At 54.6% G+C, this 113668-nt stretch carries 106 protein-coding genes and 17 pseudogenes (1 of these 123 cut by a window edge); 60 read left to right on the top strand and 63 right to left on the bottom strand.

All coding sequences use genetic code 11. The annotated features are described in order from the left end of the window. Positions 1 to 216: the 3' end of an IS6 family transposase gene (locus BJF95_RS10830; RefSeq protein ID WP_075639486.1), read on the top strand. Its footprint begins 501 nt before the window's first position; 216 of the gene's 717 nt are visible here — the last part of the coding sequence; its start codon lies beyond the left edge, outside the window; it ends in the stop codon at positions 214 to 216. A gap of 28 nt (positions 217 to 244) precedes the next feature. Here the strand turns inward: BJF95_RS10830 and BJF95_RS24650 are convergent, their stop codons facing one another. From BJF95_RS24650 to BJF95_RS10815, 3 genes are all read right to left on the bottom strand, one after another. Further along, complete coding sequence (locus BJF95_RS24650; protein ID WP_425348691.1) at positions 245 to 541, bottom strand: PAAR-like domain-containing protein; 297 nt, start codon at positions 539 to 541, stop codon at positions 245 to 247. Continuing rightward, positions 516 to 1157 carry a hypothetical protein gene (locus tag BJF95_RS10820; RefSeq protein ID WP_075639484.1) on the bottom strand — a complete coding sequence of 214 codons (642 nt, stop codon included), beginning with the start codon at positions 1155 to 1157 and terminating at the stop codon, positions 516 to 518. The genes BJF95_RS24650 and BJF95_RS10820 overlap by 26 nt, the downstream gene beginning before the upstream one ends. A gap of 141 nt (positions 1158 to 1298) precedes the next feature. Next, a complete protein-coding gene (locus tag BJF95_RS10815; RefSeq protein ID WP_075639483.1) occupies positions 1299 to 2015 on the bottom strand; it encodes an IS6 family transposase in 717 nt (238 codons plus the stop codon). A 269-nt stretch (positions 2016 to 2284) separates the two neighbouring features. Between BJF95_RS10815 and BJF95_RS24390 the strand changes: the two are divergent. The 6 genes and pseudogenes from BJF95_RS24390 to BJF95_RS10790 all read left to right on the top strand — a co-directional run. Next, positions 2285 to 2842: pseudogene (locus tag BJF95_RS24390) on the top strand (contractile injection system protein, VgrG/Pvc8 family); the annotation flags it as partial. Between the two features lie 244 nt (positions 2843 to 3086). Continuing rightward, on the top strand, positions 3087 to 3389 hold the full coding sequence (locus tag BJF95_RS10805; RefSeq protein WP_075639482.1) for a hypothetical protein: 303 nt from the start codon (positions 3087 to 3089) through the stop codon (positions 3387 to 3389). 15 nt (positions 3390 to 3404) lie between these two features. Next, positions 3405 to 3578: a hypothetical protein gene (locus BJF95_RS24045; protein WP_175577239.1), complete on the top strand. Its 174-nt coding sequence runs from the start codon at positions 3405 to 3407 to the stop codon at positions 3576 to 3578. 129 nt (positions 3579 to 3707) lie between these two features. Further along, complete coding sequence (locus BJF95_RS10800) at positions 3708 to 4154, top strand: hypothetical protein (protein ID WP_075639481.1); 447 nt, start codon at positions 3708 to 3710, stop codon at positions 4152 to 4154. Positions 4155 to 4493: 339 nt separating this feature from the next. Next, complete coding sequence (locus BJF95_RS10795) at positions 4494 to 5408, top strand: hypothetical protein (protein ID WP_075639480.1); 915 nt, start codon at positions 4494 to 4496, stop codon at positions 5406 to 5408. A gap of 114 nt (positions 5409 to 5522) precedes the next feature. After that, positions 5523 to 6164 carry an SMI1/KNR4 family protein gene (locus BJF95_RS10790; RefSeq protein ID WP_083638783.1) on the top strand — a complete coding sequence of 214 codons (642 nt, stop codon included), beginning with the start codon at positions 5523 to 5525 and terminating at the stop codon, positions 6162 to 6164. 29 nt (positions 6165 to 6193) lie between these two features. Here the strand turns inward: BJF95_RS10790 and BJF95_RS24385 are convergent. Together BJF95_RS24385 and BJF95_RS10785 are read right to left on the bottom strand one after the other, a co-directional pair. Next, positions 6194 to 6286: pseudogene (locus BJF95_RS24385) on the bottom strand (integrase core domain-containing protein); the annotation flags it as partial. Between the two features lie 54 nt (positions 6287 to 6340). After that, positions 6341 to 7261: pseudogene (locus tag BJF95_RS10785) on the bottom strand (aminotransferase-like domain-containing protein); the annotation flags it as partial. A gap of 105 nt (positions 7262 to 7366) precedes the next feature. Here BJF95_RS10785 and BJF95_RS10780 point away from each other — a divergent pair. From BJF95_RS10780 to BJF95_RS10715, 14 genes and pseudogenes are all read left to right on the top strand, one after another. Beyond that, positions 7367 to 7780, top strand: coding sequence for a DMT family transporter (locus BJF95_RS10780; RefSeq protein ID WP_075639477.1), 414 nt, complete (start codon positions 7367 to 7369; stop codon positions 7778 to 7780). Positions 7781 to 7825: 45 nt separating this feature from the next. Next, positions 7826 to 8260 (top strand): DMT family transporter, encoded by a 435-nt coding sequence (locus BJF95_RS10775; protein WP_075639476.1) that lies wholly within the window; start codon positions 7826 to 7828, stop codon positions 8258 to 8260. 161 nt (positions 8261 to 8421) lie between these two features. After that, entirely contained in the window at positions 8422 to 8811 is a 390-nt protein-coding gene (locus tag BJF95_RS24645; RefSeq protein WP_245297292.1) for a recombinase family protein, read from the top strand. 45 nt (positions 8812 to 8856) lie between these two features. Further along, positions 8857 to 9027 (top strand): annotated as a pseudogene (locus BJF95_RS24640) (hypothetical protein); the annotation flags it as partial. A gap of 35 nt (positions 9028 to 9062) precedes the next feature. Next, positions 9063 to 9527 (top strand): annotated as a pseudogene (locus tag BJF95_RS24375) (DUF4158 domain-containing protein). Continuing rightward, positions 9526 to 9792: pseudogene (locus BJF95_RS10755) on the top strand (tyrosine-type recombinase/integrase); the annotation flags it as partial. The pseudogenes BJF95_RS24375 and BJF95_RS10755, both read left to right, overlap by 2 nt. Before the next feature lie 9 nt (positions 9793 to 9801). Then, positions 9802 to 10358: pseudogene (locus BJF95_RS10750) on the top strand (IS6 family transposase); the annotation flags it as partial. A 162-nt stretch (positions 10359 to 10520) separates the two neighbouring features. Next, the gene (locus tag BJF95_RS10745) at positions 10521 to 11258 is read left to right on the top strand and encodes a FadR/GntR family transcriptional regulator (protein ID WP_075639474.1); all 738 of its coding nucleotides are present in this window, start codon (positions 10521 to 10523) and stop codon (positions 11256 to 11258) included. A gap of 98 nt (positions 11259 to 11356) precedes the next feature. Beyond that, positions 11357 to 12868 carry an ABC transporter substrate-binding protein gene (locus tag BJF95_RS10740; protein WP_075639473.1) on the top strand — a complete coding sequence of 504 codons (1512 nt, stop codon included), beginning with the start codon at positions 11357 to 11359 and terminating at the stop codon, positions 12866 to 12868. Positions 12869 to 12931: 63 nt separating this feature from the next. Continuing rightward, positions 12932 to 13879, top strand: a complete 948-nt coding sequence (locus BJF95_RS10735) for an ABC transporter permease (RefSeq protein ID WP_075639472.1) — start codon at positions 12932 to 12934, stop codon at positions 13877 to 13879. Next, positions 13876 to 14751: an ABC transporter permease gene (locus BJF95_RS10730; RefSeq protein WP_075639471.1), complete on the top strand. Its 876-nt coding sequence runs from the start codon at positions 13876 to 13878 to the stop codon at positions 14749 to 14751. Before BJF95_RS10735 ends, BJF95_RS10730 begins: the two co-directional genes overlap by 4 nt. An 18-nt stretch (positions 14752 to 14769) precedes the next feature. Beyond that, entirely contained in the window at positions 14770 to 16554 is a 1785-nt protein-coding gene (locus tag BJF95_RS10725; protein WP_075639470.1) for a gamma-glutamyltransferase family protein, read from the top strand. A 3-nt stretch (positions 16555 to 16557) separates the two neighbouring features. Beyond that, positions 16558 to 17319: a DUF1028 domain-containing protein gene (locus tag BJF95_RS10720; protein WP_075639469.1), complete on the top strand. Its 762-nt coding sequence runs from the start codon at positions 16558 to 16560 to the stop codon at positions 17317 to 17319. Then, positions 17312 to 19117, top strand: coding sequence for an ABC transporter ATP-binding protein (locus BJF95_RS10715; protein WP_075639468.1), 1806 nt, complete (start codon positions 17312 to 17314; stop codon positions 19115 to 19117). The genes BJF95_RS10720 and BJF95_RS10715 overlap by 8 nt, the downstream gene beginning before the upstream one ends. A 178-nt stretch (positions 19118 to 19295) precedes the next feature. Here the strand turns inward: BJF95_RS10715 and BJF95_RS10710 are convergent. Next, positions 19296 to 19478: pseudogene (locus tag BJF95_RS10710) on the bottom strand (SDR family NAD(P)-dependent oxidoreductase); the annotation flags it as partial. Between the two features lie 167 nt (positions 19479 to 19645). Here BJF95_RS10710 and BJF95_RS10705 point away from each other — a divergent pair. Both BJF95_RS10705 and BJF95_RS10700 read left to right on the top strand, forming a co-directional pair. After that, positions 19646 to 20539, top strand: coding sequence for an AraC family transcriptional regulator (locus tag BJF95_RS10705; protein WP_075639467.1), 894 nt, complete (start codon positions 19646 to 19648; stop codon positions 20537 to 20539). 226 nt (positions 20540 to 20765) lie between these two features. Continuing rightward, on the top strand, positions 20766 to 21518 hold the full coding sequence (locus BJF95_RS10700) for an SDR family oxidoreductase (protein ID WP_075639466.1): 753 nt from the start codon (positions 20766 to 20768) through the stop codon (positions 21516 to 21518). 270 nt (positions 21519 to 21788) lie between these two features. Here BJF95_RS10700 and BJF95_RS24040 read toward each other — a convergent pair whose 3' ends face one another. From BJF95_RS24040 to BJF95_RS10690, 3 genes are read right to left on the bottom strand one after another with little or no spacing between them, the layout of a single operon-like run. Further along, a complete protein-coding gene (locus BJF95_RS24040) occupies positions 21789 to 21935 on the bottom strand; it encodes a hypothetical protein (RefSeq protein WP_175577237.1) in 147 nt (48 codons plus the stop codon). 55 nt (positions 21936 to 21990) lie between these two features. Further along, complete coding sequence (locus BJF95_RS10695) at positions 21991 to 25104, bottom strand: efflux RND transporter permease subunit (protein WP_075639465.1); 3114 nt, start codon at positions 25102 to 25104, stop codon at positions 21991 to 21993. Next, positions 25104 to 26213: an efflux RND transporter periplasmic adaptor subunit gene (locus tag BJF95_RS10690; RefSeq protein ID WP_075639464.1), complete on the bottom strand. Its 1110-nt coding sequence runs from the start codon at positions 26211 to 26213 to the stop codon at positions 25104 to 25106. The genes BJF95_RS10695 and BJF95_RS10690 overlap by 1 nt, the downstream gene beginning before the upstream one ends. A gap of 97 nt (positions 26214 to 26310) precedes the next feature. Here BJF95_RS10690 and BJF95_RS10685 point away from each other — a divergent pair, with 97 nt between their 5' ends. The 4 genes and pseudogenes from BJF95_RS10685 to BJF95_RS23655 all read left to right on the top strand — a co-directional run. Beyond that, on the top strand, positions 26311 to 26901 hold the full coding sequence (locus tag BJF95_RS10685; RefSeq protein ID WP_075639463.1) for a TetR/AcrR family transcriptional regulator: 591 nt from the start codon (positions 26311 to 26313) through the stop codon (positions 26899 to 26901). Between the two features lie 76 nt (positions 26902 to 26977). Further along, a complete protein-coding gene (gene fabF / locus BJF95_RS10680; protein ID WP_075639462.1) occupies positions 26978 to 28246 on the top strand; it encodes a beta-ketoacyl-ACP synthase II in 1269 nt (422 codons plus the stop codon). Positions 28247 to 28250: 4 nt separating this feature from the next. Continuing rightward, positions 28251 to 28592 carry a hypothetical protein gene (locus BJF95_RS10675; protein ID WP_075639461.1) on the top strand — a complete coding sequence of 114 codons (342 nt, stop codon included), beginning with the start codon at positions 28251 to 28253 and terminating at the stop codon, positions 28590 to 28592. Between the two features lie 30 nt (positions 28593 to 28622). Continuing rightward, positions 28623 to 28874: pseudogene (locus tag BJF95_RS23655) on the top strand (transposase); the annotation flags it as partial. Between the two features lie 52 nt (positions 28875 to 28926). Here BJF95_RS23655 and BJF95_RS10665 read toward each other — a convergent pair. Continuing rightward, a complete protein-coding gene (locus tag BJF95_RS10665) occupies positions 28927 to 29784 on the bottom strand; it encodes a LysR family transcriptional regulator (RefSeq protein ID WP_075639460.1) in 858 nt (285 codons plus the stop codon). Between the two features lie 106 nt (positions 29785 to 29890). Here BJF95_RS10665 and BJF95_RS10660 point away from each other — a divergent pair, with 106 nt between their 5' ends. Together BJF95_RS10660 and BJF95_RS10655 are read left to right on the top strand one after the other, a co-directional pair. After that, entirely contained in the window at positions 29891 to 30319 is a 429-nt protein-coding gene (locus tag BJF95_RS10660; protein ID WP_075639459.1) for a VOC family protein, read from the top strand. Between the two features lie 148 nt (positions 30320 to 30467). Further along, positions 30468 to 30908 (top strand): annotated as a pseudogene (locus BJF95_RS10655) (IS6 family transposase); the annotation flags it as partial. Positions 30909 to 31196: 288 nt separating this feature from the next. Here the strand turns inward: BJF95_RS10655 and BJF95_RS10650 are convergent. From BJF95_RS10650 to BJF95_RS10625, 6 genes are read right to left on the bottom strand one after another with little or no spacing between them, the layout of a single operon-like run. After that, positions 31197 to 32420, bottom strand: coding sequence for a M20 family metallopeptidase (locus BJF95_RS10650; protein ID WP_075639458.1), 1224 nt, complete (start codon positions 32418 to 32420; stop codon positions 31197 to 31199). Between the two features lie 22 nt (positions 32421 to 32442). Beyond that, entirely contained in the window at positions 32443 to 34074 is a 1632-nt protein-coding gene (locus tag BJF95_RS10645; RefSeq protein ID WP_075639457.1) for a dipeptide ABC transporter ATP-binding protein, read from the bottom strand. Positions 34075 to 34083: 9 nt separating this feature from the next. After that, on the bottom strand, positions 34084 to 34908 hold the full coding sequence (locus BJF95_RS10640; RefSeq protein ID WP_075639456.1) for an ABC transporter permease: 825 nt from the start codon (positions 34906 to 34908) through the stop codon (positions 34084 to 34086). After that, on the bottom strand, positions 34901 to 35848 hold the full coding sequence (locus BJF95_RS10635; RefSeq protein WP_075639455.1) for an ABC transporter permease: 948 nt from the start codon (positions 35846 to 35848) through the stop codon (positions 34901 to 34903). The genes BJF95_RS10640 and BJF95_RS10635 overlap by 8 nt, the downstream gene beginning before the upstream one ends. A 58-nt stretch (positions 35849 to 35906) precedes the next feature. Further along, positions 35907 to 37457 (bottom strand): ABC transporter substrate-binding protein, encoded by a 1551-nt coding sequence (locus tag BJF95_RS10630; protein WP_075639454.1) that lies wholly within the window; start codon positions 37455 to 37457, stop codon positions 35907 to 35909. Positions 37458 to 37468: 11 nt separating this feature from the next. Beyond that, complete coding sequence (locus BJF95_RS10625; RefSeq protein ID WP_075639453.1) at positions 37469 to 38788, bottom strand: M20 family metallopeptidase; 1320 nt, start codon at positions 38786 to 38788, stop codon at positions 37469 to 37471. 123 nt (positions 38789 to 38911) lie between these two features. On the opposite strand from BJF95_RS10625, the gene BJF95_RS10620 reads away from it, so the two are divergent. Beyond that, a complete protein-coding gene (locus BJF95_RS10620; protein WP_083638789.1) occupies positions 38912 to 39667 on the top strand; it encodes a GntR family transcriptional regulator in 756 nt (251 codons plus the stop codon). A gap of 64 nt (positions 39668 to 39731) precedes the next feature. On the opposite strand, the pseudogene BJF95_RS23830 reads toward BJF95_RS10620, so the two are convergent. From BJF95_RS23830 to BJF95_RS10590, 6 genes and pseudogenes are all read right to left on the bottom strand, one after another. Next, positions 39732 to 39845 (bottom strand): annotated as a pseudogene (locus tag BJF95_RS23830) (IS5/IS1182 family transposase); the annotation flags it as partial. Positions 39846 to 39984: 139 nt separating this feature from the next. Then, positions 39985 to 40608 (bottom strand): cytochrome b, encoded by a 624-nt coding sequence (locus BJF95_RS10610; RefSeq protein WP_075639450.1) that lies wholly within the window; start codon positions 40606 to 40608, stop codon positions 39985 to 39987. 3 nt (positions 40609 to 40611) lie between these two features. Then, positions 40612 to 41391 (bottom strand): anti-sigma factor family protein, encoded by a 780-nt coding sequence (locus BJF95_RS10605; protein WP_075639449.1) that lies wholly within the window; start codon positions 41389 to 41391, stop codon positions 40612 to 40614. Next, the gene (locus tag BJF95_RS10600) at positions 41388 to 41894 is read right to left on the bottom strand and encodes a sigma-70 family RNA polymerase sigma factor (protein ID WP_075639448.1); all 507 of its coding nucleotides are present in this window, start codon (positions 41892 to 41894) and stop codon (positions 41388 to 41390) included. The genes BJF95_RS10605 and BJF95_RS10600 overlap by 4 nt, the downstream gene beginning before the upstream one ends. A 5-nt stretch (positions 41895 to 41899) precedes the next feature. Further along, complete coding sequence (locus BJF95_RS10595) at positions 41900 to 42292, bottom strand: COG4315 family predicted lipoprotein (protein ID WP_075639447.1); 393 nt, start codon at positions 42290 to 42292, stop codon at positions 41900 to 41902. Between the two features lie 111 nt (positions 42293 to 42403). After that, complete coding sequence (locus BJF95_RS10590; protein ID WP_075639446.1) at positions 42404 to 42937, bottom strand: YceI family protein; 534 nt, start codon at positions 42935 to 42937, stop codon at positions 42404 to 42406. A gap of 245 nt (positions 42938 to 43182) precedes the next feature. Between BJF95_RS10590 and BJF95_RS10585 the strand changes: the two are divergent. After that, positions 43183 to 43717 (top strand): annotated as a pseudogene (locus tag BJF95_RS10585) (IS6 family transposase); the annotation flags it as partial. A 75-nt stretch (positions 43718 to 43792) separates the two neighbouring features. Here the strand turns inward: BJF95_RS10585 and BJF95_RS10580 are convergent. The 3 genes from BJF95_RS10580 to BJF95_RS10570 all read right to left on the bottom strand — a co-directional run bounded on the left by BJF95_RS10580 (position 43793) and on the right by BJF95_RS10570 (position 46665). Beyond that, a complete protein-coding gene (locus tag BJF95_RS10580) occupies positions 43793 to 44617 on the bottom strand; it encodes an oxidoreductase (RefSeq protein ID WP_075639526.1) in 825 nt (274 codons plus the stop codon). A gap of 124 nt (positions 44618 to 44741) precedes the next feature. After that, a complete protein-coding gene (locus BJF95_RS10575; RefSeq protein ID WP_075639445.1) occupies positions 44742 to 45821 on the bottom strand; it encodes an alkene reductase in 1080 nt (359 codons plus the stop codon). Positions 45822 to 45876: 55 nt separating this feature from the next. Continuing rightward, entirely contained in the window at positions 45877 to 46665 is a 789-nt protein-coding gene (locus tag BJF95_RS10570) for an SDR family NAD(P)-dependent oxidoreductase (protein WP_075639525.1), read from the bottom strand. 113 nt (positions 46666 to 46778) lie between these two features. Between BJF95_RS10570 and BJF95_RS10565 the strand changes: the two genes are divergently transcribed. Further along, entirely contained in the window at positions 46779 to 47327 is a 549-nt protein-coding gene (locus tag BJF95_RS10565) for a TetR/AcrR family transcriptional regulator (protein ID WP_075639444.1), read from the top strand. A gap of 213 nt (positions 47328 to 47540) precedes the next feature. Here the strand turns inward: BJF95_RS10565 and BJF95_RS24370 are convergent, their stop codons facing one another. Continuing rightward, positions 47541 to 48188: a helix-turn-helix domain-containing protein gene (locus BJF95_RS24370; protein ID WP_245297291.1), complete on the bottom strand. Its 648-nt coding sequence runs from the start codon at positions 48186 to 48188 to the stop codon at positions 47541 to 47543. Continuing rightward, positions 48154 to 48516: an AraC family transcriptional regulator ligand-binding domain-containing protein gene (locus BJF95_RS24230; protein WP_075639442.1), complete on the bottom strand. Its 363-nt coding sequence runs from the start codon at positions 48514 to 48516 to the stop codon at positions 48154 to 48156. Before BJF95_RS24230 ends, BJF95_RS24370 begins: the two co-directional genes overlap by 35 nt. A gap of 198 nt (positions 48517 to 48714) precedes the next feature. On the opposite strand from BJF95_RS24230, the pseudogene BJF95_RS24365 reads away from it, so the two are divergent. Then, positions 48715 to 49038 (top strand): annotated as a pseudogene (locus tag BJF95_RS24365) (MetQ/NlpA family ABC transporter substrate-binding protein); the annotation flags it as partial. 128 nt (positions 49039 to 49166) lie between these two features. Here the strand turns inward: BJF95_RS24365 and BJF95_RS10545 are convergent. The 8 genes from BJF95_RS10545 to bglB form a co-directional block, all read right to left on the bottom strand. After that, the gene (locus BJF95_RS10545; RefSeq protein WP_075639441.1) at positions 49167 to 50252 is read right to left on the bottom strand and encodes a Gfo/Idh/MocA family protein; all 1086 of its coding nucleotides are present in this window, start codon (positions 50250 to 50252) and stop codon (positions 49167 to 49169) included. Next, the gene (locus BJF95_RS10540) at positions 50249 to 51271 is read right to left on the bottom strand and encodes a Gfo/Idh/MocA family protein (RefSeq protein WP_075639440.1); all 1023 of its coding nucleotides are present in this window, start codon (positions 51269 to 51271) and stop codon (positions 50249 to 50251) included. Before BJF95_RS10540 ends, BJF95_RS10545 begins: the two co-directional genes overlap by 4 nt. Positions 51272 to 51282: 11 nt before the next feature. Continuing rightward, a complete protein-coding gene (locus tag BJF95_RS10535) occupies positions 51283 to 52572 on the bottom strand; it encodes a Gfo/Idh/MocA family protein (RefSeq protein WP_075639439.1) in 1290 nt (429 codons plus the stop codon). 12 nt (positions 52573 to 52584) lie between these two features. Then, positions 52585 to 53676 (bottom strand): ABC transporter ATP-binding protein, encoded by a 1092-nt coding sequence (locus BJF95_RS10530; protein ID WP_075639438.1) that lies wholly within the window; start codon positions 53674 to 53676, stop codon positions 52585 to 52587. 11 nt (positions 53677 to 53687) lie between these two features. Next, positions 53688 to 54536, bottom strand: a complete 849-nt coding sequence (locus BJF95_RS10525; protein ID WP_425348690.1) for a carbohydrate ABC transporter permease — start codon at positions 54534 to 54536, stop codon at positions 53688 to 53690. Positions 54537 to 54585: 49 nt separating this feature from the next. Then, entirely contained in the window at positions 54586 to 55479 is an 894-nt protein-coding gene (locus BJF95_RS10520) for a carbohydrate ABC transporter permease (protein WP_075639523.1), read from the bottom strand. A gap of 100 nt (positions 55480 to 55579) precedes the next feature. Further along, positions 55580 to 56860 (bottom strand): ABC transporter substrate-binding protein, encoded by a 1281-nt coding sequence (locus BJF95_RS10515; protein ID WP_075639436.1) that lies wholly within the window; start codon positions 56858 to 56860, stop codon positions 55580 to 55582. Positions 56861 to 56983: 123 nt separating this feature from the next. Beyond that, complete coding sequence (bglB, locus tag BJF95_RS10510; protein ID WP_075639435.1) at positions 56984 to 58102, bottom strand: beta-galactosidase BglB; 1119 nt, start codon at positions 58100 to 58102, stop codon at positions 56984 to 56986. Between the two features lie 134 nt (positions 58103 to 58236). Between bglB and kdgR the strand changes: the two genes are divergently transcribed. Continuing rightward, entirely contained in the window at positions 58237 to 59025 is a 789-nt protein-coding gene (kdgR, locus tag BJF95_RS10505) for a DNA-binding transcriptional regulator KdgR (RefSeq protein WP_075639434.1), read from the top strand. A 137-nt stretch (positions 59026 to 59162) separates the two neighbouring features. On the opposite strand, the gene BJF95_RS10500 is transcribed toward kdgR, so the two are convergent. After that, on the bottom strand, positions 59163 to 59501 hold the full coding sequence (locus tag BJF95_RS10500) for a hypothetical protein (protein WP_175577236.1): 339 nt from the start codon (positions 59499 to 59501) through the stop codon (positions 59163 to 59165). Between the two features lie 338 nt (positions 59502 to 59839). Between BJF95_RS10500 and BJF95_RS10495 the strand changes: the two genes are divergently transcribed. From BJF95_RS10495 to BJF95_RS10485, 3 genes are all read left to right on the top strand, one after another. Next, the gene (locus BJF95_RS10495) at positions 59840 to 60580 is read left to right on the top strand and encodes a hypothetical protein (protein ID WP_139317468.1); all 741 of its coding nucleotides are present in this window, start codon (positions 59840 to 59842) and stop codon (positions 60578 to 60580) included. Between the two features lie 85 nt (positions 60581 to 60665). Next, positions 60666 to 60911, top strand: a complete 246-nt coding sequence (locus tag BJF95_RS10490; protein ID WP_075639431.1) for a type II toxin-antitoxin system ParD family antitoxin — start codon at positions 60666 to 60668, stop codon at positions 60909 to 60911. After that, on the top strand, positions 60898 to 61221 hold the full coding sequence (locus BJF95_RS10485; RefSeq protein ID WP_075639430.1) for a type II toxin-antitoxin system RelE/ParE family toxin: 324 nt from the start codon (positions 60898 to 60900) through the stop codon (positions 61219 to 61221). The genes BJF95_RS10490 and BJF95_RS10485 overlap by 14 nt, the downstream gene beginning before the upstream one ends. A gap of 105 nt (positions 61222 to 61326) precedes the next feature. Here BJF95_RS10485 and BJF95_RS10480 read toward each other — a convergent pair whose 3' ends face one another. Further along, positions 61327 to 62076: a Crp/Fnr family transcriptional regulator gene (locus BJF95_RS10480; protein ID WP_075639429.1), complete on the bottom strand. Its 750-nt coding sequence runs from the start codon at positions 62074 to 62076 to the stop codon at positions 61327 to 61329. Between the two features lie 208 nt (positions 62077 to 62284). Here BJF95_RS10480 and BJF95_RS10475 point away from each other — a divergent pair, with 208 nt between their 5' ends. Further along, complete coding sequence (locus tag BJF95_RS10475; protein ID WP_139317467.1) at positions 62285 to 62656, top strand: hypothetical protein; 372 nt, start codon at positions 62285 to 62287, stop codon at positions 62654 to 62656. 180 nt (positions 62657 to 62836) lie between these two features. Here BJF95_RS10475 and BJF95_RS10470 read toward each other — a convergent pair whose 3' ends face one another. Together BJF95_RS10470 and BJF95_RS10465 are read right to left on the bottom strand one after the other, a co-directional pair. Continuing rightward, the gene (locus tag BJF95_RS10470; RefSeq protein ID WP_075639427.1) at positions 62837 to 63400 is read right to left on the bottom strand and encodes a sigma-70 family RNA polymerase sigma factor; all 564 of its coding nucleotides are present in this window, start codon (positions 63398 to 63400) and stop codon (positions 62837 to 62839) included. Beyond that, complete coding sequence (locus tag BJF95_RS10465) at positions 63393 to 63596, bottom strand: NepR family anti-sigma factor (RefSeq protein ID WP_075639426.1); 204 nt, start codon at positions 63594 to 63596, stop codon at positions 63393 to 63395. The genes BJF95_RS10470 and BJF95_RS10465 overlap by 8 nt, the downstream gene beginning before the upstream one ends. Positions 63597 to 63865: 269 nt before the next feature. Here BJF95_RS10465 and BJF95_RS10455 point away from each other — a divergent pair, with 269 nt between their 5' ends. Then, the gene (locus tag BJF95_RS10455; RefSeq protein WP_075639424.1) at positions 63866 to 64030 is read left to right on the top strand and encodes a DUF1328 domain-containing protein; all 165 of its coding nucleotides are present in this window, start codon (positions 63866 to 63868) and stop codon (positions 64028 to 64030) included. Between the two features lie 204 nt (positions 64031 to 64234). On the opposite strand, the gene BJF95_RS10445 is transcribed toward BJF95_RS10455, so the two are convergent. The 7 genes from BJF95_RS10445 to BJF95_RS10415 form a co-directional block, all read right to left on the bottom strand. Further along, complete coding sequence (locus tag BJF95_RS10445; RefSeq protein WP_139317466.1) at positions 64235 to 64537, bottom strand: hypothetical protein; 303 nt, start codon at positions 64535 to 64537, stop codon at positions 64235 to 64237. 179 nt (positions 64538 to 64716) lie between these two features. Beyond that, positions 64717 to 65715, bottom strand: coding sequence for a zinc-binding metallopeptidase family protein (locus BJF95_RS10440; protein WP_075639522.1), 999 nt, complete (start codon positions 65713 to 65715; stop codon positions 64717 to 64719). A gap of 194 nt (positions 65716 to 65909) precedes the next feature. Continuing rightward, complete coding sequence (locus BJF95_RS10435; RefSeq protein ID WP_075639421.1) at positions 65910 to 66902, bottom strand: sensor histidine kinase; 993 nt, start codon at positions 66900 to 66902, stop codon at positions 65910 to 65912. A gap of 165 nt (positions 66903 to 67067) precedes the next feature. Continuing rightward, positions 67068 to 67862 carry a response regulator gene (locus BJF95_RS10430; protein ID WP_075639420.1) on the bottom strand — a complete coding sequence of 265 codons (795 nt, stop codon included), beginning with the start codon at positions 67860 to 67862 and terminating at the stop codon, positions 67068 to 67070. Between the two features lie 264 nt (positions 67863 to 68126). Beyond that, entirely contained in the window at positions 68127 to 68375 is a 249-nt protein-coding gene (locus BJF95_RS10425; RefSeq protein ID WP_075639419.1) for a hypothetical protein, read from the bottom strand. Between the two features lie 100 nt (positions 68376 to 68475). Further along, complete coding sequence (locus BJF95_RS10420; RefSeq protein WP_075639418.1) at positions 68476 to 68910, bottom strand: hypothetical protein; 435 nt, start codon at positions 68908 to 68910, stop codon at positions 68476 to 68478. A gap of 14 nt (positions 68911 to 68924) precedes the next feature. Further along, positions 68925 to 69266, bottom strand: a complete 342-nt coding sequence (locus tag BJF95_RS10415) for an ElaB/YgaM/YqjD family protein (protein WP_075639417.1) — start codon at positions 69264 to 69266, stop codon at positions 68925 to 68927. 402 nt (positions 69267 to 69668) lie between these two features. Between BJF95_RS10415 and BJF95_RS10410 the strand changes: the two genes are divergently transcribed. Then, positions 69669 to 71159: a sensor histidine kinase gene (locus BJF95_RS10410; RefSeq protein ID WP_083638779.1), complete on the top strand. Its 1491-nt coding sequence runs from the start codon at positions 69669 to 69671 to the stop codon at positions 71157 to 71159. Beyond that, on the top strand, positions 71156 to 71593 hold the full coding sequence (locus tag BJF95_RS10405) for a response regulator (RefSeq protein ID WP_075639416.1): 438 nt from the start codon (positions 71156 to 71158) through the stop codon (positions 71591 to 71593). The genes BJF95_RS10410 and BJF95_RS10405 overlap by 4 nt, the downstream gene beginning before the upstream one ends. Before the next feature lie 50 nt (positions 71594 to 71643). Here the strand turns inward: BJF95_RS10405 and BJF95_RS10400 are convergent, their stop codons facing one another. From BJF95_RS10400 to BJF95_RS10390, 3 genes are read right to left on the bottom strand one after another with little or no spacing between them, the layout of a single operon-like run. Continuing rightward, complete coding sequence (locus BJF95_RS10400) at positions 71644 to 72924, bottom strand: TRAP transporter large permease (RefSeq protein ID WP_075639415.1); 1281 nt, start codon at positions 72922 to 72924, stop codon at positions 71644 to 71646. Positions 72925 to 72928: 4 nt separating this feature from the next. After that, a complete protein-coding gene (locus BJF95_RS10395) occupies positions 72929 to 73465 on the bottom strand; it encodes a TRAP transporter small permease (RefSeq protein ID WP_083638788.1) in 537 nt (178 codons plus the stop codon). Beyond that, positions 73465 to 74478: a TRAP transporter substrate-binding protein gene (locus BJF95_RS10390; RefSeq protein ID WP_075639413.1), complete on the bottom strand. Its 1014-nt coding sequence runs from the start codon at positions 74476 to 74478 to the stop codon at positions 73465 to 73467. Before BJF95_RS10390 ends, BJF95_RS10395 begins: the two co-directional genes overlap by 1 nt. Positions 74479 to 74895: 417 nt before the next feature. Between BJF95_RS10390 and BJF95_RS10385 the strand changes: the two genes are divergently transcribed. Further along, complete coding sequence (locus tag BJF95_RS10385; RefSeq protein ID WP_075639520.1) at positions 74896 to 75348, top strand: MarR family winged helix-turn-helix transcriptional regulator; 453 nt, start codon at positions 74896 to 74898, stop codon at positions 75346 to 75348. A 38-nt stretch (positions 75349 to 75386) separates the two neighbouring features. On the opposite strand, the gene BJF95_RS10380 is transcribed toward BJF95_RS10385, so the two are convergent. Further along, the gene (locus BJF95_RS10380) at positions 75387 to 76436 is read right to left on the bottom strand and encodes a histidine kinase dimerization/phosphoacceptor domain -containing protein (RefSeq protein WP_075639519.1); all 1050 of its coding nucleotides are present in this window, start codon (positions 76434 to 76436) and stop codon (positions 75387 to 75389) included. A 539-nt stretch (positions 76437 to 76975) separates the two neighbouring features. Between BJF95_RS10380 and BJF95_RS10375 the strand changes: the two genes are divergently transcribed. Then, positions 76976 to 78829, top strand: coding sequence for an FUSC family protein (locus BJF95_RS10375; protein ID WP_075639412.1), 1854 nt, complete (start codon positions 76976 to 76978; stop codon positions 78827 to 78829). A gap of 27 nt (positions 78830 to 78856) precedes the next feature. Here BJF95_RS10375 and BJF95_RS10370 read toward each other — a convergent pair whose 3' ends face one another. Both BJF95_RS10370 and BJF95_RS10365 read right to left on the bottom strand, forming a co-directional pair. After that, positions 78857 to 82423 (bottom strand): molybdopterin cofactor-binding domain-containing protein, encoded by a 3567-nt coding sequence (locus tag BJF95_RS10370; protein ID WP_083638777.1) that lies wholly within the window; start codon positions 82421 to 82423, stop codon positions 78857 to 78859. Next, positions 82420 to 82914, bottom strand: coding sequence for a (2Fe-2S)-binding protein (locus BJF95_RS10365; protein WP_075639411.1), 495 nt, complete (start codon positions 82912 to 82914; stop codon positions 82420 to 82422). The genes BJF95_RS10370 and BJF95_RS10365 overlap by 4 nt, the downstream gene beginning before the upstream one ends. Before the next feature lie 375 nt (positions 82915 to 83289). Here BJF95_RS10365 and BJF95_RS10360 point away from each other — a divergent pair, with 375 nt between their 5' ends. Further along, a complete protein-coding gene (locus BJF95_RS10360) occupies positions 83290 to 83907 on the top strand; it encodes a nucleotidyltransferase family protein (RefSeq protein WP_075639410.1) in 618 nt (205 codons plus the stop codon). 17 nt (positions 83908 to 83924) lie between these two features. On the opposite strand, the gene BJF95_RS10355 is transcribed toward BJF95_RS10360, so the two are convergent. Beyond that, positions 83925 to 84860 (bottom strand): LysR family transcriptional regulator, encoded by a 936-nt coding sequence (locus BJF95_RS10355; protein WP_075639517.1) that lies wholly within the window; start codon positions 84858 to 84860, stop codon positions 83925 to 83927. 161 nt (positions 84861 to 85021) lie between these two features. Here BJF95_RS10355 and BJF95_RS10350 point away from each other — a divergent pair, with 161 nt between their 5' ends. From BJF95_RS10350 to catA, 3 genes are all read left to right on the top strand, one after another. Then, a complete protein-coding gene (locus BJF95_RS10350) occupies positions 85022 to 86203 on the top strand; it encodes a muconate/chloromuconate family cycloisomerase (RefSeq protein WP_075639409.1) in 1182 nt (393 codons plus the stop codon). A 136-nt stretch (positions 86204 to 86339) separates the two neighbouring features. After that, positions 86340 to 86630 (top strand): muconolactone Delta-isomerase, encoded by a 291-nt coding sequence (catC, locus tag BJF95_RS10345; RefSeq protein ID WP_075639516.1) that lies wholly within the window; start codon positions 86340 to 86342, stop codon positions 86628 to 86630. Between the two features lie 67 nt (positions 86631 to 86697). Further along, on the top strand, positions 86698 to 87636 hold the full coding sequence (catA, locus tag BJF95_RS10340; RefSeq protein ID WP_075639408.1) for a catechol 1,2-dioxygenase: 939 nt from the start codon (positions 86698 to 86700) through the stop codon (positions 87634 to 87636). A gap of 69 nt (positions 87637 to 87705) precedes the next feature. Here the strand turns inward: catA and BJF95_RS10335 are convergent, their stop codons facing one another. From BJF95_RS10335 to BJF95_RS10325, 3 genes are all read right to left on the bottom strand, one after another. After that, positions 87706 to 89034 carry a hemolysin family protein gene (locus BJF95_RS10335; protein WP_075639407.1) on the bottom strand — a complete coding sequence of 443 codons (1329 nt, stop codon included), beginning with the start codon at positions 89032 to 89034 and terminating at the stop codon, positions 87706 to 87708. Between the two features lie 210 nt (positions 89035 to 89244). Then, on the bottom strand, positions 89245 to 90609 hold the full coding sequence (locus BJF95_RS10330) for an ATP-binding protein (RefSeq protein ID WP_075639406.1): 1365 nt from the start codon (positions 90607 to 90609) through the stop codon (positions 89245 to 89247). Beyond that, positions 90606 to 91265 (bottom strand): response regulator transcription factor, encoded by a 660-nt coding sequence (locus BJF95_RS10325; protein ID WP_075639405.1) that lies wholly within the window; start codon positions 91263 to 91265, stop codon positions 90606 to 90608. Before BJF95_RS10325 ends, BJF95_RS10330 begins: the two co-directional genes overlap by 4 nt. A 132-nt stretch (positions 91266 to 91397) precedes the next feature. Between BJF95_RS10325 and BJF95_RS10320 the strand changes: the two genes are divergently transcribed. The 4 genes from BJF95_RS10320 (at position 91398) to BJF95_RS10305 (ending at position 95363) form a co-directional block, all read left to right on the top strand. Further along, the gene (locus BJF95_RS10320; protein WP_075639404.1) at positions 91398 to 91670 is read left to right on the top strand and encodes a PepSY domain-containing protein; all 273 of its coding nucleotides are present in this window, start codon (positions 91398 to 91400) and stop codon (positions 91668 to 91670) included. Positions 91671 to 91752: 82 nt separating this feature from the next. Next, positions 91753 to 92235 (top strand): DUF2271 domain-containing protein, encoded by a 483-nt coding sequence (locus BJF95_RS10315; RefSeq protein ID WP_075639403.1) that lies wholly within the window; start codon positions 91753 to 91755, stop codon positions 92233 to 92235. Positions 92236 to 92254: 19 nt separating this feature from the next. After that, positions 92255 to 94465, top strand: a complete 2211-nt coding sequence (locus tag BJF95_RS10310) for a PepSY domain-containing protein (RefSeq protein ID WP_075639402.1) — start codon at positions 92255 to 92257, stop codon at positions 94463 to 94465. Beyond that, positions 94446 to 95363 carry an FAD:protein FMN transferase gene (locus BJF95_RS10305; protein WP_075639401.1) on the top strand — a complete coding sequence of 306 codons (918 nt, stop codon included), beginning with the start codon at positions 94446 to 94448 and terminating at the stop codon, positions 95361 to 95363. Before BJF95_RS10310 ends, BJF95_RS10305 begins: the two co-directional genes overlap by 20 nt. Before the next feature lie 78 nt (positions 95364 to 95441). On the opposite strand, the gene BJF95_RS10300 is transcribed toward BJF95_RS10305, so the two are convergent. From BJF95_RS10300 to BJF95_RS10280, 5 genes are all read right to left on the bottom strand, one after another. Continuing rightward, positions 95442 to 96413 carry an ABC transporter ATP-binding protein gene (locus BJF95_RS10300; RefSeq protein WP_075639515.1) on the bottom strand — a complete coding sequence of 324 codons (972 nt, stop codon included), beginning with the start codon at positions 96411 to 96413 and terminating at the stop codon, positions 95442 to 95444. Beyond that, positions 96413 to 97243: an ABC transporter ATP-binding protein gene (locus tag BJF95_RS10295; RefSeq protein ID WP_075639400.1), complete on the bottom strand. Its 831-nt coding sequence runs from the start codon at positions 97241 to 97243 to the stop codon at positions 96413 to 96415. Before BJF95_RS10295 ends, BJF95_RS10300 begins: the two co-directional genes overlap by 1 nt. Then, positions 97240 to 98097 carry an ABC transporter permease gene (locus BJF95_RS10290; protein ID WP_075639399.1) on the bottom strand — a complete coding sequence of 286 codons (858 nt, stop codon included), beginning with the start codon at positions 98095 to 98097 and terminating at the stop codon, positions 97240 to 97242. Before BJF95_RS10290 ends, BJF95_RS10295 begins: the two co-directional genes overlap by 4 nt. Beyond that, the gene (locus BJF95_RS10285) at positions 98094 to 99044 is read right to left on the bottom strand and encodes an ABC transporter permease (protein WP_075639398.1); all 951 of its coding nucleotides are present in this window, start codon (positions 99042 to 99044) and stop codon (positions 98094 to 98096) included. The genes BJF95_RS10290 and BJF95_RS10285 overlap by 4 nt, the downstream gene beginning before the upstream one ends. A 97-nt stretch (positions 99045 to 99141) precedes the next feature. Next, on the bottom strand, positions 99142 to 100539 hold the full coding sequence (locus BJF95_RS10280) for an ABC transporter substrate-binding protein (RefSeq protein WP_245297296.1): 1398 nt from the start codon (positions 100537 to 100539) through the stop codon (positions 99142 to 99144). Positions 100540 to 101071: 532 nt separating this feature from the next. Between BJF95_RS10280 and BJF95_RS10275 the strand changes: the two genes are divergently transcribed. The 3 genes from BJF95_RS10275 (at position 101072) to BJF95_RS10265 (ending at position 106314) form a co-directional block, all read left to right on the top strand. Then, the gene (locus BJF95_RS10275) at positions 101072 to 102010 is read left to right on the top strand and encodes a glycosyltransferase (RefSeq protein WP_075639397.1); all 939 of its coding nucleotides are present in this window, start codon (positions 101072 to 101074) and stop codon (positions 102008 to 102010) included. A gap of 299 nt (positions 102011 to 102309) precedes the next feature. Further along, entirely contained in the window at positions 102310 to 105366 is a 3057-nt protein-coding gene (locus BJF95_RS10270) for a glycosyltransferase (protein WP_075639396.1), read from the top strand. A 27-nt stretch (positions 105367 to 105393) separates the two neighbouring features. After that, complete coding sequence (locus tag BJF95_RS10265; protein ID WP_075639395.1) at positions 105394 to 106314, top strand: NAD-dependent epimerase/dehydratase family protein; 921 nt, start codon at positions 105394 to 105396, stop codon at positions 106312 to 106314. 15 nt (positions 106315 to 106329) lie between these two features. Here BJF95_RS10265 and BJF95_RS10260 read toward each other — a convergent pair. Continuing rightward, positions 106330 to 106634: pseudogene (locus BJF95_RS10260) on the bottom strand (DDE-type integrase/transposase/recombinase); the annotation flags it as partial. A gap of 4 nt (positions 106635 to 106638) precedes the next feature. Here BJF95_RS10260 and repC point away from each other — a divergent pair. Then, positions 106639 to 106856: pseudogene (repC, locus tag BJF95_RS10255) on the top strand (replication initiation protein RepC); the annotation flags it as partial. 51 nt (positions 106857 to 106907) lie between these two features. Here repC and BJF95_RS10250 read toward each other — a convergent pair. Further along, positions 106908 to 107757: pseudogene (locus tag BJF95_RS10250) on the bottom strand (IS3 family transposase). A gap of 193 nt (positions 107758 to 107950) precedes the next feature. Between BJF95_RS10250 and BJF95_RS10240 the strand changes: the two are divergent. The 5 genes and pseudogenes from BJF95_RS10240 to BJF95_RS24360 form a co-directional block, all read left to right on the top strand. Beyond that, entirely contained in the window at positions 107951 to 109093 is a 1143-nt protein-coding gene (locus tag BJF95_RS10240; RefSeq protein WP_075639394.1) for an FAD-dependent oxidoreductase, read from the top strand. A 184-nt stretch (positions 109094 to 109277) separates the two neighbouring features. Further along, positions 109278 to 110051, top strand: coding sequence for an NAD-dependent epimerase/dehydratase family protein (locus tag BJF95_RS10235; RefSeq protein ID WP_139317464.1), 774 nt, complete (start codon positions 109278 to 109280; stop codon positions 110049 to 110051). After that, entirely contained in the window at positions 110044 to 110856 is an 813-nt protein-coding gene (locus tag BJF95_RS10230; protein ID WP_075639392.1) for a sugar phosphate isomerase/epimerase family protein, read from the top strand. The genes BJF95_RS10235 and BJF95_RS10230 overlap by 8 nt, the downstream gene beginning before the upstream one ends. A gap of 220 nt (positions 110857 to 111076) precedes the next feature. Next, positions 111077 to 112921, top strand: coding sequence for a hypothetical protein (locus tag BJF95_RS10225; protein ID WP_139317463.1), 1845 nt, complete (start codon positions 111077 to 111079; stop codon positions 112919 to 112921). Positions 112922 to 113061: 140 nt separating this feature from the next. After that, positions 113062 to 113668 (top strand): annotated as a pseudogene (locus BJF95_RS24360) (transposase); the annotation flags it as partial.

Raw genomic sequence — 113668 nt, 5'->3', positions numbered from 1 at the left:
CAGGCGGAAAACTCTCATCAGCCCGTCCGACGACGGGAGAGGATCATGAAGCGCTTCAAGTCAACACGACAGCTTCAGCGTTTCGTTTCCATCCATGACCCGGTCACCAACCTTTTTCACATTCCCCGCCACGATATTCCAACCAATCACCATCGCGAACTGCGAACAGCTGCCATGCAAGCATGGCACCAAATGGCGCGCCTTCACGCCGCATGAACTAATTTCTCATGCACAAATGTTGCGTTCAAGGCGGTAAGTTTACAGTGCCTGACATATTCGCCGGGCAGTTGCCATTGTTGAGGGTGCAGCGGTCTGTGTGGCGTTGCACAGAGATGCCATTGGCACGCACGATGGCGGAGGATGTGACAGGTTCTACCACATCGCCAACCGTGCCGGATTTTACGTCTTTGCCGGTGCAAAACTCATCGCCATAAGGTTTTGAAAATGTTGAATCGAGCCGCTTGACCGCCGCGCAGGTCGCGTGCAAATTTGGTCGGTAATCGCATTTTCGACGCTCAAGTAATAGCGATCTCTGTCCAATTATCCATGAGATCCCAAAAATCTATTCCAATCATTGGTTCATCGTCATCCAGCCACAACACATGAGCTGTTGGATTTGTAGAATGGGTACTTTCTATATTCAAATAGCCTTGCCCTTTGCCGCCGCTATTGAAAATATGAACGTTCTCTCCAAGCAATCTATTCGCTACGCTGGCTGAGGGTTCTTCAAGATAATCATAACCATCTGAGCCTAAAAGTTTAATTAAATGTAGAGGAAGTATACCGCCCTGCATATTGAGATCGCAGAATCCGTCTAAATGACGATAGAAAATATCGACATTTCCTAAAATTTGCCTTTTCAGCAATGGAACGCCTGATATGTAGAAAAACACATCGCCATCGTCGCTTCCTTCGTAGATGTAATAGTATTTTTCAGAAATAGAAATTAAATAAGCATCATTAAACATTGATTTTATTATGTTTTTTGATGTTGGCATTTTTAACATAGCCTGGTCCAATAAATCGAAAAATGCTTTTTTCCGGACTGATGGATCCTTATGAAGAATATCTTCGCGAAAAGAAAAACCATTCGATGAAGGAATGTGTTCTAATAGAACTGTGGAATTTATCCGAGAAAGAAGAAGATCCAGTTCCATTGTCTCACCTTTGATTTTTAAGTAAATCGTTAACTTGATTTTGCAGCGTTATTCGTAACATTTTAGAGCGACCAATCATTTGGTCTCGTGACACTGTAAACTTACCGCCTTGAACGCAACATTTGTGCATGAGAAATTAGTTCATGCGGCGTGAAGGCGCGCCATTTGGTGCCATGCTTGCATGGCAGCTGTTCGCAGTTCGCGATGGTGATTGGTTGGAATATCGTGGCGGGGAATGTGAAAAAGGTTGGTGACCGGGTCATGGATGGAAACGAAACGCTGAAGCTGTCGTGTTGACTTGAAGCGCTTCATGATCCTCTCCCGTCGTCGGACGGGCTGATGAGAGTTTTCCGCCCGATTGTTCAATCCTTTGTGAGAACGATGCTCAACGCAGGGAATAACCTCCCGCTTTGCAGTGTCATAGGATCGTAGTTTGTCGGTGATCATCACACGCGGCGCGCTGCCTTGGGCTTTCAGGAGCTTGCGCATCAAACGCTCTGCCGCCTTGGCATTGCGGCGGCTTTGCGCCAGCACGTCGAGAACAAAGCCATCCTGATCAACGGCGCGCCAAAGCCAGTGTTTCCTTCCGCCGATGGTGATGACAACCTCATCGAAATGCCATTTGTCCCAGAGCTTGCCAGCAAATCGTTTGCGGATGTCATTGGCAAAGTGTCTGCCGAATTTCCCAGCCCAGAGCCGCACGGTTTGATGAGAGACGATGATGCCACGCGTTGCCAGCAGATCCTCGACCATCCGCAGGCTCAACGGAAACCGGAAATACAGCCAAACAGCATGGGCAATCACCTCGGCGGGAAACCGGTGGCGACGATAAAGGGGATCACGCCGAGATCTGGTCATGCAGTAAGATCCCACATTTTGATCGATAGCACGTTAACGTTACGATGCCTCTCAGATGTCGGTCTAGGAGACCGTCCGCTTAATAAGGCCCGGTCAAAGCATGCATTACCGCAAGCCTAATCTCCACCTTCCAAAAAGATACAACCCAGACCTCGACCTTTTAGGAATGATGCCTAGCTTCGTGGCATTAGTAGCTTTGCGCTGAGCATTCCGTGACCATCGATACGATCTTTTGATTTTTTGAAAACGACATTTTGGGGGCTTTCCGTATGGATGACGTACTCTCATCCGCTGATTTCATTCAGGCCAGTCGTGTTTTGAATGTGTCTTCGCCTCTGGGTGAGGATCAATTGCTGCCAGAGCGATTGATGGTGGATGAAGGTGTCAATCGTCTGTTTGAGATCACCCTGAATGTGCGGGCCAAGCGCGAGGCGGTCAAGCCGGAAGAGCTGATTGGCAAGCTGGTCGATGTGCCGTTGGAAATTCGGCAAGGTGAGTTTGGAGAGGAAGGCGTGCGCCGTCCGTTCAATGGGTTGGTCACCAACTTATTCGAAGGCCCGCCGGTCACACGCGGGCTTCGCAGCTATACGCTGACGCTTCGCCCGCAGATGTGGTTGCTGTCTCGCCGGTCTGATTGCCGCATCTGGCAGAATATGACGGCCCTCCAGGTGATGGAAACATTGTTTTCCGAACACGGTATTCCGGCTGCAGCCTCTGCTCCGTTATATGAAGATGGCGAGTTCATCATCAAGGAAGACGAGCGGCGAGGCATTCGCGACACCTATCGCGAGACATTCTTTTCGAGTTTGGGCGTAGAGCGCACAAAAGAGCCATTTTCGTTCTCCGGTGCCTCAACCGACATCAACTCAAATGTCCTAAACCTCATTACCAAGGCGACAAGCCTCCATGGAGGCGACACGTCCGCTCTAACCTCCTCTTTGGCCGCCATTTCGGAATCTGCGTTGGGACCAAGGACCGTATCGAATTCCATTGGTTCGATTCTTTCTTATCCGTCCATGACAGTGGCGTCGCTCGCCATGTCTCATTTTGGCTTGGACGGGCAGAGCTGAGATGGGACCGCATCCAGCGCCTGATGTGCAAGCTCCAGACCAGTATATTGGTGACAACCAATGTGTTGCGCACGCTATGGATGTTGCAGGGCAATATGCCGCTCAGGTGCATTTTCTCGGCGTCATCGCTGGCATTTACGGTGCCGAGCAACAAAAACAAGCCGTTGAAAAAATCAAGGCTGCCGTTTCCGATCTGCTCAAGGACACTGGCAGCGTTCTGTCTAAAGCCAACAATATGGCAAACGACGCTTCGCTCGGTTGGGGTGGCGGTCTATTAGACGGTTATTTCGCTGTTGGCGAATAATTTGAGCGTCACGCCATGATCGGCGGCGACAAGATGGCCGACCAAACAGCCAAGCTACGCGCCGAAAAGCTCAACGAATCAGAAAGGGCGAAGGCCCGTGAACGTTTTAAGCGCGATTGGAACACCTTACAGGACCAGATCGTCAGTTACGCCAAAAAGACATATGAGGAGATCAAGCAGCTTTGCTGAAGCGGACAGTGGAAAATTGCACTCTGCAAATTTGGGATAGACCTCGCCTTTGCCATTCTTGAAAATGCGGTCATAGCGGCAATTGCTGCGGTAACAGCTGGCGTTGGCGCGGTTGCGGCCAGAGTTGGAATGACCGCAGTAAAGAGAGGTGAGAAGTTCGTTGTTTCGCTCCTTCGCAAGGATCGGCCTGGCAGCGTATTCGAACTTGGGAAGGTCGAAAAATCAGAGTTCAATGAGGCTGAGCGGCGTATTCTTGGGTCGGATAATCAGGGCACGACACGCCCGGATCCAGACAAGGGGCCAGCAGCGGTCCAGGATGCAGACGCTGCCAAGAAAGACAGGCAGCGGGAGAAAGGCAAAGAAAGCCTAGCCAACGGCAAAGAGGGAGAGAAGTTTTACGAAGGTAAATATGGCGGGCGGTCTCTCCAAAACGGTTCAGGCAATGGCATCGATAACGTAAAAGATGACCCCCTCACTTCCAGCGAGATCAAAACCTCTACACGCGGTGATTACCGCATGTATGGCGATGAGCTTTTGGGGGCGAAGATTTCGTTAGATCACGATTGTCACAGATGAGCGCAGGACAAGGGCCGTATAAATCTCTTAGTTTCTCAGACAGAGAATATGCCGAATCTCTTCTTGATAGAATTGATGCTGGCGAACCAGTGGCATACAAAAAATAAAGCTTAAAAAGAATGCCGATGGCACATTCACCGAGGAGGGCACAGAACCTTGGAAGCGAAATGATGCCGCCTATAAAAAGTGGCGTGAAAATAAGGAGAAAAAACGGACACGAAGAGCGGAACGCAAATCGAAAGACAAAACAATACAAGGTCCGCCCTCAACAGGCCCACCTACGCCCGTAAATAATCAAATTTCAGATCATTAATGGCTCGAAGCTATGCGGATAAATCAATGAACAGCAATATACGTCTCAAAACGGAGAAAACTCTGAAAACGGAGCGCGAGGATGTCCGTGATTGGGTTCTTGAACCATTTAACAAAAATCACTTATTTTCCAAACCGATTGAAAAGAAAATACAGCCGTTTCTGAACGATCAACAAACGCAAAAAAAACTAATACCTAGTTCTTTCCGAGATATAAGTTCTTGGTATTTGAGGCTAGCTGAAGACAAAAGCTTAAACTATACGACCTACCCCACTGAGGAACTATCGTTATCGGGCCTCTACAAATTCTGGTATTACGAAACTGCCCACGCCATTATGGAATCTGATGATCCAGCAGGCTACCGGTTTTCGATGCGTGATTTCACCACTGTCTCCACGATGCTCTCATTTGGCTGGATGAACCATGCCGATCGTCTTGCCGAAACGATGCTTGATCGCTGGGATGCGCAGGAAGACGGGAACGGAAGCATCTCATGGGAAAGCTTGCCTCAGTATTTGCCGTGGCTGTCAGTGAAGCTCTACAAGGCCTGGCGTGGGAGCGACGAGGTGTTTGACTTCGAGCCTAAAGATGAGCAACTGGAAGGGTTTCATCCGCTGTTGAAAGCTCTTTTCGATCCGAGCGCGAGCGTATTTGGCGAAGCGCTGATCGAGGCAGCCAATTTTCATGTGATGGGGATCGGAACAGACGATTACGATCCGGTGCGTGATGAGGAGTATTGGCTATTCCCGGTGGAGATTCTGGCCGCTTGCCGTATCCGCGAACAGCGTGGCTTGGATATTCCCTATGTTGAGCATCCTCTTTTCGACGCAACACCGTTGGGACGGTATCATCATCCGTTTCCGGTACCACGCGACGACATCCTTGAAAAGGTTCTGCCGCTCTACGCGAAGGTAACGGGTAAACTGGATTTGAAGGTATAACGGGTTCTAATTATAACTTTGACTCCTAGCTGAGGAGGGTCGAAATGCAGGCGCTTATTGATAGTTAGTAAAGTTGCGTCGATCACGCGCGAAACTTTCTACCGGAGCTAGCCGATGAAGCCATTTTCAGCGGATAGTTTGAGCGTGATGCCGCGATTAGACGATGACAAGTTGGTCGGTGGGATCGCCAATTGTAAACTCGACGAAAATATCGCAAGGCAGGTGGACGATTTCGCTGTAAATTCATCCGGGAAATGCACCATGACTGAGCAAGCCTACCGAGAAGCACTCAAGCTTTTGAAAGAAAACGGACTGGACCCTCTTCCGGTTAAGTGCCCGTCGTATGAGGACATTATGCGTTTGGAACAGCGCTTAAATGTGCAGCTCCCTAATTCATATCGCACGATGCTTCTTGAGCTGGGTCTTTTGCAGGTCGAGTCGATTGATATTGCTGGCATCGGTAACTCCGGATTGGAAGGTAAGAATGCGAGCAATATTGTTTTTGCGACAGAGAAAGACAGGGCAGAGGGGCTAATCTCTGGATCAATGGTCAGAATTGGAACGAGTGGTTATGGTCCGTTCTATTTCATCGACTGTGGCGAATTAGACGGTCGTGGCGAAGCGCCTGTGTGGGAGGCACCTGGGAACGGCGTGTCCCATGGAAAAGATAGAATAGCGGATAGCTTCGACGATTTTCTTTTGAGGGAAGTTCGAAACCTTATTGAGGGTCTTAATGATGAGACTGAGGGGGAATGAAGTGCCCCCCAATTTTGGTCCAGAGAGAACTAGAATTTTCCGGGGTTAAGGCTCATGTCGGCGGGGTTGCCGATCGCGCTGTGTGGCCGGAACTCGTTATAGTCTCTACGCCAATCCTCCATTATGAGCGGAGCCATACTCCAGCTTGTCGCGTAGACGGCAGAACTCAGCCTCTCGACCATTTGGCCTTTGCCCCAGACAAAACCGGTCCTGAGCCCGGCAGCTACGGTCTTGGAAAGCGTCGAGACGAAAAGGATTGGCGCGTTGGAATGCATAGCGGCCATAGGCTGTATGTCTGCCAATGGGCCATAGGCGTCATCTTCTATGATGAGCGTCCCGTTGCGGGAGGCCGCTGTCAGCAGCTCCTGCCGCCGCGACATGGGCCAGATTTTCCCTTTGGGATTGTGCAGTGTCGGTATCAGTATTGCCGCATCGACAGCCGCATCCGACAAGGCTTTCGGCAGAACGCCGTCATCGTCCATCCGCAAGTCAACGGCCTTCATCGCACGGCCTTGTGCCAGCGCCACGACGCCTGAATATGTTTGTTCCTCAATGCCGAGGCGTTTGATATCGAGGACATTGAGGATCGCTGCGAGTGCGGCCTGCCCGCCGGCTACCGGCACAACCTCTTCCGGCCGCGCCAATATTCCGCGTGTTTCCAGCCAGCGAGCACCCGCGATCCGCAGCCGGTGAATGAGCTTTTGGGACGGATATCTTCTCCAGTCTGTGTTAGATGTCCTGATGGCTTGCTCTACTGCTGCTGCAAACCCGCTGCCTTCCATGGCGACTGGAGCATTTACAGAAAGATCAAAAATTGCCGGATCATCCGCAAGGGACGCGAAAATCTCGGCAGCCCTGCTTCGACCCAGAACATAAGTGCCTTTGCCAACTTCACCATGTATCAGGTGACGGCGCGATGCTTCGCGATAGGCTTTGGTCACTGTCGAAGTGTCGAGGCCCAGCCGCCAAGCAATATCGCGATAAGGTGGCAGCCTATCACCAACTTTCAACTCGCCTGTCTCGATCGCAAGCTCGATTGCCTCCGCCAATGCGAGATAGCGCGATCCTATGGGTGATAGCGTCGGGATCCATGACATTATTGCTTGCCAAACAATGTTTGAATTGAGTCAGACAATATTGGCGATCATAGTCGGACAATCAAGTCCACGAGACCGAAAACGACCATGTTGCGAAACCCGCCAATGAAAACCAGCTCTCGATCGACGACCCTCGCGCTCGCGGCGGCTTTTGCGGCGGTGGCGATATGGGGAGCTTCAGCCGCCGCGACGGCCTTGGCTGGACGTAGCATTCCCCCGGAACTGATCGGTGGACTGTGCTCTCTTCTGGCTGGCATTATTTTACTGCCGCTCCTGCTGCGGTTTCGCGACCGCTTCCCTTCAACATGGGTAGAGCGGGTCGAACTTATTGTCGGCGGACTGTTTGGCTTCATGGCCTATCCGCTTCTGCTCAGCATGGGTGTCCTGAAGACATCGGTAACGCATGCCTCTGTCATCCTCGCCTCCGCGCCGATATTCACGGGCCTACTCAGTTTCCTGATAACTGGCCGATGGCCAAAGGTTCTCTGGTGGGGTGGCAGCGTGGTTTCCTTGTCGTGAATTATCATTCTGATGAATTCGCGCAGCCCGGCGGTAGCGCTAGGAATGTCCGCGACGCTGTTGGGAGACGGACTCGTCTTGCTTTCGGTTATGTTCGCAAGCGTCGGCTATGTGTATGGCGGGCGAAGTTCTTCGCGAATGGGTCAATGGCCGGCGACCGCGTGGTCGATCGCCTTGGGAGCATTGGCCTTCGCGCCATTCACAATCCCCGAGGTAATCGGTTTCGACTGGTCCGCATCCCCTACCCTTGAGCTATCCGCACTGGCTTTTTTGGTGCTGTTCGTCACGATCGTCGGCTATGCGCTATGGTTCTACGCCTTGGGTGAAGCCGGTGCAGCGGCTATTGCTCCAATTCAATTTTTGCAGCCGATCGTTGGCATCCTGATCGCCGTTTCCTTTTTGGGCGAGGCATTTTCTCTTAGTATCCTAATCTCTGGAGTGCTCATCATATTTGGCGTCTGGTTGACGCGGCGGGCATGACGGACGTCCGGGGTCTCGATGGTCAGTGACGGAAAACAGATGATTTCCGCATAGGGCGATCGCTGTGCAAAATCGGTGACACGAGCTGACGCTTTTTTGCGCGACGAACCCTGTCGGAATGTGGCGCTGTGCGACAACACCTGATTTGAGGTTTGTCGCACATGTTGATCGGTTACATGCGGGTATCGAGTAGTGACGAGCGCCAGTCGGTTGCCTTGCAGCGGGATGCCTTGCTCACGGCCGGGGTCGATGAGCGCCACCTCCATCAGGATCGCGCTTCCGGAGCGCGTGATGATCGGCCGGGCCTGAAGGCCTGCCTCGGCGAATTGCGCGAAGGTGATGTCCTTGTCGTCTGGAAGATAGATCGGTTAGGTCGGTCGCTCTTCCACTTGATCCGTATCGTCGAGGATTTGAAGAACCGTGGTGTCGCCTTTCGCTCTCCGACGGAGGTGATCGACACTACCAATTCACGCGGCGCGTTTCTGTTCAATCTTTTCGGCTCCCTTGCTGAATATGAAAGGGTGCTGATCACGGAGCGGGTCAACGCTTGATTAGCCGCCGCTCGCCGAAGCGGACGTAAGGGTGGGAGATCTCCGACGATCGATGCGGAGAAGGTCGAGCAGGTTCTGGCTGCCTTGGAAGCTGGTGCCAGCAAAGCATCCGTCTGCCGGACGTTCAAGGTGGCGCGCTCGACGTTGATCGACACTTTAAAGCGGACAGGATGGACAGGTCCCGCCAAGATCGGCACGCCCGAACTGGCGGTTTGACGGTAACTGCGGTCGATGGAGTTCCTCGATGAACAATCCCGCGCCGCTCTGTTCGAACCACCCGAAGCTCACGAAGATGCCTAGGCGCGTATGCCCTGGGTTCCGAGGATATTGCCTTCGCGAAGGAACATCGCCGTTCGCATAATCGGCTTGGGTTCGCGCTCCAGCTTGCACTGGTGCGCGATCTGGGCTGTCTGCTGCGGCCAGGCCAAGTTCTACCTCAAGCGATTGTCTAGGTTGTCGCCGATCAGCTTGGCGTCGATCCTGCGGTGTTCGCGTTGTATGCCCAGCGCGAGGAAACGCGCCGTGAGCACGCGCGCGCGATCGTCTCTGCACTGGAGCTTCAACCTGTCCGGACGAGCGATTATCATGAACTGATTACGGCGGCGGCACGCGAGGCGGCGGCCCCTGAACAAGGTGCGCCGATCGCCAAGGCTGTGATCGAAGCCCTAAAGGAACGAAAGCTGGTCGTTCCTATGCCGGAGCTGCTAATCCGCTGATCGCTGGGACAATGTCTCCCAACGTGCACTTGATCCGAAGGCGATCAATGACATTCTCAAACAACGAGTCGCTATGGCAGGGCTCGATCCCGGAGAATTTTCCTCGCATGGCTCGCGATCCGGATATCTTACGGAAGCCGCCAATCGCGGCGTTCCACTGCCAGAGGCGATGGAGCAATCTCGGCATCGATCCGTGCAGCAAGCGTCCAGTTATTATAACAGTGCAACGAGACGAAGCGGAAAAGCTGCAAGGCTTCTGCCGTGACGAAAACCTTGGGTTTTGGTCTATGCACCGATGATCGAGAAGCGGTTGCGTCAGTTTCGGCGACCACATTGCGGCTCGGTGCGTATCGATGAGACCTACGTAAAGATCCGCGGCAAATGGCGCTACCTTTACCGAGCCATCGACAAGTGCGGAAATCCAGTCGACTTCCTTCTGACGGCAAAGCGTGACATCGCCGCCGCCAAGCGGTTTTTCCACACGATGCTGAAGGACGAGCCGTTGTTGTCGCCGAATAAGATCGGCACGGATGGTGCCAATACCTTTCCATTGACGATCAAAACGTCGGTTGACTAGGGGCTTCTCCATCCTAACCCTGTGCATTGCGTGACCAAACATCTCCAAGAAGGTATCGAAAGCGACCACTTCCAGCTGAAGAAGAGCATGCCGAAGATCGGTGGCTTCCAGTCATTCAACACTGTGCTGCGAACCATCGCTGGTTTCGAGGCGATGCTGTGGTTGAGGAAGGGCTTCGGTTTTTCCGGACCGTCAACGACCAGAACGATCTGCTTGCGCGCCTGTTCCGACTGCAAAAGGTTAACAAAGTATAAAATACATACCGGTTAAGGGATAATCGCGGCCACGAAAATCTTTGCCGCAAGCCCCGATTTCCCCTGCCATTCTTTTAGGCATTCGGCTGTCCTGCATATAATTTAGTTGACAGAAGGCTCGCGGTGGTCAACATTCGAACCAATTCGAAATTGGTTAAGATAATGGTTCAGACTACAGTACCTCCCGACAATGCCAATTACGCACTGGAGAAGCTTCGAGAACTTCTTCGCTCGGGCGGCGTCGCCCCCGATGGAAAACTGCCGACTGAGCGTAGCCTTTCTGAACAATTGGGGATTGGGCGACGCGCCATTCGCCGTGCCTTGGAAGTGCTTGAGGCCGAGGGAGAAATCTGGCGCCGACAGGGCGCTGGCACGTTTATTGGTTCGCGCCCGGGCGAATGGTCCGGAAGTGTCGATGCCATTGTCGCCGGCACCGATTTCATGGAGATCATGGAAGTCAGGCTACGGATTGAACCGCAGCTGGCCCAGCTCGCCGCACTGCGCGCCAAACCGGCGGAATTGGCTCGTATGCGGGATCTTGCCCGCAAGATTATGGAAAGCGACGATGCGGATGCACGCGAGCTTTGGGATGGTGCGCTTCATCGTCAGATTGCGCAGAGCGCGCGTAACCAGCTGTTTCTTGCCATTTTCGACATGATCAACCACGTCCGCCAGGACGAAGCCTGGCAGAACATCCGCGAGCGCGCGCGAAGCAGCGGGTCAGTGGGCATCACCTATGCGCAGCACGAAGGAATCATTGAGGCGATTGCGGCGCGCGATCCGGCCAAGGCGGGTGAGGCCATGCGCCAACATTTGTTGATGCTGCAGGAGCGGCTGGTCCGCGCCACCTCCATGGACCAAGACGCAATTGGCCTTGAGGCTCTGCCCGAGGTGGGCTGACAGATGATCCGGTTTCAACCGGACGACATGCAAGCTGGCGGAAAACAAGCTGGCACGAAAGAAGTAAAATTGACCTGTTCGATCAGAGGAGAACGATCATGAACCGAATTTTGAGCTGGACCACGGCTCTGGCCTTTGGTGCCCTCACAGCCTTTCAGGCGGGTGCCGTCGATCTGCGCATCGGCCTGCAGGACGATGCCGATGTGCTCGATCCCGCCCAGTCACGTACCTTCGTCGGCCGTATCGTTTACACCGCCATGTGCGACAAGCTGGTGGATGTCTCGCCGGACCTGAAGATCATCCCGCAACTGGCGACCGAATGGGCCTGGTCGGACGGCGGCAAGGTTCTGACGATGAAGCTGCGTCCGAACGTGAAGTTTCAGGACGGTACCACCATGGACGCCGAAGCCGTCGTCGCCACCATTCAGCGCAATCTGACACTACCGGAATCCCGCCGCAAGAGTGAGCTTGCCTCCGTCGACAAGGTCGAGGCGACGGGTCCGCTGGAGGTGAAGTTCACGCTGAAGAAGCCGGACGTGACGCTGCTGGCGCAGCTTTCCGACCGCGCCGGCATGATCGTGTCGCCCAAGGCCGCCAAGGAATTGGGAGTAAACTTTGGTTCAAAGCCGGTTTGCGCCGGGCCCTTCAAGTTCGTGGAACGTGTGCAGCAGGATCGCATCGTGCTCGAAAAGTTTCAAGATTACTGGAATAAGGACCAGATCTTCATCGACAAGGTGACCTATCTGCCGATCCCCGATAGCACCGTGCGTCTTGCAAATCTGCAGTCCGGTGATCTCGACTTCATCGAGCGCGTTGCGCCGACCGATGCCCCGGCCATCAAGTCCAACCCCAAGCTAACCTATGCGGATGTTGTCAACATCGGCAACCTGTCGATCTATGTGAATGTCGGAAATGGCCCGAAGGCCGACAACCCAATCGGCAAGGACAAGCGCCTGCGTCAGGCCTTTTCCTTGGCCATCGACCGCGAAGCGCTGATGCAGATCGTTTTCGAAGGGACGGCCGTTGCGGGCAACCAACCATTCCCGCCGAGCAGCCCCTGGTATGACAAGGCTATTCCCGTTCCGGCCCGGGATGTTGAAAAGGCCAAAGCATTGATTAAGGCTGCCGGCTTCGATCGTGTCCCGGTCGAGATACAGATCCCGAACAGCCCGGTTGTGCAGCAGACCATGCAGATCATCCAGTCCATGGCGGCCGAAGCTGGTTTCGATGTGACGCTGAAGTCCACAGAATTCGCGACGTTGCTCGATGAGCAGACCCGTGGCAATTACCAGATGAGCCGTTCCGACTGGTCTGGCCGCGTCGATCCGGATGGTAACATCCACCAGTTCCTCACCTGCAAGGGCGGCCTGAACGACACGAAGTATTGCAACCCGGAGGTCGACAAGCTGCTGAACGATGCGCGTGCCTCGACGGACGACGCCGTGCGCAAGCAGAAATATGACGCGGCAGCCGTCATCCTGAACGACGATATGCCGATGATCTTCCTCGGCCATCAGTCCTGGATCTGGGCGATGAAGAAGGGCGTCACGGGGTTTGTCGCAAACCCCGATGGCATGATCCGTCTGCAAGGCGTCAAGAAGCAGGGCTGATACCAGCCTCGCCGCGGGCACCCAAAGTGCCCGCGGCTCTCTCTGCTTGCATGAGGATGTGGAATGCCTGTCTATATCGGAAAACGTCTGCTGGTCGCGATCCCGACCCTGCTGATCATCTCGATCTTTGTCTTTTCGCTGCAGAAGCTTCTGCCGGGCGATCCGGTGCTTGCCATGGCAGGTGAGGAGCGTGATCCCGCTGTGCTCGAACTGCTGCGCGAAAAATATCACCTGAACGACCCTATTCCGCTGCAATATGTGCGGTGGCTGGGCGGTGTCATCACCGGAGACCTCGGCATTTCGCTGCGCACCAATCAGCCGGTGACGCAACTGATCGCCGAGAAGCTGCCGGTCACGATCCAGCTTGCCGTCATGGCAATGCTCTTCGCCTTCGTGATCGGCATTCCGGCGGGCATCATCGCCGCCGTAAAGAAGAATACCGTGATTGACTATATCGCCAGCATTCTGGCCCTGTCCGGTCTCTCCGTCCCGAATTTCTGGCTGGGGATCATGCTGATCCTGCTGGTGTCGGTCAAACTCGGCTGGCTGCCGGCATCCGGCTACGAATCCATCTTTGTTGATCCTGTCCGGTCGCTCCAGACCATGGTGATGCCGGCCTTCGTTCTCGGCAATGCATTGGCAGCGACATTGATGCGCCATACCCGCTCGGCCATGCTGGGTGTGCTGTCAGCTGATTACATCCGCACCGCCCGCGCCAAGGGTCTCTCGCCGAAGGACATCGTGCTCTCACACAGCTTCCGCAATGCGCTGCTGCCGGTCGTGACTTTGAGTGCGCTGCTGTTTGGTGAATTGCTGGCCGGTGCCGTGCTGACGGAACAGATTTTTACCATTCCCGGCTTTGGCAAGCTCATCGTGGATGCCGTCTTCAACCGCGATTACGCGGTAGTGCAGGGCGTGGTGATGTGCACGGCTCTGGGCTTCATCCTGATGAATCTGATTGCCGACATTCTCTATGTCCTGCTCAATCCGCGTCTGAGGGCAAGCCTATGACCGCGATCGAACAAACATCTCCGATCATTGCCGAAAAGCGCGAGAGCAATCGCGCCTGGCGCAAGCTGAAGGCCAGCCGCAGTGCGACTGCAGGGCTTTTCATCATTGGCTTCTTCGTCATTCTTGCGGTTTGCGCGCCGATCCTGCCGATCCCGGATCCCGTCGCGACCAGCTGGTCCGCCATCCGCAAGGCACCATCCGCGGCGCATTGGTTTGGCACCGATGAGCTCGGTCGAGATATTCTTTCGCGCATGATCTGGGGGGCGCAGGCCTCGCTGATGGCTGGCATCTTCTCGGTGACTCTGGCCGTCGTCATCGGCGTGCCCTTCGGTCTCCTCGCGGGCTATTTCGGCGGCTGGGTCGATCTGGTGATCTCGCGTGTCACGGAGGCCCTGCTCGCCATGCCATTCCTGATCATGGCGATTGCGCTGGCCGCCTTTCTCGGCCCCAGTCTCACCAACGCGATGATCTCCATTGGTCTCAGTGCCATGCCGATCTTCGTGCGGCTGACGCGAGGACAGGTGCTGGCCGTGAAGCAGGAGGATTTTGTCGAAGGCGCGCGATCTGTCGGCCTGGGGCATGTCGACATCATGTGGCGCTACATCCTGCCCAATGTCACCGCTCCGATCATCGTGCAGGCGACCCTGACGGTTGCGACTGCGATCATCGCGGAGGCAAGCCTCTCCTTCCTGGGACTCGGCCAGCAGCCACCGGCGGCAAGCTGGGGGTCGATGCTGAATGTCGCGAAGAATTTCCTGAGCCAGGCACCATGGATGGCGATGTGGCCGGGTGCTGCAATTTTCCTCGTCGTTATCGGATTCAATCTGCTGGGGGACGGCCTGCGCGATGCGCTGGACCCCCGCGAGCAATGATTTTCAAAGGCAAGAACCATGACTGAGTTCACCACACGTCCTGAAATCCTCGGCACCTTCGGCGTCGTTACGTCCACCCATTGGATCGCGTCTGCCGTCGGCATGAGCATTCTGGAAAAGGGCGGCAATGCGTTTGATGCCGCAGTCGCCACCGGCTTCGTGCTGCAGATCGTCGAGCCGCATCTCTGCGGTCCGGGCGGCGACATGCCGGCCGTCATCTATTCCGTCAAGAAGGACAAGGTGGAGGTCATCTGTGCGCAGGGGCCGGCCCCCGCAGGTGCCACCATCGAACACTACACGTCCGAAGGCCTGAAGCTCATTCCAGGCGATGGCCTTCTGGCCACCGTCATTCCGGGCGCTTTCGATGGCTGGATGCTGATGCTCCGCGAATACGGCACCATGTCGGTGCGTGAGGTTCTGGAGCCAGCCATCTATTACGCGGAAAATGGCCATCCCATGCTTCCCCGCGTCTCCACCACGATCAAGGGTCTGAAGGATTTCTTCCAAAAGGAATGGCCGACCTCATTTGATACCTGGTTGCCTGGCGGTGCTGTTCCGGAGCCGCATTCGAATTTCCGCAATCCGGTTTTGGCTGAAACCTGGAAGCGCATCATCGCGGAAGCGGAAGCAAAATCCGGTCGGGACGAGCAGATTCAGGCGGCGCGCGATGCCTTCTATCGCGGCTTCGTCGCCGAAGCGATCCAGAACTATCTGGACACGGCAGAAGTGATGGATGCCAGCGGAACCAGGCACAAGGCCGTGCTGACCGCTGATGATATGGCCAACTGGCAGGCAACGATCGAAGCGCCACAGACCTATGATTATCATGATTGGACCGTTGCCAAGACGCCAGGCTGGGGCCAGGGACCAGTGCTGCTGCAGTCGCTGGCGCTGTTGAAGGGCTTTGATCTCACGGCGATGGACCCGGCTGGACCGGATTTTGTCCACCATGTTGTCGAGGCCATGAAACTCGCCTTCGCCGACCGCGAGGTCTATTACGGCGATCCGGAATTCGGCCAGATCCCGACCGGCCAGCTTCTGACCGACGCCTATAATGATGAACGCCGGAAACTGATTGGGGCGGAAGCATCGTTCGAGCTCCGTCCCGGTGTTCTGCCCGGTTATGAGCACCAGCGTGATCAGACCATGGCCATGCTGGCGGAGTTTTCTGGCAAGGGTGCCGTCTATGAGCCGACCATGGCGCATCTCTCGGAGAAGAAAGGCGACACCGTCCATATCGACGTGATCGATCGTTGGGGCAATATGGTTTCCACCACGCCGTCCGGTGGTTGGCTTCAGTCCTCCCCGGTCGTTCCGGGCCTTGGTTTTCCGCTCAATTCTCGCGCCCAGATGTTCTGGCTCAAGCCGGGGCTTCCCACCTCGCTGGAGCCGGGAAAACGTCCGCGCACGACGCTCACCCCTTCGCTTGCGCTTTACCAGGGCAGACCGACGCTTGCCTTCGGTACGCCGGGCGGTGATCAGCAGGACCAGTGGCAACTGCCCTTTTTCCTGCGCTATGCCCACCATGGGAAGAACCTGCAGGCGGCGATCGACATGCCGCTGTTTCACACCACGCATTTCCCCGGCTCCTTCTATCCGCGCACATCGGAGCCTGGTCACATCATGGTGGAAGCCGGTTTCGGCGAAACCACGATCGCCGAACTGCGCCGCCGAGGTCACAAGGTCACGGTTGCGGAAAACTGGAGTGTCGGTCGCCTGACCGCCGCCCGTCGTGATGCCGATGGTCTGCTGCGTGCGGCTGCTACGCCGCGCCTGATGCAAGCCTATGCCGTAGGACGCTGAGCCATGACCTGGTCGATTGTTGCCCGTGATCCTCAAACCGGCCATCTGGCCATCGCCGTTGCCAGCCGCTTCTTTGCAGTCGGCTGCGCCGTTCCCCATATCCGGGGTCGGGTCGGTGCCGTTGCCACGCAAGCCTTCGTCAGCCCGCTCTATGGCACTGATGGCCTTGCCATGCTGGGCGAGGGAAAATCGCCGGAAGAGATCATCACTGCCGTGACATCACGAGACGATGGTTGCCAGCAGCGGCAGATGCATCTTATCGACGCCCAAGGGCGAAACGCCGCCTTTACCGGCTCGAAATGTGTGGATTGGGCAGGGCATCTGGTGGATGACAATGTGTCCGTTGCCGGCAACATGCTGGTCGGGCCGCAGGTCATCGAGAAAACCCTGAAGGCTTACAAGGACCTTGCGAAGGCACCTTTTGCCGAACGTCTGCTCGGCGCGATGGAGGCAGGCGAGGCGGCCGGCGGCGATAAGCGCGGCAAGCAGTCTGCGGCGCTGGTGATCTATCGCGACCAGGATTATCCCTGGCTGCGCATCCATGCGGATGATCACGGTGATCCGCTCACCGAACTCTGGCGGCTCTATCAAGTCGCTCAGGAACGCTATCTGCATGTGGCCGAGACCATGCCGACGCGGGACGATCCCCATGGCATGATCGATCGAAGTGAAATCGACCGAAAGATTGCAGAACTTGAAGCCGAGCGAATTGCTGCCGGCCGAGCGTCCGCCTCTTATGCAACAGCTTGGGTGCCCCATGAGTAGTCCAGTTCTCTCCGTCAGGAACCTCACCACCTCCTTCCGGGTCGACGGACAATGGAAATCTGTCGTCCGGGATATCGCCTTTGATGTCGGTGCTGGCGAGACGGTGGCGATCGTCGGCGAATCCGGATCGGGGAAAAGCGTCACCTCGCTCTCGATCATGCGCCTGCTGGCTGCCAATTCCAGTCGGATTGAAGGGCAGATTTTCCTCAACGGCCGCGATCTTGCGACCCTCTCCGAGAAGGAGATGCGTTCGGTTCGCGGCAACGAGATGGCGATGATCTTTCAGGAGCCGATGACGTCGCTCAATCCGATCTTCACCATCGGTCGCCAGATCTCCGAGGTGCTGACGCGCCACAAGGGTATGCGTGCCAAAGAAGCACGCGACGAGACGATACGCCTGCTGGAAAAAGTACGCATCCCGAACGCCAGAGGTCGCTTCGACGAATATCCGCACCAGTTCTCCGGCGGCATGCGACAACGTGTGATGATCGCCATGGCGTTGGCCTCCAAGCCGAAGCTTCTGATTGCCGACGAACCGACCACGGCACTGGATGTGACGATCCAGGGACAGATCCTCGATCTGATCAAGGTTCTGCAGGAAGAGGAAGGCATGTCGGTTCTCTTCATCACCCACGATATGGGTGTTGTCGCGGAAATTTCTGACCGAACCATCGTCATGTTCAGAGGCGAAGCGGTCGAAACCGGCCAGACAGACGACATCTTCCATCGCGGCCAACACCCTTACACGCGCGCGCTTTTGTCAGCGGTGCCGAAGCTGGGCTCCATGGAAGGCCGCAAGCTGCCGTTGCGCTTTCCGAGCGTCGACGTGAAGACCGGGATTTCCACCGAACCCTCTGAGGAAAAAGATACGGTTGCCAAGAAAGGCCCGATCCTCGAAGTGAAGAACCTCGTGACGCGTTTTGCCATCCGTTCAGGCCTCTTCAGCCGCCAGGCGGGTGCGATCCATGCGGTGGAAAATGTCTCCTTCGATTTACGCGAAGGTGAGACACTGTCGCTGGTTGGAGAATCCGGCTGCGGCAAGTCCACCACCGGCCGCTCCATCATGCGGCTGATCGAGCCGACGGCCGGACAGATTCAGCTGGAAGGATACAATGTCCGCGACCTGCGAGGGCCGGATCTTCGGCGGATGCGCAAGAGCATCCAGATGATCTTCCAGGATCCCTTCTCCAGCCTCAACCCGCGCATGACGGTTGGGGCAGCGGTGGCGGAGCCCTTCATCAAGCACCAGATGGGGTCGAAGCGTCAGGCGCAGGAAAAGGCGGCGGATCTTCTGGAGCGTGTCGGTCTCTCCAGCGCCATGATGAACCGCTACCCGCACGAATTCTCGGGTGGCCAGCGTCAGCGTATCGCCATCGCTCGCGCCCTGTCTCTCGATCCCAAGGTAATCGTGGCGGACGAAAGCGTTTCGGCGCTCGATGTCTCCATCAAGGCGCAGGTATGCAATCTGCTGCTCGACCTTCAGGAAAGCCTCAACCTCGCTTTCCTGTTCATCAGTCATGACATGGCAGTGGTCGAGCGCGTAAGCCATCGCGTTGCAGTCATGTATCTGGGCGAGATCGTCGAGATTGGTCCGCGCGCCTCTGTTTTTGAAAACCCGCAGCATCCATACACGAAGAAGCTGATAGCGGCGGTTCCGGTGCCCGATCCGGCCCGGCGCGGTATCCGACGTGGCATCTCCAACGACGAGCTGAAAAGCCCGGTGAGGCCGAACGGCTATCAGCCACCGGTGCGGCAATATCGGGAAGTCTCGCCGGGACATCTCGTGCAGGTCGCCTAGCCCGCTTCATATTTATTGGCCGATCCACTTACCTGTGCCGCCGGTCTTTTCTCTAGACCGGGGTAGCTGTTGCATGTGCCCGGTTCGGGTCGTTCGCTTATGCGGCTTCCTTGACGATCTTGCCGCCCTTGATGATCAGCGGCATCTGGCGACCATGGCCAGTCAAAAGTGCCAGATCGTCGAGCGCGATCATCGCGACCTTGCCGCCCAGCGCCTCGATCTCCTGGCGCAGCGCACCGGCTTCAGCCTCGCCATTGCGATAGGTGCCGATAATACCAACGCCGCGCCGGGCGAGATGCACCGCCATATTGCGGCCAAGGCCCCGGCTGGAACCTGTGATGATTGCGATCTTTTTGTTCATGGCCTGCTCGTTCGTCGTTTGGTTCAGCGAGGAATGCATGCCGCTACGGCTTCATTCCGATGAGAATGAAATAGTCCACTCCCGCGTCGCCTGCCCAATGCTCTCAATTTCTTGCCCGATTGTCTCAGGGACTTTTATTATTCCGAAATCGGTGGCATACAGACTTCATGACCGATCACCTTCAACCTCACATCGACATTGCCCTGCGGCATGCACGGCCTGGCGTAACGACCACTCCGATCCCACGCCTGGAGATCGGAATAGGACAGGTGACCTCCGGCACGTCGCCATGCCTCTACCGATCCATGATCTGCTTCATCCTGCAGGGATCGAAGGATGTGGCGATCCAAAACAACTTGCTGCGTTACGACTCGGCGCAATACCTCGTGAGTGCTCTGGATCTTCCCTTAAGCGGCCAGATCCACAACGCCGATGACGGGCGTCCCTATATCTCGGTGTCACTGGTCCTGGACCCGGCGCTTTTGTCTCAGATAGCTGCCGATATGCCGCCGATCCGCGATTCCGAAGCGCCTGGTATAGGGATCGCCATCAATTCGATGACACCGCCACTACGCGACACGCTGCTGCGCCTGCTTTCTTTGCTCGATACCCCGAGCGACATACCTGTACTGGCATCGATGGCGGAGCGCGAATTGCTCTATCGTCTCCTCCAGGGACCGCAGGGAAGGCTCCTTCGCCATATCGCGCAGCCTGAAGGAGCGCTTGGTCGGATCCGCCGTGCCGTGGAGTGGATCCGCGACCATCAGAACACGCGGTTACGGATAGATGCATTGTGCGATGTGAGCGGCATGAGCCGCGCAAGCCTGCACCGTCATTTCGTGGCGTTGACCAGCCTCAGTCCTGTCCAGTACCAGAAGCAGCTCCGGCTACAGCAGGCACGCCAGCTATTGCTCGCAGGTGATCACAGCGCATCTGACGTGGCCTTCGCAGTTGGTTATGAGAGTGCGTCTCAGTTTAGCCGCGAGTATCTGAGGCAGTTTGGTGCCCCACCCGTTCGCGACATGCGCCAGCTGCGGCATTCAATGAGCAGCCCGGTTTAGTTCTGGTATGAGATTGCGGGCAGCTTCATTCGAGCAGGGATACGCTGCGGATCGTCCAAAGTGTTCAGCTTGATGGAGTGCTGAGATAATTGGGCAATATTTTGAGCTTATTGGGCGGGGCTTAAGCCCCGCATCCCGTCTATTGAGATAGCCATCGACACGGAAGGCAACTGAGAAAATATGCCGCCGTAGGTCGAGATTAGAATCTCAAAAACGGGCATCTTTTATGACACGTCTTAATGGAAAACGTACCTTGATCACCGGCGGCACTTCAGGCATTGGCCTCGAAACCGCAAAGCAGTTTCTCAACGAAGGCGCGCGCGTCATCGTGACCGGTAACAACCCGGAATCCATTGAAAAAGCAAAGTCCGCACTCGGATCAGAAGTTCTGGTCTTGAAGGCCGACAGCGCGAGCGTCGAGGCGCAACGCGAGCTCGCAAATGCGGTAAAGCACCATTACGGACAGTTGGATGTGGCTTTCCTCAATGCTGGCATATCGGTCTGGCAGCCGATGGAAGCCTGGACTGAGGAAGCCTTCAATCAGTCCTTCGCCATCAACGTGCGCGGCCCCTACTTCCTGATGCAGGCTTTGCTGCCAATCTTCGCCCAACCCGCCTCAGTGGTGCTCAACACCTCGGTCAACGCGCATGTCGGTGCCGCCAATTCCTCCGTCTACGGCGCGACCAAAGCGGCCTTCCTCAACCTGTCGAAGACGCTCTCTTCCGAACTCCTGCCACGTGGTATCCGCGTCAATGCAGTCAGCCCCGGCCCGGTCGAAACGCCGCTCTACGATAAGCTCGGCATTCCAGACGCCTACAGAGAACAGGTAAACAACGAGATCGTCTCTACAATTCCCGCCGGGCGCTTCGGTACTGCGGCCGAAGTCGCCAAGGCTGTCGTTTATCTGGCATCCGACGAATCGGCATGGACAATAGGGACGGAAATCGTCGTGGATGGTGGGCGCACCCTGAACCGCTGATCAGGTGGGCCGGACCCGTTTTAACGGGTCCGGCAGTGTTTGCCAAGCGTGGCAACAGCGGTCAACAGCATCTTGGGCACGCGGGCGGATCTCCAAGCGGTAGTATCCTGACAAATACCTTGTCATGCTCGATTGAACATGGACTGGACATCTTTCGAATGTAGAAGAACTGCTAATGTCGGAACAATTCGAACAGACGCAAAAACGCGCTGATCACTATGTAGATCAGTTGTCGGACTGGGCAAAAGTTACCACCGTAACCCATGCACTCTATTGTCGATCTTTGAACATCGTTGTTGCACGGTTGACGTTGAAATAGTCCCGCCATGCCAGAATGGAATTATCCTCGATCGTTGTCTTCTGGTGGCCAATGTGGCGGAAGAGTTTTTCCGCCACATCCAGAAGTGCGTCGTGCATCTCACGATCATAATCCCGCAACGGCGTCAGAGTGCACTGGCTTGTCGGATGTCGCTCATTCGGCTGCAAGCCGCAGAGGTTGATGCTCCACCTCTCCTTCGGACTGAGGCTGCGTGCCCGCCTTTGGCGGCTTGATCCTGAACCAGGTCGCATAGAGTGCCGGCAGGAACAGGAGGATCAAAACCGTGCCGACCGCCGTGCCACCGATCAGCGTGTAGGCCATGGAGCCCCAGAAGACGGAATGCGTCAGCGGGATGAAGGCGAGCACCGCTGCGAGCGCTGTCAGGATGACCGGTCTCGTTCGTTGCACGGTTGCCTCGATGACAGCATGATAGTCGTCCAGACCAGCGGCCTTGTTCTCCTTTATCTGCTCAGTCAGGATGAGCGTGTTGCGCATCAGGATACCTGCCAAACCGATCAATCCCAGAATGGCATTGAACCCGAATGGCTGATTGAAGATGAGAAGGACTGGAACGACGCCAGCCAGTCCAAGCGGCCCAGTCAGCATCACCATCGTCATCGTCGACAGGCTGCGGACCTGCAGAATGATGACGATCAGCATCGCGGCGATCATCACGGGGAAGACCCGGACGAGAGCGGTATTCGCCTTCATGGACTCCTCGATATTACCCCCCATTTCGATGCGGTATCCGACCGGCAGCGACGCGATGAGCGGCTGAAGCGCCTTCATCACCTGCTGAGAGACCTCAGGTGGCTGCGTTGCCTCGTTGATGTCGGAGCGGACCGTGATGACCGGCGTGCGGTCGCGCCGTTTCATGACCGGCTCTTCGAAGCGCACCTCGGCGTGACCGATCTGGTCCAGCGGAACCGCGCGGCCTTCCCGGGTGATCAGGGAGAAGTTGGACAGCTTCGACGGGTCAAGCCTTGTATCGCCGCCGCTTCGCGCAACAACGTCAACATTGCGGATGTCTTCGCGAACCTGCGTGATCGGAACACCCGTCAGGAGGAGCTGGAGTTGCTGGCCCGCCTCTGCAGGAGATAGACCGATCATGTTGAGGCGTTCCTGATCCGGAATGAAGCGGAGAACCGGCGTACGATTGCCCCAGTCTCGGTTGGCATCGCGCACATCCGGAACGGTCTGCATCAGGGAGATTGCCTGTTCCGAGATTTGGTAGAGCTTTTCCGGATCCGGTCCCATGATCCGGAATTCGACCGGGAAAGGCGTGAAGGGTCCGAAGACAAGTTGCGTCACCCGCACGAAGGCTTCCGGTGCAAGTCCGCCTGAGACGGCTTCGCGCAAGCGTTCCTTCAGCTCTTCGCGGGCTTCCGCATTGGGGGTCAGCACGACGATCTTTGCAAAGGCCGGGTCAGGCAGTTCCGGAGACATCGCGAAGAAGAACCGCGGAGCGCCCTGCCCTACGTAGCTGGTGACGATCTTCGTCTCCGGCTGCTTCTGCAGCCAGTTCTCCAGCTTCGCAACCGTGGCAGTCGTCGTCTTGATGCTCGTTCCCTCCGGCAGGCGGACCTCAACAAGCACCTCCGGGCGGTCTGATGTCGGGAAGAACTGCTGTTTGACAGCACCCATACCGACGACGGACGCACCCATCATCATGACGACGATGCCACAAGTGAGAAATTTGTGGCGGACGGCGAGTTCGATTGCGCCGCGCAGCCGGCGATAATTCGGGGTATTGTAGATGGCGTGGTGTCCGCCTTCGATCGGCGCGATATTCGGCAGCATCTTCACGCCGAGATAGGGTGTGAAGATCACAGCCACGAGCCAGGAGACGATCAAGGCAAAGCCGACGATCCAGAAGATGTTGCCGGCATATTCACCGGCCGCTGACCGCGCAAAGCCAACCGGCATCAGACCGATGATTGTGACGAGCGTGCCCGACAGCATCGGGGCTGCCGTATGGCTCCAGGCATAGGCGGCCGCCTTGATGCGGTCCATGCCCTCTTCCATTTTGACGACCATCACTTCGATCGCGATAATGGCATCATCGACGAGCAATCCGAGCGCCAGGATGAGTGCGCCAAGCGTGATGCGGTCAAAGAACCTGCCGGTATCGAGCATGATGATGAACACGACACCGAGGGTGAGCGGAACGGCAAGCGCCACGACAATACCGACGCGCCAGCCGAGGCTGACAAGACTGACGAACAACACCACGCCGAGTGCCATGGCGAATTTCAGCATGAATTCGCCGACGGCTTCCTGAATGTTGACGGCCTGGTCGCTGACTTTGGCAAGCGTGATGCCGAGTGGCAGCGACTGGGCGATCTTCGAGGAGCGCTCTTCCAGCGCCTTGCCCAGTTCAAGGCCGTTCCAGCCCTGCTGCATGACGACGCCCAGCATGATGGCCGGTTCACCATTGTGCCGGATGACAAAGGTTTCCGGATCCTGATAACCGCGGCGAACCTCGGCGAAGTCTGAAAGCTTGAGTGTGCGTCCCCCCGCGACGATCGGGGTATCCGCCACTGCCTGGACACTGTCATACGCACCATCGAAGCGCATGAACACTTGCGGTCCCCGCGTGTCGATCGTGCCCGCCGGGGTCACGGTGTTGCGGCGCTGCAGCGCGGACGCGACATCCTGCGGTGAAATGCCGAGCGTCGCGAGCTTCGGATAGGAGAACTCAACAAAGATCTGTTCCGGCTGTTCACCCAAAATATTGATCTTCTTGACGCCAGGCACATGCAGCAGATCCTGACGAATCGTTTCGGCCTGGCGAACGAGCTCACGCTTCGGCATGCCCTGTGCCTTGAGAGCATAGAGGGCAAAACTCACGTCGGAATATTCATCATTCACGAAGGGGCCAAGCACGCCCTGAGGCAGATTGCGGGCCTCATCGCCGAGCTTCTTGCGTGCCTGGTAGAACTCGTCTTCGACCACGGAAGATGGCGTATTGTCCTTCAGTGTCACGGTCATGTAAGCAAAACCCGGACGCGTGGTGGTCTCCACGCGATCATACCAGGTCAGTTCCTGGATCCGCTTCTCCAGCGGCTCGGCGACAAGATCCTGCATCTCACGGGCGGTGGCTCCGGGCCATACCGTGGTGACGGTGAGGGTCTTGATCGTGAACGAAGGGTCTTCGGCGCGCCCCAATTTGATAAATGCGTATGCGCCCGCTGCCGCCAGCAGGACAATGAAGAACAAGGTGATGGCGCGCTCGCGAACGGCGAGCGCAGAAAGATTGAAGCTCATCAGTTTGCGACCTCCGCCTTTTCGACCGCGGTGCGTACACTCGCACCGTCCTGAAGCAGATGGGCTCCAAGAGCCACCACCGTTTCACCAGATCTGACATCCGTAACAAAGGCCGTCTCCTCACCGATCCGTTCAACCCCGACCGGGCGGAAATGAACCGTGGAGGTCTTGTCGTTGAAAACCCAGACACCCGTCCGGGTCCCATCGTCGAGTATCGCCCCGAGCGGAACCTCGGCATAGTGTGCATGGGTGCTGTTTTCGACGCTGATTGTCACCGTAGCGCCCAAAGATGCGGCAGCGGCAACCCCCTGCAGGACCCAACGCGTCTCATAGGTGCGTGTCTGCTGGTCAGCAGCATCGGAAATCTGCCGCAGGACCGCCGTTTCCTGTCCGCTCTGGCCATAGATCCTGGCGCGCGCTAGCGTGCCAATGGCAGGCCTCATGTTCTCGGGCATCCAAACCAGTGCCTCGCGCGGACCGGCCTTCGCAAGCCGTATGACCGGCTGTCCCGCGGACACCACCTGACCGGGTTCTGCAAGGGTCTCGACGATCGTGCCATCCGCATCGGCCACCAGCACGGCATAGGTCACTTCGTTTTCGGCCACTGTCGCATCTGCCTTGGCCGCAGACAGTTGCGCCGCAGCGGTATCAAGACCAGCCTTCGCCCTCTCGTACTGCTGGGTGGAAGCCGCATTGGATCTGACGAGAACTGCAAAACGCTTTTCATCCGCCTGCGCCTGAACAAAGGTTGCCTGCGCGGCAGTGACGGCGTTGCGTTTGGCGGTGAGGGACAGGCTGAGGTCATTGTTGTCGATGCGCAGCAAAGGCTGACCGGCCTTCACCTGCTCACCGACACTGACGAGTCGCGCAACGATTTTACCGGGGACCCGGAACCCGAGATCGCTCTGCACCCTGGCTGCTACAGTCCCGGTGAACGTTCTGCTGGCTGCTTCGGGGGTGGTGACCACGGCCAGGCTCACGAGCGGCGGCAAGGTACGAGGGTCCGCAGCAACGGCTTCACGAGATGCCGGAGGGAGGAAAATAATGGCAGCTGCAACGCCGGCAAGGGCCGCTAGCGCGACTGTCGCGAGCAGTAATTTTCGTTTCATGTCACCAACCTTCTTGACGGGAGCATTTCTATTTATAGATTGCACTCTAACTCTAAAAGCATTATAGATGTCAATATAAATCTAAATGGAGACCGTCATGAGAGTGAGCCGTGCCCAGGCCGAAGCCAATCGGGAGACAGTCATCAATGTAGCAAGTCGGCTCTTTCGCGAGCATGGCTTCGATGGGATCGGCCTAAAGGACTTGATGAAAGGAGCAGGCCTCACACAAGGCGGCTTCTACAAGCAGTTTGACTCGAAAGATGATCTTGCGGCATTGGCGTCACGCCGCGCCATGGAGAGCGCGACGCGCCGATGGTCATCTGTCGCTGCCTCCAGTGCTGACCCGATCCAAGGTGTTATTGACCTCTATCTTTCGGCCGGCCATCGCGGCGAAACGGGCGATGGATGCCCCCTAGTGGCGCTCGGCTCCGATGCTGCGCGCCAAAGCGAGGATGTGCGCAAGCCGTTTGAGGACGGGATCAAGGCTCATCTGCAGGTCCTGGAAGAGCTCCTGCCGGCCTCGGATAGCCGAGAGGCCAAGGTGCAAAAAGCGCAGGTCATGCTCGCCCTCATGGTTGGAGCGGTAACACTGTCGCGTATCGCAACGGATGAGACACTTGCCGCCGGTCTCTTGGAAGCGGCTGCTACGCAAGCCAGAAGCCTGGCATCCGCGGAAACTGTCGCGTAGCGGCCTCCTGCTTTTCCTTTTCACGTCTTGAACGCCCGGCAGACGCGCGACCGCGAATCCCGGCGATGGAGTTGTCATGCGTCGCATTGTTATCACGGGAATGGGTGCCGTCAGTCCGCTCGGCACCAGCGTCGAGAGTTCCTGGAGTCGCCTTCTCGCCGGTCAATCCGGCCTTCGTCGTCTGCCCGACGACGTCGTTAACGATCTCCCCGCAAAAGTCGGAGGCGTTGTCCCCTCGCTGGAAGACGATACCGAAGCTGGCTTCGATCCCGACAAATTCGTGCCGCCAAAGGATCAGCGTAAAATAGACCGTTTCATCTTGTTTGCCATGGCGGCAGCGGATGAAGCACTTGCGCAGGCCAAGTGGAAACCGACCTCTGAAGAGGATCGCATTCGAACGGCAACGATCATTGCGTCTGGAGTGGGCGGATTTCCGGCCATTACAGATGCGGTTCGCACTGTTGACCAGAAAGGCCCCCGGCGCTTGTCTCCATTCACCATTCCGTCCTTCCTCGTCAACCTTGCAGCGGGTCAGGTGTCCATCCGCCACGGGCTGAAGGGCCCGCTCGGCGCGCCGGTGACCGCCTGCGCGGCGGGGGTCCAGGCCATCGGTGACGCGGCCCGCATGATCCGGGCGAACGAAGTCGACATCGCCGTTTGCGGCGGAACGGAAGCTTGCATGAACATCGTCAGCCTCGGCGGCTTTGCTGCGGCGCGGGCACTATCAACCGGGTTCAACGATACGCCTGCCCTTGCCTCCCGACCGTTCGACATGATGCGCAACGGTTTCGTCATGGGAGAAGGTGCAGGCCTTCTGGTCATCGAAGCACTCAGCCATGCCTTGGCGCGTGGCGCGACACCGCTGGCGGAACTGGTCGGCTATGGCACCACGGCAGATGCCCATCATGTCACATCTGGCCCGGAAGATGGATCGGGGGCCGCAAGAGCCATGCAGATCGCGATCAGACAAGCCGGTATTGCTCCTTCCCGGATTCAGCATCTCAACGCACACGCGACATCAACCCAGCTAGGGGATCGTGGTGAAATCGAAGCGATCAAGTCCGTGTTCGGGACGAAGTCAGGGATAGCGGTGAGCGGCACGAAGTCCGCGACGGGCCACCTTCTCGGTGCAGCCGGCGGTCTCGAAGCGATTTTCACGATCCTCGCGCTGCGGGATCAGGTCGCGCCCCCTACCCTGAACCTGAATGCTCCCGATCCCGCTGGCAGTGGCATTGATTTCGTCGCCAACAAAGCAAGACCACACCCCATGGAGTTTGCAATCACCAATGGCTTCGGGTTCGGCGGTGTGAATGCCAGTGCAATATTCCGGCGTTGGGACGCCTGAAGGCATGAAACTGAAGCCAACTCCACCACTCGGCGTGAGTGCCCGGACGCCGAAGACTGCTGGTGTTTGTATCGACGGCGGCGGGAACACGATCAATACCATGATCGCGCGCATCGACGCGGATGTAACTTTCATTGCTGCCAATACCGCCCTTAGGTGTATAGGCCCTAGCTTAAAGGCTGAACGTGACCTGCATTTCACGTTGAAGAAGACATTGCCAGTGTATGCGAACGAAGCATCAACCCTTTTCGCGGATCAAAGCCGCGCCTCAACGGTGCCATCTCTGGAGGGCGGCCTCACTTTTCATTCTCGGCAGCGTCCCCATAAATGGGGTTCATCCAATTGACGGTGTGTGATTCCATGTCCATGAAAGGAGATTGCCATGCGCCGTCACGAATTGAGCGACGAAGAATGGGCTATCATTGCACCTCTTTTACCGAACAACAGCCGTGGAATTAAACGTGTCAACGACCGCCGGGTGATCAACGGCATCCTATGGCGTTTCAGGACTGGTTCGTCCTGGTGGCGCGATGTGCCGGAGCGTTATGGTCCTCGCACGACGCTTTACAATCGGTTCTCCCGCTGGCGTAACGCAGGCGTCTGGGATCGTCTTCTCGACGCGGTTTCTGCACTGCCACTTATCAAGCCGACTCGGAAAGGGCCATTTTCAAATGGTCGGCTTATCGACATGCTTCAACCAGGCAAAGTTTAAGCGTGTTAATCGCTTCATCAGTCTGCATTTTGCTCACAATGCCGATTTCGCGGATCAGTCTGTGATCACCCAAGGGAATTGTCTGTACGCCAAGCGGCAATGGCATATTGGATTCGGTGATCGGTAAAATCGCCACTCCCAGACCCTTCCCGACAAGAGCCAAAATTGCCTGCAAATCGTCAAGCTCCATTGAGTCCTGCACGGCCAAAGACTGGGATTTTAAAAATCGGTCGACCTGTCGGCCGCCGAAAGACGTTCGTTCATAGCGGATAAAGGGTTGTTGTCGGAGGATGGACATCCAGTCCCTGGAATCAAGCTCGGCCCGTATGGCCAACTCGTAAGGCTCTTGAACCAGCGGTGTCCATGACAGCTCTTTCGGCACGCCGTGAGATGGCTTGATGACCACCGCGAGATCAAGCTCGCCTGCGTCGACTTGGTCAAAAAGATTGAGCGATATCCCTGGCGCAATATGCAGATGATGCCTAGCGAAACGGGATCGGAAAGATACGAGTGCTCGTGCGAGCAGGGTCGACTGAACCGAAGCGATAGTGCCAATTTTAAGGGAACCGACGAGATCGCCTTCACCTGCACGTGTCAGCGCTTCGAACATGGATATAATTGCTTTGGCCTGCTCCAGCACCCGCAAACCTTCGGCATTCATGACAGCCGACCTGCCGGTGCGCGCGAACAGGGCGACGCCGATGTGATCTTCTAAACGCTTGATCTGACCGCTAACCGCAGCTTGGGTGAGGCCTATGCGATCACCGGCCGCCGAGAACGTCCCGAACCTCGATACCGCTACGAGAGTTTTCAATTCCGAAATCATGACTCATAAAAATTCCTGTTGCTCAGCCTAATAATATACAGTTTTTAATAATTTTTCTTTTTGTCTAAAATCAATAGATCACAAAAAAAACCTAAGGAGAACGTGAATGACCACTGCCCCTCTTTGCCCCTTCCATCTGGCTTTCCCCGTCAACGATCTTGAAGCAGCGCGCGGGTTCTACGGTGGTCTCCTTGGATGTTCGGAAGGTCGTAGCTCACCAGACTGGATCGATTTCAATTTTTACGGCCATCAGGTTGTGGCCCATTTGGTGCCAGCGGAAACGGGCGAAGCCGCTACAAATGCCGTCGATGGTCATGGTGTGCCAGTCCGTCACTTCGGTGTCGTCTTGTCGATGGACGAATGGAATGCCGCTGCTGAAAAGCTCACCAACGCAGGCGTTGATTTCGTCATCAAGCCCTATATTCGCTTCAAGGGTGAACCGGGCGAGCAGGCCACTATGTTCTTCAAAGACCCAAGCGGCAATGCCGTAGAGTTGAAGGCATTTGCGAACATAGCTAGCCTTTTCGCAAAGTGACCAATCCACTCTAGTTTACATGCCAGCGGCTCACTGCGTGACCACCTCTCCAGGATTGGCGGTCACGTCCCGCGCCAAACCCTGCAAAAAGCTGCGAGAATGGTGAGCGCTGCGAGCGTTGCCAATGGTATTTTCCATTCACCGGTCAGGTCTTGAGGAAATCATGGCCGAACGTGGTGTCCATCTCGACCACGCGACGCTTGCCAGATGGGTCGTGAAATATTCGCCGCAGCTTGCTCCGCAAGCGAAACGCCGGAAATCCAAACCCAGCGGCCCCTGGCGAATGGATGAGACTTACATCAAGGTAAAAGGCCAGTGGATGTATTTTTATTGCGCCGTTGATGGTTGCGGCAAAACCCTTGATTTCATGCTGTCTGAGCATCGTGACGAGGCTGCCGCGACAGATTTCTTCGCACGGGCAGTCGAGAACAATGGCTGGCCGGACAAGGTCGTGATCGACGAGAGTGGAGCGAATTTGGCAGGGCTACAAAACATGAATATCCTGCTGTTGTTGCATGGTTGGTTCTGGCTGATTGAAGTTCTCCAAGCCAAATATCGCAACAACATGATCGAGCAAGATCACCGTTTCAACAATTCGTCGCCCTTGCAGAATAACTGTGTCCAGCGATGACCATTTTTGTAATCACTCCGAAAATTTGCGACACCCCACCCATTGGCCCTCCTTGGAGGGGTGGCGTCCTTTCTCACTCGCAATATGTTCCTATTCACCCGTTTTGGTCGACATATGAGGGATGCACAGCTTGCGCACGGTCGTATGGAGGAGGACTCGTCTTGGGTCTGCTGAACCTCTCACCCTTGAGAGTTCAGCGCCGACGACAAGTCCCCATAACAACAAACGGTCCCGCTTCTTCAGCGATTACTCTGCCACTTCACAGATATCCAGGATCGTCAACATATACACTCTGATCATGTCGAGGAAGTCGATGATATCGACCCGCTCGTCAGGCATTGTATTGTAACGCCCGCCCGGCCCACAGACGATGCCTTCCATGCCGAGTTCGTGATAAAGATGACCGGCATCCGTGCCATAAAAGCGTGTGGGCGTGATTGCGCCCGTCGGCTGCTTTTCGCCGCGCACCGCTTCATAGGCGGCGTTGATCGATTTTACGATGCGCGATTCTGGAGAGACTTCGAAAGGTGGCATCAAGGGGCGCCCCTCGATAAGCTCAGGAACAAGTTTTGCCTTCAGGCCGGGGAAACGCGTTTCAAGCGCCCGCAACTCTCTCTCCAAATCTTCAAGCACGCCTTCCTGTGTTTGTCCGGGTGCATAACGGCATGAGCCCTTTAAGCGCACAAAATCCGAGACCTGCGGGGGCCGCCATTCTTCGAGGTCACGACCCAGTGCGCCGTGGACAACGCCAACATGGCCACGGTTGATCGAGCGGTGCACATCGCTTTTGGCCCCACTGAAGGTCATCGCGTTGATGCGTGGGATGATGTCGCAGGCGGCGGCAATCGCATCGACGGATTCTTCGCGTTTTGAGAGATGGCGCGTGTCACCCGTCAATTCGATGACGTAGCTGAGCGCTGCCGCATGCATCGTTACCGCCACGAGATCACTCGGTTCGCTGTTGATGAAATAGTCTGCCGTAATGCCGCTCTTGATCGCGGCAAGCGTTCCAATGCCACCCTGCAGCTCGCCGACAACGAAGGTCAGGATCACATCGCCCTTGAGCTTGACCCCGGCCTCCAAAAGCGTCTTGACTGCACAGAAATAGGCAGCATCCCCGGCTTTCATGTTGGACACGCCGATACCGTAGATGAACTTCTCATCGACCAGACCTGCGTAAGGATCGACTGTCCATCCTTCCGTCACCGGGTTTGTATCCAGATGGCCGTTGAACAGAAGGTTCTTGCCACCACCCTGCCCTTTCAGGCGACCAATCGTGTTGAAACGCCGACCATCCTCAAAGGGCTGAAGCTCGGCTGCGACACCGATTTTCTCAAGCTCCTTGGCCATCCAGCGGGCAAGATCCTTCTCGCCTTCGGTTTCCGAGTGGCTTTTGTGTTGAACCATCTGGGAGAGGAAATCGAGGCAAGCCTTTTCGTCGATCCGTTCCACGAGGGATTTCGGGTCCATTATCATGCTCCTTAAAATATAATCAATTGTATTGCGCGGCAGCACGGGGCACGGCTGCGATCAGTTTGCGGGTGTATTCGGCCCGCTTATCGCTATCGATCTCGTCTGCTTTGACGATCTCAACCAGATCGCCACGGTACATGATGGCAATGCGGTGGGCGATCTGGCGGATGAGATTGAGATCGTGGGTGATGAACAGGTAGGCTGTGCCACTTGCCTTTTGCAGCTCCAGCAACAACTCCACCACGGATGCCTGCACCGACACGTCGAGTGCCGACGTGATCTCGTCGCAGATAACCAGTTTCGGTTTGGAGGCGAAGGCGCGGGCAATTGCCACACGCTGTTTCTCGCCGCCTGACAGTTGATGTGGATAGCGGTTTGCGTGGGTGCGCGGCAGCCGCACCTGCTCCAACATATCGCCAATCTGTTGATCGAGATTGGCTGAATCGCCGAACAATTTTATGGGCCGGGAGAGTATTTCAGAAATCTTCTGGCGCGGATTGAGCGAGGCGTCCGGATGCTGGAAGATGATCTGCACATCCTTTCGATAGGCGTTATCCATATCGCCAAGATGCCTGATCTCGCGCCCATCGAAGATGATCTTGCCTTCAAAACGGTTGAGACCGGTCATCGCCTTGGCAAGCGTGGACTTGCCCGAACCGGATTCTCCGACAATGCCAAGAATTTCTCCGGGGCTGACGCTCAGGCTAACGGCGTTGTTGCCGGTAACGCGATGGGCTTTCCTGCCGGTCAGAGCGCCGAGAAACGATTTGCGACCAAAGTGCACACTGACATTCTCGACTTTCACCAACGGCTTTTCAGTGGTGACAACGTCATCCTTGACCAGACGTCTGGCCGGATCAGGGACGGCAGCAATCAGTTCACGCGTGTAGGCTTGCTGCGGATTGGTGAAAATCTCTTTGACCGTTCCGTGTTCGACAATATCGCCGCGTTTGATAACGGCCACCCTGCTTGCAGTGCGCGCAACCAGTGCCAGATCATGGGAGATATAGAGCGAGGCAACGCCTGTCTGTGCTTGAAGCTCCATGAACAAATCGAGGATTTGGCGGGAGGTAATCACATCGAGTGCGGTCGTCGGCTCGTCGAAAATGATACATTCCGGATTGCAAGCGAAGGCAGAGGCGATAACAACACGCTGCTTTTCGCCGCCAGAGACTTCATGCGGCATGCGGTTCATCATCTGTGATGGGGTTTTTAAACCGACATGAGCAAGCCTCGCCTCGCCTTCTTTCCAAGCCTGCTGTCGCGTCAGGCCTCCGTGCCGCACAAGCACTTCCGAAAGTTGCGTGCCCAGAGAAAGGGTGGGGTTGAGCGATGTGCTCGGATCTTGAAAGACCATGCTGATGCGGCGGCCACGAATGGCTTCCATCTGCCGCTCCGACATTTCAAGCAAGTTGTCGCTGCCCAGCAGAATGCGACCTGAAGGCTCGCGCGCATTCTTTGCCAGATAGCGCATGATGGACCAGGCAAGCGAGGTTTTTCCAGAGCCGCTTTCCCCAACAAGCCCCAGGATTTCGCCACGGGAAATCGAAAGATTGATATCTTTCAGGGCGTGATAAGGCCCGTTCGGGGTGTCGTAATCCAGCGCGTAGCTTTCAATCGAGATGACGGGTTTATTCTCGCTATTCGCCATTGTCTCACCTCATGTGCGCGGGTTGAGAGCGTCGCGAAGACCGTCGCCCAGAAGGTTAAAACCGACAGCGACAATTGCGATCGCCACACTTGGCCAAATCAGAATACCGGCTGACATGTGCATGTATCGGCGTGCCTCCGAGACCATAAGGCCCCATTCGGCAGCAGGTGGCTGCGCGCCAAGCCCGAGGAAGCTAAGGGTTGCAAAAAGCATCACTGCAAAAGACACACGGATGGTCATTTCCACGATGATCGGCGCGATCACATTGGGCAACATCTCGCGACCGATGATGTAGCCTGAACTTTCGCCGCGCGCCACGGCAGCGTTGACATAGTCCTGCCTGCGCACAGTCAGTGCGACACTACGGGTAATGCGCGCCATGCCGGGTGCAAACGCAATCGCTACGGCGATCAGCGCATTGACGGTGCTGGAGCCAAGCAAATTGACCACCAAAAGCGCAAACAACAGGCTGGGGATCGACATGACAGCATCAATGGTGCGCATGATCAATTCATCGGCTCGGCCACCGAGAAAAGCGGAAGCTGTTCCAATGAAGGCACCAATCAACGTGCCGATGATGGTTGCCAGCACCGCCATCACAACGGTTGCCCGCGCACCGATCAGAAGACGGCTGAAAATATCGCGACCATACTGATCGGTTCCGAGCCAGTATGTCATGCTCGACGCTTTGTAGCGCGCAAGCGGTGCCAGTTTTTCCGGATCGTGCGGCGCAAGCATTGGCCCAAAGACGACCATGATCAACACCAGTGTCACCAACGCGATGCCGATGGCACCCTGCGGTGTCTTGAGCAATCGTTTCAAGAACTCAGTCATACTGGATCCTCTTGTCGAGCCAGGCATAGAGGATGTCTGCGATGAAATTGACGATTGAGTATGTGGCGGCCATGATCAGCACACCCGCCTGAATGGCAGGCAGATCGCGGGCCTGAATAGCAACGATCAACTGACGACCAATGCCGGGAATGGCGAAGATTTCTTCCACAACGATGACCCCGCCGAGAAGGTAGCCGACATCCAGAGCAACGATGGTGATGGTGGGTAAAAGCGCATTGCGCAGCGCGTGACGGCGCAGAACATGCCCGCGCGACAGTCCCTTCAGCCGTGCAGCCCGGATGTAATCGGTGTGCAGCACATCCACGAGTTCGGAGCGGACCATGCGCGACACATGCGCAATCAGAATAATCGAGATAACACAGACCGGTAGTACCAGATGCGCGATGCTCTCGGCAAAATTCTCGGTGAGCGGCACATAGCCTGTCGGCGGCAGCCATTTCATCCAGTCGGCAAACACGAGAATAGCAACCGTTGCCGTCACAAACTCCGGCAAGGCAACGCCTGCGTAAGAGATCAGGCTGACCAACATATCGGCAAACTTGCCCCGCCGTATCGCTGCAATGATCCCAAGCGGAATGGCGATAATGAGCATGAGGCTGATCGATAGAAACGCCAGAAGCAGGGAGCGGCCCAGCGCTTCGAACATCACAGGGCCAATCGGCTGTCCAGTGCGAAGCGATGTGCCGAGATCGCCGTGCAGCACATGCAAGAGCCAGGTCAGATATTGCTGCCACACGGGCTGATCGAGCCCCATGGTTGCGCGCAAGGCGTCGAGAGCATCTTTGGTGGCATTCTCGCCCAGCATCATCACCGCTGCGTCGGCGGGAAGGATCTGCGTTATCGCGAAGACGATTAGCGACACGACAATCAGCGTGTACAGGATCATCACCAGGCGCTTGAAGATGTAATTCGGAGACAATGGCGTGTTCCTATCAAAGGTCAGCCGGGCGTGAAAGGCGCCCGGCAGGCTGGTATCATCAACCGCGCTTCGGTGCCTTGTCGGTCAGGGACGCAAAATCGAGCCTGAAAACAGAGGCTCTCGGATGCGCTTCAAAGTTTTGCACCCAGGTTCGCTTCGCGGCCAGAACATCGAAGAAGCTGGGGATGATCGAGGGAACGCTGTCGTTCATGATTTCCTGAGCCTTGGTGTAAAGCTCGGTGCGCTTTCCCTCATCCGCGATGTTGCGCGCCTGGGCGACAAGAGCGTCGAATTCCTTGTTGTTCCAGCGCGTTTCGTTCCAGGCCGCGTCCGATGTGTAGAGCAGCTTGAAGATGCTGTCTGGCGAGGACTGCATGTTGTAAAAGCCGACATAAAAGCTGCCCTTTTTCCACACCTGCTCCAGATAGGTTGCATGCGGCATGGTCTGGACATTGATGTTGACGCCAGCTTCCTTGGCCATTTCGCGCAGAGCAACCGCAAGCTGAGTTCTTACGGCTGGTTTGTCGGACGCAATCAATGTGACATCCAAACCATTTGCGTGGCCCGCTTCCGCCAGAAGCTTCTTGGCTTCCGCGATGTTTTTCTCACGTTGAGGAAGCTGCTTGAAGAAGCGATAGGAAGGGTTGAGCGGCGTATCGTTGCCGACCGTGCCAAAGCCTTCGGTTACGAATTCGACCATCGCTTCACGATCAACTGTCAGGGCAATGGCCTTGCGAACGCGCGGGTCATTGAACGGCGGCGTGTCACAACCAAAATTGACATTGCAGAACTGGCCCGATGGGGTTCTGAGAGCCGCGATGCCATCAGTGCCATTGACGCGCATGAATTCGGTCGGTTGGATCGTCGAGATAATGTCGATATCGCCTGCCAGCAGAGCAGAGCTTTCCGCCGATGAGTCCGGGAAGACCTTGACCTCGATCCGATCGAGATAGGGGCGCGCAGGGTCGTAATATTTCTCATTGCGCTCCACGACCACCAAGCGATCCGCTTCATAGGAGACCAGCTTGAATGGACCGGTTCCAACCGCCTTTGACGAGAGGCTCTTCATGTCTCCCTTTGCAAAGGAGGCGGGAATAATGCGTGCATTCGTATAGGCCAAGGCAACCGGAAGGTCTGCATAGGCACCCGAAAGCTTGAACACCACGGTCAGATCGTCAGCACCGACGATATCGGTAATGGGACCAACATTGGCGCGACCGGGTGAGGCCGTGGCCGGATCGAGAATAGCCTTGAAGGTGGCAACCACGTCATTGGATGTCAGTGGCGAACCATCGTGAAAAGTCACGCCCTTGCGCAGCTTGAAGGTCCATTCTGTCAGGCCGTCGTTTGCGCTCCAGCTTTCCGCCAGATCCGCCTCGACGGACATGTCCACTTTCAGGCGCGTCAGGCTGCTGTACAGCAGTTCTGTGACGAGATTTTCCGGGGTGACGCGCGTCAAAAGAGGATTGATCACACTGACCGCCTGGTCAACGGATACCCGCAAAGTGCCACCTTTAAGCGGTGGCGCAGACTGCGCGAAGCTCATCGCCGGAGCCGCAAAAATGGCAGCTGTCCCGGCAAGAAAGGCACGACGTTTGATCTCCAGCATTGTATGTTCCCTTATGATTGCGTTGTGTTTTCTGGAATGTCTTCTGCGGCGAAATCCGCCGCCAGATAGGCAAGAATGCTCTTGGCCAGCGCGATAATGTCTTGACGGGTGGTGTGCTCTTCCGGGCTATGGATCATGCTTTCAGGACGGCCGAGCCCTCCAAGCAGGATTTCCGGACCAAAGCCCGCCTTTTGCACATAACCAAAATCAGACGCGCTGGCGGCGCCCCATTTACTGAAGTCTTCCGGCCTGTAGCCAAACCCAATGCTCAAAGCCTTTTGCCATCGTGGCCAATGGGGGCCATCCGGATCCTCGGTTGGGATAAGATGGCCTACGAGGTCGAATTCGATTTTCAAATCCGATCCTTCGACACAGCCCAGCACGCGCTTTTCAAGCTCTTCGCGCAAATCATCGAAACATTCCTCGGGTGCATAGCGGCGAGACACGAGGATTTTGACTTCGGCAGGAACCTGACCACCGACGGTACCGCCATGGATCGCAGAAATGTTCAAAGAAGGACGCAAAGGCCCGGTGGAATGGGGTGGCGGCGTCAGGTTGGATATCTTTGTCGCAACCTCAGCCTTCATGGCGGAAATCGCATTCAGGATGGGGAGCGCACCATCAATGGCGTTGACGCCCGTGCCGGTCCGATTGCCCTCCCCGGCATGAACAGCAGCACCTCTCACGGTAATCTGGAGATTGAAAATCCCAAAACAACCGGCCCAGATACGCGGTGCTGCTGATCCATTGAAATTCAGGATATGCCCTTTAAGCAATTTCTGTTCAGCAAGATAGCGGATGCCGGGATAAAGCCCGCCCTCCTCATCCGTGCACAGAAGAAGCATCGGGTCATAAAACAGCGGCAGCCCAGCTGTCTTCGCAGCACCAAGCGCGAGAAGCGCCGCCGCGATCGTTCCCTTCATGTCTGCCACACCAAGGCCGAAGAGCTTATCGTCTTCGATGGTCAGCGACAGAGGGTTACGCGTCCACCCTGGTGCTACCGGCACGGTATCGACATGAAAGTAAAGCCCGCAAACAGGCTTGCCGCTGCCCTTTCGTGCCACAACATTAATGCGGTCGCCGCAGGCTGGTCCATTTTTTGCAAACCACAAGTCACGGGGAACTTCGACCCGTTCAATATCGAATCCCAATGGCGTAAGAAGTTCACTCATCAAATCCGCGAAAGCGCCATAGCCGCGTCCGGGAGGAAAAGACGTGTCGATTGAAATCATTCTGGAAAGATGTGTGACCGCTGTTTCGACATTGCGCTCTATGAGCGCCAAAGCAGAAGTAAAAGTGTCGCTTGTCGAAGCACCATGTTTCAGTGTCATCTAGCCCTCCCAGAGCGATGGCGGCAGAGCGCTCCACTTGCTCTTTAATATAAACTATATAGTAATACTGCGCACATGTTGGCGGAGAGTCAACTCCAAAGAAGAGGCAATCGCGTGGACGAAATGCACAATAATTCATCATCCTCGATGAAGCTTTCAGAGCTGACTCTTCCGCTCTACGAGGTCGTGAAGCGTGAAATCACCGAAGCCATCATGATTGGGAAATTCGGACCGGGTGCGGTTTTGCCGAGCGAGATCGCGTTGTCGCAAATGTATGGCGTTGCTGTTGGTACAGTCCGCCGAGCCCTGATGGACTTGACGTCTGATGGCCTTCTGAGCAGACGGCGCAAGACTGGAACGGTGGTCACGGGGCGCAAGCCACAGCACAGCCTGAGACTGTTCTTTCAGTACTTTCGTTTGCACGGGATTGATGGTTCGCTGAGCAAGTCAGTCACAAAAGTCACGTCCATCAAAAATACCATCGCGTCAGCATCGGACGCTCAGAAACTTCAGATTGACGAAGGCACACCGCTCGTTTCCTTCCACCGCATTCGGTACCTTGATGACACCCCCGTCATGCATGAAACACTGACCCTTCCGAGGGAACGCGTGCCCGATTTTCCAACGTCGTCAGAAGAAATACCGCATCTTTTCTACCTGCACTTGCTGGAGAAGTATGGGATCAGAATTTCGGCCATCAGGGAGCAGGTCGCAGCGGACCTCGCAAACGAAGATGACGAGACATGGCTCAAACTCAAACGTCCGGCTGCCGTTCTAACGATTGATGAGGTTGCCTATGACCAAGGTGCCGTTCCAGTCCTCCATTCAGAGCATAGGGCGACAACGGCGAGACATCGATATGTAAATGAAATTCAGTAATCAGCTGGGTCAGCGCTGATGCAAGGATTAGCAAATATGCGGAATTTAGTCTTTGATGGCCCGCTTATTGAGTTGCTCCCGCCAAGGCTCGGCGTTGAGCGGATTTCGGGCGTCCGCAAGCAAGCATTCGGTTCAAAATGGCAACGCCGATCGCAGCCTCTGTCGGTTGAGCAAGGAAAACGTTGAGATTACCATCCCGTTTTGTGATTAGAGCGAGTACAGATGACCAACGATTACGATTTGGTATGCTCGCCACAAACTGGCGAAGCAGAGAAATCCTGTATCTCAATGCTCGATATCACCAAACAAAACCCGATTCATTTTGCTGATTTGCGGCGCGAAACAAGCGGCATCATCCGCTTGAGCGTGACATCCTTGCGGATGACGTGATGCCACACGGCAGCAGCGACATGGAGAAGGACAATGGCTGCCGCCAAATACGCCAGAGTTTCGTGGACATCCGTCCATAAGGCTTCCGATGCATCCGATATCTCCAGCGGTAAACCAGGAATGACCACAATATCAAAGACATAGCTTGGGATCTGCAACGGCGATGTCGAGACAACAGCCCAGCCCGCCAGTGGTACAGCCACGGTCAGAAACAGAAGTGCTGCGTGAGCGAGGCGGGCACCGATATGCGCAACCCTGCCCGTCCCTGCGGGCGGATGCGGCTTCGTGCTCAACATGGACCATATAACGCGCGGTATCGCCAATGCCAGCACAACGAACCCGATGGACTTATGATACTGGAACAGGTTGAACTGAAGCGCGGGATCGACATCGTCGCCGCTCATCAGATATCCCAATGCCAGCTGCGCGATGAACAGAAGCGCAATCGTCCAGTGAAACAGGACCGCGATCAATCCGTAGGTCGCCGTCGAATTTCGCAGGCGCTTTTCGTCGGCAGACGTGGTGCGAGAAGACAAATCAAGGTTGTTCATTGGCTAGCTCAACTGCTGATACATATCTTTGGCAATGGCATCCATGCGCTTGGGCTCGAGATTGCCCACCAACGCGCATCGGATGGTTTCGTCATCCCACGATACGGCTTCCAGTGAACCGACGTTCGAGCGTCGCATCGCAGTATCTTCGGAATCGGTCGCAGGGACGATGTAGAGCGTGACGCGCTGTCCCGTGGCATCCTCGTACATAAGCTGGCCTGCTGCTCCGGAGGCGCTTGGCAACACTCGACCACCGACCAGTTGCAGGCCCTGGCGACGAAGATCCGGTATGTTCAGTTTGCGGTCCAGCCGTTTCGACAGCCACTTTTGCAAGTGAGAGGGATCCTCGGCATCCGCTCGAACCTCGACAGGGTGTAGAACTTCGCTCGCGAACACATTATGCGCCTGCGTGGCGGCTGCGACGATAGACCGGGTTTCCTCGCCACCGCGCAGGACCAGCCCATGCCCGAACCAGCCCGCAGTCAGCCCGAACGATAGCACGAGGATGGAGGCTGCCGCGAGATTGCGCCAGTGGGTACGCTCCGATCGCACCCGACGCTCCATCTTGATGACATCGAGATTGGCGGGCAACGCGCCCTCATCAATACGGCCATAGAGGGCCGCGAGGGCAGCGTTTTGCTTTTGCCACGCATCGACCTTGCGCGCATCACTTGGGTTGGCCGCCAGATGAGCTGCAACGGCATCGCGTCGCTGGTCATCAAGTCGCCCATCGACATAGGCAATGAGATCCGCTTCGGTTATCTGCGGCTGGCTACCGGTCATTTTATCACCTTGAGATTGGGCTGGTCTTCCTGTGTCATTCGAGCAAGGGAAGAGCGGGCTCTACCCAATCGTGACATCAGTGTCCCCAATGGAATTTCGAGTACCTGCGCCGCCTCTGCATAACTGAGGCCTTCGACCACGACGAGAAGAAGCGCCTCGCGATGTTCAGCAGACAGCTTTTCGATGGCGCGCGCCATTTCTGCCAGCGCCACACGACCGGGCTGGGCGGCCGGCACGAACAGCTGGTCTGCAACATCGTCAATGTGTACCTGCGCAGGCCGGCGGCTGCGGCTGCGCAGATTGTTGCGCCAGACATTGATCAGCACACGGTAGAGCCAAGGCCGCAATGGACCATCCGGCCGCCAGAGTGCCTGTTTGCGGATAGCTCTTTCCAGGCAATCCTGGACGAGGTCGTCGGCGGTATCGCGATTGTGCGTAAGCGCATTCGCATAACGTCGAAGGGCCGGGACGCTCTTTGTCATCTCATCCAGAAAGTCTGGCATGAATGCTATTCCTTAGCTGTGTGCCACACGCCGCCGACGCCGTCGCCGGTAACATCACCGGGCTTTTTATCCATCTGCCAGAGATAGAGCGGCTTTCCGTCATGGGACCACTGCATGGTACCATCCTTGCGCGCGATTGGCTTGTAATCGCCATCGGCCTTGTCGGTCTTCGTGGCGACGAGCGGCGGCCATTTCGTTGCGCAGGCACCATAGCAGGCAGATACGCCGTCGGTATCCTTGTCGAACGTGTAGAGTGTCATACCGTGAGCGTCAGTCAGGATGGTGCCTTGCGCCGTTTTTGTTTCAACAACCGCGCCGCCCGCATAGGGTTCAGCAAGGGCGGCAGTGCCGGCAGCAAGTGTTAGGAGGCCTGCCATAAGAAGATGATGTGCACGCATGACGTAGTCCTTTTTAAGAGAAAGACGGCTCGAACAGGATGTCCGATACCCATTAGAACACCAGCCATTGGCGTTTAATCCCGCCGCGCTGATTTTTTATTTTATCGCGACTTATCTGACGCCTTTCAGTTCCATGTCGAACGCGACGGTGTTTGAGTACAGCGGCACGCCGATGCCCATGCCATAAGGCAAGCGCGGAATGTTTCCGGTGACATGGAAAGTGACCGATCGGGTTTTCTGCTCCATGAACGTGGCGTGGAATGTTTCCGGTCTGGAAACACCACGTGCGGTGAGAATACCCTCAACGAGCGCGCTGCGCGGCCCATCCTGAACGACGCGCTTGGAGCGAAACGTGATCTGAGGATATGCGGCGATATTGAACACTGCGCTGGACGTCAAAAAATTCTCGACCCTCGCCTGCCCTGTCTTGACACTGGCGGGGTTGAGGCTGATCTCCACATAGGATTTTGCCGGTTGGTCTGAATCAATGTCGAAACGACCGGAGATATCGGGAATGGTGCCTTTAATTCCTGGACCTGCAATCTGCTCGATGGAGAACCCGATGTGAGACGCGGGGTCGATTTTATAACGTCCGGCTGCGGAAGACAGTTGATCGGCAAACACGGGCGTGCAGATCAGTGTCATGCCGAGAAAAGCAGCGTGATAAGTGTATTTCACGGCGATAGCTCCTTTGTTGATACGTCATCGCATCAACAAAACACCCCCGTACTGGTTTTAATCCTCTGGATGGATAATAAAGTTCCGAGGTAGCGGTGACCGGATAGTCGGATCTGTCGCAAATTTTCGCGCTTAACCCTATGTTGACGATCTGAAGAGAAATTCCGCTCCGAAAGTTGTGGCGCGAGCCCGTGATTATAAATGCCATTGCCGAAAAGCGGCTGCGTCAGTTTCGTCGGGCACATTGCGGCTCGGTGCGTGTCGATGAGCCCTACGTCAAGATCCGCGGCAAATGGCTATTTGTACTGGGCTATAGACAAGTGCGGAAATCCGGTCGATTTTCTGCTGACCGCGAAGCGCGATTTGGATGCAGCCAAGCGGTTTTTCCACAAGATGCTGAAGGACGAGCCCCTGCTGGGACCGAACAAGATCGGCACGGATGGTGCCAATACCTTCCCATCGACGATCAAAACGTCGGTTGACCAGGGGCTTCTCCATCCTAACCCTGTGCATGACGTGACCAAGCATCTCCAGCATGGCATTGAGAGTGACCATTTCCGGGTGAAGAAGAACATGCCAAAAATCGGCGGCTTCCCGTTCTTCTACACGGCGCTGCGAACCATCGCGGGTTTCGAGACGATGCTTTGGCTGCGCAAGGGCTTCGGCTTTTCAGGTGGCTGGACCGTCAATGACCAGAACGATCTGCTTGCGCGCCTCTTAGGACTCCAAAAGGCTAACAAAGCATGAAAGCATCGGCTGCCAGTAGGTAGTTGCTGTCTGCAAAAATGTTTGCGACACGCCGATTTTCAATGATCCTTGGTATCAGGCGATGTTGAACTGCTTGCGCAGGATGCGGTCAAACAGCGCGCGTGGCAGAAACCGTCTGGCAAACGCCGTCTGTCTGGCATCCTTGCCCGAGGGGTAGCGGAGCTTTGGCTTTCTGGCTTGCGCTGCGGCAAGAATGGTCACGGCAACATCATCCGCCGTGTCGCCGCCTGCCATGGCTTTCGCGAACGCGGCCTGATACCGGGCGAATGTCTCGCGATAGGCTGTAACGGGACGATCGCCCTGCGGGGAATTGGCTTCGATAGACGTCTTTGTCGCCCATGGCTCGATCACCGCGACATGGATGCCGAATGGCCGCACCTCATGGTCCAAGGATTCGGAGTAGCCTTCAATGGCGTGCTTGCTCGCCGTATAGTGGGCACCGAAGGGGCCGGGAATGAGACCCACGACCGAGCCGATGTTGAGGATTCGCCCATGGCCCTGCTTGCGCATGATCGGCAAGACCTCGTTCGTGACCCGAACGACGCCCAGGAAATTGGTGTCGAACAGTGCGCGAACCTGCTCGATTGAGCTTTCCTCTGCGGCACCAGAGATGGCATAGCCGGCATTGTTGACGAGCAGGTCGATGCGACCGAGTTCGGCATGGGCAAGCGCCACGGCCGCGGCCACGGAATCGTCCGATGTTACGTCGCAGGCGACCATGCGGATGCCGGCGCGGACCTCGCCGGGTGCCGCCTTGCGGCTGGTGCCGATCACCCGGTAGCCCGCCCGGCTGAGCGCCAAGGCTGCCGCTTTGCCAATGCCGCTGGACGCACCGGTTATGAATGCAGTTTTCTGTCCTTTGGATGTAGAGTTTGCCATAGCTTTGCTCTCGATCTGGCGCGCAACATTGGGCGCGCTGTCGTTGATTGTTAGGTTTTGATGATCACTCAATGATTGAGGGCCGCACCGAAATGCGGCACCTAATGTTTCAACTGCCGGACGCTTAGTTGAAGCGGGGATAATCCGTGTAGCCCTCAGCTCCGCCGCCGAAGATTGTCGCAGAGTTGACCTCTGCCAGCGGCGCACCGCTCTGCAACCGTTCCACCAGATCCGGGTTGGCGATGAACGGACGACCGAATGCGATGAGATCCGCCTTGCCCTCAGTGACATGCGACGTTGCCAGCTCAAGATCAAAGCCATTGTTGGCAATGTAGGTCTTGGAGAAGCGGCGGCGCAGCGAGCTGTAATCGAAGGGGGCAACGTCACGAGGCCCTGCGGTCGCGCCCTCAACGACGTGAATATAGGCAATGCCAAGGGCTTCAAGTTGGTCGACGATATAGTCGTACTGCGGCTGTGGGTCGCTGCACGAAATGCCGTTGGCTGGCGAGACCGGCGAAATCCGGATGCCAGTGCGCTCTGGCCCGATTTCCTGCGCCACCGCAGCGGTGACCTCCAGCATCAGGCGCGCGCGGTTTTCCACCGAGCCGCCATAGGCATCGGTGCGGACATTGGCGCCGTCCTTGGCGAACTGCTCGAGCAGATAGCCGTTGGCCCCGTGAACTTCGACACCATCGAAACCGGCCTCGATGGCATTGGCGGCAGCCTTGCGGAAATCGTTGACGATGCCAGCGAGTTCTTCCAGCTCGAGAGCACGAGGTTCCGAAACATCAACGAAGCCGTTGTTGACGAATGTTTTGACCTCCGCCCGGATTGCGGATGGCGCGACGGGTGCGCCACCATTCGGCTGAAGGTCGACATGGCTGATGCGCCCAACATGCCAGAGCTGCAAGACGATCCGTCCACCATTCTCATGCACGGCGGCGGTCACTTTTTTCCAGCCGTCGATCTGTTCCTGGGTATAGATGCCGGGCGTGTCCTGATAGCCCTGTCCCTGTTGGGAAATCTGGGTGGCTTCGGAAATGATCAGTCCGGCCGAAGCCCGCTGCGCATAGTATTCGGCGGTCAGCTCGCCGGGCACGAAGCCAGCACCAGCGCGATTGCGGGTGAGCGGTGCCATGACGATACGGTTTGCAAGCGTGATTGCGCCGAGGCTGGCGGATTCGAAGAGTGTGGTCTTGGTCATGATATACCTATGATATTGTCTCTGGATCGGCGTGGGGTCACCGACTTCGGAAAGCTTACGCCTGCGTGCGATAGCGCTCAGCAGGAAGCGCATTGACGAGATTGCCGAGCATGGCTTTGCGCGCGCCATCGGCCGCGTCCCACTGGCCGCCGTCGTGCAGAGGCGGGATTGTCACCGGTTCGCGTCGGTCGAAGCCGACCAGGGCTGCATCCACCAGATCGCCGACTTCCATGACATTGCTCATGGCGTTCACGTCAGTGCCAACATGATCCCAGATCTCGGTGCGGGTTGTGGCGGGAAGCACGGCCTGAATGTAAACGCCCTTGGGTCCAAGTTCGAGTGCAAGCCCCTGAGACAGAAACAGCACGAAGGCCTTGGTCGCGCCATAGACGGACATCCCGAATTCTGGAGCAAGTCCAACGACGGAACCGATATTGACGATCGCGCCTTCGCCTGCATTGGCAAGACGCGGAGCGATAGCGGCGGAAAGCCGGACGAGTGCTGTCGCGTTGAGCGCCACGAGCCGAGTCATGTCTTCGACGCTCTGCTCAATGAAGCTTTTGCCAATCGCCGTTCCAGCATTGTTGACGAGGATGCCGATGCGGGCGTCGTCGCGCAGCTTGGCTTCGACCTTGGCAAGATCCTCAGCCTTGGTGAGATCGGCAGGCAGGATGTCGATCGTCACACCTGTTTCTTCGCGCAGACGGCTCGCAAGCGCCTCCATGCGGACAACATCTCTGGCGACCAGCACCAGATCATGGCCGCGGCGCGCAAAGCGTTCGGCATAGGTTGCGCCAATGCCTGTGGAAGCACCGGTGATCAGGACTGAAGGAATCTGACTCATTTTGGATTGCTCTTTTCTACGGTGGATTCTATATTCATGATAATCATCATGATTGGATTTAAATATGATGGCCATCATGTAAATGTCAATGGCCATCTCGGAGAATTTTGAAAATGAAAGTCAGCAGAGAACAGATGGCGGAAAACCGCCGCCGGATCCTGGACGTCGCCAGCCGCTTGTTTAAGGATAAGGGGTTCGATGCGGTCAGCGTCGCGGAGGTCATGAAGGCAGCCGGCATGACCCATGGCGGCTTTTATGGCCACTTCACCTCAAAAGACGATCTGGTGGCGCAGACGCTGGCGCACGCGCTGGCAGCAGATAGTTTTGGAGACGGCACGTTCAGCGATTTCGTCCGATCCTATCTGGCACCGCGCCACCGGGACAATCCCGGCAATGGATGTCCAATCTCGAGTTTGGCCGCCGCTATTCGCCACCAGACACCTGCTGCAAAAGCCGCGATGACCGAAGGACTCCGCGCTCAGATCGCACGTATCGAGGATGCCCTGCCAGACCAAGACGCATCCGGCAAACGCCGTGCAGCAATTGGTAGCTGGGCCGCCATGGTTGGAGCCGTCATTCTGGCGCGGGCTGTCGATGATCCTGAATTTTCGGGGGAGGTTCTTGAGCAGACGCGGGCATGGATCGATGCAAATGTTGGCTAGGAGCATAAGAGGGTCTGCCTGATCTATGCCCGCTTTGAGGAAAAGATCGAAGCCTGGGAGAGGCTCTCTGAGCAAGGCTCGGCGGCAACCCGGCGCACGGCTATGTTTCAAGAAACGACCCAAAGCAGAGCCATAAATGAAGCTTTAAGCAGATGAACGCGGTTGGCAGGTGCCCTTTAGTACAAACCCGCGCGGGTCGCCAGAAAGGCTGAATTATTGACTTGCCTCACCTTGGCGACGAACAGACTGTGGTGTGGTACCCGTCCATCCTCGAAAAGCGCGCACAAAGGAATTTGCATCTTCAAAGCCGAGCAACAGCGCGATCTCAGCGCTCGACATCATTGTCTTGCGCAAGTAATGATCGGCAAGGGCAAAGCGGACAGCATCGAGAGTTTGCTGGAATGAGGTTCCCTCCTCCTGCAGTCGCAGCTGGAGTGTGCGTGTGCCGGTGCCCAGCTTCTTGCCGATGGCCTTCATCGACACCTCACCGGCGGGCAAGGCTTCTAGCAAGGCACTCCTGACACGTTCGACCATGCTTGCGGTTCGGTCAAGATCCGTCAGCCGTTGCCGCAAGGCCGGCTCGAAAAACAGCCAGATTTTGTGGTTCTCTGTGAGGAAGGGCCGATCAAAATCCGCCGTGTTAAACACCAACGTCGCTAACGGTGTCTCCACGACGGAGATGCCGAAAAACTCCGCGTACAATTCCGCATCCGGCTTCGGCAGGTCAGCCGCTCCAGGCCATGCGACTTTGAGCGGCTTGATTGCGGTGCGTCTGGCAAGCCGGCCGAGTTGCACGAAGAACACAAGTTTGAATGCCAGAAACACGTCAGGCGGCGTCTTGGTCTGATCCAGAAAAGTCAATGGTCACCATTGCCCGCGTCGGACGGCGCTCGACCTTGACGGCCATCGGGGCAATCAGACGCATGTATTTTGCCATGCGCTCGATGGCGTTGCCGAGGTTGGCGCCGCACAGGGCGGCAAACAGTTCCGGATCAAACCAGTCGCTGGTCATAACCTTGGCAATTCGTAGCGGAGCTGGCAACGCTGCGTCCAGCGTTCTGGCCTCGGCTTCGATGGCTAGCCAAAGCTTGGAGAAGTCCAAAGAATTGAGGCGGACCTGGTCAACGCCAAGGAGCCTAAGTTCAGCAATCCCGTCGGCAAAATGGTCGGCATGTTTCTGTTCTTGCAAAGCTACGCGCCGAAAATGTTCGAAGGCTCGATCCTGAAGAGCGTTTCAAAGGCCGCCTGAGCATTGCCTTTTTCCTCAACAAACGGAGCAACCGCCGTGAAATATTACCTCTGCAAATACATTCCCCCACGGGATGATTTTCTAGCGACGATGAGCGCCGACGAGAAAGCATGGATGGCGGGGCACGGTGCTTTTCTCGATGATCTACTCGAACAGGGCGTGATCGTCTCACACGGGCCAGTGATGGATCCGGCTGGAGGCGATCACATCACGCCTGTTGGCTACATCGGGGTTTGGCCAATCGGCATTTACATCATGAAATACAAGGCTGTTGTCGATCTGCACAAAAGTGTCCAGATCGGCGTTCCCAATGACCCTTCCAATGAAGGCCGTGCGCTGCGTGTGCTGTAAAATCAGGGTCTGATCAAGTTCAAGGATGGCACAGGCATTCTGGGCACTACCACCGACAACCCGAAATCGATCAAGATCAGGGAACTGGATGCGGGCATTGTTGGTCGCGCCGAAACACCTTTGCGTCGTGTATCGGGATGGGACACAACACGATGCTCTCAGTTTTTGTAATGCATCGGATCCACTCGAAAAATCGGTTTCCCGTTTTCGGACCAAAGCTGTCGTGACGGCCTTTGAAATCAACCACGGCCGCTCAAATCCGCCTGCCAGCCTTGTCTCAGTGGGTGGTCTTCTGCCAGTGGGAGATTGGTTATCCGGCGGTTTTGGGCGGAATCATAGAGTGCTGTGATCAATTCTATTGATTTTTCTCCTTCCGCAAACGTCGGCAAATAAAGCGTCGCTTGTCCGGTGAGATGCGCATGGATATCGCTCAGTTGGCCGACAAAGCGCGGTGCGACGTCGGGAACGGCTGCGAGGATTTTGTCCAGGTCGGCCTGTTTGCCGGGATCGGTTGCCTCGAAAACCCAGGGGCCCGCACCAACATGATATGGCTCGGTGCTGGATGTGATGGTAACATGCTCAAAACACGCACGAAAACGCGATTTGCTGCCCGCCGCTCCCAAGGTGATGGATGAGGTTACCAATGCGCCTTGCGATGTGCGCATGCTGATGGCGGCGCAATCTTCTGTTTCAATCGGGTTCACCCGTGTGTCGATGAAAGCGGCAACTTCGGTAATGTCGCCTGCCAGAAGCGCTATGAGATTGTGGGCGTGGATGGCGTGGCTGACAATGGCCCCGCCCAATTCGCCTTTCCAGCTTCCGCGCCAGCGCTCGGCATAATAATCGGCTCCCCTCTGCCAATGGGTCTCCAGTGAGAGCACATAAGGCTTCCCGAGCAAGCCTTGCTGGTTCAAAGCATGAGCGGCGCGGTAGCCTGCGCCATAGCGATATTGAAAAACGGGAAAGACTTCTTTCCCGGCCTGTTGCGCCGCATGTTTCATAGCGCGCACCTCGTCCAGGGATCCGGCGATCGGCTTTTCGCACACCACATGCTTGCCCGCATTCAGGGCATCAATGCTCATTGAGGCGTGAAGATGCGGCGGCAGGCAAATATCCACCAGATCAATGGACGCATCACCCAAAACCTCAGAGACATTGGCAATTGCTCGGCTGCCGGGCGCCAGGCTGGCCCCGGCTTCGGCCTTTTCCGCATTGAGGTCGCAGACATAGACCACCTCAAAAAGGTCACTTAAGCGGGCGTAGGCGGACAAGTGATCTCGGCCAATGCCTGCGCCCAACACGGCGACACGAATACGCTTGCTCATTGGTTGATGTCCTTTTCCGCGATGATCTGGGCCTGGAGCGATAATTCTGTGGCTAAAAATGCGTGGGCCTGGGTCATGGCAGTTTCGCTGCGGGCTTCAACATCATGGGCAAGGTTTGCAAAAAATGGTGTGCCAGCGCCCTTCGCATGGAAGCGCTCGACGCCTTTGCCATCCACCACAAACACATGGTCCTCTCCGGGCTCACCGCCAATATCAATGTATTTGCGCATTTCAAGATAGCCCTCGGTTCCGAGGATGGTGATGCGGCCATCGCCCCATGTGGGCAGCCCGTCTGGGGTGAGCCAATCCACACGGGCGTAGCCGCGCCCGCCATTGCCTTCCAGCAAGACCTCGCCAAAATCCTGAAAACCGGGGCGGTCGGCATTGGCGACATTGCCGACATGGGCCGAGACCACCCGGGCCTCGGTTGATGCGGTAAAATGCAAAAACTGATCAAATTGATGGGCGCAGATGTCGTTGAGAATGCCGCCGGTGCGCTCCCGGTCCCAAAACCAGTCTGGTCGCAAATGGCTATTGCGCCGATGGGGTCCAAGGCCGGTGGTGTGCACCACTTTGCCAATGCGCCCTTCTGCAATCAGCCGGTCTGCAACGGTCACACTCTCAATCGCCAGCCGCTCTGAAAAGCACACGGTCCAGCGGCGACCCGTTTTGCGCACCGTTTCTTTAATTCTGACCAATTGCGGGAGCGTGGTACATCCTGGCTTATCAACCAGCGCATCCTTGCCATGCAGCATAGCGGAAATGGCGGTATCGGCCCTCTCGCTATTGATGCCAGAGCAGATGATCAGCGAAACGCTCTCATCGTCCAGCAGCGCTTGAGCTGGCTTTTCGGGTGCATTGCCATAGCTTTCAGCAAAAATTTTGCGAACTTGAGCCGGTGTGTCATCGCTGGTGGCCCAGCCGATCAATTCGGCACCCACGGCGAGCAGGCCGTTTACCATGCCGTAAACATGGTTGTGATCAATGCCGATCACGCCAATGCGCAGATGTGAGGTCATCATCTTTCACCTTACAATTTGATGTCGCGGGCGCGCAGCATGGATTGAATATTGACCAAAGAGCCGGTCTCAATCGACGCATTGGCGGCAATGCCCGTGAGGATCGACCATGCGCCCGCGATATGATCTGAGGCGCGGTTGTATCGATCCGGTTCCATTGTATCGGGTGCAAAAATATAGCCTAGCATCACCGGATCGGCACCGCCGTGATGGCCTTTGGCTTTCGGCACATCCAGCATGCGCGGATGCTCGCCCGCCAGATGCAACTCTGTTGTGACCGCCTCTTCATCCGCGTGCGCCCGCTCGCCGCCAAACACGCCATGCACTTCCACATGACGGTGGGTGATATCACCCTTGGTACCCTGAAACTTGATTTCCAGCCCTTCCCAAGGCGAATAGGCCGTCAGGGTATAATTGGCCGTCGCCCCCGATTTGTAGCGAATATGGGCCTGCATGGTGTCTTCAATGCCGATCTCTTCGTCAAACACGCAAAGATCACGAAAATAACCATCTTCGACTTCACCATCGAGATAGAGCGCTTTCAGGCTTTCGTCGGCGGAGAGATCAAGCTCGAAATCGCATTTATCCGCCACCCGACAGAGGTGACAGCGCGGCCCCCTGCCCTCCAGCCCCAGTGCTTTTGCGGTTTCTGGTCGATAAAAGGCGCGGCGTCCTGAGGCCAGCACCTCGGTTGGCACTGTGCCAAGCCACCAATTGAGCAGATCGAAATGATGGGTGGACTTATGCACCAGCAAACCGCCGGAATTTTCCTTCTGACGATGCCAGCGCCGAAAATAATCGGCCCCATGCACACGGTCGAGATGCCAGTGGAAATCCACCGCCGTCACCTCGCCAATCGCACCTGATGCAATCAACTCCCTGATCTGGGTGCGGGCCGGAGAATAACGATAGTTGAACGTGACTTTGACCTGACGACCTGTGCGCGCTTGCGCATCGACAATCATTTTCAGCCGCGACAAATCAATGGTCAGCGGCTTTTCGCAGATCACATCGCAGCCAGCCTCAAAGGCCCGCACAATATAATCTGCATGCAAAAAATCGGGCGTGGCCACCACAACCGTATCGGGCTTTTGCTCCACAATCAGCCGGTCAAAATCGGCGGCCAGATAGGTTGGCACGCCATTGGTGCCGGGCTTCGAGGCCGCTTTTGCGGCCTCGTTTAGCCGATGCGGATTGCTGTCACACAGGGCAACAATCTCATGCCGGTCCTGATAATCATCTATCACGGAATCACGAAACATCTTGTGTCGTGAGCCACAGCCTACAATCGCAATTTTCACAGCGCTATACTTTCAATTGGGTTTGGCAGTCAGGTTAGGCTCCACGCGGGTGCCATTGGCATCGAAATAATGAAGATCGGCCGGATCAAAGCCGATGGTGAGCGCGTCGCCCACCCGATAGTCTACCTTGCCGCTATCGCTGATCAGCAGCACCTGGCCGCTAGACAGCACCACATGCAACAAGGTCTCGCTGCCGAGATATTCAACCAGCCGAATGGTGGCTTCGCCAGAGACCTTGCCACTGCCAATGCGCAAGGATGACGGACGCACACACAGCGTCAACGTCTGATCGGATGTTGGCAGATCTGGGATGGTAAAATCGGGCAGGCCATCCACCCGAACCCGCGCAATGGACCCCTCGGTTGAAACGTTTGCCGCCAGCATGTTGATCTTAGGCGAGCCGATAAAGCCCGCCACGAAGAGATTTTGCGGCTTGGTATAGAGCTCTTGCGGCGTACCAACCTGCTCGATCTTGCCGCCGCGCAGCACCACGATGCGGCTGGCCATGGTCATGGCCTCCACCTGATCATGGGTGACATAAATCATCGTGGTGCCAAGGCGATTGTACAGCGAGGCAAGCTCGGCGCGCATTTGCACCCGCAGTTCTGCATCGAGATTGGACAGTGGCTCATCAAACAAAAACAGCTGCGGCTCGCGCACAATGGCGCGGCCAATGGCAACGCGCTGCTTTTGCCCGCCCGACAATTGCCGGGGCTTGCGATCCATCAACGGCTCGATTTGCAAGATGCGGGCGGCGTCATTGACGCGCCGGTCAATCTCGGTCTTGCTCATCTTGAAATTCTGAAGGCCGAAAGCGAGGTTTTTGCGCACCGACATATGCGGATAAAGCGCATAGCTTTGAAACACCATCGACAGTTCGCGCTTGGAGGCCGGCAGATCATTGACCACCTTGCTGCCGATGGACACAGTGCCGTCAGTAATATCCTCAAGGCCTGCAATCATCCGCAGCAGCGTGGATTTGCCACAGCCGGAGGGGCCAACCAGCACCAGAAATTCGCCGTCATGAATATCAAGGTTCAACCCATTGATAATGCTGAGTGCGCCATAGCGTTTTGCGACGTTGCGGAGAGTCAAACCAACCATGTCGTCTATCCTTACTTCATTCCGGAGGTGGCGATGCCACGCACAATCAATTTCTGGAACAGGACGAAGAAAATCACCACCGGAACCAGGGAGAGCACCGACATTGCAAACATCTGCCCGTAAGAGGATTGGCCATCCTGATCGAGAAACAGGCGCAGCGCCAAAGGCACGGTGTAGCTTTTGATGTCGTTGAGGTAGATCAGCGGTGCCAGAAAATCTTCCCACACCCAGATCAGCGAGAAAATCGCCGCGGTTCCCATGGCGGGCAGCGATAGTGGCAGAATGATTGCCCAATAGATCTTGAAGGGCGAGCAGCCATCAATCATCGCGGCTTCATCCAGTTCGCGTGGCAATTGCCGAAAGAATTGCACCATCAGGAAAATGAAGAAGGCGTCAGAGGCCAAAAAGCGCGGCACCACCAGCGGCAGATAGGTATCGACCCAGCCAAGCTGCAAGAACAGCACATATTGGGGAATGAGAACCACATGATAGGGGATCATCAGGGTCATCATCATCAAGGCAAAGAAGAAGTTGCGACCGCTAAACCGCAGCCGCGCAAATGCATAAGCCGCAAAGGAGCAAGACAGCAGATTGCCAATCACCGACAGGCCAGTGACAATGGCCGAGTTGATGTAGAAGACGGTAAAGGGCAGCGGCAGGGCGTTCCAGCCCTTGGTGTAATTTTCAAGCTGAAACCGGGTTGGCCACAGCGCCAGATTGCCAAAAATCTCATTCTCAGGCTTGAACGAGGAAGCGACCAGCCAGAACAGCGGATAGAGCATCACGCAGGACATGCCGATCAGAAAGAGATGCTTGAGGATGCGGGCGTTGCGGGCCTGCTTTTCACGTTTCAGGCGCATCTCGTGGGCAACGAGCGCTGCCTCGTCCAGCTCGATCGCGAGCGCCAAATCAGTCGCGTTCGTTTTCATAATGCACCCAATATTTCGAGGTCAGGAAAGCAACCGCTGTGAAGACGCCGATAATAATCAGCAGCACCCAGGCCAAGGCCGAGGCATAGCCCATGCGGAAGAATTTGAAGGCTTCATTGAAGAGATAGACCGTATAGAACAGCAGGCTATCAGCTGGTGCGCCCGTGCCATTGGAGATGATGAAAGCACTGGAAAAGGTCTTGAAGGCCTCGATGGTTTGCAAAACCACGTTGAAGAAAATCACAGGTGCCAGCAAAGGCAATGTGATGCGGGTAAATTGCCGCCAGGCGGGTGTGCCATCAATTTCGGCCGCCTCATAGAGATCACGCGGAATGCTGCGAAGACCGGCCAAAAAGATCAGCATGGGAGAGCCAAACTGCCACATGGCCAGCACCACCAGCGTGTAGAGCGAGGTGTTCGGATCGGTAATCCACGAGCTCAACTGCAAGCCAAAACGGGCTGCAATCTGGTTGATAACGCCATGGGTATCAAACAATTGCCGCCACAGAATGGCGATGGCAATGGACGAGCCGAGCAAGGATGGCAGGTAGAAGATGGCGCGGTAAAGACCAATGGTGCGCAAGCCCTTATCCAGCAGCATCGCCACCGCAAGCGCCATGATCAGGCGGGCGGGAACGGCCAGTGCAACATAATGAAATGTAACATCGATCGCCTGCCAAAAGCGGCGGTCACGGGTGAACATATAGACGTAATTGCCAAAGCCCACCCAGCGCGGCTCGCCAACCATGTCATAGCGCGTGAACGAGAGATAGAGCGATGCCAGAATTGGCCCAAGCGCGAGCAAAAAGAAGCCCAACAGCCACGGCAGCAAAAAAGCATAGGCTGGCCCGTTGCGGGCAATGAAACGTCTCATCGGCATGACCTTCATATCGGGATGAAAATCCCGAACCTTATGGAGAAGAAGCGGATTCCGGGCTGTTAGCCAACCCGAAATCAACAGGCTTACGCATGCATCACTGGGCGCGATCAATGATGGATTGCGCATCATCAATGAATTGGGCTGCCGCATCCTTGGCGGTCATCTTGCCCAAAACAACCTCGGATCCGGTGCGCATAAAGGAATCGCGCACCTCGCCTGCCCCTTTGGGCGCAGGTAAAGGCAGCGGTCCAACCTTGCTCTGGATTTTGTCGAAATAATCGACGGACAGTTTCTCAACCTCGGTCAACTTTGGCTGAAGAGCGGCGCGCACCTTTGGTGATGCAGGAATGCCGCGTTCCAGCCCCAGAATGCCGGTGATCTCCGGATCATTCACCCAGGCGTTCATATAGGCTATTGCCGCCTTCGGGTCTTTGGCATCGCGGCTCAGGGACATGAACATGGAAGGCTTGATATATTGACCGGGCTTGCCGCCGGCTTTGCCGGGCACGGCTGCCGCACCAATTTTGTCCTTGGCTGCCCCTTGAATACCCACCAACTGGTTTGACCAGAAATGCGACATGGCGGTGTCGCCCACGGCCACGCCAGATTCGACAATGGGCAGATCGAGAACCAATGTGCGATCCTTGTTGCGCACAGTGCCAGCTTTGCGAAGATCAGCCCAGAACTGCCAGAAGCTGGCAACGTCATCGGCGGTTGCTGTCACTTTGCCGTCCTTGTCGTAAAATTCATGGCCATTTTGCCGCGCCCAGGATTCAAACACCTCGATCATCAGCGCGAGGTCATCAGATCCTTTGACCTTGCCACTGGTTGATTTGGTGATTTTCTCCGCCGCTTTGGCAAAATCATCCCAGGTCCAGCTCAGGAGATCGGCATCAATGCCCGCCTCTTTAAACACACGGGTATTATACACCATGACTTGCGTGTTGGAGCCGATGTTGAGCGCATACAGCCTGCCATCGACCTTCCCGCCATCAATCGGACCTTGATCGAACCCGTCCAGAATCAGGCTTTTGCCAATAAACTCATCCAGAGGCTTCAATGCGCCACGGCGCACATATTCAAACAGATAGCGGTAATCCATCTGCACCAGATCGGCCATATTGCGGCCCGCAGTCTGGGTGGCCATCTTGGTCCAATAATCGGCCCAGCCGATGGTTTCGCCAGAGACCTTGATGTCGGGATGCATTTTCTGAAACGCATCAATAGCGGCAAACGTGCGTTTGTCGCGGTCGGGATTGCCCCACCAGAAATGGCGAATGGTGGTTTGGGCAAAAGCGGGCAATGCTGGCAGCATGCTTGCCGCAGCGCCTGCGACCATAGTGCCTAGAACTTTGCGTCTTGTCAGGTCAGTCATATATTCCTCCTCCTCAAAGTCACAGGGATGGCCTGGCCAAACCCGATCCGTGACATTCTCCCGTTTCAACAGTGGTTAAGCTTCCTCCTCGCTTAAGTCCGCTGCCAATTTCCTTCGCAAACTTCAGATGTAGCTGCGCAAAAGTTCTGTGAGACAAAACATCGCCATGGCCTGCCCATAGGGCATGGAGGTGCGCTTGATCTGCCGATAAAAATCCAGATCATTGCCCATGGCTGTGCCAAACGACACCTGCTGCAATTCGCCTTCCGCGCTGATATTGTCGATCACCGCCTGCATGGCGCTTTCGGCCACCGGCATATAGTCCGCCGGCAAATAGCGTTTGCGCACGCCCTTCATCAAACCATAGGCAAAACCAGCCGTTGCCGATGCCTCCAGATAGCTGTCGGGATCATCAATCAGGGTGTGCCAAAGGCCGGATGCATGTTGATGGGTTTTCAGTGCCTGCGCCTGACGCCCCAAAATCGACACCAGATGCCTGCGCAACGGATCGCCCTCTGGCAAACCCACTAGCTCGATAAATTCAGGAATGGCAATTGTCAGCCAGCTATTGCCCCGCGCCCAGCGGGCCTTGGCAAAATTGTGATTACCATCAAATGTCCAGCCATGGAACCACAGACCCGTCTCAGTATCCATCAGATATTGGGCGTGTACCAAAAATTGATATTTGGCCTCTTCGACAAATTCCGGCCGGTTGAGAACAAGCCCGATCTTGGCCAGCGGCAACACGCTCATCATCAGCGTATCGTCCCACATCTGCTGGTCGTTGACGTTGTTGTAGACGATATGCTGCAAACCGCCCTCGCGGGTGCGCGGCATGTCATACATCACCCATTCCGCCCATGTCTCAAGATAGGGCAGCCAGCGCGCATCCGGCTTGATCTCATACAGATGGGCAAGGGTGAGAAAGGGTGCCACCGTATTGATATTTTTGGTGGGTGTGCCTTCAGCCAGACGCGCTTCAAACCAAGTCTCGATAATGTCGAGGGCCTTTGGATTGGCTGTCATTTGCCAATATTTGAAAAGTCCATAAAGGCCAATGCCATGGGTCCACTCCCACCCGGCCCAACCTTTGGTGTCAATCACCCGGCCATCGTCAAGTCGGAGCAAAAACTCGCCGGTCTTGTCCTCGATGTGAATGAGATTATCCGTCAGCCGATCAATCAGCTCGCAAACAGCACTGCGCTCCAAAGCATGGTGTTTTTGTTGCAGCAGCGGATGCATGGTGGAGGCCCTCGTGTTTATTTTTTCGGAATGCTATTTCGAAAAACAAGAAATCACACTCCTAAACACTTTTCAACGGTGTTTTTTAATGGCACTATCGGAAACAGAAAATCGCTATTGGTATAGAACGCCTCATGTCTGAGCACGCACCCAAAACAGAGAATGTTGCTGCCGCCCTCAAGGTGTTCGCCGTCATGGAGGCCTTGGCGGAGGAAAAGCGCATGGGCCTGGCCGAGCTTGCCCAGCGCGCCATGACATCCAAAACAACGGCCCACCGGCTGGTGCAAACCATGGTCGAGCTTGGCTATGTTGAACAAGATCCCGAGACGGAAAAATATGGCCTCACCTTGAAACTCTTCAGCATGGGCGCACGCTCGCTGTCTGAAAAAGCCGATTTGATGCGGGTTGCGGATCAGGCCATGGGCGTGCTTTCGCGTGCCACCGGCGAAGCCATCAATCTTGGCATTCTCGATGATCGCGACCAACGGGTCGTTTATATCCACAAGTATGAATCGGCCTATGGCCTGTCGATGAAATCGACACTGGGCCTTCGCAATCCGCTGCACAGTACCTCATTGGGAAAGGCCCTTCTGGCGTGGCGCGACGACGATGAGCTGAAGGAGCGCATCGCAAAAATGGAGCTGACAAAACACGCTCCGAATACCATGACCGATCCCGATGTGCTGCTCGAAGCCTTGCGTCTCACCCGAGAACGCGGGTTTTCTGAAGAGGTGGAAGAGAGTGAAGCTGGCGTGCGCTGCATGGCTGTGCCGATCTTCAATTATCTGGGAAAACCCATTGCCGCCATGTCGATTTCATTCCCGCTTTTTCGCTTCGATGAAGCACGAAAGCCCGACTATGTCGACCTGCTTCTCTCCGCCAGCGCGAAAGCATCTGCAGCCCTTGGCTATCAGGGCAGCTAAAGCAGCGTGCAGAAAATCGGAATGGAGGGTGCACGATGCAAAGGTTTTCACCTGTGGCTTACCCCCTCTGTCATGCCGGGCAGAGGGGGGGAACCGCGCATCAAAACGATTGGCATTAATCTGCCGGATCATTTTTCTCAGAATTCAATCTCAAGTCCGCTTTCACAGAAATCGAACTTGGCTGGCTCAGATTCGCTGTCATCGGCAAACACTGCCTTGACCCATTGCGTGCAATTTTCGCTATTTGTGCTCTGGTCCCAGACGAGTTTTGTCGTTGCACCTGGCTTGATGCCACGGCCGATATCAAAATAACCCCATTTCCGTTTGTTCTCGGAGACCAGGATTTTGATAATGGCCGTGTTGGTAGAGTTTGTTGCCTTGAAAGAATACTCTTCCGCATGGGCGGCAGTGAAGGTTAGGCCACTGCACATAAGGCTGAAGGAAATTGCGACAAGACTTGTGCGCACACCATTCAAAAGCATGTTTATCCCCCGATAATTCAAGTTTGCAGTGAGTTTTTGCATTATACTTGGTGGAAGTCTAGAGGAATATTGACGGCCAAAGACGAGTTGAGGTTTTACGCACTGCAAGGTGCATATTTCCAAGTCATATTGCTATTTTAATATATAAATCCAACTGATAGTCTCTCTTTATCTCTCCCTTTTTTTGCGTTGTTCTCGATCATTTTTGTCACGGTTTGGGAAGCTTCGCAGCCTGTGTGGTTCCAGCCGGGCGGATTTCCGGTGGATCAATCCGTGCAATACTGTCATAGATCTGTTTCGAACCCGACTGGCCTGCTTGAGGAGGAATGCCCGTGTCTGAGACCATTGCCTTGAATATTGTCAAAGCCCGCCAGACCAATGGTCTGATGGAGGCACAGCGCTTGAATGGTATGAGCGTTGCCCAAGCCTTTGATGTGCAAAATGCGGTGATGCATCAGCTCAAGCAATCGGCCACAACCTTCAAAATCGCGCTCAGAAAAGATGGCACAGCGGTGGGGGCGCCGATCTTCATCAATCGCAGCATCGTGGATGGCGAAACCATCGCGATTTCTGATACCGGCTATACCGGCATTGAGTTCGAACTTGCCGTTGTTTTGAAGAGCGACATCACGGCCTCCATGGCAGCCGATGGGGCGGAAGGCATTTTGCCCGCCATCGAGCGTTTTATCTTTGGTTTTGAGATTTGTGCGACACGGTTTTCTGATCCGCAAACGGCCGATGAAAATGCCCAACTGGCCGACAACATGTCCAACAGCGCGTTTGTTGCGGGCAACGAGGACTGGGCTGGTGGTGTCGATATTGACGGCGCAGACCTTATGATCTCTGCCAATGGAGAAACAATCTTTGCGGCCCAGGCAAAGCATCCCTTTGGTGGTGTCTTGGCTCCCATCCTTGCTTACGCATTGGCGGATGACGATAAAATCGGCTTGTTGAAGGCGGGCAATATTGTCACCACCGGCTCTCTATGCGGTCTTTTAAAAGCATCGCTTCCTGCGACACTCGAAGCCAGGGTCAATGGCGCTTATGAACTGCGCGCCACCCTGAATCGCTGATCATTTAATGGCAAAGATTGCCATTAAATTTGACAGGTAATGCCATTTCTCGTTATTCTATTGGAGATAACCAAGGAGAACTGTGATGGCGACGATGAATGTTTCTCTGCCTGATCCGATGAAGTTATGGGTTGAGCGTCAGGCGAGCGATGGACGTTATAGCAACACCAGTGATTATGTCCGGGATTTGATCCGCAAAGATCAGGAGCGGCAAACTGGAATTGCGACCTTGCAAGCCGCCATCACTGAAGGTGCAGAAAGCGGTGCCGGGCAAGCATTTGATGCCAGTGCGTTCAAGTTGAAAATGCGCGAGCGTCATGTCGTCCGCTGATTCGGCACCTCTCAGGCTTTCGCCAAAAGCACTTGAGGATCTTGAAGAGATCTGGCGGTATACGGCCGAAACATGGTCGATACCGCAGGCGGATCGCTATGTGGATGAGCTATCTCACGTCTTTGATATTCTTGCTGCCATGCCGACCATGGCGCGTGAGCGTGCTGAGTTTGTGCCGCCCGTGCGTATCCATGTGCATCAAAACCATTTGATTATTTACACGGTTGGCAAAGATCATATCAACGTGTTGCGTCTGCTGGGTGGCAAACAGGATTGGCGTGCAATCTTGCGCGCCGTTGACGATCCATAGAAACCTTGAGTCTGTCAGGTTCCAATTGCATCTGACAGACTCAAGATTGCCTTGTTTTCGTTAGTCTATTCGGGAAAATCGGATTTCAGTTTTCCCTGACAAACTCTAGATATAGGGCCGTTCTTCATGTGTCGGCGGTTCCCACTTTGCCAATTCCGCTAAGGCTTTGGGTTTAAGCACTTCGCAGCCACGATCGCGCCAGCGGATCAGTTTTAAAAGCGCCAGCTTTTTGAGCGTCTTGTTGGTGTGAACGATGGAAAGACCCAGAGTATCTGCAACCATGCTTTGGGTCACGGGCAGAAATGCACTGCTTCCAGAAGCAATCCCTGCCCGCTGACCACGGTGATGCAAAAAGGTCATGAGATAGGCTGCACGCTCAAGCGCATTGCGCCGTCCGATACTGAGCAGATGCTCATCAAGAATACTCTCTTCACGGGATGCAAGCCATGTGATGTCAAAGGCAATGCCGGGGTGCTTTTCGAAGAGAGAAAATATGCGGCTGCGTTCAAAAACGCAAAGCCTCATGGGCGTAAGCGCATCAACGCTATGGTCCATATGTTCCAATATCGCGCCTTGAAGGCCAATCATGTCACCGGGCAAAACGTAGTTGAGGATTTGGCGGCGGCCATCCTCCAGCGTTTTGTAGCGAAAGCCCCAGCCTTCCAGAATGGTGTAAAGATGTGGGCTATGCGCTCCCTCTGCAATGACTGTCATGCCTGGTTCGCAGCTCAATTCACCGGACTTGAATGACGCGATAAAGTTCTCTTCATTCGTTGTGTGAGGCCGAAAAGCGCTGATTGTCTTCAAGGGACAGCTTGAACATTTTGTTGGCGAAGCGATAATGCGGGAATCCATAAAATTTCTCCTTCGCGGCGCAATCTTCCCTTATCGAAAATGAAAAAATGCGCTTTTGGTTCCTTAAAAGCATTGGGAACATGTCTTTTTTAAATGACAGTTGCGGCCATGACTGCTCTTTTCACTCCCTTGGAGGGCATTATTGAGCCTCCCCCACCCCGGACCGGTTTGTCCGATGACACCGATCGGCGGCACAGGAGTAATATCTTTGAATGGGTTTGTTCCCCGCATTCTGATTGCGGATAATAATTATATGATTGGTCTCGAAGCGCAGCGGATCCTCACGGAAACGCTGCCTTGTACTGTTGAAATTTGCCGTCGCGATGATCTCGCGCAGGCGCTTGCCGCCTCATTTGATCTGGTTTTTGTCGATGCGGCTCCCACGCCCGAGGCGCAAGCCCATCAGGCAGAAATTGTTCGCGCCTCCCGTGCCGGACTGGTGTTTATGCACACCGGTCAATTGTTTGATCACGAAGGAATCCAGGGTGATATTTTGGCGGTGTTTGAAAAGCCGTTCTATGAGCACGCCATTCGAGATTTCTTGATGGGGCTGAATTTCAACGCGAGCAAGGTTTCATAATAGAGAATTGGCCGAAAAGTGGGAACCGTTTCCCGCTTTTCGGACCGATGGCGTGTCGGGTTCAGGCCAAACCAGATGCGTTGCAAGGTGTTTGGGCAGATTGTTTTGGTTTTAAAAAGCCCGATTGCGATCTCCCTGAGACATTCAAAGACGGAGTTTCGCGGGCAGAGGTGGGATTCATTACGATACGGCTGACGGCCTGATGACGGCCGCAGTATGAGCATCAGGGCCGAAATCGCCCTCTCCATCAATGCCAAGCAGTTCCTGAAGCCGCGCACGTGCGCGATTGATCCGGCTTTTGATTGTTCCAACGGCACAATTACAGATTTCTGCGGCTTCATCGTAACTGAAGCCCGATGCAGATACGAGAATGATCGCTTCGCGCTGATCGTCTGACAGTTCAGCAAGCGCTTTTTTGAAATCTTCCATATCCATCGCGCCGTGCTGATTTGGCTGCACTGCCATTTGCGATGTGTAAATATCGTCTGGATCACCAATCTCGCGTCCGCGTTTGCGCATCTGCGAGTAAAACTCGTTGCGAAGGATGGTAAAAAGCCATGCTTTAATATTGGTACCGGCCTCAAAACTGCTTTGTTTGGCCCAAGCCTTCATGATGGTTTCTTGCAGCAGATCGTCTGCTCTATCAGGCACGCCTGAGAGCGACAATGCAAACGCGCGCAGACTTGGAATGCTGGCCAAAAGAAGTCGTTTGAAATCGTGATCGCTCGGGGTCGTATCAGTCATCGGATTTCTTCCTTGCCGCTACGCTTGCTTTTTCGGCTTGGTCCAATTTATCCAAAAGCATCAATAAATTATCGGGAACAGCCTCCTGCTCCAGTTCCTGGTAGAACTTCCTCAGCTGTTTTGAAATGCCGTCGTTGTTCTGGCCAGCTTGCGATGGCGGCGATCCGTGGTTACTGTTATCGACTGTATTGTTCATCGTCACTGCTTTCTAACATAGCTTTTCACGACAACGCGGATTGCCCATTTAAGTTCCGTGGTTTGTAAAAATTGCGTTTCTCTAACCTGTTCTCCCCAACCCATCCTGCCGTTGCTTGGGAAAAGGCGTGGTGCTGTGAAAACTGCCTTTGAATCATCCTTGCCGCTTTCAAAGGTTATATATGATTTCATTTCGAAATAAATCATATACTGCCGGAACAATCATGCGTCGATAACGTTTATATCCCATGGAATAAAAGGAGAGACATCATGCTTTATTATTCACTGGTATTTCTCGTTGTGGCATTGATTGCGGCAGCACTCGGTTTTGGCGGCATTGCAGGTGCATCCGTCGGAATTGCAAAAATTCTATTCTTCATCTTTATCGCGCTGTTCATCGTATCCTTGGTATTTGGCGGATTTCGTCGAACTTAAGGTTTGAAAACACAGAGATAAAATGAATAAACACCGCGGCTTTACAGGCGCGGTGTTTTTTTATGCTAAAATCTATCAACGCCGTCTGTATTGTCTTTTGAGCTTAAAGGCATTTGACCGAAAAGGGCGGCGGTTTTGCACGATGCTCTCAGTTTTTGTTTACGCATCGGCCAAAAACCGGTTCGCACTTTTCCCGGACAAACTCTAGAAGAATGCGCGCCGCCTGACGGGCGCAGATCCTTCGTTTTCGAGCGGGCGTGTCTCGGGCTTTTCAACCGGACGCTTGATGTCGATACGGGGTCTTCCAGCCAATAAATCGCCGTTGACAGAATTGCACTCCCCGTAAATTTTAAAGCCGGGGATGTTAATTTTGCGTATTTCATCTTCGCGTTGGGCGGTACAGCTCATGGCACTGTCGTAGGATATAACCCGCACAGGTTCGTTCACGCAGCTTGTACCGCTTGCGGGGCAAGCGATCAGCACGAGAACCGCTGCAAAATTACCCATAATGTCCCCCATCCTGGAGCATCGGATTTATCCGAAAACCGGTTCCCGCTTTTCGGCCAATGCCCTATGCAAAGATTGACAACAGCGTGCCATTTCAATTTTGCACGATGTTCAAATTCTCTTGGGGAAACGAAGTCGAGAGGGTTTTGTTCCTGACGATCGCCGTGTTTTTGCCATGTTTATGGCTGGCGGATAAGATTATGGATGAAGCTCAGCTTGTCGATGACAGGAGTGGTGAGGACAAACGGATAGAGATCCGGCTGTCCCATGGCTCGGTTGAGCGCATTGACGGATACAGTCAGCGGAATCCACATCTTGATCATCTCGTCAAACGACAGATTTGTGTCTGAGCCCGATGATGAGCCGACACTCCCCGTCAATCCGTGGGAAATCGCCGTTTCAAGGCTATCAGAAATGTGCAGATAATGCGCCCAGCTTTCGGCAAAATCCTCGTGCGGGTGGCTGGAAGCATAGGCACTGATAAACGTCTCCTGCCAGTTGGGGGCAGGCCCATTGGCATAATAGGTTTTCAACGCCTGCTGATAGTCGTCACGTTCGTCGCCAAACATTGCCCGAGCCTGGTCGATCATGCCTTTCTTTTCAACCAGTTGGTTCCAATAATAATGGCCGGATTCATGGCGGTAGTGTCCCAAAAGCGAGCGAATAGGTTCGTCAAATGCGTCTCGTCTCGCTTCGCGCTCAGAGCCATCTGCTTCTGCGACATCAATGGTGATGAGGCCATCGTTATGGCCGGTCATAATGGAATCCTTGGGGTCATCCGACCAATCAGCCAGCAATTCAAAGGTCAGTCCGTGTTCCGGGTCTTGCATACGCGAAACAACCGGCAAACCAAGATGGAAGACGCCGTAGAGAAAATACCGTTTGGCAGCTTCCAGCCGTCGCCAACGCTCCAGATTGGCATCATTGGTGAGGTCCGGCACCACGCTGCTGAGCCGGCAGGCAAAGCAATAGGGTGTGCCATCCTTCTCATTCACCAGCCAATTACACCCGCCTTGTTCGGCATTGGCACAAACCAAAAAACCCAAAGGCGGTGCCTCCTGATAGGCAACCATGTCTGCGCGGGATGGCATATAACCGAGCGAGCGTGCGCAATTAACGCAACTGAAGCTGTCGAAGAAAACCGGATTTTCGCAGCCTGTGCAATGAAATAGCTTCATGATTTCCTCGTTACCAGCGCGATGCGCACCAATCATCTCTACAGACCAAGCGCTTGCTCGCCGCACAGTGCCCGCAATACGACTTATTCTTACAGCGCCGTGCGCCATATATGGCACACGGCGCTGTAACGCTTTAAATCTGCTGCATAATTTTCACCTTAAATCGATTCCGATTTAAGGAATTATGCAGTAGGCTATTCGTTGACGTCGACAGGGAATTTCAGATTGTAGAAAATGCCGCGATGATCAATTGAGTAAATGGCTTGACCATTGACCGAAACCGGCACGACTTTTTCCAAGACAGTGCTGCCAAACCGTGCTTTCAGTTGCTGGTCAGCAGCCTTGGTTGCTTCTGGCAGATCCTCTTGCCATCCAACTGTGATAAACGGCTTGCCATCAACTTGATCTAGCTGGCAGGAGACGCGAATGGACCCCGCAACGCCCAGACCTCCACCATAATTGATTGAATTTACAATCAATTCATGCAGTGCCAAGCCGATATGCATGGCGGCATTGGGAGACAGCAGGATATTCTGCCCCGACATTTCAATTTGGGCGACTTTGCCTGGATTGCTGAGTTCAAGCTGCGCGTTCAGCAGATCCATAAAGCCAACGCCGCGCCACTCTGACTCGGTCACGATATCCTGCGCTTTGGAGAGAGCGTAGAGCCGTCCGCGGAATTTTTTCAGGAAATTATCAAGCGTTCCAGAAAACCGCGCGGTTTGCGAGGCAATTCCCTGCACAACGGCGAGAAGGTTTTTGGAGCGGTGGCTCACTTCCATCAACAGCATCCGCAAGGCGCGTTCGCGCCGCCGCTCCTCTGTTTTGTCTTCAATGGCCATGATGGAATATAGGCCGTGCCCCGGTATAGACACTTTGCGGCAGCGAAATTCAAAAACGCCGTTTTCGGCAAGATCAATTTCCAGCGTGGCATGATCGCCCGCATTCTGAAGTTTACCCCGCAAACTCACCAGGCTTTCGGCAATTGCTTCGCCAAAAATCGCAATGTCAGTGGGTGGATTATCCGATTGTGCTTGCCATATGTCTGGAAGACCGGTGATGCACATGCATCGGCCTGCATCATTATAAAGCAAATAACAGGCACCCAGATCGATCAACGCATGAATGAAGAAATCGCGTGAGACCGCTTCAATTTCTCCTGGCTCGACCCATGAAAATCTCCGCACCTGATCATTCTCCGATTTTCAGTCATTCCAGTTTTATCGCCGCTGCAACGGCGCACATCGTAGGTGAGACGCAAGGCGCAACAAGGCGTTATCAGGATGGTGTTTCACATGCCCATCCTGACAAACGTCATATTATGCGGCCTTGCTTGTCTTGGTGATGAGCAATCACGCAAGTTCCTTTTGCCGGACATTAAAGAACAAAGCCTGACTAATCAGTGCTTTGACCATGTCCGGGTTGAAAGGCTTGGTGACCAAAAATGCCGGTTCAGGGCGCTGGCCCGTCAAAAGCCTTTCTGGAAATGCGGTAATGAAAATCACGGGTATGGTATCCACGCTCAGAATGTCGTTCACCGCGTCAATGCCGGAGCTTCCATCCGCAAGCTGAATATCTGCCAAAATCATCTTCGGCTGGGTTGCGTTAAACAGCTTCACAGCTTCCGCATGGGTCCGCGCGATGCCGGTGACGCGATGGCCCATACTTTCCACCATCTGCTCAATATCCATCGCAATCAGAGGCTCATCCTCGATGATCATGATGTCGGTTGCCACTTGCTCGGAAATCTGGCGAGACGCTTCATCAATCAGCGCAGAGAAATCAGCCTCACCGACCCCCAGAATGTCTGCCGCTTCACTGGGTGAAAAGCCTTCCAGAGACACAAGAAGAAACGCAATCCGTTCGGTCTTGGGCAAATTCAAAAGATTGTCGGATGCGCGGCGCTCCCAGGCAAATGGCGATTCCTGCGGCGTGACGACCACATCGAGGCGATCAAAAATCTGGGCAAAAAGCTTGTAAACCGCAATTTTATCATTGGATGCGGTTGGGAAAATGGAAAGGTCGGCAATCAACGCCTCGAGCGTCGCCGCCACATAAGCATCCCCTGAAGATTGTGAACCGGTAACGGCACGGGCAAAGCGCCGCAGATAAGGAAGATGAGCTGCAACACGCGCTGTCAACGACATTAATACTCTCCAGTCTTTCTATTTTTTAAGGCGCAATCGCCCCCACTGAGCAATAACGAGTTGCGCTCAAAAAAGTTCCTGCGTCGAGACATTTTTTTCTATATTTTTTGAAGACAGAGTTTCTTCACCGTCGGAGGCAAAACGCTCGTCGTAAGGCCGTTCTTTCGCTTGTGGAGGTGGAAGCAATCACGGCATCCAGCGCTGTGTCGCGCAAGATATATTTGCAATATCACACATACTTGTCAGTGAACACAGCCTGTTCACTCAAAGGCTCGCTGGGCCATTTTCATGGGCCGATGGCTTTGCGCCGAGGTCTGCCAACGCTTTTTCAATATTGCGCAACGTGTCATTCAAACCATCATCGTCAATCATCGGGCTTTCGGACGCGGCCCGCTGTTCGCCGCGCGCGTGATCGTAAAGACCCCTCAAAGCCTCAATCTTCTCGTCCTTTGTCAGGTTTTCGTCGTTCACAATGTCCTGCATGCGGGTTGGGAGATCGTTTGCGGTTTCCATGGGGTAATCCTTTCACATCCGCGTATTGGAGCAACATCAATTCTCAATCGCGATTTCAGGTGCAGCACCTTGTCTTTGACGCGGCTCTATATGCGTGACTTCATTTGGATTTGGTGCTTTTTGTCACGGCGAAGGCAGCGAGTGCCACGCAAGCAAGCGTCAGCACGGGCTTGTTGCGCACCAGCTCAGGCAAGATGCCAAGGGCAGTTTCTGCCAATTGCAATTCTGGTGACACGCTGGCACGCAGTCTTAGCATCTCAAGTTGGCGTCTTTCAGCCTGACGGTTCAACAGGTGGGTAATGCCCCATGCGAGCAGGCACAGCACAAGCGAGCCTGCCGCAATCACCATGCTCGCGTTGACCGGCCCGTAAATATTGGCGACAGCGAACCATGCGGCAACGACCAACGCGACATAGGCTGTTGCCATGAAGAGCACGATGAATGCTCCGCCTGCCGCATTGCGTTGAACAGCCCGCGCCTGGGGCACAATACGTCCCATCAATGCGGATAGAATGTGACCGGCGGCATCGCCCATAATAACTCTCCAGCTTAGCGGCGCGACGATAGCAATGCGGCGATAAAGCCAATTCCGGCTGCTATGCCCACGGAAGCAAGCGGATTGCGACGAATTTGCGCCTCGAGGTCACTTTCGGCCGCAACGATGCGATCCTTGATGTCGGATGCGGCGGCAGAAGACCGCTGGGAGATTTCTTCTGCAATCGATCTGGCCTGATGCTGGGCCTCGTCGAGCTTGCCATTGCCGAAGCTGGCAACGATTTTTGTAAGCGCTGAAATCTCGGCGCTCAACTTTTCAAGCTGTTTTTCAACATCGGCTGAATTTGCATAGTCGATTTTCTCAGCTTCTTTTGCTTGGGATGTTGTTGCAGCCATGATCGTTTCCTTTTCGCTGTATCAAACTGAGTTATAGTCAAACAACGTCGCGTGTCAGTTTTTGTTCCCTGTCCTTTTGAGCGGCCCCTGGAATCATGCCTGAAGGATAAACAGCGGGAACTTTGAATGCGCGACTGCGTTGATGGCCCGTTGTGATTGTTTCAGACAAGATAGGCAGGTTCAGCAGAATAATCCATTGCGCTAAATCAATCCTGGTGCAGAGATTAAAACTGAGGCTTCAGCCGCGTGGATGTCTTCATGACCAAAAGCTTGGTGCACGTCGGTATGACTGCGTCAGTGCACTGGTTTCGATCTTGGGAGGAATTCGGAACATATTTATGATAAACGGCTTTCGCCCGGAGTATCCGCCGGTCATCTGATGTAAATTGGACGCATGACATTATGAAGTTAAAAAGAAAATTTATTCATTCATCGCTGTTGATGATGATTGCGGGCATCTCCCTTCTTTTGGCTGTTGTTGGATCGACCTTGGTATTGATCAGCAACACGCGCGATTCATTTGATGTTCTGGTCAATGAACGTGCGGTGCGCAGTGCGGCCGCCGATCTGTTTAGTCTGATCCAAGATGCAGAAAGCGGGCAGCGCGGATATATGCTGACCAGTGACGCCAAATTTCTGACGCCCTATAAAGAGGCCACGAAGGATGTGGCGGAGGCTGTCGATAATCTCGTTTCGCTGACAAAAGCGCGCCCGAAGTATAAAGCTCTGGTGGATCCTATTCCTTCGCAGATAAACGCCAAACTCAATGAGATGGCGACCACGCTGACCTTGGCAGCCGACGGCAAAACGGCTGAGGCCATGGCGATTGTGCGCGACGGGCATGGTCAGAATTTGATGAATACGCTGCGCCGGCAGTTGCAGGCGATTATCGATTTGTCTGATGCCAATATCCATGACAGCATCAAACGGCAGGTTGCTGGATCGGACCAGATGAAATGGATCATGATCGGGGCCGCCGTCGCCATCATCGCCATTTTGATCATTTCGATTTTGATCATCCGACAGTATATCCATTCCATCAATGATGCCCACGAGGAAGTGCAGAAGTTCAACACGGCGCTGGAAATGCGGGTGGAGGAGCGGACGCAAGATCTGGTGCGCGCCAATCAGGAAGTGCAGCGTTTTGCCTATATCGTCACCCATGATCTGCGCGCGCCGCTGGTCAATATCATGGGCTTTACCACGGAGCTGGAAAACTCCCTGACGATGATGCAGAACTATGTTCTGGCCGATGGCGCACCGCTGAGCCCGGATGATATTGCCAGGGCACGCGAAGCGGCGGCGGAGGATGTGCCGGAGGCCCTGCGCTTTATCCGCTCCTCAACATCGAAAATGGACGGGCTGATCAACGCGATCTTGAAAATTTCACGCGATGGCCGCAGGCAGTTGAAGCCGGAAATGGTTGATATCCGTGCGATTGCGGAAAACAGCGTCAACAGTTTGAAGCATCTCATTGATGCCGCCGATGGCGAGGTGCAAATCTCCCCCTCCCCGCTGCATGCTGTTAACGATCGCCTGTCTCTTGAGCAAATCTTTACCAACCTGGTGGATAATGCCATCAAATACCGTTCCCCTCAGCGGCCATTGAAGATAAGTGTGACCACAAAACGGGTGGGCGGATTTATAGAAGCAACCGTTGAAGACAACGGGCGCGGAATAAGCGAGGCCGATCATGAGCGGGTGTTTGAACTTTTCCGCCGGGCCGGTCAGCAAAACCAGACCGGTGATGGTATAGGATTGGCACATGTCAGGTCTCTGGCACGCAATCTCGGCGGCGATATTTCTGTTCGCTCCGAGCTTGGCAAGGGATCGGCATTCACACTCACGGTGCCTGCAGATTTATCGGTCGTCTTAAGGAGAGTTGGCGTATGAAGGCGAGCGGAAAAGAAGTTACGATCGTGATGATCGAAGATGATGAGGGCCATGCGCGCCTCATCGAAAAAAATGTTCGGCGCGCTGGCGTCAACAACGAGATTATTCCATTTACAGATGGTGGTTCCGCGCTGGATTTTATCTTAGGCGAAGATCGCAGCGGTGTTGTGTCTATCGATCGCTATCTGCTGGTGTTGCTGGATTTGAACCTGCCCGATATGCAGGGCACGGAAATTCTTGATCTTTTGAAGACCAATCCCCACACCAAGCGTTTGCCGATTGTTATTCTCACCACCACGGATGATGAGATGGAAATCCAGCGGTGCTACGATCTGGGGGCCAATGTCTACATTACCAAACCGGTGGATTATGACGGCTTTGCCAATGCCATCCGCCAATTGGGCATGTTTATTTCCGTGATGCAGGTTCCCTGATAAAGCGAGGCGGTGCCTGTCCGGTCAGCATGCGCGATCCGGGCTGGCGCTCACGTTAGCAGTAGCGCCATGCCTGGAAGCAGGATCAGTAAGCCGATTCGCAAGATGTCCATCAAGACAAACGGTGCAAGGCCTTTGAAAATCGTGCGCAGCGAGACATCCTGAACCACGGCTTTGAGCACAAAGGCATTCATGCCCACCGGCGGCGTGATCAGGCTGACTTCTGTGACCATGACAATAAAGATGCCAAACCAGATGAGGTTGATACCGTGCGCTTCGGCGATGGGGTAAAACACTGGCACGGTCAGCATGATCATTGACAGGCTTTCCAGCACGCAGCCAAGCAGCAGATAGATCACCAGAATGATCAGGATCAGGCTGATGCGGCTTTCACCGAAGATGCCGATGAATGTCTGGATGTCTTGCGTCATGCCGGACATATTGACGTAATTGGTGAAGGTGAGCGCGCCAAACAGAATGAAAAACATCATCGCCGAGGTTTTCATCGTCTCATAAAGGACCTCAAACAGGCCTTTGATGCTGAATTTTCCCAGTAAAATTGTCAGCAGGAAAGCGCCCCCTGCTCCCATGCCTGCACTCTCGGTTGGGGTGAATATGCCCAGATAAATGCCGCCCATCACAAAAGCGAAAAGCAAGATTGCTCCGGCTGAGCCCTTCAAAGCCTTCACGCGTTCCATCAGCGGCAGTTTCGGCTCTGTTGGCAAGGTGCCCTTGTAGAAAAACAGGGAAATACGAACAGCGATGATATAGCCAATCACCCCGACAATGCCGGGGATGATGCCGGCCAGAAACAGTTTGCCAATATCCTGTTGAGTCATGATGCCGTAAAACACCAAAATCACTGAGGGCGGGATCAATATGCCCAGAGTGCCGCCTGCTGCAATTGTCGCCATCGCCAGATGATCGGGATAGCCGAACCGGCGCATGGAGGGCAGAGATATGCGCGCCATGGTCGCGGCTGTTGCCATCGACGATCCGCAAACCGAGGAAAAGGCACCGCAGGCCAAGACGGTTGCCGTTGCAAGGCCCCCTCTGCGGTGGCGCAGCCAGGCATAGGCGGCGTTATACAATTCCTCGGCAATGCCGGATTGCACCACGAAATATCCCATGATCAAAAACAGCGGCAGGACCGACAACGAGTAATCCCGGCCATAATCAAAAAACACCGTGGCCACCAGAGAAAGGGCCGGAGTCATGCCGATGATGGACGCCACCCCGACAAGGCCAACAGCCGTCATCGCAAAGGCAATGGGCACGCCGGTAAACAGCAGGGCGAGCAAAATGGCAATGCCAACAGGCCAATGCTGCATGGGCTTAACCTTTGATGGAGGAATGAGATGGTGCGAGGAAGGAAGCCATGAAAGAGGCTGCCGCACTGGCAAACGTACAGAGCGCGCAGAAATAGCCAATCGGGGCAATTGGCAAGCGCAATGTCGTGGTGACATCGCCATAGGCCGCAATCTGGCTGGCATGCAGCCAGATTTGCCAGCCGATCAGCGTGAGAATAACCGTGTTGATGACGCCGATGGCCGCCATGCGCCAGCGTTCAGACCATTTCGGCAGGTGTTCGGTCAGAACGTCCACGGTCACATGGCCATTTTCAAGCGTCACGGCAGGCAAGCCCATAAAAATAAGCGAGACCAGCAACAACTCGGTCAGTTCGCCAGCCCCCCGCAAGGGGCTGTTGAAAGCGTAGCGGCCAATCACGTCGACAATGGTCATGGTCATCATCACAAGAAGAAGAATGCCGCCCAAAAGCGCCATTACTCGTTGCAACCATATCACCGCTCTACTGTTCGACAGCGCCGGGGCTGCCGAGGGGAAGTTTTCCGGCAATCTGTCTTGCGACATCATTTCGAAGCCGCAGCCAGTTCTGACATGAACAGATCGTGGGCGGCTTTACCGTCAATGCCGGTTTTCGATACAGCCTCGATCTGTGCGTCAATGGCAGGCTGGAGCGCTTTTTTCCAAGCCGTCAGTTGCTCATCCGTGGCAGCCGAGATTTTAATCTTGCCTTTCATGGCGTCCAGCCCCTTGGCATCGGCGCGATCCCACATTTGCCCGGCCATGCGCGCCAGGGCTTCGCCAGTGATGCTGTCAATTTCGGCTTGCTGCTTTGGTGTCAGGCTGCGCCATTTTGCCTTGTTCATCACAATGAAAAACGAGGTGTTGTACAACCCGCCCGGCACGGTAATGGCTGCGCTAAGCTCAGGGATCAGCTTGAAAGAATTGACCGATTCAAACGGAAACAGAATGCCGTCAGCAACGCCCTGGCTCAAAAGCTCATAGGCCTTGGACGATGGCCCTTCGACAGGAACCGCCCCCAATTGGGCAACGATCTGATTGACGAAGCCACCGCCGGTGCGGAGCTTTTGCCCTTTGAGCACGTCCACGGAGGTAACATCGCCTTTTTTCAGAAAGATCTCGCCAGGGCCATGGGTGAAGACAGCCAGGACTTTGACTTTGTCATACTCGCCAGCCTTAAAGAGCATTTTCTCATAGGTGCGCCAGTAGGCCACCGAAATGGCTTCAGAGCTATTGCCCAAAAACGGCAGTTCAGCAAGATTGGTGGTCTTGAAGCGTCCGGCATTATAGCCCTGCACCCCAAAGGTGATATCCGCAACGCCATTGGCGGCAAGATCAAACTGCGCAGGCGGCGGCCCCAAGGGGGCGGGCAACATGCTGGTGGTGACTTCGCCGCCGGTCACCTCGGAGATTTTCTGTGCCATGGGCACAATAACCTCGGAAACGAGAGGATGCGACGGCGGCAGCCAATTGGCAATTGTCAGCTTCGTTTCTGCAAAAGTGGCAGAAGCAAAGCTCAAACTGGCAGCGGCCGTGATGGCAAACAAGGTCTTTTTCATTGTGATCCCTTCTGGCGTTGTTATGGCGCAAGCCCCTCTTGAAGGGGGTTTTTATGCAATATTGCATCATGCTGTCGATCTCTGCCGGATACGCTGTCTCTGAGGTTCAAATTGAACCTGACAGCCTCTAGAATGCAAACAAGTCCTCGGCCAGAGTTCATTGCTGTTGTATTTTAGATGAATATTACTGCTTTCCCCTGATCCGTAAACTGAAATAAATTGATAAATCCATATTTCTTCCGCAATCATCATTTTGCAACCCAAAGCAAAAAATGAACGGGAGTGTCCCCAGGTTGGCTCTTGACCGGTTTAACGAAGATGATTACCGCGTAGGCGGGCAGAATAGTGGTCAGGTTTTCTATGTCGCGATTGAGCCTGTCAACCGGGATTTCCGACAAACCAAACAGCGAGACAGCCTTGAACGCCAAACACACAAGTACGACGCACTTCAAGAAAAACTGGCCTTTCTACTGGATCAGCCGGGTCAATGCCCGCTACGTTCAGGTTCTCGATGCGCGTTTGAAACCCATCGGCATTGATGTGCCGAGGTGGCGTGTGCTCATGTCACTCTATGAAGATACCTATCTATCAATCTCCGAAATCGCCGAATTTTCGACGATGCGGCTCAATACCACCACCAAGGTGGTGCAGAGAATGATTGCGGATGGCCAACTGGTCACCCGTGTGCGGCCCTCCGATGCCCGTGTCACAGAAGCATGCTTGACGGCGGAGGGCGATCGTCTTCGGGCGTTGGCCTTCAAGGAGGCAAAAGAAGTGTTCGAGGTCAGCTTTCAAGACGTCAGCGAAGAAGAGATGGCTGTTCTCAATACAATCCTTGGCAAAGTGTTTGAAAAGCTCAACACATTGTAACGGCAGCAGAACCTGATCTTATCAGGCGGCCCTTCTTATCAGGTGGTGCCGTGGGATGCGAGACTGACCATGACTTCGGCGACGGCACCTTGCTCGCGTGACGGATAATGGATACCGCTGCCAATCGCGTCCGCCATGGATTTGATGATTCTTTGGCCAAGCCCGGTGGAGGTGGCGTTTTTATGCTCACTCGCCAGCCCAACGCCTTGATCTTCCACGGCAAGTCTGGCTAATCCCGGATCCTGCTGTTTGAAACTCACATGGATCTTGCCAGCCGTTCCTTCTGGATAGGCATATTTCAAGGCGTTGGTCACCAGTTCGCTGACAATCATTCCGGCAGAGACGGCTTTATCGGCAGGCAGTTCAATGGGGTCGGCGTCAACCACAATCTCAATCAGGTTTTTCCCGGTGTCGATTGTGCTGGAAATATCCTTGATCAGCGCATCGAGATAGCGATCCATTGCGACATCGTTGACATGCTCCGATGTGTAGAGGCTGCGATGCATGCCCGCAATCGCCGATATACGGCTTTGTGTTTCGGTCAAGGCTTGTCGCAACTGCTCGTTATCGGTGGCACCCGCCTGAAGCCGCAAAAGGCCCGCAACAAGCGCCAGACTATTGGCCACTCTATGGTTCATTTCGGCCAGAAGCGTTTCCGCGCGCTCTTTGCCACGGCGAATTTCTTCGTCCGCCTGCTCTTTTTCCTGCCGCAGGCGTGCCGTGCTCACCGTCTGGCGAATGGCATCTTCCAACAGATCGAAAAAATCCTCATCAACGCTTTTGATGACATAGTCGGCGGCTCCTGCCTTGATGGCATCAATGGCCACCCGGGCTTCATTCGAGCCGGTGATATAGATGACCGGCACATTGATGTGCGACATACGCATTTGCTCGAGAACTTCGTGCCCGGTGGTGTTTTCGAGATAGTGATCCAGAATCACGACATCAAAGGGTTCTTGCTGCAAAAGCAAAAGGGCGGCATGGGCATCACTATCGTGGCGGACAACACAATTGCGGCGGCCTAGTTTTCTCTTCACCAATTGGGCCAGAGCCAAGTCATCATCAATATGCAGGATACGCAGATCCATGGCCGTCCCTTTGATAAAATCCCACGCCCCAAAAGCCATCGCAGAGCAGCGAACAATAAGTCTTTGCGCTAAATGCTTACAATTTCTATTGTTTGAAGCATAGCGGCAAAAATTAGGCAGACCCCATTTTCCCACATGGATAAAGTTGAGGGTACCGCTTTGTGCAACCGACGCATTTTATGCAAATTTGCAACTTTAGGCACATATAACGATTTTTCGGGAAAAAATAGAGGTACTCAGCGCATCTTCATGCCAAAGTCATGAAGCAGTGATCGGCGATAACGCGCAGTTGCCATGCGAAAATCGATATGGTTGGTTTGCTCGATTATGTGCTAGCCCAAGCCCCCTGAAGAAACAGAATTTGAAGAAACAGATTTGACGATGGAATCACCCAGCCGATTCAATCGACAGGTTTGTCCAATGGGTTGCGACAAAGTCACCCAAGCGGCAACATGCGGTTGAGACTGTTGGTTGCTGGTGCGGGCAATGGCAATTTGGTGCCTTTCGTTGAAACAGGCTTGAGTTGAGACAGGGAAGACATGCAAGACCTGCGCGATCATAATTCGGGTGTTGGCAAACATTCCAGCCTGTCTGTCACACTGCGCCGCATGGCGCGGTGGCTGGAATTGCGCTCCTTTGGGCTGACGCCAGAGCATTTTACGCTGGCAGAGGCAAGGCGTGCGGCGGTGGCGGTAGCGGTGCCTTTGGTGCTGGTGGTTGGCTCTGGCCAATATCATATGGGCTGGGCCATTTTTGCATCCTTCTGGACATGCCTTTGCGATAGTCCGGGGTCTGATAAGCAACGCCGTTTCCAACTGTTGCTCTTTGCGCTGTGTGGAACCCTGATCGCGTTTGGAGGTGCGTGGGTTGCCTCGCTTGGCTATCCGGTGCCGTTGATTGCCGGACCGTTGCTGGTGTTTGTTTCTGTGCTTTTGCCTTCAAGGCTGGCGCATTCCGGCATGGTCTCGACGCTTCTGGCTGTGGTCGGTGTTGTCGCTGTTGGTTTTCCCAAGCCCTTGGTGCCCGCCGCTGTGCAGGCGCTGGCTTTTCTGGGGGGAAGCCTATGGGCCTTTGTGCTGATCACCTGGTTGATGCGCATTGATCCCTGGCTGCCGGTTCGCCAGGCGGCAGGTGCTGTGCTGATGCGGCTGACGGATATGGTCAGCGATCTTGTGGTGACGGCTGATCGCCCGCACCGGGATTATCAATGGCATCCAGATCACGCGAGCCACAGACGCTCTGTGCGGATTGCCATTGAGCGCCTGCGCATGCTGATGGTGCGCTACCAGACCGCTCCAGCAAAGCAGTTTCGACCCTTCGCCACATTGCATCATTCCAGCGAGACCATTTTCAGTGCCTTGATTGCGCTGGACCACGCCTTCATCGTTAAAAAAGGCCGCTCGGAAGATCGAATTGCTTGCGCGTTCGCCATTTTGGATGCGCTGAACGCCAGTCGAACCGCACTGAAAAAATGGTCAGCAAGTGAGCCGAGCCTTGTCAATGCGCTGGATCGCCTGCATCAGGCAAGCATCGCCATGCAGGATGAAACCCTGAAGGGCTGTCTGTTGGCCGTGGAGCAGGCCTTGCGTGGCACCATGATGCCGCTTGTGCAGCCTCAGCCGAGCTTGAGCTTTACGCACAGCGCCGATGAAGCTGTCATGCCGCTGAAGATTGCTGTTCGCCATGCGCTTCGGCAGGCAGCAGCGGTGCTGGCGGTCTATTATGTCGCGCTTATTTTCAGCTTCGGCTATCCCTATTGGGCGACCATGGCGGTTGTGGTTGTGCTGCAAGGGGCGGCACGGTTCACCTGGACCCGCGGGGTGGAGCGAATTTTGGGCAGTTCGCTCGGCGGCATTCTCACCCTTGGCTTTTTGCATTTTGTTGATCAGCCGTTGATTCTGGCGCTGATTGTTGTGCCGTTGGCTGGTCTGACCATTGCGTTGCGCAGTGTCAATTACACCGTGTTTGTCGTCTTTTTGACAATGCTGTTTATTATGGTCACCGAGTTGCTGCAATCTGGGGCTGGGGTCGCCTCTGCCCGCATTGTCGACAATACGATTGGCAGCTTGACCGCCCTTGTCGCCATTCTGGTGCTGTGGCCTGATTTTGGCTCGCCCTTGTCGGCATTGATCAAAGAAGGGTTGAGAGCAAATCAGGCCTATCTTGATGCGGTTGAAAGTGGGGCCGATCTTCAAACCATCATCAAGGCACGGCGGGCGGCGGGCCTAGCCAGCACGGCGGCCGAAATTGCCATCCACGATCTGGGCGGTCTTTTACGCCGCTTTAACCGGGTGTCCGAAGAAGATGGAGCGGCCCTTCGGGACCTTCGCCGACTTGCAGGCGAAGCGGCAGGCGCATGGCATCGTCGCCTTCAGCAGAATGACAAGCCATGAGCAGACCTTAGCTGTCGCGGAAAAATTCTAATGCCTTGAAGCTTGTACGCGGGCAAGGGCTGCATCCAGATCATGCCATGCCGGTTTGTTGGGGGCGTAACGGGCGCGCAGATAGTTGGCCAGATTTTTGATCTGGCTATCGGTGAACTGATCGCGAAAACCGGGCATGGACATCACTTCCGGGGCTTGCCGCCCGGTGTTTTCGGCGAGAACTGCGGGGGCCTCAACACCATGGAAAATCGACTGCAACAGATTGTCGGGGCTTGATGCGTGCAGGTTGGTGTTGAGCGCCAAAGACGGCAAAACAGCGCTTTGCTCATGACAGGCGGCACAGGCCCCCTCGAAAAGGCGCAGCCCCTGTGGTGAGACACGAAGCGCCTCGGTTTTGGCAGCGGTGCTGGCGGCAATCGCCTTGTCATGGGCCTCGGCTGCGTCTTTCGGCTCGGTATTGCCGTTCAAGCTGGCGAGATAGGTGGCCATGGCGGCAATGTCGCTATCGGGTAGCGGCTGCAGGGCGGCAATCACCGGTGCCATTGGCCCGCTGGCGCTGCCATGCTGGCTGGAATGGCCGGTGCGGAGATAGGTGTAATAGGCTTCTTTCGTCCAACTCACCGGGCTGAGAGCGGCAATGTTAAGCGCCGGTGCGTGCCAGCCATCGGCATAGCCACCGGCGAGATGGGCCGTGCCGGTTTTTTCCGCGCCCAAGCTGTTGCGCTCAGTATGACAGGCAGAACAATGGCCGAATGTCTCGACCAGATAGGCCCCCCGGTTCCAGGCGGCGTCATGGCTTGCATCAAAGGCAAAGGGCTTTGCCTGTAAAAACATGGCGTTCCAAACGGCCATCATCGGGCGGAGATTGAAGGGAAAGCGCAAATTCGTCTTGTGCGGTGCTTCGCTTGCCGGTTTTTGGCTCATCAAATAGGCATAGAGGGCCTGAAGGTCTGCGTCTTCTGCGCCCGCAAAAGACGTGTAGGGATGGACCGGGTAAAGATGATGACCATCACGGCTGACACCTTCACGCATGGCGCGCTCAAATGCCGGATAGGACCAGGCACCGATGCCGTTTTTTGCATCCGGCGTAATGTTGGTGGCATAGACCGCGCCAAAGGGCGTTTCAAATTTGCGACCACCGGCAAAAGCGTGACCATCAGCGCCACTATGGCAGACATTGCAGGCCCCTGCGGCAGCGGCCAGCCTGCCACGCTCAATGGTGGCGGCACTAAAGACATTGCTGTCTGGAGGGGAAATTGGCGCGATTGCGGTCCGCCAGGGGGAGACTAAAGCCATAACGCCTGCGAGGGCTGCGGCACCGCCTGCAAGGGCGAGGCCCAAACCTGCAATGTCCCATCTCTTTCGCTTTTTCGGGCGCACAGCGGCGGAGGCAGATGTTTCGCCTTGCAGGCCTTTGAGGATCATTTCCGGCGTCAGTGGCAATTCGCGAAAGCGAATGCCGGTGGCATCATACACCGCATTGGCAATGGCCGCCGCACTGGGCACGGAGGCGGATTCGCCAACCCCAAGCGGCGGCTCGTTGGGCCGCGGCACCATGATCACGTCAATGTCTGGCACCTCGGGGAAGCTCAGGAGCGGATAAGCGCCCCATTCCTTGGAGGTGACCCCGGTGGATGAAAACTCAACTTTTTCCTTCAAGACGCGGCTGGTGGATTGCACGATATTGCCGTGAATCTGATGACGCACCCCATCCGGGTTGATCATCAGGCCAGAATCCTGGCCGCAGGTTACCTTGGTGACGGTAATGGCACCGGTTTTGGTGTTAACGGCCACATCGGCCACCCATGCCGCCCATGCCGCCGCAGTCCCCGGAAACGGGCCATGGACATAGACCGCATAGGCAAAGCCGCGCCCGTAAACAAGATCGCCCTCGCCGCCCAGCGTGCCAAAAGTGGTGTGGGGAACCCACCCTGCTCGCTCGGAAACGGCGTGAACAAGGTCAATGGCGCGCGGGTCGTGCAAATAGCGCAGACGATATTCGATCGGGTCCACGCCCGCGGCGGATGCCAGCTCATCCATATAGCATTCGTGGGCAAAGGTGTTGGGCATGGCCGACACACCACGAAACCATGAGGCCCGCGCCATTGGTGGCATGTCATGCACGGTCACGCGCAAATTGCCAAAGCCATAGGGCGGAATGGCTGTGCGGTCCCCCATTTGGGCAATATTGGCCACCGGCGGTATGGTTCCCGTTAGCAACAGAGCCAGTGTGGGGGCAAGATTGGAGGGATAACGTGTTTCGAAATCATACCCCAAAGGGCCGCCTTCAAGATCAAGCCCGCCGCGCACATCCATAATCTGGGCAGCCCCTTTTGGCTCCCAGAGATGCTCCTGCTCTCGGCTCAGTTGCACGCGCACGGGCGCCCCAACCGCGCGTGACAACAGGGCGGCATCGGCTGTGACATCATCAGCGCAATTGCGGCCATAGCAGCCTGCCGCCTCCAGCCGTTCTATGGTGATTTTTTCCTGCGGCATATCCAACAGTTGGGCCAGATCGCGCAGCATCGGAAAGGGATTTTGGGTGCCGGACCAAACCGTCAAACCATCGTCTCGATAATCAGCCACCGCACAGGAAGGGCCAATCGAGCCATGCATCTGATAGGGCCAGACATAGGTACGGTTCATCACCTGCGTTCCGCCAGCAAGAGCAAGATCAATATTGCCTTTGTCGGCCAAGATGCGCGGCGTGGAGGGATTGTTGCGAAGGGCGATCGCAGGGACGTTCAGATCCGGCTGTGGTGGCGGATCGCGCCAGATGACAGTAAGGCAATTGGCCGCCGCAATGGCATTCTCCTCGCGGGTTGCGACCACGCCGACAAAATCGCCCTGCACCACCACGCCAATGAGGCCGGGAATGTGAGAAACAGAGGCCTCATCCACCGAGATCAGGCTGTTGCCAATCATGTCGCCATGGTCAAATCCGGCATAGGGCGGGCGCACCACCCGACCATGCAGCATGCCCGGCACACGCACATCATGCACATAGGTCCATGCCCCTGTGGCTTTGGCCGGAATATCCACCCGTGGTGTGGCTGTGCCCACCAGCCGGTAGGTGGATGGCGGCTTGAGCGGTGCCGTTCCATCAATCGGAAGATCAATTTCCGTGCCAGCGATAAGCTCTCCCAGACTGATGTGCAAATTTTCCAGGCCAGATGCTTGAAAAATACCAGCCTCAATGCCCAGTTTTTCGATATCAACGCCAAGCCTGCTTGCTGCCTTTGCCAGCAGATAGGCACGGGCTGTGGCGCAAGCCTGACGGAGGGGAATGGCGGTGACCTGAATGGTTTCACTGGCAATGGTTGCCCCTTGGTCAGGGCCGGTTCTGGTGCTGCCCAGCACCATGGTCACCTGCTCAAAACGAACATCCAGCTCTTCGGCGACAATTTGTGCAAGGGCTGTGCGAATGCCGGTTCCAAGATCAACATGACCGTTATAGGCCAGCACCTGCCCGCCCGCATCAAGGCGGAGAAACGGGCGGCGGTGACCATCAAGGCTATGGATGGTGAGGGTGCCGGCCTTGCCTGCTTCAGTCTGGCCTGCTTCAGTCTGGCCTGCGTCAGTCGGGCCTGCGTCAGCCGTCATGGTTTCACCTCCTCTGTCAGCGATTGTGCATAGCCAAGGGCGCGGCGGGCAGCAGCGAGAATTTCGATATGGGTGCCGCAGCGGCAGAGGTTGTGGCGCAGGGCTTCGCGTATTTCGGCCTCGCTTGCGCCCGGGTTTTGCATCGCCAGCGCTGCTATCGCGATAATCATGCCATTCAGGCAATAGCCGCATTGGGCGGCAGCTTCTTCGATAAAGGCCCGTTGAACAAAATGCAGCGTGCCGCCGTTTGCCAGTCCTTCCAGCGTGATCACCGGCCGTTTTGCAGCAGTCTGAAGGGGTACGCGGCAGGAGCGCACGGCGCGTCCATCCATCAAAACGGCGCAGGCACCACATTCGCCCAGACCGCAGCCGTATTTGGGGCCGTTCAGCGCCAGATCGTTGCGCAATATATAAAGAAGCGGTGTTGTCGGATCGGCGTTTACCGTGTGCTGCGCACCGTTGACCTGAATTTCAACCGCCGCCATCACCATGCTGCGACCCTGTAGGCCATTTTGCTGCGGTCGGTGCGGCTCAATTTGGGGTCGCCAGCCAGCGATCCGAGATGATGAAGGACTCCAATGCGCATGGTTGCCGCCTCCCTTAAGCCAGCACGTCCTAAATGATACAATGTTCCCTTGGCGTTTTTCGCCTTATCGTGACAATTGAAAGCAAGCAGCATGCCAGGTGCATGTCGTGATAAAAAGTGTATACTCTTGTTTATCGCGGTGCCATTGCCGCCTGCTTTTTCATTGCATGGTCAGGATCGGCTATTTCGATCAAAAAACAAGCAAAAAATCAGAGGGCGCGATTTTACCTCTGTGCTAACTAGAGAGATCACTCTTTTTATCAGATTTGAGGCGTGAGACATGACCACGGTCGCAATTGTCGTTTTGGCAGCTGGAAAATCGAGCCGCATGGGTGCCCATTCCTTGGGCCAAAGTCATAAGCTGCTGGCACGGTTTGATGGCGTGCCACTGATACGGCGTGTGGTGTCTGCCAGCCTGAACACTCGGGCGGCGTCCATCACTGTTGTCACCGGCCATCGTCATGCAGACATCGCGACCTGTCTGGAGGGTTTGCCAATTCACCTCTGTGTCAATGCAGCCTATGAGACTGGTATGGCAAGCTCGATTGTTGCTGCGATAAACCAGCCGGAGGTGAGCGGAGCGGATGGGGTGCTCATCCTGCTTGCCGATATGCCGGGGATTACGACGGATCACATGGATCAGTTGATTGTGGCATTTCAACAGGCCGGCGGCGGTGTGGTGGTGCGGGCAACGGCCAATGGCCAAAGCGGCAATCCGGTTCTATTGCCCAGCACCCTTTATCCATCCGTTTTGGCGCTCAAGGGAGACCGAGGCGCGAAATCCGTGATTGAAACCTCCGGCTTGGCCATGGTGAATGTCGAGATAGGCCGCCCTGCGCTCACAGATGTGGATACACCCGCCGACCTTGAGGCGGCGGGCGGGGTGCTTGAGCCATAGGGGCAGCGGCCTTCTGCCTACTGAAAAGCCTCATGGATATAATTATGGGCAAGGTCCAGCCAAGGTGGGTTTTCGGCATACATTTCACCAATCAACTGTTTGACAAGATCAATGTAGCGCGAATTGTCGCTGATGCGATGATTGAGGATCACCGGCGAGGTCATGTCTTTTCCCTCAAGCAATCGGTAATGCACATCTGAACGCATCTGGCGGGCCGTTGCCGGTACAATGCAAATACCCGCCTCTGCCGCAACCAGCCCCAACGCGGTTTGGATTTCACGCACCTCCTGCACCTCGGCTGGACGTGCGTCGTGGCTGTGCAACAGACCAAGGACATGATCGGCATAACCGGGACGCGGCTCTTTGGGATAGACGATGATTTTGCAACCATTAAGCGCTTTGGGCTGCAAAGGTCCGGTCTCTTGCGCAAGTGGTGTACCCTTCGGGATAGCCGCCATCAAACGCTCATCGCGCAGCAGGACATCGGCAATGTTGGGATCGCGATGGAGCACGCGACCAAAACCGATATCAATACGTCCTTCTTTAAGGGCCGGGATCTGCTGCACAGACACCAGTTCGAGCAATTGAATATCCAGCTCCGGCGCATGTTGGCGCAGCTTTCGCACCAAGGACGGCAAGCCGCCATAGAGCGTGGAGGCCACAAAGCCGATGGAAAAAACGCTGTTCTGGTTGAGGCCAACGCGCCGCGTTGCCGCCTGCATCTGTTCCACGCGTCCCAGAATTTGCAAGGATTGCTCAAAAAACAGCTTTCCCGCCTCCGTCAGCCGCAAGGGGCGGCTTTTGCGAATAATCAGGGCCACGCCCAATTGTTCTTCCAGCAGCTGAATCTGGCGGCTGAGCGGCGGTTGGGCGATATGCAGCATCTGGGCGGCGCGGGTGAAATTGCGCTCCCTTGCCACGGCAACAAAATAACGAAGCTGGCGCAAATCCATCATGTGTCCCTTCCCTCCTCAAACCATCCTATCAAAAATGATTGGATTGCTTGCTATGCACGCCGATATTGAAGCATTTCTTTGCCTATCATACCATATGGGTATGATAACAGACGCGAATGATATTGGACGGTCTTGCGCCCCGGTCGTAACGTCTCCGCATGAACACGATCTCGCCAACCACTGCTTCCGAGGCATCCGCTTTTCCCGTTGTTGAACGGGTTGAAACCATGCTTGTCGATCTTCCGACCATTCGGCCCCATAAATTGTCGGTGGCCACCATGAATGGCCAGACGTTGATGCTGGTCAAAGTCCATTGCAGCGATGGCGTGGTGGGTATTGGTGAAGGCACTACCATTGGCGGGTTGGCTTATGGTGGCGAAAGCCCCGAGGGGATGAAGCTGGCCATTGATACCTATTTTCAGCCGCTCATGCTGGGGCAAGATGCCAGTGCTGTGCGGGCGCTGATGCTGCGCATTGGTAAAATGGTCAAGGAAAACCGCTTTGCCAAATGCGCCGTGGAAACGGCTCTGCTGGATGCCCACGGCAAGCGATTGGGCCTGCCGGTCAGCGCCTTTCTGGGCGGGCGGCTGCGCAGCCGCTTGCCGGTTGCCTGGACGCTGGCGTCTGGCGATACCGCCAGAGACATTGCTGAAGCCGAAAAAATGCTGGATCTGCGGCGGCACAAGATTTTCAAGCTCAAGATCGGGGCAAAGCCCCTGTTGGACGACATTCGTCATGTGGCCGCTATCAAGCGGGCTTTGGGTGATCGTGGCGCTGTGCGGGTTGATGTCAACATGGCGTGGAGCGAGACGGAAGCCGCCTATGGTATGGCAGCGATGTCTGACGCGGGTTGCGAATTGGTGGAGCAGCCGGTGGCATCCGCTGCGGCTCTGGCCCGTCTTGTTCGGCGCTTTCCGACCGCCTTGATGGCCGATGAATCGCTTCAGGGCGCTGAGAGCGCGTTTGAGCTGGCAAAGCTTGGCGGTGCCGATGTGTTTGCCATCAAGATCGAGCAAAGCGGCGGCCTTTTCAATGCGCAGCGGGTGGCCGCCATTGCTGATGCGGCGGGGATTGGCCTTTATGGCGGTACCATGCTGGAAGGTGCCTTTGGCACGATTGCCTCGGCCCATGTGTTCTCAACGTTCAATCAGTTGCAATGGGGCACAGAGCTGTTTGGCCCTCTGCTTTTGACCGAGGAAATTCTGACAACGCCGCTGGACTACAGCGATTTTGAACTCACCGTCCCCAATGGTCCGGGCCTCGGCATTGAACTGGATGAAGAGCGGGTCGCATTTTTTGTACGTGACGGTCTGCGCAAGACCATCAGTCTGTCCGAATAATACCAGGATTCATTGAAAATGACTCTTGGTATTCCTTTTGCAAATATCTCAAGCACTTGATGCATTTGAGATATTTGCAATGTCTTCAAGGTGAGGATGCTCTCGCATCTTCGAGCCTGGTATAAGGAGTGTCATGATGCTGTTTCATGTACGAATGGACGTTCACTTACCCCATGACCTGCCACCTTTGGACGCTGCGGACATTCTGGCGCGCGAGAAGGCCTATTCGCAAGAGCTGCAACACAGTGGCAAGTGGCGCCACATCTGGCGCCTTGCGGGCCAATACGCCAATTATAGTATTTTTGATGTGCGTGACAATGAGGAGTTGCACGCAATTCTCTCTGGCCTGCCGCTGTTTAAATTTATGGACATCGAGGTAACTCCGCTTTTGCGGCATCCCTCTTCCATCCGCGATAACGATACCTGACAGCCACAAGACCGTGCCGCGGGGAGTGGCACCCAATTTTTGAAAGATCCTAGAGGAGGATGAACACATGAACGTAAAGATCTTTGATCGGCCCGATATTCAGGCTTTTCTCAAGACCCTGAGCGGGCTTGATAAAGACGGTGGTAGCCCGCGCATGAAGGAAATTACCCACCGGATCATGTCTGACCTGTTCAAGGCTATTGATGATTTGAACATCACCCCGGATGAATATTGGACGGGCATTGCATGGCTGAACGAAATTGGTGCGGCCGGTCAGGCTGGCCTGATATCGCCCGGTCTTGGCCTCGACCATTTTATTGATGAGCGGCTTGATGCTGTTGATGCCGCCCTCGGCATTGAAAACCCAACGCCGCGCACCATTGAAGGCCCGCTTTATGTGGCCGGAGCGCCGGTAAGCAAGGGGTTTGCTCGTCTGGATGATGGCACTGATGAAAACGGCCATCTGTTGATCATGCATGGCACTGTGATGGGTGCCGATGGCAAGCCGCTGCCGGGTGCAAAGGTTGAAGTCTGGCACTGTGACACCCGCGGTTTCTACTCGCATTTTGACCCAACGGGCAAACAGGCCGATTTTAACATGCGGCGCACGATTATTGCCGACGAAAACGGCTGTTATAAATTCCGGAGCATTCTGCCAAGCGGATATGGCGTACCTCCGGGCAGCCCAACCGAGCGGTTGTTGTCGGCGCTTGGCCGTCATGGACAACGCCCGGCCCACATCCACTTCTTTGTCAGCGCCGATGGCCATCGTAAGCTGACCACACAGATCAATATCGAAGGCGATCCGCTGATCAACGACGACTTTGCCTATGCAACGCGAGATGGCCTGATTCCGCCGGTGATTGAGCGCACCGACGAGGCCAGCATCAAGGAAAATGGCTTGTCTGCCCCGTTTGCCGAAATCAAGTTCGACATTCATCTGACGTCACTGGTGGACGGTGTCGATAACCAGATCAACGAACAGCGCAAGCGCGCAATGGCTTGATGGTTTCGGCTGGCGGCTTAAAGCTGCCAGCCGGTTTCTCATGGTTTTATATCGTGTCGATATTATAGCTTATGTCGATGAAACTTCACGCGTTGCCAAGAGTTTATCGATCCGCATGCCGTCCAGATCGATAATTTCAAACCGCCAGCCATCGAATTCAAACACCTCGCCTACCTCTGGCAGATGGCCCAGTTGGTGCAGTGCCAAGCCTGCAATGGTGTGAAAATCGCTGTTTTCGGGCCTGCTCGTCAGTTCCAGCCTTTCAAAGGCATCATAGGCTGGCATTTGTCCGTCAATCAGCAGGGAGCCATCTTCACGCTCAACGATATTGGGATGGTCATCGTCGTCTGCGGAAAGATCACCGGCAATGGCTTCGAGAAGATCGGTCTGGGTCAAAATTCCTTCAAGGCTGCCGTATTCGTCCACCACCATTGCAAGGCGCACCGGCGTCGTCTTGAAGTTTTCCAGCAGCCTGAACACGGAGGTTGATTCATGGATGATCAAGGGTTGCTGCAGCACCGAAAGAACATCAATCGGCACACCATCAAGCACCTGATTCAGCAAATCCTTCTTCAAGACCATGCCGATGGTGTCATCAATGCTGCCATGGGCTACCAGAAGTTGCTCATGCGGGCTTTCGCGCAAGCTTCGCAGGATGTCGTCATCGCTGTCGTCGGCATCAATCCAGTCCACGTCCAGCCGTGGCGTCATGATGTCGGACACATCGCGGCTGCCAATGTTGAACACCCGCTCAACCAGATCTTTTTGCGCCTGTTCAAGAAGGCCCGCTTCCTGGCTTTCGGCAATCAGCAGTTTGATTTCGGCGGGCGAATGAAGTGATCCTTCGCCATTGCCGGGCTGAAGCCCGCACAGGCGAATAACAGAATTGCCCATGGCGTTCAGGATGAGAATGGCCGGTCGCAGCACCATCAAAAACACGGCCAGCGGGCGCACAATGGCAAGAGCCGTTCCTTCGCTGCGCTGCAACGCCAAACTTTTCGGGGCAAGCTCGCCAAGAACGATGTGCAGAGCAGTGATGATGATAAACGAAATGGCCACCGCAAACGCATGCGACCCTGCAATCGCCCATGATCCCGGCAAAAAGGCCAGCAAAGGTTCAATCAGATGCGCCAGTGCAGGCTCGCCAACCCAGCCGAGCGCAAGCGATGAAATGGTTATGCCAAGCTGGGTGGCGGCCAGGTTGGCATCCAGATTGTCGACAGCGCGTTGCAAGGCGCTGGCATTCATGCGGCCTTGAGAAACGAGCTCGGCAACACGGCTTTTTCGAACAGAAACAAGGGCGAACTCGGCGGCGACGAAAAAGCCGTTGGCGGCAACCAGAAAAATAACCGCAAATATTCCCAATGTATCAAAATAACTACTTCCGGACTCGGGCATAAATTCCTTTTAGGCGGGCCTCGCCGTGATCTGTTGTCTAAGAGCCCACAGCATCGCGGGCCATAGAGGACGCACAAGCTGTGCTGTCGCCCTTCAATCGGCTGCATCATTCCTGAAATCTGTTCCGGTTTCAGGAATGATGCACTCGTAAAAGTGAGGGATAATCTAGCGTCACCCTTGAAAAATGCAAGCAAGCTCGAATGAACATCATCAGGCAAGTGGTAGCGCCACCTGAACCTCCACGCCCTGCGGCTTCATGGGCCGGGGGGAGATGACGTTGACCGTCATGCCGGTGCGCTCGGTGATCGCCTTGATAATCGAAAGCCCAAGCCCGCTGCCACCCATTTTGGCACTGCCGCGCTCAAATCGCAGCATCAGCCTTTGCATGATATCCGCTGACAAAACCGGCCCGTCATTGGCAACGCTGAGCGTGCCGTCCGGCTGCAGCATCGCCTCCACCTGACAATCGTGTGCCCCGTGTTTCAATGCATTTTCAATCAGATTGCGAAAGAGAATGCCAACGGCATCCGGGTCCAGCCTGGACATCACCGGCGCATCTGGAAGGTTCAATTCAATGCGGCCCTCGCCCACCCGCGTGAAATCCTGAACAATCATGTTGAGCACTGTTCTAAGGTCGAAAGGCTCGTCGCTCTGCAGGCGCCCACCTTCCGCGCGGGCAAGCTGCATCAGTTTTTCGGACATGCGCATCAGCCGTTTCAGCGTATGGGTGATCTCGCTTGCCCGCTGGCCGGTCAGTTCCTCTGTCGTTTCCGAGCGGATACGCTGGGCTTGGGCAATGGCACCTGCCACCGGGGTTCGCAATTCGTGGGCGGCATTGGCGGCAAAGGCCCGCTCGGCTGAAAAGGCCGCCTTCAACCGATCGAGCAATTGGTTGATGCCCGCCGATATGGGCCGCAATTCGCTGGGCAGATTGCTATCTGGCAGGGGTGAGAGATTTTGCGCTCCGCGATGGCTCAGCTCCTGTTGCAGCACCCGCACAGGCCGCAGAGAGCCGCGCACGGCCAAAAAAATGGCCAGAAGGCTGACCGGGATCACCACGGCAAGCGGCAAAATCAGCCCCAGCAGCATTTTTTGCGACAGTTCCTTGCGATGCGCCAACGGCTCGGCCACGGCAATTGTGACATGTCCTTTCGTGCTCGCGTCAAAATAGATCTGATGGGTATCGGTGCGCACAAAGCCGGTGCGCACAAACGGCGGAAAAATTGCCGCATCGGCATCTTTTGAGGCAAGAATGATCCTGCCGTTGTCAGCGCGGATGAGAAAGGTCACATCATCGCCATAGCGTGCCTCGCGGCCCTCGTGGCTTTCAATTTCATCCCCGCCGGGCCCATCATCATGGTCTGTGAGATCACGATTTTTATGGCCTTCGCGCAGATCATGCAGGGCTATGGGCAAAATGCGCTGGGCCGTGGACCTTAGCCCGTCGTCAAACACGTCCTCCATCTCAGCCGTCAGGCGGTGGGCGGTGATGGCGGCAGCCACAAGCCACAGCACGGTGACCGAAAGCCCGATGGTAAGCGCCAGGCGCGCCTGAAGCGAAACACTCTTTTTCATGGCCGTCCCAGACGGTAGCCGAGCCCGCGTTCGGTCTCGATCACCTTCGCGCCAAGCTTTTTGCGCAAGCGGCTGACGTGAACCTCAATGGCGTTGCTGTCGATGTCGGTATCAAAAGAATAGAGCTTTTCCTCAAGTTGTGCCTTGGAGAGAAGCTGGTTCGGCCTTTGCAGAAAGGCCTCAAACAAAACCCATTCGCGCGCGGTTAAAATTACTGCTTTGCCGTTGAGGATAACGTGCCTGGCGGCGAGATCAATGGTCAGCGCGCCAAGTGTCATGATCGGATTAGGGTTGCCGCTATAGCGGCGCGCAACAGACCCGATGCGGGCCGAAAGCTCCTCCAGATCAAAGGGTTTGACCAGATAATCATCGGCTCCGGCGTTGAGGCCTGCGATGCGATCAGACACCTGATCAAGCGCGGTCAGGATGATCACGGGTGTGACATCGCCTCTCGCGCGCAAGGCTTTCAAAAAGGGAATGCCAAGGCCATCGGGCAGCATGAGATCCAGCAGCACCAGCCCATAGCTGGTGGAGGCAAGCGCATCCGTTGCGCGATCCAGCCGGGTCATCCAGTCTACGGAATGGCCATCGGCGGCGATCTGGTCGCGGATGGCTGCGCCCAGCGCCGTGTCATCCTCTATCAATAGCACGCGCATCAATGCCTCCCCTGCTCTCCTTTTTTAATCTGCTCGCCAGCTTACCGGAAGCTGAAGCAATGTCGCAGCTTTTGTCAGGAGCCGGTCAGTTTTCCGCGCCATTGATCAATCCCACATGAAGAGGAAACGACAATGAAAAGCAGCATTCTGCTAGCCCTGGCCATTATGGCCGCACCCCCTGCTCAGGCGCGGGACGATTGCGATGTGCCGATCAAGGATTGGCAGACGCGCGATGCGGTGCGCGCCTTGGCCGAGACGAAAGGCTGGGTCCTGCAACGCATCAAGATCGATGACGGTTGTTATGAGGTCCATGGCACCGACCAGGATGGCAAGCGCTTTGAGGCCAAAATTGACCCGGCAACGCTGACCGTCATCGAGATCGAGCTAAACCACAAGCGTCGCTGATCTCAAAAAACCTCAACAGCAAGCACGGCGTGCATCCTGCCCCCCATTCATCAGACACACCAAAATTTTGAAGGATCATAGAATGAAATCTTTTCTCGCACTCCTCGCTGTCACCACAGCTCTTACGCTGCCCGGTCTCGCTCCCAATGCTGCGATGGCAGGTCAGGTGAGTTTGAACACCACCATGCGCAATTATGGTGGCAATGGCGCTTTCCTTGCCTATTACCTCACAGATGCGCAGGGCAAATATGCGGGCAGCGTGTGGATGGCAGGCGGCAAGGCCCGATATTATGAGCATCTCGCCAGCTGGTATCGGGCAACGGGTGGCGATACCCGCGAGATCAATGGCATCACGGGTGCAAGCGTTGGCTCTGGCCGCACACTCAAAGTCACGCTCGATCTTGCCGATACCTTGTTTGATGCCGGCTACAAGCTGCATATCGATTCTGCCGTGGAAGATATGCGCGATAGCCCCAACGAGATCGTTGTGCCACTGACCTCTGCCGGTTTCGGCCAAAAGGCAAAGGGAACCCGCTACATCGCCGATTTCAGCTATACTCGTTAAGCGGATAAGGACGCCTGTTATGATCCGCTTGCTCCACCGCTGGCTTGCTCTGCTGGCCACTATGCTTCTCAGCACTATTGCCGTCTCTGGCGTGGCATTATCGGTGTTTCCCACCATGGAGGCCTTCATCACGCCCTCCGCCCAACAGATCACTGTTGCGCAGCTGGCAGCGCGGGTGCGCGGCGCTGAGCCGAGCGTTGAGCAGATCCGGCGCGCGCCCTCCGGCCGCATCACCGCCTATTATTTTGAGGGAGATCAACCGGCGTCTGCGGTGATTGATCCCGGAAGCGGCAAGCCCGTGAGCCCCGCCGATACATCGGCAGTCGAGCGGTGGCTGATCAATTTTCACCGCGCGTTGTTTTTGGGCGATCAGGGCAGGATTATCACGGCCGTGGGTGCGGCAATCATGCTGCTGATGTCGATCTCCGGCCTGTTTCTCCTCGTGCGGCGTGCTGGCGGCTGGCGTTTCTTGTTGCGGCCTATCAAAGGCCAAGGTAAGGGACGGCTCCATTCGGTGGTGGCTCGCGTCACGCTTCCCGGTCTGGTCTTTTCGTCACTCACCGCTCTTTGGATGGCGGCTGCCACCTTTGGCCTTCTGCCGGAAGGGGCCGGTGCGCAAGCCTTTCCGGCAACGGTGAGCGGCGAAACCGGCATCGCGCTTGATGCCATCCCTACTCTGCAAGCAACCCTTGTCGATGATCTGCGTTCTCTCAACTTTCCCTCGGTTAACGATGCGACCGATGTTTTCACGCTGAAAACAGCGACAGGCGAAGGCTATCTTGACCAAGGCACAGGTGCGCTGCTGGGCTGGCGGGCCACCAGCTGGATCGATCAAGCCTCTTATCTGATCACCATGCTGCACACGGGGCGAGGCATGGCGTGGCTCGGCCTTATCCTTGGGTTTTGCGCATTTGGGGTGCCGTTTCTGGGATGGACGGGCATTGCAATCTGGCTGTCACGTCGCAGCCCAAGTCGAGGCCATGGCAAGGCGGTGTCTGCGCCGCCAAGCGCTGCCGACACCATTGTGCTGGTGGCCTCGGAAAGTGGCACCACGCGTGGTTTTGCAGCAACGCTTCAATCTGCCCTGACATCAAGCGGTCTTCGGGTGCATGTTGGAGCCATGACTGGCTTTGACGTTGCGCGCTGGCCAAAGGCAAAGCGCGTCATCCTGCTGGCTGCCACCTATGGCGATGGCTCAGCCCCCGCCTCAGCGCAAGGCTTTCTGGAGCAGCTCAAATCCGTTTTGGCTCGCCCGGATCTTTCACTCGCTGTGCTTGGATTTGGTGATCGCAGCTTTGCACATTTCTGCGGCTTTGCTGCGCGGATTGCCGAGATCGCGAAGACGAACGGCTGGACGGAGCTTTTGCCTTTTGACACCATCGATCGGCAATCGCCGCAGGATTTCAGCCGGTGGGGCCGCAATCTTGCAAAAGCGCTTGATCTCGATTTTGAGCTGAACCATCAACCTGTCGCGCCCAAAACATGGCCTCTCAATCTGGTCTCCCGGCGCGATTACGGTGCAAATGTTCAGGCCATGACGGTGATTTTGCGCTTTGCTTTGCCCAAAACCTCGCTTTGGCAGCGGCTGAGCGGCCAAGGCTTTGCGCCGTTTGAGGCCGGAGACCTGATCGGGATCGTGCCGCGAGGTTCCGATTTGCCGAGGTTCTACTCGCTCGCTTCCGGCTCAAAAGACGGATTTCTTGAAATTTGCGTGCGCAAACATGCGGGCGGTCTCTGCTCCGGCCAGTTAACGGCACTGGAGCCCGGCGATGCGGTGACGGGTTTTGTGCGGCACAACCCGGCTTTTCGCCCGGTAAAAACGCGCAAACCTGTGATCCTGATTGGGGCCGGAACAGGCATTGGGCCACTTGCCGGTTTCGCTCGCGCCAATGCATCCCGCCAGCCCATGCATCTTTATTTTGGTGCGCGCCATCCCGGCAGCGATGCGCTTTATGCAGAAGAGCTATCGCACTGGACGCAGGATGGGCGGCTTGCCTCTGTCACCATGGCCTATTCGCGCGTACAAACGCCCGCCTATGTGCAAGACAGTCTGCGCAAGGATGCGCCAAAGCTGTGCAGCCTGATCAAAGCAGGCGGACAGGTTCTCGTCTGCGGCGGAACAGACATGGCAGCCGGTGTGGCGGCGGCGCTTACAGATATTCTGGCCGGTGACGGCATCCATCTTTCCACTTTGAAAGCACAGGGCCGCTATGCAGAAGACGTTTACTGACCTCACCCGCCACGCGCTAAACGGTGCCACCATGGGCACACGCTGGTCGGCGCTGTTTTATAGCCCGTCTGGCTTTGGCCCCGCCCCGGTTCAAACCTCTATGGCCCATGCTGTTGCTGAAGTGGATCAGCAAATGTCCAGCTGGAAGCAAGATAGTGATCTCAACCGCCTGAATGCGGCAAAGCAAGACACCTGGGTGGCGTTGCCAGAGCAGCTTATGACCGTGCTGGAGGCCGGTCTTGCAATTGGCCGGGCATCAGGAGGTGCTTTTGATATCGGCATGGGCGATGCCGTGAACGCTTGGGGATTTGGGCCAAAACCAGCCGATGAGGCAAAAATCAGAGCCGCACGGCTTCAGCGCCGTTGCCTGGCCCATGAGAGTTTAGAGCTTGATAGGGCCAACCTTCGAGCGCGAAAACACCACACCGTCTGCTTTGACCTCAACGGCATTGCCAAAGGCTATGGCGTGGACAGGCTAACCGAGATTGCCTCACAACATGGCGTGACGGCCGGGCTTTTTGCCATTGATGGCGAGTTGAGGGCCGCAGGCACGCTGCCTGATGGCGGTGGCTGGACGGTTGCGGTCGAGAGGCCCGATATTGCTCTGCGCACGCCCCATTCTATTCTGGAGCTGCAAGATGCGGCTGTTGCGACCTCGGGTGATTATCGGCATTGGGTAGAATTGGCAGGGCACCGCCTCTCCCACACCATGGACCCGCGCCGTGGCATGCCCCTCACACAGCCGCCTGCCTCTGTCACCGTCATTGCCCGCGACTGCATGAGCGCCGATGCCTGGGCGACGGCCATGATGGTGCTGGGCGAAGAGCAAGGTCTTTTGCTTGCAGAAAAACTTGGGCTGTCTGCGCTGTTTTTGCAGCATAACACTGCATCTCTTTAGCTTTATCGCGAGAGCACTCGAGGCTCATTTTTGAATAGCATGCAATATATCCTATACGATATAATGAATGCGATGGCTCTATTGGGCCGTGTGATCAAGCCTGTGACAGGCAACCGTGCGCCCCAAAGCGACGGTATGAAGCTCTGGCCGTTCATGGACGCAGCGCTCGACGGCAATGGGACAGTTTGCATAAAATGCACAACCCGCACCCGTTTCAGCAGATCTGTTGGGCAGGTTTTTTCTGGCTTGCCTGCCAAAGCGGTCGACGCTCAATTCGGCATCGGTCAGCGCGCTCGTATAGGGGTGAAGGGGCTGTTTGAAAACCGCCTGGGCGGGGCCTTGCTCGACCAGTCGACCGCGATACATCACCCCCACCCGATCGGCGATGCTATTGACCACCGCCAGATTGTGGCTGATGAACAAAAAGGTGACGCCGCGCTTTTCACGCAGATCTTGCAGCAGATTGAGCACCTGCGCCTGAACGGAGAGGTCGAGGGCTGACACCGCCTCATCGGCCACCACCAGACGAGGCCCGGTGATCAGGGCTCTGGCAATGGCAATGCGTTGGCGCTGGCCACCGGAAAATTCATGCGGATAGCGCGCCGCATGGCTGGCTTCCAGCCCCACGCTCTCCAGCATGCTGGCGACGCGCGCACGAATCCCTGCTTTGTCAGGCTTGCTTGCCAGAACATGCAATGGCTCGGCGATAATCCGACCAATTTTCTGGCGCGGATCCAAAGACCCGAATGGGTCTTGAAATACCATTTGAAAATCCCGCCGCCTCTGCTTGAGTTCCTTGTCTTTTAATGAAAATAAATCCTCGCCATCGAAAAGCACCTGACCGGAGGTTGGGCGATCTAGTGCCATCACCAGCCGCGCAAGCGTGGATTTTCCGCAGCCGCTCTCGCCAACAATGCCGAAAATCTCATGAGCATCAATGGTGAGCGAAATATTGTCCAAAGCGCGTTGCGTGTGGGTTTTGCCCAGCAAGGGACGGCTGACATAATCGCGTGTCAGGTGGCGAACATCGAGAAGCGGTGCTTTTTCCATCAGCATGGCTCTTCCGGGTCACTGCGTCGGCCGCATTCGCTGCGGCTTGGCACGGATTGTAACAGGCTGCGTGTGTAGGGATGCGCAGGATGTTCAAACACTGTGCGGGTTGCCCCCTCCTCGATTTTTTGTCCGGCAACCATGACAATGGTGCGATCACACATGCGGGCAATCACGCCCAGATCGTGGCTGACAAGCATCATGGCCATGCCATGCTCGTCCACGAGATCGCTCAGCAGATCAAGCACCTCGGCCTGCACCGTCACATCCAGCGCCGTTGTTGGCTCATCGGCAATCAACAGTGCAGGCTTCAGCGCCAGCGCGATCGCAATTCCAACCCGCTGGCGTTGCCCACCGGAGAGTTCATGCGGATAGGCCTTTGCCCGCCGCTTCGCATCTGGCATGCGTACCTGATCCATCATGTCCACCGCCCGTAACCGTGCTTCGCGCCATGATAACCCGCCGTGACAGACCATGCCTTCGGCAATCTGATCACCAATGGTCATGGCCGGGTTAAGCGCTGTCAGCGGTTCTTGAAAGATTATGCCAATCCGCTTGCCGCGAAGGGTACACATCCTTGTTTCACTGGTGCTCAAGAGATCTTCCCCCTCAAGCAGAATCTGTCCGCTGGCTTTGGCAATATCGGGCAAAAGGCCCATGATCGAGAGGGACAACAGCGATTTTCCTGATCCGCTTTCCCCGACAATGCCAAGCGTTTCACCGGCATGCACATCGAACTCAACACCATCCAATACCGTCATCTCGCGGCCGTTCGATGGGGCAATGCAAACGTTGAGATTGCGCACGGACAGAAAGGGGCTGTTGCTCATGACAGCCTCTTTTCACGCGGATCAAGCAGATCTCTCAGGCCATCGCCGAGCATATTGAAGCCGAGCACGGTGAGAGCAATGGCAAGGCCCGGCAAAATCGCAAGCCACGGAGCAATTCCCAGATAGGTCTGGGCATCGGCCAACATCCGCCCCCATGTGGGCGTTGGCGGCGGCATGCCTAAACCCAGAAAGCTCAGGCCCGCCTCTGTTAAAATAGCAAGGCCAAGTTGAATGGTGACCTGAACGATGATCTGATTGGCGATATTGGGCAGAATATGGTGCCAGGTGATTAAAATCTTGCCCTTGCCTGCCCCGCGTGCGGCAAGCACGTAATCGCGCGTCCAGATTTGCAAGGCCGCGCTGGCGGTGATGCGGGCAAATACCGGCACCATGAAAACGGCGATGGCGATAATGGCCGTAAACCGACCCGCTCCCAGCAAGGCCCCCAGCATCATGGCTGACAAAATCGGCGGAATCGCAAAGATCACATCATTGATCCGCATGATCAGCGCCGCAAACAGGCCGCGCTGTGCTGCCGCTGTCACCCCCAAAAACGTGCCAACCGAGGCACCAAGGCTAACCGCCAGAACCGAGGTGGACAATGAGTTCCACGCGCCGACCATCAGCATGGAGGCAAGATCACGCCCGAGCTGGTCTGTGCCCAAAATACCAAAGGCCAAAGGTGGTTTCAATTTATGAATAATCTGCATTTTCAAGGGCGGCAAAGGCGTCCAGACCAGAGACAGCAGCGCAATAGCCACCAGCGCCGCAATGAGGGCAAAACCAATCGCAAGAGTGGGCCTTGAAAGACAATGAATCGTCGCGATGGGCTCTGATTTCGCGCGGGTGTTCATGCGCCTCTCCCCCGCAATCTGGGATCAAGCAGAAGATAAGAAAGATCGATCAGGAAATTCATCACAATCACCAGACCGGCAAAGAACAGCACCACGTCTTGCATCACCACAATGTCGCGCTGGATCAGCGCCTGATAGGCCAACCGCCCGAGTCCCGGCAGGTTAAAGACATTTTCAATCAAAATCGCGCCCGCGATCAAAAATGTAAATTGCAGGCCGAGGATTGTCATCACCGGCACAAGGGCATTGGGCACGGCGTGCCCCCAGAGCGCCTGCCTGCGGGTCAGCCCTTTGGCGCGCGCGGTACGGACAAAATCCTCATTCATAACCTCCAGCACGGAAGAGCGTGTCACACGGGTCAAGACACCAGCTTGCGGCAAAGCCAGCGCAATGGCGGGCAAAATTAACGCCGCCAGCGCTTTGCCAAATCCCGCTTGCCAACCGGGAAAGCCGCCAGCGGGCATCCAGCCCAGCGAAATGGAAAAAGCCATGACCAGCAACAGACCGACCCAGAAACCCGGAACCGCAATGAACACTTGCGACACAACACCGGCGATATAATCAAAGGCACCGTTGCGCTTCCCCGCCGAGACGACGCCCAGCGGAATGGCAATGGCGACCGAGAGCACGATGGCCATCAACGCCAGCGGCAATGTCACCACCAAGCGCTGGCCAATCAGATCCGAAACAGGAACGCCATAGGTGTAGGATGTTCCAAGATTGCCGGTTGCAACCCCGCAAAGCCACGCCAGATAGCGCATCACCACCGGTTGATCGAGACCGAGTTCGTGGCGCAATGCCATCAGGGTGTCGGGACTTGCCGAGGTGCCCAGCATCACGGCTGCCGGATCACCCGGCAGCACACTCATGATCAAAAACACCACGGCAGAAACGGCAACAAGCGTCACGATCAACCCGACACAGCGCCTCAAGATCAGTTCCATCATATCTGGATTTCCCGGCTCGGATCATAAGTCACAGCAAAACCACCGCACGGTGACGGAGATCGGCCCCGCGCAACCCATTGGACCTTGTCGTGTCGGATCAATCTTGCCAACGCACATCTGTCAGCACGATTGAGGGAATGGGTTCATTGGTCCAGAGGCCTTTTAATTTTTTATTCCAGACACCCAGCTTGGCCATTACAAACAAGGGTAAAGCAGGCACATCTTCTGCCAGAATTGTCTGGGCTTGCCCATAGAGCTGGTTCTGAGCCGCCAGATCGCTGGTGGCCTGAATCGTCTTCATAATCTCATCGAATGCCGGATTTTTATAGTTAAAATAATAGGGATCGCGGGCGTAAATATCGATATCCATCGGCTCGGCATGGGCCACGATTGTCATGTCGTAATCGGTTGCCTTGAACACATCCGCCACCCATTTTGCCGGAAATTCGGTGGGCTGAATGGTCATCGTGACACCAATCTCGGCAAACATGGCCTGCATGATTTCGGCGCTGCGCGGCGCATAGGCCATCTGCGGCGTTTTGATGGTAAAGCTGAAACCGTTGGGATAGCCCGCTTCCGCCAGAAGCGCCTTGGCTTTGGGCGGATCGTAAGGCAAAACGTTCGTTGTATCTATATAGCCCGGATCATTCGGGGTATAATGGCTGCCGATGGCCGTGCCATAGCCCGACCATGCGCCATCGATCACGGTTTTTCGATCAATAGCCATCATCAAAGCCTGCCGAACACGTTTCTCGTTAAACGGCTTTCGGGCGTTGTTTATGCCCGCAACCACCTTCAATTCCGTATTGCCAATCACCGTGATGAGCTTGTCATCCCCTTTAAAGCTCTCCATCAACTCAGGAGCCAAAAACTCGGCAAAGGCATCAACATCCCCGGATTTGAGGGCTGCGGCCTCGGCTTGCGGATCGGAAATGAAGCGAAATGTAGCACCCGTCAGCCCAAGGTTGACAGACGTGTTCCAGTAATCCGGATTGGCTTTGAGCTGTACGCGATCACCCTTGGCCCAGCTGACAAATTTGAAAGGGCCTGTGCCTATGGGCGTGATTTTATTGTCTGCTGCACTTTTAGGGGCCACCATCACAGAGGCGGGCCATGCCAACCAATAGATGAGCGAACCTGTTGGCTGTTTAAGCTTCAACACCAGCGTATTGCTGTCGGGCGTTTCGATATGATCAATCGACGCAAAAAAGCGTTTTTGCGGATTGATGGAATCTGCACCGCGCGCGCGCTCAAGGCTGAATTTTGCGACGGACGCATCAAAGGCCTCACCGTCATGAAATTTCACGCCGTCTTGCAAATGGAATGTGTAGGTCAAACCATCGGCTGAAATCGTCCAGCTTTTGGCCAGTTGCGGTATGATCTTGCCATTTTGATCAATGGCCACCAATCCTTCAAAAATATTCTGCCAGGTCACCTGGCCGATGGCCACGGGAGCCGCCGCCGTTGGATCAAGCCCGGTTGGTTCAATCGCCATGCCAATCGTCACCTGCGTGTTTGCAGCATGACTTGGAGCTGATCCGAAGATAGAGAAAACAACAGAGCCCGCAAGCAACACTGCTGTGCGGTGCCAGGTTTTGGCGGGGCGATTTTTCGAGACCAGCACGTTCACCATCGCAATTTCCCCTCTTCCTTGGTGATTTTCACCACACTTCACTGCGCACTCGGATGGATTTATAGCATCATGGTGCCACACTCAGCCATATTTTGCGCATGCGCATGCTAGCATCCACATAATCTTCCGCTTTAACCCATTCCGGTCAGGAGTTTACACAGAAAAAGCAGGGTTCGATAAGAAAGGCATTCCGGAATCAGTTTGGCCCTTCAAGGAAAAGCCACAGAGATAGTGAAGCAATGGAAATTGCAAAATTGCTGGCGCTATCTTTGTTCGTTACACTTATCGGCAATATGCGCCTTTGGCTGTATAAACACGGTTGCGACGAATTTAAACCACCAATGATCGCTATAAACACACAAGAGCATCGAGATAAGAGTATAAAATCAAAGCCATGACGATTGAAAACAGAGCGCCTGCCATCTCGATTGCGGTCACAACATTTAATGGTGAGACGTTTCTAGCAGCGCAGCTGGACTCATTGTTGGCCCAGACCTTTCAAGATTTCGAAATTGTCATAAGCGACGACGCTTCAACAGACGCAACAATCAAAATTCTTGAGCAATACCAACAAAAAGATTCAAGGATCAAAATTTTCCAACAGGCGGAAACGCAAGGTCTGCAGAAAAATTTCGACTGTGTAATGCGCAAATGTGCCGGTGATTTTATTGCGCCATGTGACCAGGACGACATCTGGCTGCCGCAAAAACTGGAGGTTTTATTTGCGCTTATAAAACAGCGTCAATGTTCGTTGGTGTACTGCAATTCAAAATTGTTCGGCACCTCCATGGAGGGACGAGAACTGACCATGTTTGACAGGTTCACCCCGATTGAGGGGGCCAATGCGCTTCAATTTGCGTTCAGGAATTGTGTTTCCGGCCACGCGGTACTTTTCGACCGCTCAATCCTTGCGCATGTTTTGCCAATACCCGAAAATCCAATGTTTGACTGGTGGCTGGCCGCTGTCGCCTCGTCTTGCAAAGGGATCGCCTTTACCTCAGAGCCATTGGTTCTCTATCGCCAGCATGCAGCAAGCACCACGGATGCATTTCGGCAAAAAAAGAGAGTTGGAAGCCGAATTCGCGGGAGCCTGGCGAGAAAGAAAAAGAGATCTGCTTCGATAGCAGATAGAATAAAGCAATTTTGCCTCTGTCCTGATAAAGGCGGTCAGGATTTTTCTCAATTGTTTCGTATGTTTATTAATACAAAAAATAGATTATTAAATATAGAATTTATTGTTTTTTTGTATCGTAATCGTATTGTTTTGTTTGGAGATAAATATAGAGGATTTTTTAAATTTTTACCGAAGCTTATAAAAATTATATCATTGTGATTTTGCTTTTTTGAAAAGTGATGGGATCGCAATGTTGATATTGAGGTAAATTCAATTTTGCAAATATGCGATAAAATATGAATTCCATGCAGAATTTTGACGTAATGCCAAGAGAAATTAAAAATGACCCTTGTGTAAACTATTGATTTCTAGAGGTTGGTTAAGGATTTGGTTCTGCACGAGGAATTGTTCATGCGCGCTGGGTTTGCTTTGCCGGGGTCAAGCTAGACCTCGTGCTTTGCATGGGCTATACGCCCATAAGTGTTTTGAGAACGACTACCCAGCGATATAGGGATGAAATGGCCGACGAGATTGAATTTACCGGCGAGCGTTATATGCCAAGCATTGATGGAAACATCTATCTGGAGCACATGCACAGATATTATCTTGCTAAAGGCTTTGTGCAAGGCAAGGAAGTGCTTGATATCGCGAGTGGCGAAGGCTTCGGGTCTGCCATTCTGGCTCAGGCCGCAAAATCCGTCATAGGTGTCGACATTTCAGAAGATGCCGTGGGCCATGCCCAAGCCAAGTACGGCTCGGCCAGGCTTTCATTCCGTCCGGGGTCTTGTGAGGCGATTCCCTTGCCGGATGCGTCCGTAGATGTTGTGGTGTCTTTTGAAACCATTGAACACATTGAAGCGCATGAAGTCTTTCTCAAAGAAATCAAACGCGTGTTGCGCCCAAATGGCAGTTTAATTATTTCAACGCCGGAAAAAGAAGCCTATACAATTGCGACCGGATTGGTAAATCCGTTTCATGTCAAAGAGCTGTTTCGTCGGGAATTCGATACGCTCTTGTCTCGCCATTTCAATTATGTCTCCATGCATGGGCAAGTCATTGGCTTCGGCTCTCTTATTGCGCCGGAGGGGCAGCCAAGCGTCTTCGTTGAGACCAACGCAGTGACTGGAACATCAACATCTGGCATTAAAACGCCGATGTATATGATCGCCGTTGCGTCCGATGATGCTGCCGGCTGTAAGGCGATCGGAGGATTTTTCTCGCAGGATATTCAGTCGTCTGAGCCTGTTCTCAAGCGCGTTGAATTCGAGAAAGAAGAGTGGTTTGACAGTGTCATTGACGATATTGATCAAATCTCGCAAGAGGTGAAAACACTTCAGAATGTCAACTGGGTGAGCCGGGTTTCACTTTTGAAGCTGCTGCGCCGCTTGGTATATTCGAGACTTCTCTACAAACTGTCTAAAAGCAAACGATTCAGCGAGCGCCGCCGCAAGCGTTTTCTGAACTCAGCCAAAAAGCGCGATCCGATGCTGCTTTCCGGTCGAGTATCTGAGTTTTGTGAAAATTATTACACCCGCATAAGCAAAAACAAGGAACTCTCGGCAAATCGCTCAATACGAAATGCCAAAGGTGGCTTAAGGGTTACGGCGATCGTTCCCAATTACAATCATGAAGCTTATTTGCGTCAGCGCCTGGACAGTATTATAGCGCAAACCTATCCCCTCATTGATATTGTTATATTGGATGACTGTTCCTCCGATGGCAGCAGAGCTGTCATCGAATCCTATGTCAAAAAATATCCGGAGCGTATTCAAGCGGTTTACAACGCGGAAAACTCTGGCGGTGTGTTTCGCCAGTGGAAAAAAGGACATGCCAAGGCCACCGGCGATCTGGTGTGGATCTGCGAAAGCGACGATTTTTGCGAACCTGACTTCGTGGAGCGCATGATCGGCACATTCAATGACTCCAGCGTCATGATGGCTTTCGGGCGGATTGAATTTGTGGACGCCAGCGGCAGCTATATGGATGGCATGGGGCATTACCGCGAAGACAGTGAGCCCGGCATTTGGAATTCTCGGATCGTGCGCCCTGCGTCCACGTGGTTTTCAGGTGGTTTCGGCGTCAAGAACGTGATCGCCAACGTTGGCGGTAGCATCTGGCGTCGTTTCGATATTGACGACAGCATATGGGAGACCGCCGGTAGCTATAAGATCATGGGCGACTGGTTCCTCTACTCTGTGATCGCGGGCGGCGGACAGATCGCCTATGAGCCTGCAGCCCTGTCCTATTTCCGTATTCATGGTAGCAACACGTCTGGTGCCTCGGCGCAATCCAAACCAGAGTATTATCAAGAATATGCCCGGTTGATGGCATCTCTGAAAGCACGCTGGGACATACCGGCCGAGACCGTCAGCAAATTTCTGAGCGTTTGTCGCAATGTCTATGAAAATGCCGGCGGGGTATCTGGTGCCACGTTTGACGTGCTATTGCCTGCCAACGAATTGACGGCGTTGCCGCAAACCAATCTCCATGTGTTGATTGGCTTTCTTGGCTTTTCTTTCGGCGGAGGGGAAATTTTCCCGATTAATCTGGCCAATGCGTTGCGCCGCCAAGGCGTTATGGTCTCCATGCTGCAAATGCATACCGAGGATGATCATTCTGACGTCAGACGCATGTTGCATCCAAGTATTCCTGTGTACACTGCCAATACAGTCAGGGGAATTGGGATCAAAAAATTCATCGAGAGTGCTGGTGTTTCCATCATTCACTCGCATATCGCCAGCATAGATGCTTTCTTGCTTGAAGAAGGGGAGATTTCATCTCCTTATATCGCAACGCTTCATGGTTCTTACGAAGCGATGGAGATCAATAAGAGAAGAATTGCACGGTGGAGCGCCAACATCGATGAGTTTGCTTACACGGCAGAACGCAATTTGACGCCATTCGAAGGGCTGGGGTTGCCTGAGACAAAGTTCAAAAAAGTGCGGAATGCTATGCCTTTGGATCTGGTAGAATACCCTAAAAGCCGCAAGGATCTCGCGATTGCTGATGATGCCGTCGTGTTTTGCCTGGTTGCAAGGGGTATCGATGGGAAAGGTTGGCAAGAAGCGGTTGCTGCCTATATGCAACTGCGCTCTCGTCATCCAGATGTGCCAATGGCATTGTTGATGGTCGGTGAAGGTCCGGTTGCCGACGCAGCCAAGGTGATGGCTGCGGGTGACGCCACCATTCACTTCCTGGGATATGCCAAGCAAATTCACGGGATCTATCGGATGAGCGATGTTGCGCTGATTCCAACACGGTTTCCGGGCGAATCATACCCGCTTTGCCTTATTCAAGCGTTGCAGGTTGGAGTGCCTTGTATTGCGACGGATGTTGGTGAAATCAGAAACATGTCCGAAATTAACGGGCAACAAGCTGGTATTATCCTTCCAAATCTGAGCAATAACGACCAGTTTGTGGCTGAAATTACTGGCGCTATGGAAAAAATACTGTCCCCGGACGTGCGCGCTGAGTTTGCAAAAAATGCGGCTCTTGCAGGTGCAACCTATAACATCGATGATCTTGCTGTTCATTACATTCAGCATTATCGAGCAGTTGCGGCTGCTCGTTCCTGATTTGGCTTAATTTTTGAAAGACACTCTATGAAAATATTAGTCATCGGGGGCGCTGGGTTTATCGGGTATCACCTCGTTCATGATTTATTGGACGCGGGCCATAGTGTGACAGTGTTTGGCCGGAGCGTGCAGCCGGCCAGACCTTTACCAAATGGCGTGCGCTATTTCTCAGGTGATCTCTCCAACACGGCCCTGCTCAAGGATTGCCTGGCGGATATTGACGCTGTCGCCCATCTTGCAAGCGGCACTGTGCCCGCCACGGGAGATAAAAATCCAATTGCGGATGTCAATATGAACCTCAACGGGACGTTAAGCCTGTTGGTGGCAATGGAAGCCTGCAATGTAAAGCGTCTTCTGTTTCTATCCTCCGGTGGAACGGTTTATGGCCCACCCCAGGAAGTCCCAATATCGGTCAATCATCCTCTGGCACCCATTTGTTCTTATGGGATCGTGAAAGTCGCCATTGAGTCTTATTTGAAGCTCTTTGAACGCAACGCGGGCTTGAAACCGATCGTGATCAGAGCGTCAAATCCTTATGGTTCGCATCAGGGGAATTTGGGTGTTCAGGGAATTATCGGAACATACCTCAATCTTGCATCTCAACAGCGCCCTATAGAAATATGGGGTGATGGCTCAACGATCCGCGATTTCATTTATGTCAAGGACTTAACAAGCCTATGCGTGAAATCACTGGAGAGCAACAAGGCCGGTATTTATAATGGTGGTAGCGGATTGGGCACATCTGTGTTGGCCATTGCACAACTTGTCCAGGAAATTACCGGTAATCCCGCGCCTATTGTTTATAAACCTCAACGTAATTTGGACGTTCCAATATCTGTTCTTGAAGTTGAGACAACCAAGGCAGACTTTGATTGGGATCCGAAGGTTGGCATTCAAGAGGGCATTTTAAGGACTTGGGACTGGTTGAATAGCGCAGAAAAGGCTTAAAGCGGCACTGTAAACTTAACGCTGCGAAGTCGAGATATGGGATTGAGGCTTTGGTTCAGGCGACATGAGTGCCCGTGGTGTGGTGCCATGATTGCATGGTTGGTTCGCAATTCGCAATGATGGGTGGATGGAAGCGAACCGTTGAAGGTGCCTCGTTGAGTTGAAGCGTTTCATGATCCTTTCACCCGTCGGAGAGGCTGATGAGAATTCTCGGCCAGATTGTTCATGCCCTTGTGCGAGCGATGTTCGACGCCGGGCATGATATTGCGCTTCGCCGCATCGTAGGATCGAAGCTTATCGGTGATTATCACACGCGGCGAACGCATGTGTGCTTCGGTGACAGTCAGGTCGTGCTGGGCGTCAGTCCGTCAGCCTACGAGTAAGCCTGCAGCGCCATGGGGCCGGAGAATGCGGCTGTTGCCATCGCCTGCATCCTTGAACGTTCGAACTTCATCAATTCGGGAAGAGGGCATCTCCGTGATCTCACGAAGCGGGCGAAGCGCGGCGAGTTCTCGCTTGGACCGATGTTTATCGTGACCTGAGCCCCAATTCCCCTCCATTTTTTCGGAGCGTCTTTGGTTTTCAATCTGGCCTTATGCCGCCTGTTTTTCCATAGCCATTTTCATTGCGAACTCGCTGGGTGTGATGTTACCCAGCGATGAGTGGGGGTCTGTTTCTGTTGCAGTCCTCCTTCCATACGGCGATGGCAGCGCGGGCTTGAGTGAGCGATGAGAATAGCGTCTCGTTGAGGCACTCGTCGGGGAAACTGCCGTTGAAGCTCTCGATGAAGCCGTTTTGCATCGGCTTACCTGGGGCGATGTAATGCCAGTCGACCTTTGTCTCCTGGCACCATTTGTGGATGGCCATGCTGGTCATCTCCGTTCCGTTGTCCGAGACAATCGTCCTCGGCTCTCCCCGTCTGGCGATGAAACTATCCAGTTCGCGCGCAAGCCGAGCGCCTGACAGGGATGTATCCGCGACCAGGCATAGGCACTCGCGGGTGAAGTCGTCGACAACGGCCAGCACCCGAAAGCGGCGGCCATCGGTGAAGGCATCGCTGACGAAGTCCAGGCTCCAGCGCTCGTTAGCGCGCGACGGCAAAGCCAGATGGTCCGACGTTGGCTCATCCTGTGCTGAGCACAGACGTGAGCCACCGCTTTCCGCTTCACATCGGGCGTCACCATTTTTTTGAAGTGGCACCCTTCAGGGTCGCATTGTCCAGTATGGCTTCAGCCAAGAGTTTCTTCAGCTTGGCATTTTCGTCTTCAAGGGCCTTCAGCTTGCGCGCATCGGACACATCCATGCCGCCATACTTCGCCTTATATTTATAGAAAGTTGCATCCGACATGCCGTGCTTGCGGCAGATATCGACCGTCTTTGCCCTGCCTCCTGCGCCTTCAATATCCCGATGATCCGTTCTTCCGTGAACCGTGAACGCTTCATTCGTCCGTCTCCTTGATGTGACGGACTCTACCAAATTCTGGAGGAAGTTAACGGGCTCAGGTTAAGAGTTCCAAACACCTAGTGACTCCTCTTGCTTGCACGCGATATTTACGGCAATAAGATCCCATGACTTCGAAAAAACTGCAAATAGATTGCTAGTTTTTAAAAACAATTAACTATCGAGGGCGAGCCAGTGAGTTTTAAAATCGCCGTGATTGGGGCAGGTTGGTACGGATGTCATATTGGATTATCGTTGTCTGCCTTAGGGTTTGACATCAAGATATTCGAGCGAGAGCGCAGACCTCTACACCGAGCCTCGGGAAACAACCAATTCAGGTTGCATTTAGGCTTCCATTACGCGCGTCATCACGGAACTAGACAACAGTCACGTGACGGATTTCTACGGTTCATTGAACGATACCCAAATCTCTCGTCTCCGGTCGATCGTAATATCTATGCCGTTCCGAAATCAGATAGCCTGATCGATTTTACAACATACAAAATGATAATGGCTGCGTCCGGTATAGAATTTACCGAAACGACAGAATATGAGCATTTCCTTTCGAATGTTAGTGGAGCTATATTAACAAAAGAACGTGTTTTAATGATTAACCAAGCGAGGGATTACTTTCAGGAATCGCTTGCCGGAATTCTACATTTGGAGACAGCTGTCACAAGCATGGAGCCTTTGGACAAACATGTCAGAGTTAATGGAGAGCTGTTTGACTATGTAATTGATGCAACGTGGGGGCATTTCTTGAGTATTCCCAGAGAGCTATACTTCGAACCAACAATGCTATTGTACTATGAGGCAATGGATCACCACCCTGCGGTGACCTTGGTTGATGGTTCACTTTGCTCGGTATACCCAACAGAGGATCCCTCTATCTTTACGCTTTCAAGTGTCGCACACACTCCCCTTGGCGGCTTTACGAATGCCAACCAGGCACGCGCCTGCATAAATAGCGTAGACAGCGTATTAATTCGCGAAAAACAGACTGCTATGGAAAATCAAATGATGCGGTATCTGCCGCAGTTTTGCGAGTCGTTTCAATTCAAAGGCGTGCAGCTGGCTATTAAGACCAAACCGGTCGGGATGGAGGATGATAGAAGTTGCGCAATTTACCGAAACGATCGCATATTCAGCGTGCTTTCCGGTAAAATAGATACGATATTTTATGCGACTGAACGAATTCTCTCTTCACTTGAGGGAAGCCAGTTATTTTCCACGCCCCGGAATGTTTCTATTCGCAATGATATTGTAGCGGCATCATCAAGGCAGGCAGGCGCGAGAATTGCATCATCTAACAAAAAGAATTTGGCTCAGGACGCTTAAGGACTACGGCCAAACGACAAAAAAGCTGAAATAGAGAGGCTTGAGAAGAATGTGTGCTTCATGGTTTTGTCTAATTGAACTTTGTAAATCCAAAAGAGTCACAGCAAAAACCCCATCAATTTTGACGTAACCTCTCGCCTATCCAGCAAAAAGATCTCCAAAATATATAAAACAGGAAGCCAATGTGAGTAAACGCAATCGTAGAACAGCATTGATAGGATATACAGGGTTTGTTGGCTCGACCATAATGAGGGATCGTCAATTTTCACATGTATATAACTCCAAAAATATTGATGAGATACGAGGCGAACATTTTGATGACGTCATATGTGCAGGAGTATCCGCGGTAAAGTGGTTAGCAAATAAAGAACCAGACGCCGATCTATCTGCAATAACAAAATTGATCGATTGCTTGGAATCGGTAAGTGCCTCTCGTTTCACGCTGATTTCCACCATCGACGTCTACGAAAATCCTGTTGGTGTTAATGAACTTGACGAACCTATAAACAATCAGCCCTACGGAAAACACCGCTACCTGTTAGAGAAATGGGTCAGAGAGAAATTTGAAAGCGCTGTAATCGTGCGTCTTCCTGGGCTTTTCGGGCATGGCCTGAAGAAGAATATTATCTATGACTTTCTTAATAAGAACATGACGCAAAATATCGTTCCAAACGCAGAATTTCAGTGGTACCCCATGAGGCGCCTCAATTCAGACCTTGAACTTATAAGCGGCAGCAACGTTAAGCTTATCAATATATGTTCGGAACCTTTAGTAAGCGGCGATATTGCCAGCCGGTTTTTCCCTGAAGCCATCATGGGAAGTCCGCAAAAATTGCCCCCAAGGTACGATGTACGTTCAATTCATGCGAATTTAACAAAAGGAAATGAGAATTATCATATTTTAGCTGAAGAAGTTTATGCTGAATTACAAAAATTTATTGAGACAATAAATGAATAAAATTTCCATCTCAAACTTAGCATTCCAATCTGCAGACCTTAATAAGGTTCTGTCTAGTTTGTCTCGTGCTGGGGCGTCAGGTATTGAGGTTGCACCTACAAAAATCGCTGAATGGGACTCTCTGACGAACTCGTCATTGCGTGAGTATCGATCGCTATTAGCCGATCATAACCTGTCTGTATCGTCCCTACAGGCGATATTATACGGCATGCCAAATGTAGAATTGTTACGAGAAGTGGGGCAGTTTGAAAATCTCTGTATACATATGAAACGTATCGGAGAAACAGCAAATGTGCTCGGGGCGGAAGTGGCCGTTTTGGGTGCTCCTAAGCAGCGATCCCGAGGAGATCTCACCGAGGCTGAGGCCTTCAAGCTTGGGGTAGACCGACTTCGACTACTTGCTGATATCGCTCATGAACATGGAATTGTTATTGGGCTGGAGCCTGTTCCCGAAGTCTACGGATGTGACTTTCTCACGAACTGGGAACAAGTCAATGACATGATACAGCAGGTTGATCATCCCGGACTGAGGGTTCATCTCGATACAGCCTGTGTAATGCTGGGGGGAGGCAACATCACCGAAGCAATTCATGCAACGTCGACTCGTTTGGTTCATTTTCACATTTCAGAGCCCAAACTTCAGTCGTTCAAATCACCTATCGCTGAGCACACGGAGGCATCAGAGGCACTCATTGAAATCAAGTACGATGGCTGGCTAGTAATTGAGATGCTCGCTCACGACGAATTAGATGATCAAGCCTCCATAGACGCCGTTATGTTTGCGAAAGCGACGTACATGGCCTGAAGATATCATGCAAGATATTGGTTTCTCGGAGCAGCGATTGACTCTGATCTCGCCGAACGGATAGACGGAACATGGATAAAATGGATTTTGATGAAAAAAGCTCAAGTATGCTATCGAGGGCAGCTCGATATTCTACGTTGACTATTATGGTTGACAGCGAGTTTCGAAGCTAAATTCATAAACTGAATTAAACGATTTGACATACCGCGGCGGGAATAGAATGGGCTGTTCAGAGTTTTTTGAAAGAGTAATTGAGGAAGATGTCAATTACTCGCAACATTTTGATTTTCTCTCTGCATCAGGAGAGATGGTAGGATTGAGGTATTTTCAAGAGGAGATCGCTCTTGGTCAATACCTTCACTTCGGCTGGAACATCGAGATTGTTATCAGAAAGAATGCGACATTAATAGGAGTTTTGGAAAACGGAACTGAAAAGGCATTGTGGTTCTTCGACCGTGGTGGACGTCTTCTCGCAACCGACTTTGAGCATCTCGATGATATGCGCAAGTGCGACGTCGAGGGGGTTTTAATCGACGGCATTTCGCTTTGCGACAGCAGCACGATAATGAAGTCGTTTCAAGCAGAATGGGCTAGGAATGCCCATTTGCTAAACGCGGACACATTCGCGAAGGTTGTCGAGTATCATCTATCTAATATTGAGTTGGCGTTCTTCGACCATAGTCGCGACGATTTGATTGAGACGATACTACAATTAGTAAATACTAATCTTAACCACGAAATAGCCCCTAATGGGACAATCGGCGACCCCTCGTTATTTTTAAATGCGGTGGGAAAGGGAAAAATCGAAGTCGTTAACCCTGTTTCAGGTTCGACACTTTGTGGTACAAAGTGTATTTTTAAAGAAAATAATCATCTTATTTACCCAGTCCATTGCGAGTCCGAGTCTGCATTTCTTATTGCTGTGGGTTCTGCAATAATATTCCCGGCTTTTCTATATGCGCCACAAGCTCGTCGTCTTTCCTCCACGAATCGAGAGCCTTTGGCTAGCAATTCCGTCCAGTATTTACGGGATACCATTCACCATATGCTTCAGTCATATGGTGCCATTTGTCCGTACCTGCAGCGGCCTGGGGGACGGGCATCTGGTTTCATATTTATATCGCATATTGGGCACCACATGTGGAATGAGTTAACCGGGCTAGAAGAAGCTGAAGAAGCTGCTTTCCTGGAGCGGCTTGATCATCTTTATAGCCTATGGCCAGATCATGGTGAGCATTTTGGGAACGTCGATGCGTTGTTTCAGAAAGAGAAAGACTACGTTATACGAATTAGGGAAGGTATCTTTCCAAAGTGTGCGTATGACGCGAACGAGTTTGTCGTCCGTCTAGGAGGTGGATATGTTCGGGAAAGTCTTACCAAGCGCGTAGTAGAATATAGTTATAAAAAGGAGAGTGATTTTGCTGCCTCTTCGCGTTTGTTGATGAAAAATTTTGACTACACTATTTTAATTTCACACAGACTTGAAAACAGAACTTGGCTTAACCAATTCGAAGAAACTGTAGAATGTGTGGACAGACTCTTAGATGAGGGTTTGAAAATATGCTTAGTTTTTGACGGGCATAACAATAACAACTCGAGCGCCGGGTTTTTCAGAAGCCATGAGGAGAATCTAGGCCGTTCAATACCTGATGAGGAGCAGGATCTTGTCCATCGGTATTCATCATATTTTGGTAATAGAGTGGGTTTGATTAATAATATAGGTGGGTCTGTAGCGCGATCTATAATACTGGCAGATCTGTCCTCTTTTTTTATCATGCCTTGGGGAGCGGGTTTGGCAAAATATAAATGGGGCGCTGGAGCGTGGGGTGTCTTAGCTTCGAACAAGTATTGTCTTTCTCAAAAGGGAGACCGCTTCATCTATGAAGAAGCCAAGTATGTACAAAACGGTGTTGCTGATATTTGGTACGATCCCAACGAGGTAGAAGATGAGGTGGTATGGAGCCCCGGCGTCTCGCTAATTGCTTTAGACAGAGGGGACTTCAGGACAGTTCCTGGAACCTTGTTGCAGTACGTACTGCGCGCGATAAGCAGAGTGCAATCATAGTTAGACATTGAACTTGCTGGGAAAAGTGGAGAGCGAATGTTTCTTCAGGCAGGTAGGCATGACGTGCCCCCCATAAATTCGTCCATTTAGATCTGGAGTTTTCCACTTATGATCCCTGCAGGGCAGAAGAGGAGAATTCGATGAAAGCCTCGAAGTTTACGGAAGCGCAAATTGCATTTGTGTTGAAGCAGGCGGCGGATGGAACATCGGTTGGCGATGTTTGCCGCAAGGCTGGAATATCTGATGCGACATTCTACAACTGGCGTAAGAAATATGCAGGCCTGATGCCCTCGGAGATGAAGCGCCTGCGCCAACTCGAAGAGGAGAACGCCAAGCTAAAGCGGATCGTTGCCGACCTTTCGCTCAACAAAGCTATGCTTCAGGACGTTTTGTCAAAAAAGCTCTGAGGCCTGCTCGCAAGCGCAATCTTGTCGACACAATCAAAACGGACTGGAAGGTCTCAATCCGGCGTGCATGCGCCGTCTTAAAGATCGACCGGTCCCTTTACGTCTACAAGTCCAAACGCGGCGATCAGGCCGAACTGAAGCTGAAGATCAAGGATCTCTGTCAGACGCGAGTGCGCTATGGCTATCGTCGTGTGCATGTCCTGATCAGGCGTGACGGGTGGCCCGTGAACCCAAAGCGAAGCTACCGCCTTTACATGGACATGGGCCTCCAGCTTCGCAACAAGGTTCCGAAGAGACGTGTCAAGGCGAAGCTGCGGGCTGACCGCACCGCACCTGCACA

The sequence above is a fragment of the Rhizobium oryziradicis genome, assembly GCF_001939045.1.
GTDB classification, from domain to species: Bacteria; Pseudomonadota; Alphaproteobacteria; order Rhizobiales; family Rhizobiaceae; genus Allorhizobium; species Allorhizobium oryziradicis.
The sequence above is the reverse complement of the archived record's forward strand: the minus strand, read 5'-3'. Positions and strand labels throughout refer to the sequence as shown.

Bases quoted from the DNA above. Each gene is read 5' to 3' on its own strand.
- BJF95_RS10405 (WP_075639416.1), top strand. From the start codon at position 71,156: ATGAAGGCGAGCGGAAAAGAAGTTACGATCGTGATGATCGAAGATGAT.
- BJF95_RS10365 (WP_075639411.1), bottom strand. From the start codon at position 82,914: ATGGTGATGGCGGCGGTTGAAATTCAGGTCAACGGTGCGCAGCACACG.
- BJF95_RS10480 (WP_075639429.1), bottom strand. From the start codon at position 62,076: ATGGATTCCCGCATTATCGCTTCGCCAACAAAATGTTCAAGCTGTCCC.
- BJF95_RS10565 (WP_075639444.1), top strand. From the start codon at position 46,779: ATGAAAGTCAGCAGAGAACAGATGGCGGAAAACCGCCGCCGGATCCTG.
- BJF95_RS10330 (WP_075639406.1), bottom strand. From the start codon at position 90,609: ATGAAAAAGAGTGTTTCGCTTCAGGCGCGCCTGGCGCTTACCATCGGG.
- BJF95_RS10425 (WP_075639419.1), bottom strand. From the start codon at position 68,375: ATGGAAACCGCAAACGATCTCCCAACCCGCATGCAGGACATTGTGAAC.
- BJF95_RS10225 (WP_139317463.1), top strand. From the start codon at position 111,077: ATGGGCTGTTCAGAGTTTTTTGAAAGAGTAATTGAGGAAGATGTCAAT.
- BJF95_RS10815 (WP_075639483.1), bottom strand. From the start codon at position 2,015: ATGACCAGATCTCGGCGTGATCCCCTTTATCGTCGCCACCGGTTTCCC.
- BJF95_RS10325 (WP_075639405.1), bottom strand. From the start codon at position 91,265: ATGCGCGTGCTATTGATAGAGGATGACACGGCGCTGGGCGCAGCCATC.
- BJF95_RS10400 (WP_075639415.1), bottom strand. From the start codon at position 72,924: ATGCAGCATTGGCCTGTTGGCATTGCCATTTTGCTCGCCCTGCTGTTT.
- BJF95_RS10300 (WP_075639515.1), bottom strand. From the start codon at position 96,413: ATGGAAAAAGCACCGCTTCTCGATGTTCGCCACCTGACACGCGATTAT.
- BJF95_RS10440 (WP_075639522.1), bottom strand. From the start codon at position 65,715: ATGAAGCTATTTCATTGCACAGGCTGCGAAAATCCGGTTTTCTTCGAC.
- BJF95_RS10335 (WP_075639407.1), bottom strand. From the start codon at position 89,034: ATGCCCGAGTCCGGAAGTAGTTATTTTGATACATTGGGAATATTTGCG.
- BJF95_RS10515 (WP_075639436.1), bottom strand. From the start codon at position 56,860: ATGACTGACCTGACAAGACGCAAAGTTCTAGGCACTATGGTCGCAGGC.
- BJF95_RS10805 (WP_075639482.1), top strand. From the start codon at position 3,087: ATGGGACCGCATCCAGCGCCTGATGTGCAAGCTCCAGACCAGTATATT.
- catA (WP_075639408.1), top strand. From the start codon at position 86,698: ATGAACGTAAAGATCTTTGATCGGCCCGATATTCAGGCTTTTCTCAAG.
- BJF95_RS10540 (WP_075639440.1), bottom strand. From the start codon at position 51,271: ATGACCTCACATCTGCGCATTGGCGTGATCGGCATTGATCACAACCAT.
- BJF95_RS10620 (WP_083638789.1), top strand. From the start codon at position 38,912: ATGCACAATAATTCATCATCCTCGATGAAGCTTTCAGAGCTGACTCTT.
- BJF95_RS10675 (WP_075639461.1), top strand. From the start codon at position 28,251: ATGAAACTGAAGCCAACTCCACCACTCGGCGTGAGTGCCCGGACGCCG.
- BJF95_RS10820 (WP_075639484.1), bottom strand. From the start codon at position 1,157: ATGGAACTGGATCTTCTTCTTTCTCGGATAAATTCCACAGTTCTATTA.
- BJF95_RS10800 (WP_075639481.1), top strand. From the start codon at position 3,708: ATGACCGCAGTAAAGAGAGGTGAGAAGTTCGTTGTTTCGCTCCTTCGC.
- BJF95_RS10285 (WP_075639398.1), bottom strand. From the start codon at position 99,044: ATGATGGAACTGATCTTGAGGCGCTGTGTCGGGTTGATCGTGACGCTT.
- BJF95_RS10630 (WP_075639454.1), bottom strand. From the start codon at position 37,457: ATGCTGGAGATCAAACGTCGTGCCTTTCTTGCCGGGACAGCTGCCATT.
- BJF95_RS10625 (WP_075639453.1), bottom strand. From the start codon at position 38,788: ATGACACTGAAACATGGTGCTTCGACAAGCGACACTTTTACTTCTGCT.
- BJF95_RS10745 (WP_075639474.1), top strand. From the start codon at position 10,521: ATGGTTCAGACTACAGTACCTCCCGACAATGCCAATTACGCACTGGAG.
- BJF95_RS10605 (WP_075639449.1), bottom strand. From the start codon at position 41,391: ATGACCGGTAGCCAGCCGCAGATAACCGAAGCGGATCTCATTGCCTAT.
- fabF (WP_075639462.1), top strand. From the start codon at position 26,978: ATGCGTCGCATTGTTATCACGGGAATGGGTGCCGTCAGTCCGCTCGGC.
- BJF95_RS10455 (WP_075639424.1), top strand. From the start codon at position 63,866: ATGCTTTATTATTCACTGGTATTTCTCGTTGTGGCATTGATTGCGGCA.
- BJF95_RS10575 (WP_075639445.1), bottom strand. From the start codon at position 45,821: ATGACCAAGACCACACTCTTCGAATCCGCCAGCCTCGGCGCAATCACG.
- BJF95_RS10485 (WP_075639430.1), top strand. From the start codon at position 60,898: ATGTCGTCCGCTGATTCGGCACCTCTCAGGCTTTCGCCAAAAGCACTT.
- BJF95_RS10360 (WP_075639410.1), top strand. From the start codon at position 83,290: ATGACCACGGTCGCAATTGTCGTTTTGGCAGCTGGAAAATCGAGCCGC.
- BJF95_RS10395 (WP_083638788.1), bottom strand. From the start codon at position 73,465: ATGTCGCAAGACAGATTGCCGGAAAACTTCCCCTCGGCAGCCCCGGCG.
- BJF95_RS10265 (WP_075639395.1), top strand. From the start codon at position 105,394: ATGAAAATATTAGTCATCGGGGGCGCTGGGTTTATCGGGTATCACCTC.
- BJF95_RS10280 (WP_245297296.1), bottom strand. From the start codon at position 100,539: ATGGCGATTGAACCAACCGGGCTTGATCCAACGGCGGCGGCTCCCGTG.
- BJF95_RS10640 (WP_075639456.1), bottom strand. From the start codon at position 34,908: ATGACTGAGTTCTTGAAACGATTGCTCAAGACACCGCAGGGTGCCATC.
- BJF95_RS10720 (WP_075639469.1), top strand. From the start codon at position 16,558: ATGACCTGGTCGATTGTTGCCCGTGATCCTCAAACCGGCCATCTGGCC.
- BJF95_RS10690 (WP_075639464.1), bottom strand. From the start codon at position 26,213: ATGAAACGAAAATTACTGCTCGCGACAGTCGCGCTAGCGGCCCTTGCC.
- BJF95_RS10290 (WP_075639399.1), bottom strand. From the start codon at position 98,097: ATGAACACCCGCGCGAAATCAGAGCCCATCGCGACGATTCATTGTCTT.
- BJF95_RS10230 (WP_075639392.1), top strand. From the start codon at position 110,044: ATGAATAAAATTTCCATCTCAAACTTAGCATTCCAATCTGCAGACCTT.
- BJF95_RS10315 (WP_075639403.1), top strand. From the start codon at position 91,753: ATGAAATCTTTTCTCGCACTCCTCGCTGTCACCACAGCTCTTACGCTG.
- catC (WP_075639516.1), top strand. From the start codon at position 86,340: ATGCTGTTTCATGTACGAATGGACGTTCACTTACCCCATGACCTGCCA.
- BJF95_RS10275 (WP_075639397.1), top strand. From the start codon at position 101,072: ATGACGATTGAAAACAGAGCGCCTGCCATCTCGATTGCGGTCACAACA.
- BJF95_RS10730 (WP_075639471.1), top strand. From the start codon at position 13,876: ATGACCGCGATCGAACAAACATCTCCGATCATTGCCGAAAAGCGCGAG.
- BJF95_RS10470 (WP_075639427.1), bottom strand. From the start codon at position 63,400: ATGACTGATACGACCCCGAGCGATCACGATTTCAAACGACTTCTTTTG.
- BJF95_RS10600 (WP_075639448.1), bottom strand. From the start codon at position 41,894: ATGCCAGACTTTCTGGATGAGATGACAAAGAGCGTCCCGGCCCTTCGA.
- BJF95_RS10780 (WP_075639477.1), top strand. From the start codon at position 7,367: ATGAAAACCAGCTCTCGATCGACGACCCTCGCGCTCGCGGCGGCTTTT.
- BJF95_RS10305 (WP_075639401.1), top strand. From the start codon at position 94,446: ATGCAGAAGACGTTTACTGACCTCACCCGCCACGCGCTAAACGGTGCC.
- BJF95_RS10645 (WP_075639457.1), bottom strand. From the start codon at position 34,074: ATGGCGAATAGCGAGAATAAACCCGTCATCTCGATTGAAAGCTACGCG.
- BJF95_RS10790 (WP_083638783.1), top strand. From the start codon at position 5,523: ATGAAGCCATTTTCAGCGGATAGTTTGAGCGTGATGCCGCGATTAGAC.
- BJF95_RS10530 (WP_075639438.1), bottom strand. From the start codon at position 53,676: ATGGTTGGTTTGACTCTCCGCAACGTCGCAAAACGCTATGGCGCACTC.
- BJF95_RS10410 (WP_083638779.1), top strand. From the start codon at position 69,669: ATGAAGTTAAAAAGAAAATTTATTCATTCATCGCTGTTGATGATGATT.
- BJF95_RS10740 (WP_075639473.1), top strand. From the start codon at position 11,357: ATGAACCGAATTTTGAGCTGGACCACGGCTCTGGCCTTTGGTGCCCTC.
- BJF95_RS10465 (WP_075639426.1), bottom strand. From the start codon at position 63,596: ATGAACAATACAGTCGATAACAGTAACCACGGATCGCCGCCATCGCAA.
- BJF95_RS10520 (WP_075639523.1), bottom strand. From the start codon at position 55,479: ATGAGACGTTTCATTGCCCGCAACGGGCCAGCCTATGCTTTTTTGCTG.
- BJF95_RS10685 (WP_075639463.1), top strand. From the start codon at position 26,311: ATGAGAGTGAGCCGTGCCCAGGCCGAAGCCAATCGGGAGACAGTCATC.
- BJF95_RS10375 (WP_075639412.1), top strand. From the start codon at position 76,976: ATGCAAGACCTGCGCGATCATAATTCGGGTGTTGGCAAACATTCCAGC.
- BJF95_RS10370 (WP_083638777.1), bottom strand. From the start codon at position 82,423: ATGACGGCTGACGCAGGCCCGACTGACGCAGGCCAGACTGAAGCAGGC.
- BJF95_RS10445 (WP_139317466.1), bottom strand. From the start codon at position 64,537: ATGGGTAATTTTGCAGCGGTTCTCGTGCTGATCGCTTGCCCCGCAAGC.
- BJF95_RS10590 (WP_075639446.1), bottom strand. From the start codon at position 42,937: ATGACACTGATCTGCACGCCCGTGTTTGCCGATCAACTGTCTTCCGCA.
- BJF95_RS10715 (WP_075639468.1), top strand. From the start codon at position 17,312: ATGAGTAGTCCAGTTCTCTCCGTCAGGAACCTCACCACCTCCTTCCGG.
- BJF95_RS10350 (WP_075639409.1), top strand. From the start codon at position 85,022: ATGAACACGATCTCGCCAACCACTGCTTCCGAGGCATCCGCTTTTCCC.
- BJF95_RS10295 (WP_075639400.1), bottom strand. From the start codon at position 97,243: ATGAGCAACAGCCCCTTTCTGTCCGTGCGCAATCTCAACGTTTGCATT.
- BJF95_RS10525 (WP_425348690.1), bottom strand. From the start codon at position 54,536: ATGCGCCTGAAACGTGAAAAGCAGGCCCGCAACGCCCGCATCCTCAAG.
- BJF95_RS10595 (WP_075639447.1), bottom strand. From the start codon at position 42,292: ATGCGTGCACATCATCTTCTTATGGCAGGCCTCCTAACACTTGCTGCC.
- BJF95_RS24645 (WP_245297292.1), top strand. From the start codon at position 8,422: ATGTTGATCGGTTACATGCGGGTATCGAGTAGTGACGAGCGCCAGTCG.
- BJF95_RS10695 (WP_075639465.1), bottom strand. From the start codon at position 25,104: ATGAGCTTCAATCTTTCTGCGCTCGCCGTTCGCGAGCGCGCCATCACC.
- BJF95_RS10570 (WP_075639525.1), bottom strand. From the start codon at position 46,665: ATGAGTCAGATTCCTTCAGTCCTGATCACCGGTGCTTCCACAGGCATT.
- BJF95_RS10270 (WP_075639396.1), top strand. From the start codon at position 102,310: ATGGCCGACGAGATTGAATTTACCGGCGAGCGTTATATGCCAAGCATT.
- bglB (WP_075639435.1), bottom strand. From the start codon at position 58,102: ATGCATCCGCTGCTGCAACAAAAACACCATGCTTTGGAGCGCAGTGCT.
- BJF95_RS10705 (WP_075639467.1), top strand. From the start codon at position 19,646: ATGACCGATCACCTTCAACCTCACATCGACATTGCCCTGCGGCATGCA.
- BJF95_RS24040 (WP_175577237.1), bottom strand. From the start codon at position 21,935: ATGCACGACGCACTTCTGGATGTGGCGGAAAAACTCTTCCGCCACATT.
- BJF95_RS10415 (WP_075639417.1), bottom strand. From the start codon at position 69,266: ATGGCTGCAACAACATCCCAAGCAAAAGAAGCTGAGAAAATCGACTAT.
- BJF95_RS10665 (WP_075639460.1), bottom strand. From the start codon at position 29,784: ATGATTTCGGAATTGAAAACTCTCGTAGCGGTATCGAGGTTCGGGACG.
- BJF95_RS10580 (WP_075639526.1), bottom strand. From the start codon at position 44,617: ATGGCAAACTCTACATCCAAAGGACAGAAAACTGCATTCATAACCGGT.
- BJF95_RS10420 (WP_075639418.1), bottom strand. From the start codon at position 68,910: ATGGGCGATGCCGCCGGTCACATTCTATCCGCATTGATGGGACGTATT.
- BJF95_RS10775 (WP_075639476.1), top strand. From the start codon at position 7,826: ATGTCCGCGACGCTGTTGGGAGACGGACTCGTCTTGCTTTCGGTTATG.
- BJF95_RS10320 (WP_075639404.1), top strand. From the start codon at position 91,398: ATGAAAAGCAGCATTCTGCTAGCCCTGGCCATTATGGCCGCACCCCCT.
- BJF95_RS10700 (WP_075639466.1), top strand. From the start codon at position 20,766: ATGACACGTCTTAATGGAAAACGTACCTTGATCACCGGCGGCACTTCA.
- BJF95_RS10650 (WP_075639458.1), bottom strand. From the start codon at position 32,420: ATGGACCCGAAATCCCTCGTGGAACGGATCGACGAAAAGGCTTGCCTC.
- BJF95_RS10795 (WP_075639480.1), top strand. From the start codon at position 4,494: ATGAACAGCAATATACGTCTCAAAACGGAGAAAACTCTGAAAACGGAG.
- BJF95_RS10430 (WP_075639420.1), bottom strand. From the start codon at position 67,862: ATGTCGTTGACAGCGCGTGTTGCAGCTCATCTTCCTTATCTGCGGCGC.
- BJF95_RS10660 (WP_075639459.1), top strand. From the start codon at position 29,891: ATGACCACTGCCCCTCTTTGCCCCTTCCATCTGGCTTTCCCCGTCAAC.
- BJF95_RS10310 (WP_075639402.1), top strand. From the start codon at position 92,255: ATGATCCGCTTGCTCCACCGCTGGCTTGCTCTGCTGGCCACTATGCTT.
- BJF95_RS10610 (WP_075639450.1), bottom strand. From the start codon at position 40,608: ATGAACAACCTTGATTTGTCTTCTCGCACCACGTCTGCCGACGAAAAG.
- BJF95_RS24045 (WP_175577239.1), top strand. From the start codon at position 3,405: ATGATCGGCGGCGACAAGATGGCCGACCAAACAGCCAAGCTACGCGCC.
- kdgR (WP_075639434.1), top strand. From the start codon at position 58,237: ATGTCTGAGCACGCACCCAAAACAGAGAATGTTGCTGCCGCCCTCAAG.
- BJF95_RS10725 (WP_075639470.1), top strand. From the start codon at position 14,770: ATGACTGAGTTCACCACACGTCCTGAAATCCTCGGCACCTTCGGCGTC.
- BJF95_RS10490 (WP_075639431.1), top strand. From the start codon at position 60,666: ATGGCGACGATGAATGTTTCTCTGCCTGATCCGATGAAGTTATGGGTT.
- BJF95_RS10735 (WP_075639472.1), top strand. From the start codon at position 12,932: ATGCCTGTCTATATCGGAAAACGTCTGCTGGTCGCGATCCCGACCCTG.
- BJF95_RS10380 (WP_075639519.1), bottom strand. From the start codon at position 76,436: ATGGATCTGCGTATCCTGCATATTGATGATGACTTGGCTCTGGCCCAA.
- BJF95_RS10355 (WP_075639517.1), bottom strand. From the start codon at position 84,860: ATGGATTTGCGCCAGCTTCGTTATTTTGTTGCCGTGGCAAGGGAGCGC.
- BJF95_RS10390 (WP_075639413.1), bottom strand. From the start codon at position 74,478: ATGAAAAAGACCTTGTTTGCCATCACGGCCGCTGCCAGTTTGAGCTTT.
- BJF95_RS10545 (WP_075639441.1), bottom strand. From the start codon at position 50,252: ATGAGCAAGCGTATTCGTGTCGCCGTGTTGGGCGCAGGCATTGGCCGA.